The sequence below is a fragment of the Bradyrhizobium sp. USDA3516 genome (genome assembly GCF_057651995.1).
Genome location: NZ_JBYGYN010000005.1, coordinates 111,871 through 227,213, shown reverse-complemented (window position 1 = coordinate 227,213; position 115,343 = coordinate 111,871). Strand labels below are relative to the sequence as shown.

Annotated in this window: 101 protein-coding genes and 2 pseudogenes (2 of these 103 only partly in view); 53 read left to right on the top strand and 50 right to left on the bottom strand. The window is 62.0% G+C overall.

The genetic code is table 11. The annotated features are described in order from the left end of the window. A protein-coding gene (locus tag AC24YW_RS18080) for an aldose 1-epimerase family protein (protein ID WP_487483983.1) crosses the window boundary here: on the bottom strand, window positions 1-286 show its 5' portion. Its footprint begins 602 nt before the window's first position; only the first 286 of its 888 coding nucleotides appear in the window; it begins with the start codon at window positions 284-286; its stop codon lies off the left edge, out of view. A 181-nt stretch (window positions 287-467) separates the two neighbouring features. On the opposite strand from AC24YW_RS18080, the gene AC24YW_RS18075 reads away from it, so the two are divergent. From AC24YW_RS18075 to AC24YW_RS18045, 7 genes are all read left to right on the top strand, one after another. Continuing rightward, window positions 468-1,571: a glycosyltransferase family 4 protein gene (locus AC24YW_RS18075; protein WP_487484224.1), complete on the top strand. Its 1,104-nt coding sequence runs from the start codon at window positions 468-470 to the stop codon at window positions 1,569-1,571. A 254-nt stretch (window positions 1,572-1,825) separates the two neighbouring features. Next, window positions 1,826-2,965, top strand: coding sequence for a glycosyltransferase (locus AC24YW_RS18070; RefSeq protein ID WP_487483982.1), 1,140 nt, complete (start codon window positions 1,826-1,828; stop codon window positions 2,963-2,965). 91 nt (window positions 2,966-3,056) lie between these two features. Continuing rightward, on the top strand, window positions 3,057-4,391 hold the full coding sequence (locus AC24YW_RS18065; RefSeq protein ID WP_487483981.1) for a glycoside hydrolase family protein: 1,335 nt from the start codon (window positions 3,057-3,059) through the stop codon (window positions 4,389-4,391). Between the two features lie 30 nt (window positions 4,392-4,421). Continuing rightward, window positions 4,422-5,690, top strand: a complete 1,269-nt coding sequence (locus tag AC24YW_RS18060; RefSeq protein ID WP_487483980.1) for a glycosyltransferase family 4 protein — start codon at window positions 4,422-4,424, stop codon at window positions 5,688-5,690. Next, window positions 5,687-7,078, top strand: coding sequence for a hypothetical protein (locus AC24YW_RS18055; protein WP_487483979.1), 1,392 nt, complete (start codon window positions 5,687-5,689; stop codon window positions 7,076-7,078). Before AC24YW_RS18060 ends, AC24YW_RS18055 begins: the two co-directional genes overlap by 4 nt. A gap of 452 nt (window positions 7,079-7,530) precedes the next feature. Next, a complete protein-coding gene (locus AC24YW_RS18050) occupies window positions 7,531-11,439 on the top strand; it encodes an RHS repeat protein (RefSeq protein WP_487483978.1) in 3,909 nt (1,302 codons plus the stop codon). Between the two features lie 250 nt (window positions 11,440-11,689). After that, window positions 11,690-12,814 carry an acyltransferase family protein gene (locus AC24YW_RS18045; protein ID WP_487483977.1) on the top strand — a complete coding sequence of 375 codons (1,125 nt, stop codon included), beginning with the start codon at window positions 11,690-11,692 and terminating at the stop codon, window positions 12,812-12,814. A gap of 25 nt (window positions 12,815-12,839) precedes the next feature. Here AC24YW_RS18045 and AC24YW_RS18040 read toward each other — a convergent pair whose 3' ends face one another. Further along, window positions 12,840-14,306, bottom strand: a complete 1,467-nt coding sequence (locus tag AC24YW_RS18040; RefSeq protein WP_487483976.1) for a lipopolysaccharide biosynthesis protein — start codon at window positions 14,304-14,306, stop codon at window positions 12,840-12,842. Between the two features lie 124 nt (window positions 14,307-14,430). On the opposite strand from AC24YW_RS18040, the gene AC24YW_RS18035 reads away from it, so the two are divergent. After that, on the top strand, window positions 14,431-15,264 hold the full coding sequence (locus AC24YW_RS18035; RefSeq protein WP_487483975.1) for a polysaccharide pyruvyl transferase family protein: 834 nt from the start codon (window positions 14,431-14,433) through the stop codon (window positions 15,262-15,264). Then, window positions 15,227-16,381 carry a glycosyltransferase family 4 protein gene (locus AC24YW_RS18030; RefSeq protein ID WP_487483974.1) on the top strand — a complete coding sequence of 385 codons (1,155 nt, stop codon included), beginning with the start codon at window positions 15,227-15,229 and terminating at the stop codon, window positions 16,379-16,381. The genes AC24YW_RS18035 and AC24YW_RS18030 overlap by 38 nt, the downstream gene beginning before the upstream one ends. Window positions 16,382-16,398: 17 nt before the next feature. Here AC24YW_RS18030 and AC24YW_RS18025 read toward each other — a convergent pair whose 3' ends face one another. From AC24YW_RS18025 to AC24YW_RS18010, 4 genes are read right to left on the bottom strand one after another with little or no spacing between them, the layout of a single operon-like run. Next, entirely contained in the window at window positions 16,399-17,490 is a 1,092-nt protein-coding gene (locus AC24YW_RS18025) for an acyltransferase family protein (RefSeq protein ID WP_487483973.1), read from the bottom strand. Continuing rightward, window positions 17,487-18,593 (bottom strand): acyltransferase family protein, encoded by a 1,107-nt coding sequence (locus tag AC24YW_RS18020; RefSeq protein WP_487483972.1) that lies wholly within the window; start codon window positions 18,591-18,593, stop codon window positions 17,487-17,489. The genes AC24YW_RS18025 and AC24YW_RS18020 overlap by 4 nt, the downstream gene beginning before the upstream one ends. Before the next feature lie 8 nt (window positions 18,594-18,601). Beyond that, window positions 18,602-19,939, bottom strand: coding sequence for a hypothetical protein (locus tag AC24YW_RS18015; protein WP_487483971.1), 1,338 nt, complete (start codon window positions 19,937-19,939; stop codon window positions 18,602-18,604). A gap of 6 nt (window positions 19,940-19,945) precedes the next feature. Beyond that, window positions 19,946-21,160 carry an acyltransferase family protein gene (locus tag AC24YW_RS18010; protein ID WP_487483970.1) on the bottom strand — a complete coding sequence of 405 codons (1,215 nt, stop codon included), beginning with the start codon at window positions 21,158-21,160 and terminating at the stop codon, window positions 19,946-19,948. A gap of 646 nt (window positions 21,161-21,806) precedes the next feature. On the opposite strand from AC24YW_RS18010, the gene AC24YW_RS18005 reads away from it, so the two are divergent. The 3 genes from AC24YW_RS18005 to AC24YW_RS17995 all read left to right on the top strand — a co-directional run bounded on the left by AC24YW_RS18005 (window position 21,807) and on the right by AC24YW_RS17995 (window position 25,358). Then, window positions 21,807-22,319: a hypothetical protein gene (locus AC24YW_RS18005; RefSeq protein ID WP_487483969.1), complete on the top strand. Its 513-nt coding sequence runs from the start codon at window positions 21,807-21,809 to the stop codon at window positions 22,317-22,319. Window positions 22,320-22,349: 30 nt separating this feature from the next. After that, on the top strand, window positions 22,350-24,581 hold the full coding sequence (locus tag AC24YW_RS18000) for a Wzz/FepE/Etk N-terminal domain-containing protein (protein WP_487483968.1): 2,232 nt from the start codon (window positions 22,350-22,352) through the stop codon (window positions 24,579-24,581). Window positions 24,582-25,070: 489 nt separating this feature from the next. Next, window positions 25,071-25,358, top strand: coding sequence for a hypothetical protein (locus AC24YW_RS17995; RefSeq protein WP_487483967.1), 288 nt, complete (start codon window positions 25,071-25,073; stop codon window positions 25,356-25,358). A gap of 42 nt (window positions 25,359-25,400) precedes the next feature. Here AC24YW_RS17995 and AC24YW_RS17990 read toward each other — a convergent pair whose 3' ends face one another. Further along, complete coding sequence (locus tag AC24YW_RS17990) at window positions 25,401-26,831, bottom strand: undecaprenyl-phosphate glucose phosphotransferase (protein WP_487483966.1); 1,431 nt, start codon at window positions 26,829-26,831, stop codon at window positions 25,401-25,403. Between the two features lie 615 nt (window positions 26,832-27,446). On the opposite strand from AC24YW_RS17990, the gene AC24YW_RS17985 reads away from it, so the two are divergent. Continuing rightward, window positions 27,447-28,184: a metallophosphoesterase family protein gene (locus AC24YW_RS17985; RefSeq protein ID WP_487483965.1), complete on the top strand. Its 738-nt coding sequence runs from the start codon at window positions 27,447-27,449 to the stop codon at window positions 28,182-28,184. A 68-nt stretch (window positions 28,185-28,252) separates the two neighbouring features. On the opposite strand, the gene AC24YW_RS17980 is transcribed toward AC24YW_RS17985, so the two are convergent. Then, entirely contained in the window at window positions 28,253-28,531 is a 279-nt protein-coding gene (locus AC24YW_RS17980) for a hypothetical protein (protein ID WP_487483964.1), read from the bottom strand. A 624-nt stretch (window positions 28,532-29,155) separates the two neighbouring features. On the opposite strand from AC24YW_RS17980, the gene AC24YW_RS17975 reads away from it, so the two are divergent. The 8 genes from AC24YW_RS17975 to AC24YW_RS17940 all read left to right on the top strand — a co-directional run bounded on the left by AC24YW_RS17975 (window position 29,156) and on the right by AC24YW_RS17940 (window position 35,767). Next, on the top strand, window positions 29,156-29,419 hold the full coding sequence (locus AC24YW_RS17975) for a hypothetical protein (protein WP_271538512.1): 264 nt from the start codon (window positions 29,156-29,158) through the stop codon (window positions 29,417-29,419). A 590-nt stretch (window positions 29,420-30,009) separates the two neighbouring features. Next, window positions 30,010-31,290 (top strand): site-specific DNA-methyltransferase, encoded by a 1,281-nt coding sequence (locus AC24YW_RS17970; protein ID WP_487483963.1) that lies wholly within the window; start codon window positions 30,010-30,012, stop codon window positions 31,288-31,290. Beyond that, the gene (locus tag AC24YW_RS17965) at window positions 31,287-31,925 is read left to right on the top strand and encodes a DUF5681 domain-containing protein (protein WP_487483962.1); all 639 of its coding nucleotides are present in this window, start codon (window positions 31,287-31,289) and stop codon (window positions 31,923-31,925) included. Before AC24YW_RS17970 ends, AC24YW_RS17965 begins: the two co-directional genes overlap by 4 nt. Continuing rightward, entirely contained in the window at window positions 31,912-32,463 is a 552-nt protein-coding gene (locus AC24YW_RS17960) for a DUF5681 domain-containing protein (protein WP_487483961.1), read from the top strand. The genes AC24YW_RS17965 and AC24YW_RS17960 overlap by 14 nt, the downstream gene beginning before the upstream one ends. A gap of 183 nt (window positions 32,464-32,646) precedes the next feature. Then, a complete protein-coding gene (locus AC24YW_RS17955; RefSeq protein ID WP_487483960.1) occupies window positions 32,647-32,964 on the top strand; it encodes a hypothetical protein in 318 nt (105 codons plus the stop codon). A gap of 163 nt (window positions 32,965-33,127) precedes the next feature. Further along, a complete protein-coding gene (locus AC24YW_RS17950) occupies window positions 33,128-33,967 on the top strand; it encodes a YqaJ viral recombinase family protein (protein WP_487484223.1) in 840 nt (279 codons plus the stop codon). Continuing rightward, a complete protein-coding gene (locus tag AC24YW_RS17945; RefSeq protein WP_487483959.1) occupies window positions 33,951-35,141 on the top strand; it encodes an ERF family protein in 1,191 nt (396 codons plus the stop codon). The genes AC24YW_RS17950 and AC24YW_RS17945 overlap by 17 nt, the downstream gene beginning before the upstream one ends. After that, window positions 35,138-35,767: a hypothetical protein gene (locus AC24YW_RS17940; RefSeq protein WP_487483958.1), complete on the top strand. Its 630-nt coding sequence runs from the start codon at window positions 35,138-35,140 to the stop codon at window positions 35,765-35,767. Before AC24YW_RS17945 ends, AC24YW_RS17940 begins: the two co-directional genes overlap by 4 nt. Window positions 35,768-36,677: 910 nt before the next feature. Here AC24YW_RS17940 and AC24YW_RS17935 read toward each other — a convergent pair. Then, window positions 36,678-36,989 carry a hypothetical protein gene (locus AC24YW_RS17935; RefSeq protein WP_487483957.1) on the bottom strand — a complete coding sequence of 104 codons (312 nt, stop codon included), beginning with the start codon at window positions 36,987-36,989 and terminating at the stop codon, window positions 36,678-36,680. Window positions 36,990-37,110: 121 nt separating this feature from the next. Between AC24YW_RS17935 and AC24YW_RS17930 the strand changes: the two genes are divergently transcribed. Further along, entirely contained in the window at window positions 37,111-37,695 is a 585-nt protein-coding gene (locus tag AC24YW_RS17930) for a transglutaminase-like cysteine peptidase (RefSeq protein WP_487483956.1), read from the top strand. Window positions 37,696-37,769: 74 nt separating this feature from the next. Here the strand turns inward: AC24YW_RS17930 and AC24YW_RS17925 are convergent. Continuing rightward, a pseudogene (locus AC24YW_RS17925) lies at window positions 37,770-38,831 on the bottom strand (sugar phosphate nucleotidyltransferase); the annotation flags it as partial. A gap of 217 nt (window positions 38,832-39,048) precedes the next feature. Between AC24YW_RS17925 and gmd the strand changes: the two are divergent. Next, a complete protein-coding gene (gene gmd, locus AC24YW_RS17920) occupies window positions 39,049-40,140 on the top strand; it encodes a GDP-mannose 4,6-dehydratase (RefSeq protein ID WP_487483955.1) in 1,092 nt (363 codons plus the stop codon). A 320-nt stretch (window positions 40,141-40,460) separates the two neighbouring features. On the opposite strand, the gene AC24YW_RS17915 is transcribed toward gmd, so the two are convergent. The 3 genes from AC24YW_RS17915 to AC24YW_RS17905 form a co-directional block, all read right to left on the bottom strand. Continuing rightward, window positions 40,461-41,435, bottom strand: coding sequence for a GDP-L-fucose synthase family protein (locus AC24YW_RS17915; RefSeq protein WP_487484222.1), 975 nt, complete (start codon window positions 41,433-41,435; stop codon window positions 40,461-40,463). Window positions 41,436-41,726: 291 nt separating this feature from the next. Beyond that, window positions 41,727-41,999 (bottom strand): hypothetical protein, encoded by a 273-nt coding sequence (locus AC24YW_RS17910; protein ID WP_487483954.1) that lies wholly within the window; start codon window positions 41,997-41,999, stop codon window positions 41,727-41,729. 220 nt (window positions 42,000-42,219) lie between these two features. Continuing rightward, window positions 42,220-43,212 (bottom strand): ABC transporter substrate-binding protein, encoded by a 993-nt coding sequence (locus tag AC24YW_RS17905; protein WP_487483953.1) that lies wholly within the window; start codon window positions 43,210-43,212, stop codon window positions 42,220-42,222. Window positions 43,213-43,605: 393 nt separating this feature from the next. Between AC24YW_RS17905 and AC24YW_RS17900 the strand changes: the two genes are divergently transcribed. The 10 genes from AC24YW_RS17900 (at window position 43,606) to AC24YW_RS17855 (ending at window position 56,034) form a co-directional block, all read left to right on the top strand. Beyond that, the gene (locus AC24YW_RS17900) at window positions 43,606-44,973 is read left to right on the top strand and encodes an undecaprenyl-phosphate glucose phosphotransferase (protein ID WP_487483952.1); all 1,368 of its coding nucleotides are present in this window, start codon (window positions 43,606-43,608) and stop codon (window positions 44,971-44,973) included. 76 nt (window positions 44,974-45,049) lie between these two features. Next, window positions 45,050-46,237: a glycosyltransferase family 4 protein gene (locus AC24YW_RS17895; RefSeq protein WP_487483951.1), complete on the top strand. Its 1,188-nt coding sequence runs from the start codon at window positions 45,050-45,052 to the stop codon at window positions 46,235-46,237. An 8-nt stretch (window positions 46,238-46,245) separates the two neighbouring features. Then, the gene (locus AC24YW_RS17890; RefSeq protein ID WP_487483950.1) at window positions 46,246-47,091 is read left to right on the top strand and encodes a WecB/TagA/CpsF family glycosyltransferase; all 846 of its coding nucleotides are present in this window, start codon (window positions 46,246-46,248) and stop codon (window positions 47,089-47,091) included. After that, window positions 47,088-47,693, top strand: coding sequence for an acyltransferase (locus AC24YW_RS17885; protein WP_487483949.1), 606 nt, complete (start codon window positions 47,088-47,090; stop codon window positions 47,691-47,693). The genes AC24YW_RS17890 and AC24YW_RS17885 overlap by 4 nt, the downstream gene beginning before the upstream one ends. A 12-nt stretch (window positions 47,694-47,705) precedes the next feature. Then, window positions 47,706-48,593, top strand: coding sequence for a glycosyltransferase family 2 protein (locus AC24YW_RS17880; protein ID WP_487483948.1), 888 nt, complete (start codon window positions 47,706-47,708; stop codon window positions 48,591-48,593). Beyond that, window positions 48,590-50,065 carry an oligosaccharide flippase family protein gene (locus tag AC24YW_RS17875; protein WP_487483947.1) on the top strand — a complete coding sequence of 492 codons (1,476 nt, stop codon included), beginning with the start codon at window positions 48,590-48,592 and terminating at the stop codon, window positions 50,063-50,065. The genes AC24YW_RS17880 and AC24YW_RS17875 overlap by 4 nt, the downstream gene beginning before the upstream one ends. Window positions 50,066-50,091: 26 nt before the next feature. Further along, entirely contained in the window at window positions 50,092-51,300 is a 1,209-nt protein-coding gene (locus tag AC24YW_RS17870) for a glycosyltransferase (RefSeq protein WP_487483946.1), read from the top strand. Between the two features lie 36 nt (window positions 51,301-51,336). Further along, entirely contained in the window at window positions 51,337-52,491 is a 1,155-nt protein-coding gene (locus tag AC24YW_RS17865; RefSeq protein WP_487483945.1) for a glycosyltransferase family 4 protein, read from the top strand. Between the two features lie 175 nt (window positions 52,492-52,666). Then, window positions 52,667-54,028 (top strand): hypothetical protein, encoded by a 1,362-nt coding sequence (locus AC24YW_RS17860; protein ID WP_487483944.1) that lies wholly within the window; start codon window positions 52,667-52,669, stop codon window positions 54,026-54,028. Window positions 54,029-54,033: 5 nt separating this feature from the next. Further along, the gene (locus AC24YW_RS17855; protein WP_487484221.1) at window positions 54,034-56,034 is read left to right on the top strand and encodes a right-handed parallel beta-helix repeat-containing protein; all 2,001 of its coding nucleotides are present in this window, start codon (window positions 54,034-54,036) and stop codon (window positions 56,032-56,034) included. Window positions 56,035-56,185: 151 nt separating this feature from the next. Here AC24YW_RS17855 and AC24YW_RS17850 read toward each other — a convergent pair whose 3' ends face one another. The 8 genes from AC24YW_RS17850 to AC24YW_RS17815 all read right to left on the bottom strand — a co-directional run bounded on the left by AC24YW_RS17850 (window position 56,186) and on the right by AC24YW_RS17815 (window position 66,051). Then, window positions 56,186-56,893 (bottom strand): class I SAM-dependent methyltransferase, encoded by a 708-nt coding sequence (locus AC24YW_RS17850; RefSeq protein ID WP_487483943.1) that lies wholly within the window; start codon window positions 56,891-56,893, stop codon window positions 56,186-56,188. 1,207 nt (window positions 56,894-58,100) lie between these two features. Next, complete coding sequence (locus tag AC24YW_RS17845; RefSeq protein ID WP_487483942.1) at window positions 58,101-58,517, bottom strand: hypothetical protein; 417 nt, start codon at window positions 58,515-58,517, stop codon at window positions 58,101-58,103. Next, window positions 58,508-59,056 (bottom strand): hypothetical protein, encoded by a 549-nt coding sequence (locus tag AC24YW_RS17840; protein WP_487483941.1) that lies wholly within the window; start codon window positions 59,054-59,056, stop codon window positions 58,508-58,510. The genes AC24YW_RS17845 and AC24YW_RS17840 overlap by 10 nt, the downstream gene beginning before the upstream one ends. Before the next feature lie 211 nt (window positions 59,057-59,267). Beyond that, the gene (locus AC24YW_RS17835; RefSeq protein ID WP_487483940.1) at window positions 59,268-61,523 is read right to left on the bottom strand and encodes a polysaccharide biosynthesis tyrosine autokinase; all 2,256 of its coding nucleotides are present in this window, start codon (window positions 61,521-61,523) and stop codon (window positions 59,268-59,270) included. 268 nt (window positions 61,524-61,791) lie between these two features. Further along, the gene (locus AC24YW_RS17830) at window positions 61,792-62,409 is read right to left on the bottom strand and encodes a hypothetical protein (protein WP_487483939.1); all 618 of its coding nucleotides are present in this window, start codon (window positions 62,407-62,409) and stop codon (window positions 61,792-61,794) included. A 135-nt stretch (window positions 62,410-62,544) separates the two neighbouring features. Continuing rightward, window positions 62,545-64,047 carry an O-antigen ligase family protein gene (locus AC24YW_RS17825; protein ID WP_487483938.1) on the bottom strand — a complete coding sequence of 501 codons (1,503 nt, stop codon included), beginning with the start codon at window positions 64,045-64,047 and terminating at the stop codon, window positions 62,545-62,547. A gap of 45 nt (window positions 64,048-64,092) precedes the next feature. Next, window positions 64,093-64,581: a hypothetical protein gene (locus AC24YW_RS17820; protein ID WP_487484220.1), complete on the bottom strand. Its 489-nt coding sequence runs from the start codon at window positions 64,579-64,581 to the stop codon at window positions 64,093-64,095. A 267-nt stretch (window positions 64,582-64,848) separates the two neighbouring features. Further along, window positions 64,849-66,051 carry a polysaccharide biosynthesis/export family protein gene (locus AC24YW_RS17815; protein ID WP_487483937.1) on the bottom strand — a complete coding sequence of 401 codons (1,203 nt, stop codon included), beginning with the start codon at window positions 66,049-66,051 and terminating at the stop codon, window positions 64,849-64,851. Between the two features lie 489 nt (window positions 66,052-66,540). Here AC24YW_RS17815 and AC24YW_RS17810 point away from each other — a divergent pair, with 489 nt between their 5' ends. From AC24YW_RS17810 to AC24YW_RS17800, 3 genes are all read left to right on the top strand, one after another. Then, window positions 66,541-66,903, top strand: coding sequence for a hypothetical protein (locus tag AC24YW_RS17810; RefSeq protein ID WP_487483936.1), 363 nt, complete (start codon window positions 66,541-66,543; stop codon window positions 66,901-66,903). 76 nt (window positions 66,904-66,979) lie between these two features. Beyond that, window positions 66,980-67,255 carry a hypothetical protein gene (locus AC24YW_RS17805; RefSeq protein WP_487483935.1) on the top strand — a complete coding sequence of 92 codons (276 nt, stop codon included), beginning with the start codon at window positions 66,980-66,982 and terminating at the stop codon, window positions 67,253-67,255. A gap of 86 nt (window positions 67,256-67,341) precedes the next feature. Further along, on the top strand, window positions 67,342-68,613 hold the full coding sequence (locus AC24YW_RS17800; RefSeq protein WP_487483934.1) for a hypothetical protein: 1,272 nt from the start codon (window positions 67,342-67,344) through the stop codon (window positions 68,611-68,613). 10 nt (window positions 68,614-68,623) lie between these two features. Here AC24YW_RS17800 and AC24YW_RS17795 read toward each other — a convergent pair whose 3' ends face one another. Next, window positions 68,624-69,250, bottom strand: a complete 627-nt coding sequence (locus AC24YW_RS17795; RefSeq protein ID WP_487483933.1) for a transglutaminase-like cysteine peptidase — start codon at window positions 69,248-69,250, stop codon at window positions 68,624-68,626. Window positions 69,251-69,442: 192 nt separating this feature from the next. Here AC24YW_RS17795 and AC24YW_RS17790 point away from each other — a divergent pair, with 192 nt between their 5' ends. Both AC24YW_RS17790 and AC24YW_RS17785 read left to right on the top strand, forming a co-directional pair. Then, window positions 69,443-70,180, top strand: a complete 738-nt coding sequence (locus tag AC24YW_RS17790) for a metallophosphoesterase family protein (RefSeq protein ID WP_487483932.1) — start codon at window positions 69,443-69,445, stop codon at window positions 70,178-70,180. Window positions 70,181-70,200: 20 nt separating this feature from the next. Next, window positions 70,201-70,854: a hypothetical protein gene (locus tag AC24YW_RS17785; RefSeq protein ID WP_487483931.1), complete on the top strand. Its 654-nt coding sequence runs from the start codon at window positions 70,201-70,203 to the stop codon at window positions 70,852-70,854. Window positions 70,855-70,918: 64 nt separating this feature from the next. On the opposite strand, the gene AC24YW_RS17780 is transcribed toward AC24YW_RS17785, so the two are convergent. After that, window positions 70,919-71,365: a hypothetical protein gene (locus AC24YW_RS17780; protein ID WP_487483930.1), complete on the bottom strand. Its 447-nt coding sequence runs from the start codon at window positions 71,363-71,365 to the stop codon at window positions 70,919-70,921. 332 nt (window positions 71,366-71,697) lie between these two features. On the opposite strand from AC24YW_RS17780, the gene AC24YW_RS17775 reads away from it, so the two are divergent. After that, window positions 71,698-72,081 carry a hypothetical protein gene (locus AC24YW_RS17775; RefSeq protein WP_487483929.1) on the top strand — a complete coding sequence of 128 codons (384 nt, stop codon included), beginning with the start codon at window positions 71,698-71,700 and terminating at the stop codon, window positions 72,079-72,081. A gap of 18 nt (window positions 72,082-72,099) precedes the next feature. Here the strand turns inward: AC24YW_RS17775 and AC24YW_RS17770 are convergent, their stop codons facing one another. Both AC24YW_RS17770 and AC24YW_RS17765 read right to left on the bottom strand, forming a co-directional pair. Continuing rightward, on the bottom strand, window positions 72,100-72,342 hold the full coding sequence (locus AC24YW_RS17770) for a hypothetical protein (protein WP_487483928.1): 243 nt from the start codon (window positions 72,340-72,342) through the stop codon (window positions 72,100-72,102). Between the two features lie 97 nt (window positions 72,343-72,439). Beyond that, the gene (locus AC24YW_RS17765; protein WP_487483927.1) at window positions 72,440-72,682 is read right to left on the bottom strand and encodes a hypothetical protein; all 243 of its coding nucleotides are present in this window, start codon (window positions 72,680-72,682) and stop codon (window positions 72,440-72,442) included. A 183-nt stretch (window positions 72,683-72,865) separates the two neighbouring features. Between AC24YW_RS17765 and AC24YW_RS17760 the strand changes: the two genes are divergently transcribed. Continuing rightward, window positions 72,866-74,077 (top strand): flagellar basal body-associated FliL family protein, encoded by a 1,212-nt coding sequence (locus AC24YW_RS17760; RefSeq protein ID WP_487483926.1) that lies wholly within the window; start codon window positions 72,866-72,868, stop codon window positions 74,075-74,077. 15 nt (window positions 74,078-74,092) lie between these two features. Here the strand turns inward: AC24YW_RS17760 and AC24YW_RS17755 are convergent, their stop codons facing one another. The 3 genes from AC24YW_RS17755 to AC24YW_RS17745 form a co-directional block, all read right to left on the bottom strand. After that, window positions 74,093-74,314 carry a hypothetical protein gene (locus AC24YW_RS17755; RefSeq protein ID WP_487484219.1) on the bottom strand — a complete coding sequence of 74 codons (222 nt, stop codon included), beginning with the start codon at window positions 74,312-74,314 and terminating at the stop codon, window positions 74,093-74,095. Between the two features lie 355 nt (window positions 74,315-74,669). After that, window positions 74,670-75,086 carry a hypothetical protein gene (locus AC24YW_RS17750; protein WP_275513254.1) on the bottom strand — a complete coding sequence of 139 codons (417 nt, stop codon included), beginning with the start codon at window positions 75,084-75,086 and terminating at the stop codon, window positions 74,670-74,672. 41 nt (window positions 75,087-75,127) lie between these two features. Next, complete coding sequence (locus AC24YW_RS17745; RefSeq protein ID WP_487483925.1) at window positions 75,128-75,418, bottom strand: hypothetical protein; 291 nt, start codon at window positions 75,416-75,418, stop codon at window positions 75,128-75,130. 1,080 nt (window positions 75,419-76,498) lie between these two features. Here AC24YW_RS17745 and AC24YW_RS17740 point away from each other — a divergent pair. The 3 genes from AC24YW_RS17740 to AC24YW_RS17730 all read left to right on the top strand — a co-directional run bounded on the left by AC24YW_RS17740 (window position 76,499) and on the right by AC24YW_RS17730 (window position 79,288). Further along, on the top strand, window positions 76,499-76,630 hold the full coding sequence (locus AC24YW_RS17740; protein WP_260383833.1) for a hypothetical protein: 132 nt from the start codon (window positions 76,499-76,501) through the stop codon (window positions 76,628-76,630). A gap of 609 nt (window positions 76,631-77,239) precedes the next feature. Next, entirely contained in the window at window positions 77,240-78,832 is a 1,593-nt protein-coding gene (locus AC24YW_RS17735) for an EAL domain-containing protein (RefSeq protein WP_487483924.1), read from the top strand. Between the two features lie 90 nt (window positions 78,833-78,922). Beyond that, a complete protein-coding gene (locus AC24YW_RS17730; protein WP_487483923.1) occupies window positions 78,923-79,288 on the top strand; it encodes a VanZ family protein in 366 nt (121 codons plus the stop codon). Window positions 79,289-79,331: 43 nt separating this feature from the next. On the opposite strand, the gene AC24YW_RS17725 is transcribed toward AC24YW_RS17730, so the two are convergent. The 13 genes from AC24YW_RS17725 to AC24YW_RS17665 all read right to left on the bottom strand — a co-directional run bounded on the left by AC24YW_RS17725 (window position 79,332) and on the right by AC24YW_RS17665 (window position 92,566). Further along, entirely contained in the window at window positions 79,332-79,778 is a 447-nt protein-coding gene (locus AC24YW_RS17725) for a CHRD domain-containing protein (RefSeq protein WP_487483922.1), read from the bottom strand. Between the two features lie 136 nt (window positions 79,779-79,914). After that, window positions 79,915-80,199 (bottom strand): hypothetical protein, encoded by a 285-nt coding sequence (locus AC24YW_RS17720; RefSeq protein WP_487483921.1) that lies wholly within the window; start codon window positions 80,197-80,199, stop codon window positions 79,915-79,917. Window positions 80,200-80,357: 158 nt separating this feature from the next. After that, window positions 80,358-80,798 carry a hypothetical protein gene (locus AC24YW_RS17715; protein WP_487483920.1) on the bottom strand — a complete coding sequence of 147 codons (441 nt, stop codon included), beginning with the start codon at window positions 80,796-80,798 and terminating at the stop codon, window positions 80,358-80,360. 145 nt (window positions 80,799-80,943) lie between these two features. Continuing rightward, window positions 80,944-82,671 (bottom strand): chemotaxis protein, encoded by a 1,728-nt coding sequence (locus tag AC24YW_RS17710; protein WP_487483919.1) that lies wholly within the window; start codon window positions 82,669-82,671, stop codon window positions 80,944-80,946. Between the two features lie 5 nt (window positions 82,672-82,676). Next, window positions 82,677-83,768, bottom strand: a complete 1,092-nt coding sequence (locus tag AC24YW_RS17705; RefSeq protein ID WP_487483918.1) for a protein-glutamate methylesterase/protein-glutamine glutaminase — start codon at window positions 83,766-83,768, stop codon at window positions 82,677-82,679. Between the two features lie 16 nt (window positions 83,769-83,784). After that, window positions 83,785-84,639 carry a CheR family methyltransferase gene (locus AC24YW_RS17700; RefSeq protein WP_487483917.1) on the bottom strand — a complete coding sequence of 285 codons (855 nt, stop codon included), beginning with the start codon at window positions 84,637-84,639 and terminating at the stop codon, window positions 83,785-83,787. Window positions 84,640-84,779: 140 nt separating this feature from the next. Continuing rightward, complete coding sequence (locus tag AC24YW_RS17695; protein WP_487483916.1) at window positions 84,780-86,585, bottom strand: methyl-accepting chemotaxis protein; 1,806 nt, start codon at window positions 86,583-86,585, stop codon at window positions 84,780-84,782. Between the two features lie 61 nt (window positions 86,586-86,646). Then, window positions 86,647-87,129 carry a chemotaxis protein CheW gene (locus AC24YW_RS17690; RefSeq protein ID WP_487483915.1) on the bottom strand — a complete coding sequence of 161 codons (483 nt, stop codon included), beginning with the start codon at window positions 87,127-87,129 and terminating at the stop codon, window positions 86,647-86,649. A gap of 66 nt (window positions 87,130-87,195) precedes the next feature. Continuing rightward, a complete protein-coding gene (locus AC24YW_RS17685) occupies window positions 87,196-89,283 on the bottom strand; it encodes a HAMP domain-containing methyl-accepting chemotaxis protein (protein WP_487483914.1) in 2,088 nt (695 codons plus the stop codon). A gap of 37 nt (window positions 89,284-89,320) precedes the next feature. Then, window positions 89,321-89,782, bottom strand: a complete 462-nt coding sequence (locus AC24YW_RS17680; RefSeq protein WP_487483913.1) for a chemotaxis protein CheW — start codon at window positions 89,780-89,782, stop codon at window positions 89,321-89,323. Next, window positions 89,782-91,881 (bottom strand): chemotaxis protein CheA, encoded by a 2,100-nt coding sequence (locus tag AC24YW_RS17675; protein ID WP_487483912.1) that lies wholly within the window; start codon window positions 91,879-91,881, stop codon window positions 89,782-89,784. Before AC24YW_RS17675 ends, AC24YW_RS17680 begins: the two co-directional genes overlap by 1 nt. Beyond that, the gene (locus AC24YW_RS17670) at window positions 91,878-92,243 is read right to left on the bottom strand and encodes a response regulator (protein WP_487483911.1); all 366 of its coding nucleotides are present in this window, start codon (window positions 92,241-92,243) and stop codon (window positions 91,878-91,880) included. The genes AC24YW_RS17675 and AC24YW_RS17670 overlap by 4 nt, the downstream gene beginning before the upstream one ends. Beyond that, window positions 92,243-92,566: an STAS domain-containing protein gene (locus AC24YW_RS17665; protein WP_487483910.1), complete on the bottom strand. Its 324-nt coding sequence runs from the start codon at window positions 92,564-92,566 to the stop codon at window positions 92,243-92,245. Before AC24YW_RS17665 ends, AC24YW_RS17670 begins: the two co-directional genes overlap by 1 nt. A gap of 282 nt (window positions 92,567-92,848) precedes the next feature. On the opposite strand from AC24YW_RS17665, the pseudogene AC24YW_RS17660 reads away from it, so the two are divergent. From AC24YW_RS17660 to AC24YW_RS17650, 3 genes and pseudogenes are all read left to right on the top strand, one after another. Then, window positions 92,849-93,948 (top strand): annotated as a pseudogene (locus AC24YW_RS17660) (HD-GYP domain-containing protein). 220 nt (window positions 93,949-94,168) lie between these two features. Continuing rightward, the gene (locus tag AC24YW_RS17655) at window positions 94,169-94,837 is read left to right on the top strand and encodes a hypothetical protein (protein ID WP_487483909.1); all 669 of its coding nucleotides are present in this window, start codon (window positions 94,169-94,171) and stop codon (window positions 94,835-94,837) included. A gap of 34 nt (window positions 94,838-94,871) precedes the next feature. After that, complete coding sequence (locus AC24YW_RS17650; RefSeq protein ID WP_487483908.1) at window positions 94,872-97,022, top strand: CHASE2 domain-containing protein; 2,151 nt, start codon at window positions 94,872-94,874, stop codon at window positions 97,020-97,022. Window positions 97,023-97,206: 184 nt separating this feature from the next. Here the strand turns inward: AC24YW_RS17650 and pobA are convergent, their stop codons facing one another. After that, on the bottom strand, window positions 97,207-98,379 hold the full coding sequence (gene pobA, locus AC24YW_RS17645; RefSeq protein ID WP_487483907.1) for a 4-hydroxybenzoate 3-monooxygenase: 1,173 nt from the start codon (window positions 98,377-98,379) through the stop codon (window positions 97,207-97,209). A gap of 50 nt (window positions 98,380-98,429) precedes the next feature. Here pobA and AC24YW_RS17640 point away from each other — a divergent pair, with 50 nt between their 5' ends. Together AC24YW_RS17640 and AC24YW_RS17635 are read left to right on the top strand one after the other, a co-directional pair. Beyond that, complete coding sequence (locus AC24YW_RS17640) at window positions 98,430-99,335, top strand: helix-turn-helix domain-containing protein (RefSeq protein WP_487483906.1); 906 nt, start codon at window positions 98,430-98,432, stop codon at window positions 99,333-99,335. A 309-nt stretch (window positions 99,336-99,644) separates the two neighbouring features. Next, window positions 99,645-100,250, top strand: coding sequence for a LabA-like NYN domain-containing protein (locus tag AC24YW_RS17635; RefSeq protein WP_487484218.1), 606 nt, complete (start codon window positions 99,645-99,647; stop codon window positions 100,248-100,250). A gap of 23 nt (window positions 100,251-100,273) precedes the next feature. Here AC24YW_RS17635 and pcaG read toward each other — a convergent pair whose 3' ends face one another. Then, window positions 100,274-100,900 (bottom strand): protocatechuate 3,4-dioxygenase subunit alpha, encoded by a 627-nt coding sequence (gene pcaG, locus AC24YW_RS17630; RefSeq protein ID WP_487483905.1) that lies wholly within the window; start codon window positions 100,898-100,900, stop codon window positions 100,274-100,276. Window positions 100,901-100,904: 4 nt separating this feature from the next. Further along, complete coding sequence (gene pcaH, locus AC24YW_RS17625) at window positions 100,905-101,693, bottom strand: protocatechuate 3,4-dioxygenase subunit beta (protein WP_036026596.1); 789 nt, start codon at window positions 101,691-101,693, stop codon at window positions 100,905-100,907. Between the two features lie 100 nt (window positions 101,694-101,793). Between pcaH and AC24YW_RS17620 the strand changes: the two genes are divergently transcribed. The 3 genes from AC24YW_RS17620 (at window position 101,794) to AC24YW_RS17610 (ending at window position 105,756) form a co-directional block, all read left to right on the top strand. Beyond that, on the top strand, window positions 101,794-102,714 hold the full coding sequence (locus tag AC24YW_RS17620; protein ID WP_487483904.1) for a LysR family transcriptional regulator: 921 nt from the start codon (window positions 101,794-101,796) through the stop codon (window positions 102,712-102,714). Window positions 102,715-102,813: 99 nt separating this feature from the next. Beyond that, the gene (gene pncB, locus AC24YW_RS17615) at window positions 102,814-104,118 is read left to right on the top strand and encodes a nicotinate phosphoribosyltransferase (protein ID WP_487483903.1); all 1,305 of its coding nucleotides are present in this window, start codon (window positions 102,814-102,816) and stop codon (window positions 104,116-104,118) included. A 327-nt stretch (window positions 104,119-104,445) separates the two neighbouring features. After that, window positions 104,446-105,756 carry a GGDEF domain-containing protein gene (locus AC24YW_RS17610; protein WP_487483902.1) on the top strand — a complete coding sequence of 437 codons (1,311 nt, stop codon included), beginning with the start codon at window positions 104,446-104,448 and terminating at the stop codon, window positions 105,754-105,756. Window positions 105,757-105,779: 23 nt separating this feature from the next. On the opposite strand, the gene AC24YW_RS17605 is transcribed toward AC24YW_RS17610, so the two are convergent. The 3 genes from AC24YW_RS17605 to AC24YW_RS17595 all read right to left on the bottom strand — a co-directional run bounded on the left by AC24YW_RS17605 (window position 105,780) and on the right by AC24YW_RS17595 (window position 107,952). Beyond that, window positions 105,780-106,772: a helix-turn-helix transcriptional regulator gene (locus AC24YW_RS17605; protein WP_487483901.1), complete on the bottom strand. Its 993-nt coding sequence runs from the start codon at window positions 106,770-106,772 to the stop codon at window positions 105,780-105,782. A 105-nt stretch (window positions 106,773-106,877) separates the two neighbouring features. Beyond that, the gene (locus tag AC24YW_RS17600) at window positions 106,878-107,516 is read right to left on the bottom strand and encodes a TetR/AcrR family transcriptional regulator (protein WP_487484217.1); all 639 of its coding nucleotides are present in this window, start codon (window positions 107,514-107,516) and stop codon (window positions 106,878-106,880) included. A 310-nt stretch (window positions 107,517-107,826) separates the two neighbouring features. Beyond that, on the bottom strand, window positions 107,827-107,952 hold the full coding sequence (locus tag AC24YW_RS17595) for a hypothetical protein (RefSeq protein ID WP_487483900.1): 126 nt from the start codon (window positions 107,950-107,952) through the stop codon (window positions 107,827-107,829). Between the two features lie 225 nt (window positions 107,953-108,177). Here AC24YW_RS17595 and AC24YW_RS17590 point away from each other — a divergent pair, with 225 nt between their 5' ends. Continuing rightward, complete coding sequence (locus AC24YW_RS17590; RefSeq protein ID WP_487483899.1) at window positions 108,178-111,582, top strand: acyl-[ACP]--phospholipid O-acyltransferase; 3,405 nt, start codon at window positions 108,178-108,180, stop codon at window positions 111,580-111,582. Window positions 111,583-111,607: 25 nt separating this feature from the next. On the opposite strand, the gene tcuB is transcribed toward AC24YW_RS17590, so the two are convergent. Next, entirely contained in the window at window positions 111,608-112,708 is a 1,101-nt protein-coding gene (gene tcuB, locus AC24YW_RS17585; protein WP_487483898.1) for a tricarballylate utilization 4Fe-4S protein TcuB, read from the bottom strand. Beyond that, the gene (tcuA, locus tag AC24YW_RS17580; RefSeq protein WP_487483897.1) at window positions 112,695-114,086 is read right to left on the bottom strand and encodes an FAD-dependent tricarballylate dehydrogenase TcuA; all 1,392 of its coding nucleotides are present in this window, start codon (window positions 114,084-114,086) and stop codon (window positions 112,695-112,697) included. The genes tcuB and tcuA overlap by 14 nt, the downstream gene beginning before the upstream one ends. 150 nt (window positions 114,087-114,236) lie before the next feature. Between tcuA and AC24YW_RS17575 the strand changes: the two genes are divergently transcribed. Further along, window positions 114,237-114,914, top strand: coding sequence for a GntR family transcriptional regulator (locus tag AC24YW_RS17575; RefSeq protein ID WP_487483896.1), 678 nt, complete (start codon window positions 114,237-114,239; stop codon window positions 114,912-114,914). A 17-nt stretch (window positions 114,915-114,931) separates the two neighbouring features. On the opposite strand, the gene AC24YW_RS17570 is transcribed toward AC24YW_RS17575, so the two are convergent. Next, window positions 114,932-115,343: the 3' portion of a HupE/UreJ family protein gene (locus AC24YW_RS17570; RefSeq protein ID WP_487483895.1), read on the bottom strand. 674 nt of this gene lie beyond the right edge of the window; the window shows 412 of its 1,086 coding nt (coding positions 675-1,086); its start codon lies off the right edge, out of view; its stop codon occupies window positions 114,932-114,934.

The window sequence follows — 115,343 nt, the reverse complement described above, 5'->3', positions numbered from 1 at the left end:
CGAGCACCAGGGTGCAACGGCTCTCGCCGCGCTCTGCCCACGCGAAGCGGCTGTCGCGGGCAAAGCCGTGCTGCGTCATCCGATACGTCTTGCCCTGGTGCCGCAATTCGTCGTTGGCAAGACGCCCGACGATCGGAAACAGCAGCGGCGCGTGACGCGGCCATTCCGGCCCCGCCTGCCAGAGGAATTCGGTGCCGCCGCCCTTCAGCGAGCAGAGCTCGGCGCCGTGCGCTTTGACGGTCGCGGTGAGCGAGCCGCTGCGGATAGAGTGGGTGTCGTCGGTCATGGCCGACCTCTACACCCCCGGCCTGGTACGCAGCAAGGGACGCCGGGCCATGCAGGCGGCGCCTCCGAGCCATGCCGAGCTACGTCATATTTCTGTACCTAACCATTGCTCACGTGCGGCTCCTCCACCGCGAGCTCCCCGCGAACCCGGCCGGAACTCCATGAACCATCGTGGTCCTCAATTGAAATTCTTCATCAACGGCCGCTTTCTGTCGCAAAAGCTCACGGGCGTGCAGCGCTATGCCGCCGAAATGGTCAAGGCGATCGACGGACTGCTCGCCTCGGAGCAGGTTCCGGCATCGCTGCGCAACGCAGACTGGCAATTGTTGAAGCCGGCGGATGCAAGCGAGGAACTTGATCTCGACCGGATCAAGATTCGCGCTGTCGGCCGGTTGCATGGGCACGCGTGGGATCAAGTCGATCTTGCCCGCGCTGCCGCCGGAGGCCGCTTGATCAGCCTGGCCAATTCCGGACCCGTCTTCCATCGCGACCACATTGTCGTGATTCACGACGCCCAGGTCTTTCGCAGGCCCGACTTCTTCAACTGGCGCTATCTAACCGTCCATCGCACGATGGGGCGGATGCTCGCCCGGCACGCAAGCATCGCAACGGTGTCGGGATTTTCCCGCAAGGAGCTTGCGGACGTGCTGAATCTCTCGGCATCGCGCATTCCGATCTTCCCCAACAGCGCCGAGCACTTTGCAGCCACGAAGCCCGATCCCGGCATTCTTGCCCGACTTGGCGTTCAGCCACAGAAGTTCTTCCTCTTCGTGGGCTCGAAAACCAAGAACAAGAATCTCTCCGTCGCGATCTGCGCCACCCAGTTGCTCGATCTGCCCGACGTTCCCCTGGTCATCGTCGGCGGCGATAACAGCAAGGTCTTTCAGGATAATTCGGGCGAAGGGGCTTCCGGCCTGCTGCTGGCTGGCCGTCTGACCGACAGCGAGATTGCCGCGCTCTATGCGCATGCATCGGCCTTCGTGTTTCCCTCCCTCTACGAGGGGTTCGGCGTGCCGCCGCTCGAAGCCATGATCTTCGGCTGCCCGGTCATCGCCTCGAGAGCCGACGCCGTCGTGGAGACGTGCGGCGACGCGGCTGCGTATTTTAACGCCACGGATGCCCAGGCGCTGAAGCAGCTCATGCTCGAAAGACTGGCAATCGGCGCGATCTCGGACCAGGAACGCAGGCGGCAACAGGATCGCCTTGCCTTCTATTCATGGAAGAAATCGGCGAAGGCGCTGCTCGATCACCTCGCAACGCCGGCGAACGTCGCTAGCGCTGCGTGAAACGCAGCGCGATTCGCCTGTCGCGCGCAACGGTTCTTGCACAAACGGTTTGCAACTCGCAGCTCTTTGCCTGGTTCCATGATTCTTCTTCATCGTTCTTGCCGTGATCGCAAGCACCAACGCCTTGGCGCAACATCACCACATCGCTGCCCCAATATCGCTACGTATTCGAGGAACTGTGTTTCGCACTAGCGAACACAGAACAGGGATACACGATGTCCGGCTCTCCAACGCGGCCCTACGCAAGGCAAACGATGAAAGTGCTGCACATCGCTGAAACGATCCGTGGCGGGATCGCGAGTTATCTGAACGAGTTGCATCCTCAGCAGCAGGCCAGCTTCGGTGCCGAGAACGTGCACTATGTCGTGCCGTCGGATCATCGGGGCGACCTCGGCGCGATCGACGACAACCAGATTACGACATTCGAGCGATCCGGCCGCAGCGTCGCCGGCCTATTCCAGATGCTGCGTGCGAGCATGCAAGCGCTGGACGCCTTCAGGCCGGACGTGGTGCACCTGCATTCTTCCTTTGCAGGGCTCGTGCTCCGGCCCGCGCTTGCCGCCCGCTCGGGCGGACCGCGCGTCGTCTATTGCCCGCACGGCTGGGCGTTTTCGCGCGAGACCGGCCGCTTCAGTCATTTGCTGACGAAGAGCGCGGAGAACCTGCTTGCGCGCACCTCGGACCGAATCATCTGCATCTCGGGCGACGAGTATAACGAGGCGGTGCGCGCGGGAATTCCCGCCGACCGCCTCACCCTGGTCCACAACGGCATCTCGAAGAGCCGGACGCCGCAACCGGTCTCGGCGGACTGGACCTCCAAGAAGGTCAAGGTGCTGTTCATCGGACGCCTGGATCGGCAGAAGGGCTTCGATCTCCTGATCGAAGCGGCGAGCGCGCTCGAGGATGTCCTCGAGATTCGCATGATCGGCGCGTCCGTCGTGAACAAGTATGAAGGCCCGACGGTGCCTTCCAACGTGTCCCTGCTGGGCTGGCTGGACCGCCCGACCATCGAGACCCAGCTCGAGGCCGCCGACCTCGTCGTGATTCCGTCACGATGGGAAGCCTTCGGCCTCGTTGCCCTGGAAGCGATGCGCGCGGCCAAGCCCATCCTGGCATTCCGCAGCGGCGCCTTGCCCGAGATCGTCGTCGACGGCGTCACCGGCGTGCTTTGTGAGCCCGTCGCCGTTCAGCCGCTCATCGACGGCTTCCGGCGAGCGCTCGATCTCGACCTCAAGGTGCTCGGGCAGCGCGGCTACGACCGCTTCAAGCAGCTGTATGACGTCGAGAAGACGCATGCTCAATTGCAACAGGTCTATGTCGAGCTGCTTCAGGACCACCGGGCACCCGTCGAAGCGAAGGCGGGGCTGCAGTCGGATCTCTCCAAGAATTTCTGATGATCAACATGCACGTTTGTCCTCGCAGATGCGGGAGATCGCAATAGCGATGCTCTCCGATGTCGCATCGCGCCTGAGCATGATCTGGACCATGACACGTCCACGCACGTTGCTTCGCGACAATGTCCTTCGCTTGGCGGGCCTCATCTCGGCCATCGTTCTGTCGGTCCCCGCCTTCGCTCAGCACGCGCAGCCGCTCGACGCCCGCTTCCTGCTCGGTGTCGGCACCCATCAGGGGCTGGGCGGGCCCGTGAGCGCGCGGGGATACGTGCCTGCGGAGAACATCGCCCAGATCAAGCAACTCGGCCTCAACGCCTTCCGCGACGATTTCCCCTGGTCCGATTTCGAATCGGCAGGGCGCCGGATGGGCTTCACGCCCAGGCTCGGCCGGCTCGAGGCGCAGGTCAGGTCCGGCATTGCACGTCCGCTGTTGATCCTCGCGTTCGGCCATCATCTCGTTCCGAATTCCTCGCCGCCGACGACCGATGAGGCGCGGCAGCGGTTCGCCGACTATGCGACCACGGCGGCGCAATCCGTCGTGGCGCAGCATCCCCTGTTCGAGCTCTGGAACGAGTGGAACCTGGCGGCAAAGAAAGATGCTGCGTTCTCGCCGGAGAATTATCTGGCGCTGGCGCAAGTCGCACGACCGGCAGTCAAGCGCGCTGCGCCGAATGCGCCGTTCCTGGTCGGCGCCCTCGGCGACGATCTGGGCTGGACATGGACGGAGAAGATGCTGCGGACCGGCATTCTGCAGTACGCCGACGGCGCTTCGATCCATCTCTACAATTTTTGCATGGGCCCGAGCAAACGGACCTCGGCCGAAATCGTCGAGCGGCTCACGGCGTTCCACCGGCTCGTCGGCCAGGCCAGCGGAAACCCCGACTTCCCGATTTATGTCACGGAGACCGGCTGGACCACGGCCAGCAACAAATGCGGCGTCAGCGAGCAGGCCCAGGCCGACAACAGTGCGCAGCTCATCCTGTGGGCGTCGACCGCGTCGCGCTGGCTCAAAGGCATGTGGCTCTACGAGCTCAAGGACAGCGGACAGAATCCATCGGACCTGGAGCACAATTTCGGGCTCTACCGTTTCGACAATTCGCCGAAGCCCGTCGCCTGCGCGGTCCAGGGCGCCTGGGCTTTCATCCGCTCCAGCCTGAGCGCCGAGAAACGCGAGCTCGCCAGCGGCGTCGTGTCGATCAACGCAACGACGACGTCCGGCGGCAGAGTTGCGGTCTGGTCGGAGGCTCCCGACCGGCGTTACGAGGTCCGGATCAAGGGCGAGCAGGACGGCGCAACGTTTGCGATGCCGTGCGACTCGGCCGCAAGACCGGCGTCCGGTGCCTGGATTCCTGTTTCGAGCACGCCGGTTCTCATTGCAGGGAGCAACGGTGCCATGCCCGCCCTGGAGATAAGGCCGGCGCGGTAAGCGCGATTTTGCAGAACATGAGGTTCAGTGATGAAAGTTCTTTTGACGTCCACGCTTTATCCGACGCCTCAGGCCTCCAAGATCGTCGGCGGCGCCGAGATTTTCGCGCGGCGCTTCGCCGAAGGCCTGGTGCAGCGCGGAGACGAGGTCGAGGTGATCCGGGCCGCATCGTCCCCTGGGCAGGAGCGCGAAAGCTGCAACGGCATCAACGTCTATTCCGCGCCGGTGCAGAACGTTTATCGGCCCTTCACGGAGCAGAAGAACACCGTCCTGCGCAGCATCTGGCATGCGGTCGACGACTGGCAGATGCAGGCGCCGGTGATCGCGGAACGCATCCGGGCCTTCAAGCCGGACGTGCTGCACTCCAACAATCTGTCAGGTCTCACCACCGCGATCTGGCGCGTTGCCGCCCAGCTCGGCGTGCCGGTGCTGCATACACTTCACGATTATTATCTGACCTGTCCGCGCTGTTCGCGCTTCGACAAGGGACGCTCCTGCGAGCACACCTGCACGAGCTGCGGGATCCTGACCTTCCATCGCAAGCGGGCGACGCACTGGCTGAGCGCTGTGGTCGGCGTGAGCGAGCGCGTGCTGTCCATTCACACCGACATGGGCATGTTCGCGGAGACGCCGATCCGAACCGTGATCCGCAACGCCTCGACCGAGCCGCCGCGTGAACCCTATCCCCGTCCGGTCTGCACCACGGAAGTGACGTTCGGGTTCATCGGCCGGCTCACCGAGGAGAAGGGCATCGACAATTTGATGCATGCTCTTGCCATGCTGCCCCCCGACCGCATCCGGATGATGATCGCCGGCCGGGTCAGCGAGGAGGAGCAACGTCGCCTCAGGGCGCTCGCGCCGCATGCGCGTGTCGAGTTCATGGGCTTCGTGGCGCCGGACGATTTCTACAAGCAGGTCGACGTGGTGGTCGCGCCATCGATCTGGCACGACCCCGGTCCGCTCGTCGTCGCAGATGCCAAGGCGGCCGGCAGGCCGCTGCTCGGAACGCGTTTCGGCGGCATGCCCGAGGTGATCGAGCACGGCGTGACCGGCTGGCTGACCGAGGCCGATCCGAGATCCCTGGCCGACAGCATGCTCGCAGTCGCCTCCGATCCGCACAAGATCGACGAGATCAGCCGGCGCCTGATCGCCGATACCAACAAATGGGTATTTGCCGACGTGCTGTCATCCTACAAGAATCTGTATGAGCAATTGCGCGAGCAGCGAATGTCGCGGGTGCGCGCGGCCACGACTGAAGCGCCGCGGGCCGTCGGCAAGGAGCGCCTCATTCCGAGATGACACGCCTCTTTGCGATGGCGGGCTACCTCTATCAGAGCGCCGCGGCGATCATCCTGATCTTCGCGATCAGTCATCTGTTGCCCCCCGCCGACTACACCAATTTCTCGTTGGCACTGGCCTCGAGCCAGCTGCTCTGCGTCCTGATGTTCGAATGGCTGCAGCTCGCCGGATTGCGTTTTCTGGCAGCAGCCGGGGAGAGCGAGGCGGCGCGGCTGAGGTGGTCGCTCTTTGCCGCAGGCCTGTCGAGTGCGGGCGCGCTCGTCGTGGTCGGCAGCTGCGCATCGCTGGCCAGCATGCTCCCGGCCGGGATCATCACGCTGGGCCTCGGCATCTCCGTGCTTCAGGGCCTGACCGACCTTTATCTGCTGTCGGTCCGCCTGTCCGACCGGCTGGGTGTCGCCTCCTCTCTTCTGGCGTTTCGCGCCACCGCTCTTCTGACCGCAGCCGCGGCGGGGGCGGCGATTTGGGGAACGGCGGAAGCCGCGCTGCTCGGCGTCAGTGCGGGCCACGCCCTCGGCCTGCTCGCGGGGCTCGTGGCCTATCGCACCCCACTGGAGCGCGTTCCGCTGCGGATGATGCTGGCCGACTGGAAGGAGTTCTCCCGCTACGGCATGCCGGCGGCGGGCGCGTCCGTCATCCATCTGTCGGTGCCGGTGCTGCTCCGCTTCATCATCATCGGCCGGCTGGGCGCGACGGGCGCCGGCGCCGGCTTTTCGATCGCGCTCGACCTGCTGCAACGCCCGTTCTGGGTCCTCAATGCAGCGATCCACACCGTGAGCTATCCCGATGTCGTGAAGGACTTCGAACGCGGAACCGTCATGAAGTCGGTGCAATCGGCGCGGCGGATGTTCGAGTTCATGGTCTGCACCACCCTCGTGCTGCTCGGGGGTCTCATTGGCTTCATTCCGGATGCAGCCCGCATCCTGGTGCCGCGGGAGAGCCTGGACGGCTTCCTGACGACGGCACCTGTCGTGGCCGTCTTCTATTTCCTGCACACGCATCTCCAGGCGACCGTCGCGGTCGTTCCGCACCTCGAGAAGCTCGCGACGAGGCTCGTGGTCGTTGCGGCCGGCCAGCTCGCGATCGTCGCGGCGGTCGCGCTGGCCGCGACATGGGCCGGCCTGTCGCCGCGACAGGCGGTCGGCTGCGCCTGCCTCGCCACGCTCGTGACGATCCTGGTCGCGCTCGGCCCGACGCTCCGCTTCGAGGCTTTCCCGCGCCGGGCCCTGGTCGCGCAGGCGGTGGCGGCCGCAGTGCTGATCGGATCGCTCGGCGCAATGCCGACCGAGCCCACGGCATGGCTCGCCGGGAAGATCGTGATCGCCGCGATGGCGACGGCGATCGTCGGATGGCGCGGCGACTTTCTGATGCTGGCCCGCCGCGGCTGATTCGCCGCACTCATAGCTTCTTGCCGGACCGGTTGGACGATCAGTGATCGACCGATCCTGTTCCCGCCGGAACCGTCAGCCTTGTTCGGAAGCGAGCGACCATATCCACGAAGACATCAACACAACCATAGCGATAAAATCAATCAACTTACCCGCCCACGAAAGCGGCATGGCTGCCGGCTCGCTGTGCAATCTCGTGATCTCGCATCTCATGCGCATATATTCAGCAACGCAGCTCGCGAAAATCTTGAAAGCGCCTTCCTGACGCCACGCTGGGCGGGCATCGCATCGAGCATTCCGGCTGCAAGACGAGTCGATCTGTTCCTGCACGAGGAACCGCGTTTCGCTCGCGATTTGTAGCTTCGATTTTTATCTGAAATTCACACTCGACAGAGAAGGTTGAACGCAAATCCCTGCGAGCAATTTCGTTCGCGCTGAAATTCGAGTGTGCAATGTCCGATCAAACCATCCTGTCCGCCAGCGGCTTCATCAACTCCATCGGCGTCAACACGCATGCCGGCTTCGGGTGGACCGGCTACAACAATCTCGCGCTGATGGTCGACGACCTCAAATATCTCGGCGTCACACATCTCCGCGACGCGATGGGAACCAGCCCCGCTGCGCAACCGCTGGTCGAGGGCCTCGCCGCCGCCGGTTACAAGTTCGACTTCCTGGTCTCCTCCGCCCTGCCGCAGACGGGGACGGCCGGACTTCAGAAATACATCGCCTCGCTCGAGAAGTTCGCGACGACCCATGCGGGCAGCATCAGCGCCATCGAGGGCCTCAACGAGGCCAATCACCAGCCCTTCAGCTACAATGGCAGCTCCAGCCTCTCGGCCGCGGCCCAGTTCCAGAGCGCGCTCTATCAGGCCGTCAATTCCAACGCGGCGCTCGCCAGCATCCCCGTCTACAATCTGTCATTGGCCTACAACGATCCGCAAGGTTACACCGAGCTCGGCAACATGTCGGGCTCGGTCGACTATGCCAACGCCCACGCTTATGTCAGCACCGGCCTCAATCCGAGCAACTCCATTGCGGCGACGCTGAGCGCCGTCATGGCCGCGGCTCCGGGAAAACCTGTCGTCATCACGGAAACCGGCTACACCACGCAGACCAACACCCAATATCTCGGCGTCAACGAGACGGTGCAGGCCAAATCGATCCTGAACACGCTGGTCGACGCCTACAAGGCCGGCGTCAGCGCGACTTATCTCTACGAGCTGTTCGACCGCGACTCCTCGGCCGCCAACACCAATCCGGAGGCGAACTTCGGATTGTTCAATTCCGACGGAACGCCCAAGCTCGCCGCCACGGCGATTCACAACCTGACCACCATTCTGGCCGACGACGGCAAGGGCGGCCAGCAGCCGACTGATCCGCTGAACTACACGTTGAGCAACATGCCGGCGACAGGCAACAGCATGGTGCTCGGCAAGAGCAACGGCGCCTACGAACTCGTCGTCTGGGCCGAGCCGAAGCTCTGGAACGACGCCACCGATACCGAGCTGTCCAATGCGGCCCAGACGGTGACGGTGAACCTCGGCGCCGTCCATCATACCGTGAAGGTGTACGACACGCTGACCGGCACCACCGCGATCGCCAGCTACACCGACGTCAGCACCATCACCATTCCGGTCAGCGATCACCCCGTGATCATCGAGATCGACGCGCCGGCGACCACGCCGCCGGCGCCGGACACAAGGACCAGCATCACCGGGACGGCTGCCGAAATCGTGCCGCAACTGTCGGATCTGAGCGAATCGACGGCGCTGCAGACCATCACGCTGACCGACTCCCACGTCCTGGAGGTCGCCTCGAAGGCGACCATGGACTACATGATCGCCCACTACGGCAACGCACTGTCCAAGATCCAGGGCGGATACTCGTTCTCTGTGACGAATACGGCTGCGACCTGGAGCAACACGAAAACCTATGACGCCACCGGAAAGCTGCTGTCGAAAGCGGACACCGGCCTGAATTCGAGCGGGCAGCCGACCTCGACCACCGTCGCCTACACCGACGGCTCGAAGGATCTGATCAGCTACACCAATGGTGTGATGACGAAATTCGTGCATATCGGCACCGATGCGACCCGGACCACCGATACCTACAACACGGCCGGCGCGCTTCTGAGCGAAGTCGTGCAGAAGTCCGACGGCTGTTATTCCACCACGCTCTACACGAACGGCGTCAAGACCGCCGCTTACGTCAAGAACGCGGACCGCTCGCAGGACAACTACACCTACAACATCACGGGCAAGAGCTTCACCACGCAGGTGCAGCATCTCGACGCCTCCGGGAAGGTCACCTCGGTGATCCGCAGCCACGCCGACGGCACGCTGGACTCGACCCAGGTCTACAACAGCGACGGCAGCAGCGTGATCACGCTGTACAGCGCTACGGGAGTGAAACTGATCGAGACCGCCTACCATGCCGATCGCAGCAAGGATGTCTGGACGTACAACATCAAGGGCCAGAGCTATACGGCCCAGCACGACGTCTACGATTCGACCGGATTCCTCACGACCCTGACGCGCCTGCATGCCGACGGCAACCTGGCCTTCGAGCTGATGCAGACCGCCAACGGCACCAAGACGACCAACTGGTACAATGCCGCCGGCAGCCTCACCAGCGAGGTGGTCCAAAAGGCCGACGGCTTCACCTCGACAACCCTCTACAGCAACGGCGTCAAGACGAAAGCTTATATCAAGAACGCCGACGGTAGTCTGGACAACTATGCCTACGGCATCACCGGCCAGAGCTACACCACCCTGATCCAACACATCGATCCGTCCGGCAAGGTCACGGCCGTCACCCGCAAGCACGCGGACGGCACGCTCGACTATACACAGGTCGTCAACAACGACGGGAGCAGCGTCGTCACCATCTATGACTCGAAGGGTGTCCGGACAAAACAATCCGAGTACCACGCTGATGGCAGCAAGGACGTCTTCCTCTACAACATCACCGGCCAGAACTACACGACCGAACACGATGTCTACGATGCGACCGGCTTCCTCACGACGTTGATCCGCAAGCACGCGGACGGCAGCATGGCGTTCAAGCTGGTGCAGAGCAAGGACGGCACCAAGACAACGGACTGGTACGATGCCAAGGGGGTCCTCACCAGCGAGGTGATCACGAAGGCCGACGGTTACAGCTCGACAACCGTTTATACCAACGGCCTGAAAACTGCGGTCTACATCACCAATGCCGACCTGAGCCAAGACAATTACACCTACAAGATCACCGGCCAGAGCTATGCCACGCAGCACCAGCATCTCGATCCCACCGGCAAGACGACGGAGGTGACGCGCTGGCACGCCGACGGCACGCTCGACTATACCCAGGTCGTCGGCAGCGACGGCGGCAGCGTAGTGACCAACTACGACGCCTCGGGCATCAAGAAGTCGGAGACGGATTACCATGCCGATGGCTCGAGGGATGTCCATCTCTTCAACGTCGTCGGTCAGAACTACACGACGGAGCACGACACCTACGATTCCACCGGTTTCCTTACCAGCATCGTGCGGACCCACGCCGACGACAGCCTGGCATTCACTCTTGTGCAGAGCGCCCACGGCACCAAAACCTCGGGCTGGTATGACGCCAAGGGAATTATCACCAGCGAGGTGACGACCAAGAGCGACGGCTACAGTTCCACCACGCTCTACACCGGCGGTATCAAGACCGCTGCCTATATCAAGAACGCCGACGGCACGTCGGACAACTGGAACTACAACGTCACCGGCCAATCCTACACCACGCAGCACCAGCACCTCGATGCCTCGGGCAAGATCGTCGAGATCACGAGGACCCACGCCGACGGCACTCTGGACTATACCCAGGTCATCAACGATGACGGCAGCAAGCTGACCGACATCTATAACAGCGCCGGCGTCAAGACCCAGGAGATCGCCAGCCACGCCGACGGCTCGAGGGACGTCTTCCTGTTCAACTTCAACGGACAGGCCGGCGTCACGCAGCACGAGAACTACGACACCGCCAAGGCGCTGCAGTTCATCGATCAGACCAAGACCGATGGCACCCACAACGTCACGGCCGTCGCCAGCGGCGTGACGATCCAGGGCGGGGCCGGCAATGACGTGTTCTCGGCGGCCCCGAACTCGACGACCATCGCGTACGATCACGGCCAGGACCAGATCCTCAACTTCCAGGCCGGCAGCGGGACGACGCACGACACGATCGCGATCTCGAAACTGCTGGCGGAGGACTATAGCCACCTCCAGATCACGCAATCCGGCACGAACGCGCTCATCACGTTCTCGGCCACCGACTCGATTCTGCTGAAGAACGTTTACGTCTCCAGCCTGACCAGCCACGACTTCGTGTTCGTCTGAGCACGGCGAAATCTGCCCAAACGGGCGCCAACAGCGGTAAGGGAGCCGGGACCGTGCAGGGTCCCGGCTCTGTTCGTTGTCGCGCGCCTGCCTCATCGATGAGCAGAGCTGACTGCCATTCGCAATTGGATAGGCGCCATGAATTCGGGCGGGCCGCCGCGATTGCGCCGCATCGGCCTGCGCGCTTGCGAACTTGCGTCACAATTCGACTCTAGAAGGGAAACGAACCGCGCAAGGACTCCGAGGCCCGATGGAAGCCAGTGAAGCAAGACGTTTTGTCGTTCTCGACTTCTACCGCTTCGTCGCCGCGCTCGGGGTCTTCATCTTCCACCTGAAGCTGATCGACAAGGGCATCTCACCGGCCTGGAACGGGTCCTATGGCCTGTTCGTGGACATGTTCTTCATCCTGTCCGGATTCGTGATCTCCTATTCCTATCCTTCGACCTCGACAGGCCTGCGCTCCTATGCGCGCTTCCTCATCAGGCGGATCGCGCGAATCTACCCCTTGCATCTGCTCACCTTGTTGATATTCGCGGTCCTTGCTCTCATGGGCATATCCGGTCCGACCTCCCACGCGAGCTGGACGGATTTCCTTCAAAACCTCTTCCTCGTGCAGGCGTGGGGCATCACAGATCATCTCAGCTTCAACTCGCCGGCCTGGTCCATCAGCGCCGAGCTGTTCTGCTACATACTATTCCCATTGTTCATGCTGCTGGCCGGCAGGGTCTCGCCGCTGATGCTCGCGATCATCGTCGCGCTCTTTTATGGAATCCTTGCCCATGCTCACCTGCCGATCTGGCAGGAACGCTCGCAGATGTACGGGGCAACTTTCGATTTCGGCATGTTACGGGCGCTTCCGAGCTTCCTGAACGGGATTCTCCTAACCGTCCTGTTCAGGCTCTCGAGCGACTATCGCAAGAAGCCGGTCGCATTCGCCGGAATAGCGCTGTTTGCCGTCTCGGTCCTGGTCCTCAATTTCTTTGCGAAGCCCGACCTTGCAATCATACTGTTCTCTCTCGCGATCCTCGTCACAGCCATTGGAGAAAGCGCCTTCGCCCGGTTTCCCGGCTCCGATTGGCTCGGCCGCCTCGGCAACACGTCATACGCGATCTACATGGTGCACGAAGTGCTGTTGATCCTGCTTTTCAAGCCGGCCTGGCACTATTTCGGATTTCAACCGAGTGTGTTTCCAGTGTTTGCGTTGGTCTGCTGCATCGTTCTGACAGTCGTTGCCGACGTGACATATCGCTACGTCGAAGATCCCGCTAGAAGATTGATCAACCGGCTTGCGCCTGGCGGGGCAAGATCAGCCCGCGTGCGGAAGCCCGAGCCGCTCGATCTTGCCGAGGCCAGACAGGCGGCCAACGCGAGCTAGCTGGTGCGTGCAGGCCGAATTCTGGCTAGGTCTTAGACGATCGCCGCACACGACCCAAGACTTCCTGCCAAATCCGCACCACCGCCGGCCGGGCGACCGCCATGACGACGGCAAGATAGACCGAAGAACCAAGCAGCACGAGCGCGGCGAGACGCAGCCATGGCGACGTGGCCGGCATGGTAACGGAGGCAGCAACCACCGCGCATGCCATCACCGCGGAGCCCGCAAGCGCGGGCATCAGCGCCGCGGCATAGGGCCTGATGCCGAGCGCCAAGATCCGCATCGAGGCGCCGGCGGATAGTGGATACAGCAACACGGCGCGAACGACGTAGCCGACAGCGATCGCGATAAGGCCAAATGGCGCAGCGAGGATGAAGATCGCTATATTCGAAACCGCGTATATCAGCGTCAGCCAAGTCTGCCAGTGCGGTTTGCCGAATGCCAGGATCACAGAGTGATTGTAGAGGCCGATCGTCGTCAAGAACCCGGTGATCGACATGATCGCGAGTAGAGGGGCGGCCTCGCCCCACTTGGATCCGAAGAAACCGACGATGAGATCCGGCGCCAAAGCCGCTATCCCCGCGAAAAGCGGCGCTGTCAGCAGTGACGTGTATTTGACGAAGTCGACCAGCGTCGAACGCGATGCTTCCCGGTCATGCTGGAGGCCAGCGATGGTCGAAAAGAACACGCGGTTCAACGCATTCCCGATCACGGTACTCACGGCGTTGACCAGGCGCTTGGCGAGGCTGTAGAAGCCCGCGCCGGCGGCGCCGGTATACCAAGTGACGAAAATCAGATCGGAATTGGCATTGGCAAAGTTCGTGATTCCCGTCAGTGCCACGTAGCGCGCATAGCTCAGGAGATCGACGACCGCCTGCCGGCTGACCCGGAGCCGAGGGCGCCAGGGCGTCAAGACCCAAAGGCTGACCAGCGAGATCAACGAAGTCGAGACGAGCTGTCCGACCAGCGCAAGGACCCCGTACCCCTGTATCGCCAGCGCGATCCCTACGGCTCCGCCAACCGAGATTGAAGAAATCGAACGGATGGCGAGGGATCGAAAGAGTTGATTGCGCGTCAGCCAGGCTTCGTGCGTCCGTGACAGGCCTTGCACGGCCACCACGATGCAAAATCCTTTGAGAACGATGGCAAGATCCGAAAGACCGGAGAATCGTTCGATGGCGCCGCTCGAGGCGAACAGTGCGAGTGCTGCAAACAAGGAGAGGCCCGCGATGAGCCAAAACGAGGCAGTGTAATCCTCATCCTTCGGATCGGGACGCGCCTGGACGGCAATCGCGATGCTCTCGATCAGGACTGCCCGGCAGAACTCGAGCGCCAGCGCTCCCGTTGCCACGATGCCGAGAATCTGCGGCGACAGCAGCCGCGCCATGATCATGTAGATTGCGAGCGTGAGCGCCTGCCCGACCGCGGAATCGAGCGCCGACCAAATGACGCCCGAAACGATCGAGCGCGGCTTGATAATCTCGTGGCGCAATTGGAAGCCTGTCACAATTCGGGGTTAGGTCGACATTCGTCGATGAGCCATTGGCTGCTATGGTCCAATAGTCGCCTTGTTTACGAGGACACTACGGCAAGAAAGCAGCTACATCCGAGGCAGCATGAATTTTCGAGGCAATCTACGACGGCTGATCAACGAGGTCGGCTGCGACTTTATTCATCAACTGCCCTATCCGCACGTGGACTTGTTCTACTGGCGTCCCGACGACGGAACGATCAATTTCGGCGATCATCTTTCGATCGTTGTCGTTGACCATCTCTTGCGGCAATTCGGCTATACGCTCGCCGATGAGGTGCCGCGGCAAACGCGCTTGTTCGCGATCGGCTCCGTGCTCCACTACGCGCGAAATGGCGATGTGATCTGGGGAAGCGGCGTAAACGGGCGCGCCGGCCAAGGCGACCTCAACCATCGCGTGCAGAATTTGGACGTGCGAGCCGTGCGCGGCCCCCGTACCCGGGAGGTCCTGCAGCGCCGAAGCATCGCGGTCCCCGAAGTGTTCGGAGATCCGGCGTTGCTGCTTCCTCAGCTGTTTCCAAATCGCTTTCACCCTACAGCCAAGAAGCCGTGGGTGTTTGTTCCGAATTTGCACGATTTGAACCTCGTCGACCCTACCGCGGATACGGTGGTCTCACCGTTGGGATCCTGGAACCGGCGAATTGACGCCATTCTCGAAGCTGAACTGGTTCTGGCCAGCTCGCTCCACGGGATCATCGTCGCCGAGGCATTCGGGATACCGGCTCGATACGTACGGCTGAGCAGCGGGGAGGCCGAGTTCAAGTATCATGACTATTATGAGGGCACCGGCCGGTTCGCCGTCGAATTTGCGACAAGTATCGACGAAGGTCGCGAGATGGGAGGAGCTGCGCGCCTCAACTTTGATCATCGTGCCTTGATGAATGCATTCCCGATCGACCTCTGGAGCGGAAAGAACTAGCATGGCCAAGCGCCTCCGCGTGGCCATCTACGCGCCGCATTTTGCGGAATATTCCTATCGGCTCGCATCGGGACTGGCGCATCATTGCGACGTTCGGCTTGTGCTCAACCGCAAAGACGCGAACCAGCAATGGGAGCTTGCCGATATCGCTGTGACGGCGCCGTTCGAGACACGAATTCGCGACCTCAGTCTGCGGCGCGGCGGCGCAATCGGCATCCCCGCTTCGTTCGTCGACATAATTTCCTTTCGCCCGGACGTGATCCATTGTCATGAAGTTCCCGAGATCTACACGTCCAAGCTGATTCAGCTTCTGCGTCCGCTCGGCATTCCCCTGGTGCTGACCGTTCACGATGCTATCCCGCACTCGGAGGGCGGCTCCGGCACCTCGCCCCGTGAAGATGCCTGGCGCGGGCGCATGCGTGCGGCCGCCTCGATTGTCACGACGCACGGCGAGAGCTGCATTGCCGATTTCCACCGCGCCACGCCCGACTTCAAGGGCGAGACGGTTTCCAGCATGCACGGCGTGCTGATGGTTCCGCCGGACAAAAGATCGTTCAGCGAGCCCGAACCCGGGCGCATCCTGTTTTTTGGACGGATGTGGGCTTACAAGGGCCTCGACGTGTTCATCGACGCGATCGACATGTTGGCCCAGCGCGGCGTCGCGCATGAAGCGATCGTCGCCGGGCGCGGCCCCGAGATGACACGGCTCGGCGCCCGGATGGAGGCAATGCCGACGGTCAAGACCATCAATGCCTACATTTCGCCTGCGGATACCGGACGTCTATTTCAATCTGCTGCGGTGGTTGCCTTGCCCTACAAGGATGCATCACAAAGCGGGGTGCTCGCATCCGCCTATGGGAATGCGCGTCCCGTCGTCGCCAGCGCCACCGGTGGCATTCCCGACGTCGTGACGGACGGCGTCAATGGTCTCCTGGTTCCTCCCGGCGATGCCACTGCGCTCGCCGATGCACTCGAGCGCGTGCTGACGTCGAACTCACTCGCTGCAACGTTGGCCGATGGCGCGCGGCAGACCGCGGCCGGCCCCCTGAACTGGGACCACATTGCCGAACGGTTGCATGGATCCTATCACAGGCTCGCCGGTCGTACCGTGAAGTGAGCGCGACACGCGCTCTCTCAAGCCGATTGCCCGACTTTCAGCGGTCGAAAGAACGTGCTTCGGAACGCGCCGTCCAGCAATCGCCTCAGCCGCACCTCGATCAGCTCATAGCTGATCGCACTTGCAACCAGTGACATCACCAGCCCGAGTCCGATGAAAGCCGCCCACAGCAGCCAGCGGTCGACGCCGGCGGCAACCAGCTTCAGGCCAACCACCTGCAAGGGGAAGAGCACGAAGGGGTGCACGAGATAGAGACTATAGCTGATCTTGCCGATATATTGGAGCGCCGGCGTGCTCAGGGCCTTCCCGAGGCCTGATTCCGGGGCGAGCACCATGGCGAACAGCAGAAATCCGGGAATGAGGCCCACGAACGGATGAAACAGCACCAGGCTCGCATACAGCGCGGCCCCGCAGACGAGCCCTGCGACCAGACCGAGCCGTCCGGGAATGGAAATGCGAAATCCCGTCGCGCTGAACAGCATCCCGATGCAGAAGAACGCGGTGATCGGCCAGCGCATCAGGCACGCCACGCCCAGCAGGATCAGAGGCGCCGCCAGCAGCCTGCCCCCGCCGCGCCACATCGAGAATGTCAGCGCGAACCAGATGTAGAACGCCCACTCATAGGTCAGCGTCCAGGCATTCTGCTGGGCAATGGGCAACCCGAGCGCGTCCTGCACGAAGAATAGATTGGCTGCAAAGATTGCGAGATAGCTGCTCAGATCGATCCCGCGGAAGAACTTGTAGGCCACGATCGGACCGATCGCGAACAGCGCAAGATGCAGCACGACGAACACCGGCATGATGCGCAGCACGCGATCGAAGAAGAACCGCGACAGCGAACCGTGCCGCACGAGACTCGCCGGGATCAGGAAGCCGCTGATCATGAAGAACAGCTCGACCCCGTGCCCGCCGACATTGATCACGGATTGCAGCCAGGACCAGAGTGGCGGCAGGAAGCCGGGATCCGGGATGTCGTACATCCCTGCCTTCGGCATGTCGTAGAAATGATCCATCAGCACGCTCAGCGCCGCGATGGCACGAAGGCCTTGGACCGAAGGAAGAAACGATCCATCATAGGCGGCGCCAGGCTGGTGAGGTGCCTTGATCACTCTGCGGCACCCTGGGTGCTGAGCACTGGCTCGAGGACGACAGGCTTTCTTCGCGCGGAGCGGAATCTTTGCCCGAAGGAAATACTGGGCTTCTCGATCAACGTGTATGTCATCCAGCTGACGAGGATCGACAATGCCAGGATGACGGTCAGGAAGATCGACCATCCGAGCGGTCCGTCGCCGAACCATGCCAGGCGATGGACGTAGACGATCACGAACGGCGACATCAGGTAGACCGAATAGCTGATCACGCCGACGAATGCCATCGGGCGCCAGGCCATACGTTCGCCGAACACGGCAAAGCCGATGAAGACAAGCGCGGCGCAGATATACGCCGATCCGATCGAATAACTGTAGAAGAAATTCTCGTGATACACGCCGCCGAACCGGCGGTCGGACAGGGTGGCGGCGAAGACCGCATACAGAAGCGTGCAGACGGTCACATGGGTCCACCGCAGCTTGCCGCCGATGACGGTGTCGCGGATGATCTTGCCCAGGAACATCGCCGAGAGGTTCAAGCCGACCTCCATCACCGAGGAGACTGCCCTGCTCTCAACGAAAAGTGCAGCTGTTGTTCCCACCAGCGCGGCGGCAACCACGATGGTCACCGCCGTGAAGCGCCGGTTGAGCAGCCCCATCGCGAAGAGAATGGTGCATCCGACGTAGAACAGGAGCTCGATCGCCAGCGTCCAATAGAACACCCAGAGATTCGGGACGTTCACGAAAGTCTGCAACATCGTCACGTTGGCGGCGATCTGCCCCAGCGGAAAGCTCTTCGAATCCAGCAGCTGCACCGACACGAGCCCGACAACGATCGAAGTCCAATAAGCCGGATAGAGCCGGAAGAAGCGGCTGATCGTAAAATCGCGCACAGGCGTGGCGCTGTCCGGGAAGCTGAACGGAATGACGAAGCCGCTCACGAAGAAGAACAACACGACGCCGAACCGGCCAAAGTTCATGTAGTAGCCGAATATGTCGTGGAGGGGTCCGTAATAGACACCCGTCGGATGCTTTTCGAGAATGACCTCGAAGACGTGCTGGACCAGGACCGCCAGCACGGCGATACCGCGAAGCGTATCGATGAATGCGAGCCGTTTATGCATCGTTTTTCTCACCTGCTTCCGCTCGCCGCCGGTATATCCGGGCGGAAGCCTTCCAATGGCGGCATCGGCGGCCGCATGATGATTGGCACGGCGTCACCTGCCCGCGCGAAGGTCGCACGCCGCGAGAACACTTCGCTGAAGCTCAACGCGATGATGAGCAGGCCGGACGCTGGACCGTAGTTCAGAACTGTGATCGTGAACAGGTTGACGACGAAGATCAGCGTCAGCTTGTAGACGTCGGTCGCTGCGAACGTCGCCCGGAACACCATCACCATGAATGCGACGAACGGGAGACCGAACATCAGGTACGTGCCTATGTAGAAGTTGTCGACGGGAACCCAGAAATGCGCGAGCGGCGAGAACAGCTTCTGCGGGTAGTTGAAGCAGCCGACGCCGCAACCGGTTACGAGACCAATGGGCATGAGCTGGCTCAGGTAGACGAACGGCAGTTGCCAGCTGTTGTTGATGCGATCGACGATGCTGAACAGGGTCGTGTGCGGCACCGCGGCGGTACCGGAAGCAAGCACGATCATGAAGAACGGCACAAGGATGGCGGCAAACGACCACAGCGCAATGGTCCGAATCGCGGGAAAGCGCGACTTCTCCGGCAGCATCCGCACGAACACCAGCATAATCAAGTAGAGCACGAGGACGATCATGGTCGTCTTGCTGGTCGTCAGACGGATAATGTAGATCGCAAGAGAGCCGTACAGAAGGCACCAAATCGTGCTCTTACGGATCGACGTAATTGCGAAGGACACGAGTATGAAGAAGGCCGCCATGGTGCTTTCGGCAGCAAAGCCCGTGAGACGCTGATCGTCACCGCCATAGGCCCACCATAAGCGACCCGCCTCACGAACGGCACCGAAGGACTCATATTTGTAGCCGACCCAGGGCATGAGATAGAATTTCGTCAGCAACACGCCGATCAGCGAAAGGTAGAACGTCGCGGCGATGATCGACAGCAACTTCTTGTAGGAGCCTAGACTGGTGTCGCAGAAACAAAATCCGACGAACACCGGGAGCATCATCTTGAACGACGACATCGCCGCGTTGACCGTTCCCAGCATGAAGTAGCCGAGCACCAGCGACAGTATGATCTGCACGAGGACAACTGCAGCCAAGATGCTGCGATTCCGCAGGATGCAATGCACGATGAACTGGACCAGGCACAGCAGCGCAATGCCATCCGGCACGAACCACAGCGCGTCCAAATGCATGATGCTGGTGTAGTACCGCATCAAACCACCGAAGGCATCCCGGACCAGGTAGGCCGCGAGCGCGATCGCCTCGATGTTGAGGCTGATCAGCGTGATCCGGCGGGGTTGCAGCGCGAAGGTGCTCATGCCGGCTCAGTTGCTCAGCCGCGCCGACCGAGCGGCGGGGGATGGCGCGAAATCCGGGGGGCTTCCGAATACATTTCGCAGGAGCCTGCCGCCGGGAATTTCGACATAGAGATAGGTGAGGTGCGAAACTGCCAGCACGGCGGCCAGTGAAACGACGAGATTCAGCGTAGCCGGCAGGCCTGCCCAGATCGAATCCAAAGCGGCGATTCGCCCCGCCCCCACGCCCCGCACGAAATATTCAGCCAGCAGCACCACGAGCGCGTGCACCATATAGATGGAGTACGAGCGGCGCCCCAGCCAGATCAGCGGCTTGGCCACCAGGATCCGCGGCACCAGCAGCGCATCCCGAAAGGCCAGCAAGCTGCCGAGGAAGATCGCGAAGATCACTGGTGCGAGGAAAGTCACCGCAGGATTGGCCTCCGCCAGGGACACCAGGACGATGCTCGCGATCATGGCGACGAATTGCAATGCGCCCTGCGCGGCAGGCCCCGGCTTGGCCGGTAGACGATCGACGATCCTCACCATCAAGACGCCCAGGAAAAAGCCGACGAAGCAGCGTAGCAGGCCGAAATCCGTCTGAAGCTCGATGCTCTTCTTTTCGAGCACGAAGATGATGAAGACGAGACTTCCGATCGCGAGCAGCCCGGAGAGGACATAGAACCACGGCAGCGAGCGCATGCGCAGGGCAATGAGAACGATCAGACCAAACACGAAATAGGTGTAGAACTCGACGCTGATGCTCCAGCTCGGCGCATTCCAGCTGAGATAGTCGATGAAGCCCATCGAATGCAGCAGCAGAACATTGAGGCCGAACGAATAGGCGTTGTTCACCTCGAATACCGTCGGGGCGGCGACCACGACGCCCGCCATGACCAGGCCGATGCGCAGCAGGCGAAAGATGAGGTTTGCGAGCAGCATGACGATATGCAGCGGGTAGACTCGCGCCAGGCGCCGTATCATGAATTCGCGCAGCGAGAAGCGCTTGAAGTCGTTCTCGACATAGCTGAGCGCCATGACCATCCCGCTGAGAACGAAGAACAGATCGACCAGCAGCCATGCACTCCTGAAGAAGGAGCAGTTGATCCAGGCATTGTGCGGGAATGCCGCGAGAAAGGTCGGCATCAGCAGCAGATGGTGGATCACCACGGAGGTCGCGGCGATCCCCCGGATGCTGTCGAGCGGCAGGACGTGCGCCTTCTCACGATGAACCAACTCCGTCACATCAACATTCCGTAGCTGTTGCACCGCAGCAGTGTGTATCAGGTCTCAACGCGTGATCAATCTCTGCAATCGCGGAGCCGCATTCGATGCATGACGATCGACAATAATTTCAAAGCTTGCAGATCATTCGGACATGCGATCGCCAAGTTCATGCCACTTTTCATCCGACGTGCGCCTGCTTCGGCGCGCAAGCCAATCGACACGGGATGATTGCGAATATTTGCGCGCAAAGTGTGCGCGAAATTCGGCACTGTTGCGATCGAGGCCCTTGCAGCACGTTGATTGCTGCGTGCCCATGTCGCGCAAAAATTCTTTCGCCAACGGGAACAATAAACGCGCGTCGTGACTTGTGTCGGTTTTGCGACGAGCGGCTGCGCCGAGTGCCCGATATGTTTTCAGGTTGCAACATTCATGGGCGTGATTTGCCGATCTCGCAGGCATTGTAGAACCTGTTTTTGCAACCGGCGAACAAGCGGGCTCGCGTTTGTTTTGTCGCCAGCTTTGCACCAGCTTTTGCGTCGCACAAAAAGATGACACAGTTACCTGTCAAGTTTCACCTGTTCTCCTATTGCAACAGAAGCAAGGAACACGGATGGGCCGCGGACTACCACGTCGTCATGCACAGTCGCGATGGCTGGCGATTGTCTTGATCGGTTCTGCGCTGATCGTCTCGAGTGTCGAAGCTTGCCGCGCGCAGTGCGTCGAATTCTCGGACCGCGCCTCGCAACTCGAACTCGACACCTTCGTGAAGTCGCCCTCCTCGCTCCTGGAGCGGCTGCGCAATGACAAGGAGAAGTTGCGGTATTGGCTCGCGCGCTATGTCGCCACAAATCCGTCGGTGCTGCCTTCCGTGCAGACGCTCATCTCGGCCTCGGCCTCAACCGATCGCTCGTCCATCGGTGCTGCGCTGCGCATTGCCGAAGCACGTTGCACGTCGACCAAGCCGGAGGCGTCGCGCAAGATCAGGGATTTCGTGCAACGGATCGGCGATCTCAACGTGCAGGCCGGTTATTCCGCCGCAGGAGACGACAGCTCCGGCGTCCAGGCCCAATCGCAAATCAAGACCTCGCCGCAGCCGGGCCGCGGCGGAGCACTGCTCGAAGGCGAGTGGAGAACCAAGCTGGCCAATCCATTCAAGCCCGTCCCCCTTCCGAATTGATCCATGATCGTCAAGGCAGCGAATTAGCACATGTACCAGCCTAGGGAACATTTCCAGTCGGGGCACCGATTCGGCATCGAATTCGGCGGGGCGGTCCTCAGCTTCGAGCGCGTGGCCGACGTCCTTCGCCGCCAATGGCCGATCATCGCGGTCTGTACGGGAGCTTCGCTGGCCCTGGTGATCGTCTACCTGGCCACGGCGCAACCCATGTATACGGCAAATGCCCGCATCATGATGGATACGCGGCAGACGCAGGTTCTGGACAAGGAAAGCAACGCCAGCAGCGCCCTGATCGACACGGGCTACGTCGACAGCCAGGTCGAGATCATCAACTCGGACGACCTCATCCTGTCCGTCGTCCGCCGCCTGAAGCTGACAGAAGACCCGGAGTTCAACGGCTCCAAGCCCGGCCTGCTCTCTATCATCATCGGCAAGCTGACATCGCTATTCGGCTCCGGCGAACCAGCAAGCCAGGAGCGAATCGAACGTGCGGTCGTCCAGCAGATTCAGAAGAATCTGCGTACGGAGCGCGTGCTGACGACATATGTGCTGTCGCTGAGCTATAAAGCGCGGAGCCCCGACAAAGCCGCCAAGATCGCCAACGCGATCGCCAATGCCTATCTCGTCGGCGCCCTGGAGGCCAAATATCAGTCCACCAAACGGGCCACCGAGTGGCTTCAGCAACGCAGCCTCGAGCTGAGTGAGCAGGCGTCGGCCAGCGACCGCGCCGTGCAGACCTTCAAGGCCGAGAACAACATCGTCGGAACCAGCCGCGGCCTGATGTCCGAGCAGCAATTGTCCGACCTGAATACCCAGCTGGTTCAAGCGCGGGCGGCGACCGCCGAAGCGAAGGCCCGGCTTGACCGGATCGATACGATTTCCGATCAGGATGTTGCGCAATCAACCGTGACGGACGCCCTCAACAATTCGGTGATCACCCGTCTGCGCGCTCAATATCTCGACCTGCAGGCGCAATATGCCGACTGGTCCAGGCGCTACGGCAAGAGCCATCTTGCGGCGGTCAACCTTGCCAACAAGATGGAGGAGCTACGCAAGAACATCGCCGACGAGCTGCGTCGGATCGGCGACGCCTATCGCAGCGACTATGAGATCGCAAAGAGCCGCGAGGCCTCGCTCGAGAAGAACGTGAAGGAGCTCGTCGCCCAAGCCGGCGATACCGGCCAGGCCGCAGTCAAGCTGCGCGACCTCGAAAGCGCTGCCGACACCTATCGCAATCTCTACAACAACTTCCTCGAGAAGCTGCAGAGCGCCACGCAGAACCAGAGCTTTCCGCTCAGCGAGTCACGACTGATCAGCACCGCCACCAAGCCGGATCGCAAGAGTTCGCCGCGCACGGTCCTCGCCCTCGTGGGCGGCCTGGTCGGCGGCCTCTGCCTCGGCTTCGGCGCGGCATTTGCGCGTGAACTGCTGAGCGACGTGCTGCGGACGCCCGGCGAGGTCGAAGATGAGCTCGGCGTGAAATGCCTCGGCGTGCTGCCGGACATACGTCCGCCGACGAAGGCCGGCGCGTTGCTCACGAGCTCTGCGAAGACCGGCCCTCCCGATCTGTCCCGCTACGTCGTCGATCATCCGTTCTCGCGGTTTGCCGAGACCTTGCGCAACATCAAGGTTTCGATCGACGTCGCGCGCCTGACCCGCGAGATCAAGGTGATCGGCATCGTCTCCTCGCTTCCAAAGGAAGGCAAGACGACGGTGGCCGCCAACTTCGCGCAGCTGATCGCTCTCACAGGGCATCGCACCGTTCTGATCGACGGCGATCTGCACACGCGCTCGCTGACGCGGGAGCTCGCGCCCAACGCCAAGAGCGGGCTTGTCGAAGCGCTCAACGACCCCGCGAGCCTCGGCTACCACGTGCAGCGGAGCAAGGAGACGGGACTGGATTTCCTTCCCTCCGTCGTGGCGTCCCGCATGGTGAATTCGGCCGACGTCATCGGGTCCAAGGCAATGGCCGAGTTGCTCAAGGTGCTCAAGGAACACTACGAGTACATCGTCATCGACCTTGCCCCGGTGATGCCGGTGGCGGACTCCAAGGCCGTCAGCTTCCTGATCGACGCCATGGTCTACGTGATCGAATGGGGGCAGACCACGCGAACCGCTCTCCAGGAGTCGGTCTCAGGATCGGAAGTCCTCCAGAAGAAGCTGATCGGCGCCGTGCTCAACCGCGCCAACCCGAAGATGCTCAAGCGCATCGAGGCCTACAAGGGCAAGCACCACAACAGCTATTACGTCGAGCACGCCTAGAGCATGATCCGGAAAAGTGCGAAGCGGTTTTCCGAAAAGATCATGCTCAAACAATAACCTAAAGCGCGATGACGATTCATCCTAATCGCATCGCGCTTTAGAGCGAAGTCCAGCCGAGCTGGAGCGCCCTCAAGGCCCGCGGCCATTTCTGGCAGCGGGCCTTGTTCGTGCGTGGCGGAATTGTCGCTGGAATGGCGTCACGCGCGCCTTCGCGCACGCGACCGGGAGATGCGCCAAGCGCGCCGGAACTGCTCGCCAGTCCGTATTCGTCCGGAATCCACAACTTGCAGTTATTGCTCTAGCCAAAAGCAAGGATTGACGGATACGGTGGTCGCCGGGAAAAGTGGTGCCGGTGCCACCAGCTGTCGATAAGACGAGACAATCCGCTTCTTGATGCCTGAAAATGCCGAAACTTTAGGCATCTTTCCTTCTCGGTCCCCCGGGGCTAATCTCGGCTCATACTCGCAGTTATTTTTCCGGTAGGCTCGGATGCTGATCGTCCTGACGATTTTGACTATTTGGGTCCTGCTCAACATTCTGTTCGTGTTGATCGTGGTCCCTCCCCGCAAGCCGCTCCGCCATCCCATGGCGACGACGCTCTCACCCGCGCCCATTGACCCGAGCCGGCGCCAGGTCGAGCAGGACGAGCCTTTCTCGATCCGCCACGTCATCGTCTCAGTCGCAATGGGAGCCTTCTTCGTGCTCGTGCCGCCGCTGCTCGCGCTGCGCGATGCGATCATGCGGCTCTTCCGCAGGCCGCCGCAAAATGGAACCTGAGGCCCCGGGCCGGAGGTTTCCGGCGATCGAGAGATCGCGCGCCTAATAGGCCTCCTGGAACATCACTGCGGAGGCGGTGCGGGCCATGATCTTCAGGTCGAGCCAGATGCTCCAATTGCTGACGTACCAGACGTCGTACTCGACCCGCTTTTCCATCAGATCGATCGTGGGGGTCTCGCCGCGGAATCCGTTCACCTGAGCCCAGCCGGTCAGGCCCGGCTTCATGTGATGGCGGTAGACATACTTGCTGATGAGCTCGTCGTAGTAATTGTCATGAGCGAGCGCGTGCGGGCGCGGTCCCACCAGCGACATGTCCCCCCGCAGCACGTTCCAGAGCTGCGGCAGCTCGTCGATGCTGGTCATGCGCAGGAAGCGCCCGATCTTGGTGACCCGAGCATCCCTCTTGGTCGCCTGGGTCACCGTCTCGCCATTCTCGGAGACCGTCATGGTGCGAAACTTCCAGATCTCGAACGGCTTGCCGTTGAAGCCGCGGCGCGACTGCCGGAATATGACGGTTCCCGGTGAATCCAGCTTGATCAGCACGGCTACGGTCAGCAGCAGCGGCGTCAGCAGCACGAGCGCAAACAGAGCGACACCGACGTCGAGACAGCGCTTCTGCAACCGCTCGAGAATGGTCAGCGGCGGCCGCTGGATCTCGACCGCGACGGTCCCGCTGACCGGCAGGAAGGGACGGGTCACCAGGTCGGCAACGGAATCGTCCGGCAGCAGGCGAATGGGCTGCGGGACGGCCCGCAAATATGGCCCGAGCTTGCGCAGCATCGGCAATTCATTCCAGTCGATCGCGAGCAGATATTCGTCGACATCGGCCGCGCGCGACTGACGGATGACGTCGCGAATCTGCCGCTCCCATTGGCCGCCATCCCGGTCCTCTCCGAGCACGAAATGGCGCGTGACATCGAAGCCGTTCCTGCGCAAATCCTTGAAGCGGCTCGAGGTGAAGTCGAGCGGCTTCAGGCTGAGCAGGATCACCTTGCGGTCGACCAAGCGGCTTCTCGCAAAGCTCGTGCCGAACACGGCCTGCCAGGCGAAGCGCAGGCTGATCAGGCCGAGCCCGCCAATCACGGCGAAGACGATGACGGTGCCGCGCGACAGATTGTCCGTCGATTTCAGCAGGAAGGCCGCAACGGCGAGGATCGTGAGCGACGTCAGCCAGATAAAGGCTGCCATTCGAAGCTGCCAAACCAGATTGAGCAGGCGGTGCGTGGAGTAGACGTCCCGGAAATAGGCGATCCCGACGAACACCACACCGACGAACAACCCGGCTCCCACCGATGCACCGTCGGGCGGCGAGGCGACCGCCACGCCATACAGCGAAGCCCCCGCCGCGTAGCTCAGCAGGATCAACAGAAAGTCAGCAGCGATGACGACGACCTGAAAGGGCCTCTGAAGCGCACTGCCGCGCGCAAATGACAGCGCATGAGCGCTTTCAGAACCGTAAGTTGCAACAGCCATTCGAACCTCTGCGTATCGAGAGAGTGCCTGACGCTCATCGTGATGCTGAAGACTCGTCAAATTCCCCGCACGGAAAGTGTTGGTTGATCGCAGCGACATTGTGGCGCTGCACGCGAAACTTTTGCGGCGCACGGACGATGCGTCGCGTTGAGATGCGCGACGAAATTCGGCGCGCTGAAAATGTCGTCACAGTGCTGACATACGAGCGAACGAAGTGCCCTATTTTGAATCAAGTTCCGCATTCGATGCTGCGCTGTCGTTGCACGAGACGCTGTTCGCTCAAGTTTGAGGCGCTGCTTGCTGCCGACGAACGCAACATCGGATCACTCGCGAGAGCTTCCTCGAACTTCTATCTACGGGTGTATGCGAGAATCTACGATGGGTCATGCAGACTTGCCGCGCGCTTCGGGTCAGCGCTGCAATTCCCGCGGCTCCATCTCGTTCCTGCCGCCACTAAAAACAATTCGGCAAAAAAATGCCGTGCCCTTCTTTTGGCGTGATCGGGACCGACAACGAGCTGCGGCCCCACGGAACTCGCGTTGTTCGCGTTGGATGGACGCTCTCCGGTGCCGGTGACTTGGGGATATTTTTCCGACCACCCGATCGATGAGCGCCATGAAATCTTTCGCGCGATCCCAGCCGTCGCTTCCCAAACCGCAATTGCCGGACGGCGTCCGCATTTACGCGATCTCGGATATTCACGGCTGCGCGCATCTGCTTGAGCCCATGCTGCGGGTGATCGACGCCGACGTTGCGCGCAGCCGGCCGCGCTATGCCGTCGAAGTCTTCATGGGTGACTACATCGATCGCGGCCCGGATACGCGTTCCACCCTCGACCTCCTGATCGAGCGCAGCCGCCGGGGGAATGCGGTCTTCCTCAAGGGCAACCACGAGGCCTTTCTGGTGAGGGTGTTCGAAGATCCTTCCCTGTTCGAGGACTGGATCGCCTTCGGCGGGACCCAGACATTGATGTCCTACGGGCTTGCTCCGCCCGATCTCAGGCGCGACGAGCCGGCATCGATCCTGCGCGACTTGATTCGCGCGATGCCGGCCGAACATCTGGAATTCCTGGACAATCTGCGGCTGAGCTTCAGTTGCGGGGACTTCTTCTTCGTCCACGCCGGCGTTCGCCCGGGCGTACCGCTGGCCGAGCAGACCGAGCGCGATCTGCTCTGGATTCGCGAAGAATTCCTGCGAAGCGAGGAGCAGTTCGGCAAATATATCGTCCATGGACACACGCCGGTCCGCAGCGCCGAATTGCTGGCCAACCGCGCCAATATCGACACCGGCGCCTATGCGACCGGCAACCTCACCCTGATGAGCATCCAGGGCAGTCGCATGCTCGCGGTGTGATGAGCTTCAGCCTCCTGCCACCGACGCGCGAGCCGGTCCCGATGAGCGAATGGACGTTCGCGCGATGTCTAGTTGAGCAACGGCGACTGCGCCGGCCCCGCACGAGTCTGGGCCATCCAGTCATTCCAGGCTCGCTCGTGCTTGACGTAGAGCTCCACCCAACGTTCGCCATGCCTGGCCTCTCGGACGCGCGCCGCCTCCCCGAGCAGTTCGGCGCCGGCACGGGTGTCCGGCTTGTCCAGCGTTTCGAACTCGATCGTTTCCGAGATCGTCAGACCGACCAGCACGCGCTGTCCGGCGCCGTCCACGATGTAGCGTCGCGGCGCATCCTTCTTGGGCTCGCTCATGTCGTCATGTCCCACCGGGTTCAGTGTGAAGCTGGATGCCGCCATCGATGAGACGATGCCTAGAAGGCTCGCCGGGCACGGCCGAACGTCGAGGTCGGAACGGGCCGCGACGCCCGGCGCGAGGCGCTGCTGGATGAATTCACGGCTCTTCGTTGGACGCGCCAGGCGCGCAGCGCGTATCCGAGAATGAGGCCAGCACCGAAAATGGAAGCGGAGACAAACGCAGAAGTCATGAGAGTCGTCCTGGATCGTGCGCGTCCTATCAAGAGTGAGCAGTGTGTCGACATCATGGTTCTCGAGGATTCACGAGCGTCGAAAAAATGTTCAAGGTTCGGTCTGCTTTGTCCATGCATGCCGCATGCGTGCCAAAGCTGCCGGCCTCTGCCTGATCTCGTTTCGGCCGAAGGCGATCGTCGAACACTCTCTATATATGGCGGTCACATATGTAAGAGGCGTTCTCGAAGCCCGATGCATCCACGCCCTCGCGGTCGATCCAACGCGCCTCGGCGAGACCATGCGCCCCTGCAACCGGAAATTTGGCGTCAACCGGTGAGCCCGTGCCCTTGCAACCATGCGGAACCCGTCGCATTATCACCCATCGCATTTCATGAGGGATTCAATCCAATGAACTTCCGCGCCCTTATTCCAACCATTGCCCTGGCCGCTCTCGGCCTCACTTTGGCAGCATCCGCGACATCAGCCGCCGAGCTCGCGCTTGCCCCGTCACAGCGGGCAGCCGCCGTCCAGGGCGGGCTTGTGTTCTGGGACGACGTCTACCCGCCGGCGGTCTATGGCCCGCAGCTTCGCCCGGCCGAAGAAGTCGCAGCGATGAAGGCGCAGGCACGGCCGGTGTCCCAGCGCTGGTGGGGATATTGGTACGTGCGCTGACGCGCTAGAAGCGGTCGGCCGAGAGCCGAGCTTCGCTCAATCGTGAACCGCCGCCATGCGGGCAACCGCTGGCGGCGGTTTTCATTTGAGCCGCCGGGAGCTGCGTCCGCAGTCGAGCGATAGATAACAGGGAAACTTACGGACGAATCGGCTCAGAACAGGCTGGCGCTCAAGGCTAGGAGCTCGGCTCCGCGGGATCGGCGCATATTTTCCAAAGCGTTGTAGCCTCTTCCCGGCAGTTTCCTGTTGCGGCTGAAAGCAGGCTGCGAACAGGGAATTGGTGGCCACAGAAGAGAGCCCTGAGGGGAGCTGCCGGCGAGACGTGGCGTTGCTGGACGTTGTCCCCATTCCCGCGCCCGGGGATGAAGGCAAATCGGGTCAGAGCCGAACATTCTCGCAAGGAAGGCGCGCCATTGTCGGCGCGCATGAACACACCGGTTTCAATTTCTTCCCCTCGAGCCTTTGCGCTGATCGAAGCGTCCCCGGGGATATCCTGCAGCAACAAAAAGCCCTGTCGAGCGGATCAGGATCTGTGGGCAAATGGGTTGAGGTTGTCTTTTTGGTAAGCAGGTAGCCGCAGGGTTGATGCCATGAACAACTCAGCTTCGCCCGCTGCGCCTGCGCAGCTCTCCATTGCCTATCGCCAAACCAACGATTTTACGCCCGATCCGCGCAACGCACGGACCCATCCGAAGCGGCAGATCGAACAGCTCAAGGCCTCCATCAAAGAATTTGGGTTCACCAACCCAATCCTGATCGATCCCGCCGGCAACATCATTGCAGGCCATGGCCGTCTTCGGGCGGCCAAGGACATGGGCCTTTCACGGGTACCGACCATCGTCCTGGCGGACCTTTCGGAGACGCAAAAGCGCGCCCTTCGCTTGGCCGACAACAAGATCGCACTCAACGCCGGATGGGACCTGGACATCCTCCAGCAGGAGCTCGGCGAACTCGCCTCGATCGACCTTGACATCGACGCGACGCTTACGGGATTTTCGACCGGCGAGATCGATGTCATCCTTGCAAAGTCGGCCGATCCCGACGACGAGGTCGTCCCTGCCACGGTGGCAACGCCAAAAGCAAAACATGGCGACGTCTGGGTTCTGGGTGAGCATCGGATCGGGTGCGGCGATAGCCGCGATGCGGGCTTTCTTCAGCAGATCGTCGGTGACGGGGTCCGGGTCGATGCGGCGTTCCTCGACCCTCCCTACAACGTCCGGATCGAAGGCAATGCGAACCCTACCGGCCGCCATGGCGAATTTGCCATGGCCTCGGGCGAAATGAGCCAAGCGGAATTCCGTGCCTTCCTCAAGGATACGCTCGGCGCGGCCGCTGCCTGCTCGCGCGCGGGAGCGGTCCATTTCGTCTGCATGGACTGGCGGCATATGGACGATGTCTGCGCGATCGGGTCGGTCGTCTATGGCGATCTCCTCAATCTCTGCGTCTGGAACAAGTCCAACGCCGGCATGGGATCGCTGTACCGGTCCAAGCATGAGCTGATCTTCGTCTACCGGGTCGGTGCGGCCCCTCATCTCAACACGGTCGAGCTCGGCAAACATGGCCGCAACCGCACCAATGTCTGGGACTATGCTTCCGCCAACTCGATGCGCGGCAGCCGACGCGAGGACCTTGCGCTGCATCCGACGGTCAAGCCGGTGGGACTTGTCGCCGACGCGATCAAGGATGTGACTAGACACGGCGACGTCGTGCTGGATCTCTTTCTCGGCTCCGGCACGACCTTGCTCGCGGCCGAACGGACCGGGCGGCGTTTCCGCGGGGTCGAGATCGATCCGAAATATGTCGATATCGCGCTCGAGCGCTGGTCGGCGCAAACCGGCCTTGAGCCGGCCCTCGAAGGAGCCGCTTCGTGAGCGAGAAGGAAAGCACGCAGCCCTCCGGAGCCCTCTCCCAAACTCTCAAGCGCTCGCGACAACCAAATGCCGGCTCGTTTGCGAAGGGCCGCAGCGGCAATCCAAAGGGGCGACCGCGCGGCACCGGCAAGCACGCAGGCAAAGGCGCCTCGCCATATCAAGTGCTGCTGAACAAGACCGTGACCACGACCATACGCGGCAAGCTCCGCGAAATGTCCATAGAGGAGGCCGTCCAGCACCGGACGTTAAAGGACGCACTTGCAGGCAAGCCCAAGGCCATTCGCGAGGTGCTGGCGTGGATCAAGGAACGGGAGGATTGGCTGAAGCAGCACGCACCTGCTCCGCCCTCGCACCCGAGAATCACGCGGCAATTCTCGCCCGATCCTGACAACGCCGATGCGGCCCTGGTGCTGCTTGGTCTCGCAAGGATCGATCGATACAGGGCGAGATGGGGGCTTGCGCGAACCCCGCTGATCATCGAGCCGTGGGCGGTCGAACTTGCGCTAAGCCGCAGCCGGGGTGGTGCGGGATTTAGCCAGAGCGACTGGAGCGCGATCAAGCGTTGCACGCGGGATTTCGAGATATTGATGTCTGCAAAAGCACTCTCTCAAGGGGACGCCGATGGCCCATCTTGAGCGCGAGGGTGCCGTCGGCTATGGCCGGCCGCCGGTCAGCACGCGCTTTGTCAAAGGCCAAAGCGGAAATCCGGCCGGCCGACCACGCGGTCGGCACAGGCTGCCGCCTTACGAGTCAGTGCTGGGCCAGGTCTTTACGATTCGCGAGGAAGGCATCGAGCGCCAGGTCACCGCAACCGAACTTTTGCTCTTACAGCTCGCAAAGCGAGGCCTCGAGGGCGATACCGGCGCTTCGCGCACCTTGCTGGCGCTGATCAAGCAAGTCAGGGAACAACACCAGAGCAACCAGCCACACACCATGGTGATTGTCTCCGTCGAACCCGGCAGCGTGACGGACGGCCTGGAAGCCCTGCGCATGGCAACCAAGCTCGATCCCTTCCGCGAGACGGCGCGTATGGCGCTGGAGCCTTGGATCGTGGAAGCTGCACTCGCGCGCTTGCCGCGTCCCCTGACGGCAGACCAGCAGCGCATCGTCCTCGATGCGACGCGCCAACCGAAGAAAGTACGTTGGCCCGATTGGTGGATCGAGCATCCGTGAGCACATTCGCGCAGGAAGCCCCGCAAAAGAGCAAGAATCTTGCTCGGAAAAAGACTGGCATAAGCGGCCGATCGGAGCGTTACTGATTCTGCCGGGACAAACGGCATCGGTATCTCGCCTCGCGAATGCGGGGCTTAAGGCAGTGCGGCACAAGGGCCGCGGAGCTTCAAGCAGGAGATACCGTTGACCCCAAATGGCGCCGATCGATCATCGCGGATACCTCCTGAGCAACGACCCGAAATCGTGCGCTTGCGCGAAAGGCCGCAGCGCGACGGCAAACAATTGCGCGAGCCGTTCTTTGGCCCCGGTGCGGGCGCGTTCTTCGCCGAGCTGATGATCGGCGCCGGCGCGCTGGCGCTGCTGCTGATCGTCCTGTTGTTGGCCGCCGTGGTCAAGGACCGAACCTCCAGCCTGCTCTTTGGCGAGCCGGAACGTTCGCAGGCTACGAAGCCAGACCGACCGATTGTGGTCGATGGCTACAGGGTCAAGGGTATCAATTAGACAGGCCCATTGGCGACAACGGCTGCCGAAAAGAACGAGAATTCTCTTTTAGCGGCGATCTCTTCTCGCCCCGCAAACGCGGGGCTTGAGGCAGTGCGGCACCAAGCCGCGCAGCTTCAAGCAGGAGATCATCGTGAGCACCATTCAGACCGACGCGGCTTCAGTGCCAGCGCCACATTCTCAAATCATCCCCTTCAATCCCAACGATCGCCGTCACTTCATCGGGGGATCGGACGCCCGCATCATCATGGGCGACGACGAAGATCGCCTCATCCGCCTTTGGGGAGAGAAGCGCGGCGAGGCCGAGCCGGAGGATCTTTCAGACAGCCTGATCGTCCAGCTCGGCACCGTGACGGAAGTCCTGAACCGCGCCTGGTATCAGCGTTCGACCAACACGACGATCAAGGACATCCAGAAGCGCGTCCGCCATCCCGTCCACAAATGGATGGCGGCAACGCTCGACGGCATCGTCGAACAGACCGGCGCCGTGTTCGAGGCCAAGTTCATGCTTCCCTGGTCCTTCACCGAAGAGGCGGCGGCGGAGAAGCACATGGCGCAGCTGCAGCACAACATGTGGGTCACCGCATCGCGCAGCGCCGTTCTCTCGATTATCACCGGCGGCGGCAAATGGGTCGAGATCAAGATCTACGCCGATCCGCTCTACCAGCACCTGCTGCTCACCGCCGAGAAGAAGTTCTGGCGCTGTGTTCAACGCGGCGATCGTCCCGCCCTGTTCAACATCGAAGCACCGCGCCCGAGGCTGGAGGCGGCCAAGGTCGTCGACATGTCCTCGTCCAATCAATGGGCGGAGCTTGCGGCCACCTACTTACGAACCCGAGATGCGCACGGGCAACACGAGGCAGCCAAGACCGACCTGAAGAAGCTCATGCCGGAGGACGCCAAAGAAGCGATGGGACATGGCATCAAGACCAAGCGGTCCAAGTCCGGCGCGATCAGCTTCGAAGCCCAGGCGACGGAGGGGCACCATGCATCAGTCCAGTGAGCGCATCGGGACTATCGCGGCCGCCCTCGCCCGAGCTCAGGCCGAGCTGACCAACCCCGAGAAGTCCCTGACGGCGGTAATCCGGTCACCATTCCCTCGGGAGGATGATCGAACCTTCCGCTACGCGTCCCTAGCCTCCGGCCTGGACATCGTCCGCAAGTCGTTAAGCCAGCAGGAGATCGCCACCATCCAGACTACTCGGATAGAACAAGTCACCGGCCAGATCCACCTCACGACCCTACTGGCCCATGCTTCCGGCGAATGGATTTCTTCGGAACTTCCAGTCGGCGCCAGCAAGGACGTCGAGGCGCCGCACCGGATGGGCGCGGCGCTGACCTATGCCCGCCGGTATGCCCTCTTTGCTTTGGTTGGGATAGCGGGAGAGGACGATTTGGACGCGCCTGACGTCGTGACAGGCCCTCTAGCTGCGGCCGAGCCGCAGGTGGCACCAGGACCGAAGGGAAAGCTTCCGAAAACCCTCCTGAACCGCCCTCCTCTCTTAGCCCCTGAACGCTCCGCCGAACTCCTGGACCGTCTCCTAAGCGAGCTTGCCCATCAGGAGGACAGCGACGCGCTGCTTGCCTGGGCCAAGATCAGCCTGCCTCTCAAGAACACCCTCCTGGAGGCGGACGCCCGCGTGCTCGAGGCCGCCTACCAGAAGAGGTTCGAGGAAGCTGCCCTTCCAGACATCCAGACCACGGTGTTACCGGCCGGACGATCTCTGCCTGAGGAATCTGCTTCGGAGGCATCCGGCGACATTTTTGTGCCTGCCAGACCCTCTCCCGAACCGCAGGCCGGCCTCGCCTTCCCGAAGGAGCGGCCCCGGCGAAGGAGCAAGGATCACCTCGCCTTCATTCGCAGCCAGGGTTGTCTCGTATGTCAGAAGACACCTGCTGATGCGCATCACTTGAAGTTTGCTCAACCACGCGCCTTGGGTCGCAAAGTGAGCGACGAGTTCACGGTGCCGCTCTGCCGATCGCATCATCAATCCCTGCACCGACACGGAGACGAAAGAGCCTGGTGGGCTGATCTGCAGATCTCGCCTCTGCCGATCGCGAAGGAACTTTGGGATGCGAGTCCCGTGCACCTGACGAACGAAGCGAATGTCCTGACCAACGGAGCAACCATCGCTGCGCCGACATCACATCCGGGGTCGGAGGCGCGAGATCGATGAATGGTCCTGTCAGTCTACCGCCACCGCAGTCGGCGATCGCCTTGCCGTCTGAGTTCGAGGCGCTGTGTTCTCCGCCTCAACTTCTGCCCGGAGAGAACATCGACCACTATCATGCGGTCCAGGCCGCAATCTTCCGCGACATCAACCCTCAATCAGCTATCGAATGGCTACTAGCCATCGACATCGCGGAACTCTCCTGGGAGATGCAACGCTATCGGGTTCTGCGACATAGGCTGCTGAGCACCTATCGCCAAAAGGCTGTCGAGATGACGCTTCGTCGGATCGATGTGGCCGGCATTGCGCCCGACATCCAGGAGGTTGCCGAAATCTACACCATCCATAACGCCCTGGACTGGCAACTGGATGCTTCCGCCGCACTCGATATCGAAGCCCGTCTTCGATCGTACGGTTTCGATCAACACGCCATCAGTATGGAGGTCTATGTTCAGGCGCGCGAGATCCTCGCGCTATTTGAACCACTCCTGAATGGAGCGCAACTCCGACGCTTAATGTTGCTGAAGGAGAGTCATAACCTTCGACGCTCGAATATGATGGATCTTGGCCATCTTGCTAGCCGCAAGGACCGGCCAGGGCGTCGAAGTTCTCCGAACAATTCTTGCACATGAGCCGTAGCATGGAGGCTCAAGTCGTAAGCTCGTACTTCTGAGAAGCACAGCCTCATTGCCCCCTCAAGAGCGGAGAGCAGGAAGGAAGCTCCCGGGAGAGGAACAAAACTGATGTCCTTGAACAGCGTGACCTCGTTCGTCGCCCCCTCGGACCCTCATCATCTCAAATTTTCGCAACGGAGGACCTGAGGTGCAAGATAAGGCTCCGACTATCGCGGACGAACGCTACACAACGATACAGGACCCGATCCAAGCGCAAAGCGCAGCGCGTGCTTCCGGCCATTTGCGCGAGCCGATATCGCGACCCCAATCGCAGGACGGAACCACATCTCACCAGCAGTGCAATGCCATCATAAAAGCCCGGCTGAGTCTTTCTTCGCTCGTCGAAAGCTCGCCGTATTCCGGCAATAGGCGGGCGCAGTCAGCAAGCCGCTGCATCAAGTCTTGGTCCGGTCCCTTCGCCGCAAGCACATGCTTTGTTCGGTCACCGGGATCACAGGCCGAAGTATGACATCTTTATTTATTAATGCCATTTAAATTGACCATTTGAATATTCTAGGATTAAATATGGAAGCAGGTGCTACTTCGGGAGGAAGCATGACAACTCTTTTAGTCCTCGGAGGCGTAGTACTCGGATCCATCGTTCTGTTCGTGGTCTTAAGCAACGTATATCTCGAACTAGCATCAAGGCGTGCCCGAGAGCGACGGCAGCAAGCTAGATTGAAACGAGGAGAAGTTAGTAAGGCACCGAAGTTTGACGCAAGGAAAGATGAAGCTCACAAACAGTGGGAGGACTTTGCAGTCTAAGCAGCGACAAAGTGGGCAACGGCCGGGACTTTCGACCTTAGCCTTCCGGCAAAGTGACTCAGCATCCGCGCTCTTGTAGACAAAATCAGCCGCAGTCCTTTGGTTAGATGTTGCGGAGATCGACGACGGGCTGCGCCATGATCGCCTTCAGCCAGTCGAGCACGCGGACTTGCACCCACTTCGGTGAAGCGTTGCGCGCACGTACAGGTATTCTCGCAGTAGTGATATCAGGCAGCTCTCTTCTGGCCTGCTCCAGGTTCTGACCGTTTCGGCCGGCTTCGTCACCACGGCGGTGAAACCAGACAAGGACTGCGCGATCTCCGGCGCAAAGCAGGCTCCGGACACCTTTCCGGTCGATTGATAGAACATCCGCGCCGCCGAACCACGACTGACCGCTGCTTCCGACGCGCAGCATTAGCAAAGTGTGGGTTTCTGTCGGTCAGGCCGACAAGTGCTTCGGGATTGGGCATCGATTGCCTCACAATTGCCATAGCGCTTCCACCGCATTGCAATATACTGCGTCTAGCAAATCAGAAATGTCAGGCGAACTTTCGGTGATCAGGCATGCGGTCCGCATGCTGGCCATAACGTATTGCGTTTGCAGCCAGCCCGCCAACTCGAATTATGAATCTCAAGCGGTGACGCCACCGCTGTCTTTCTCACAATTCTGCATTCAATATCCCGAGGACTGCCAGCGCCACGGCGATCGCAGGATCCGAGACTTCCGCTCTTCAATTCAGCGTTGGCGAGAACTGGCTCAGATCAATTCAACGGTGAATTTCGGCATAGCGCCAAAGGACCCGCTGGCAAGCCGACGCGACGCGGAGTGGCAGATATTCCCTTACGAAGGCAATTGCGGCGACTACGCCGTCACCAAGCGCCATCTCTTGCTGAGATCCGGCTGGCCCAGCTCGGCACTCCTCCTTGCAGAGGTCGTCATCCGAGCAACCGGAGAGCACCATCTCGTGCTGCTCGTGCGTGAGGGAAGAGCGGTGCTGGTGCTCGATAATCTGAGCCCGGTAGTCAGCCCGCTAGTTGATGCTTTGGATCGGTTCACTATCCTGCGTGCGGAGTCGGGAACGGATCCACAATCGTGGACACGAGAAGTCGCGGCCTTTTAAAAGTGCGTCCCGGCCGCGACTCGTGGGAACAGAAAACCACCCTTTGATCTTGGGAGCCTCTCACGACCTTTGAGAATCGGGATGTAGATCGACTCGTTCTCGTGCACCGTTTTCACGGTCTCGTTGACGGTGACCTGCGCCGTGCCGCGGACCACGATCCAGTGCTCGGCACGATGATGGTGCTTCTGCAGCGACAGCCGCCCGCCCGGCTTCACCACGATGCGCTTGACCTGGTGGCGCTCGCCATTGTCGACGGATTGATGGCTGCCCCAGGGCCGGTGCACCTTGAGATGCTCCTCCGTGACCTTCGGCGCGACCGATTTCAATTTCGTCACCAGGCGCTTCAGCCCGTTGGCATCCTTCTGCCGCGAGACCAGCACCGCTCCGCGGTCGCGACCACGACGAGATCGTCGACGCCTTCGAGCGCGACCAGCGCGGAATCCGTGGTGACGTTGCAATTGCGGGAATCCTCGAACACGGCGGTGCCGTGCGCGGCATTGCCCTGCGCGTCCTTCAGCTCCCATACCGCATGCCAGGAGCGGACGTCGGACCAGCCGCACGACACCGGCACCACGGCGGCGCGCGCGGTCTTCTCCATCACCGCATAGTCGATCGAGATCGCCTTGGCCGCGCCGAACGCCTCGGGCTCCAGCGTGACGAAGCCGAGATCGCGGCCGGCATTGTTGACCGCATTGGTGACGGCCTCGACGCTTGCCGCATCCACCCTGCGATACTCGTCGAGCAGCACGCTCGCCGGAAACATGAAGTTGCCGCTGTTCCAGAGATAGCCCGAATTGACGTAGTCGGAGGCCTTCACCGCATCCGGCTTCTCGACGAAGCGTGCCACCGCTTGCACCTCGCCCGAGATGATCTCGCCCGGATTCATTCGCGGCGGTGAAGCCCTCGCGGGCGGCGACGAAGGCGGCATTATTCTGCACGACGTGATCGGCGGCGAGCGCGAGCACGATCGCCTCGCTGGCGCGATTCTGCGCGAACACCGCGCCGGCGGCGATCGCAGGGCCGGAACCGCGCCGCATCGGCTCGAGAATCACGTCGGCCTCGATGCCGATCTCCGCGAGCTGCTCCAGCACCATGAAGCGATAGGAGGCGTTGGTGATGACGATCGGCCGGTCGAAATGTAGAGCTCCGGAAGATTCCAGTTCAATAAGTAGGAGACCGCCTCATAGAGCCATACCATCACGCCTGCGAATTAGAAGTAGCCTTATCAAGACAGTCTGTTGCCTAATCCCCGAACCTCGATAGCCGTTAATCTAAGCTTGCTTTTTTGGTTCAGCCCACCTCCCTATTGTCTCCGTTTTCGAGTACGAACGGATACCGAACTTCGAGATTATTATGACAAAGAAACGTGCACTTATTACCGGCGTAACTGGCCAGGACGGCGCCTATCTCGCTGAATTGCTCCTGGGAAAAGGATATGAGGTCCACGGCATCAAACGCCGAACTTCTCTTTTCAACACCGATCGGATCGATCACCTCTACCTGGATCCGCACGAGCCAAATCCACCGTTCCGCCTCCACTACGGTGACCTAACCGACTCCTCGAGTCTGATACGCATCGTTGGCCAGGTACAGCCCCATGAGATCTACAATCTCGCAGCACAGAGCCATGTCGCGGTTTCCTTCGAGGAACCGGAATACACCGCGAACTCCGACGGCCTTGGTACCCTTCGAATTCTTGAGGCGATGCGGATCGTCGGTTTGGAAAAAGCGACTCGTTTCTACCAGGCGTCGACTTCCGAGTTGTATGGCTTAGTCCAAGAAATCCCGCAAAAGGAGACTACGCCTTTTTATCCCCGCTCGCCGTACGCCGTAGCCAAGCTCTATGCCTATTGGATCACGGTCAATTACCGCGAAGCCTACGGGATGTATGCCTGCAACGGCATCCTCTTTAACCATGAATCTCCCGTCCGCGGCGAGACCTTCGTGACTCGAAAGATCACGCGCGCTCTAGCACGGATTCATTTGGGCCTGCAGGAACGGCTCTACCTTGGCAACCTCGACGCATTGCGCGATTGGGGACACGCCCGCGATTACGTCGAGATGCAATGGCTGATGCTGCAACAGGAAAAGCCAGAGGATTTCGTCATCGCAACGGGCGTTCAGCATTCTGTGCGCGACTTCGTTAACGTGGCAGCCAGCGAAGTTGGTATGAAGATTCGGTGGGAAGGCTCCGGCGTCGACGAGAAAGGCTACAACGTCGCAAATGGCGAATGCGTAGTCTCGGTTGACCCGCGCTATTTCCGTCCAACAGAAGTGGCCACCTTGCTTGGCGATCCTTCGAAGGCGAAGGAAAAGCTCGGCTGGCAACCCCAAACCTCTTTCGAGAGCCTTGTCCGCGAGATGATGAAGGAAGACCTCGAGTCTGCGAAGCGAGATGAGCTAATCAAGCAGCACGGCTTTAGATATTTCCCGCGTCACGAGTGATGGCGGAGAATGGGTTCTGATGCGGCAGCAATGTCCCCAAATCAAGCTATGAAGGCGCAAATGCTTTCGACCGCTTCACAGTTTGTACTCAGATATATTGCCCAGTAGCTTGTGCATTTCTTGCTCCTGGGATCGTTTTCATCAATGCGCCTAACATTTGACGGTCCGACCAAATACGTGCACTCACCCCTGCCAAGCCTAGAGATCACAACTTTGAATGACATACGTATTCTCAACTCAAGTCTGCAGATCTTGCGCGAGAAAGCGCGCCAAATGCATTCGAAAAGCACCGCAGTCCTCGGTCACCGAGGCTCGGAAACCTAGGTAGCTGCACGGACCTCCAGATGACGGCCGTATCCCTTCAAGAAATCCTCATACGCTGCCGTAAGCCCCGACCCTAGCGGCGTACTTGCGCGCCAGCCCATCGCCCTAAGCCGCGAACTATCCAGCAGCTTGCGCGGCGTCCCGTCCGGCTTGGACATATCGAAAATCAGCTTGCCTTCGTAGCCGACGACATCAGCAACCGTTGCTGCGAAATCTGCGATCGAAACCTCATCGCCGCTGCCGACGTTCATCGGGACGTCGCTGGAATAATTCTTCAGAAGGAAAACACAAGCATCCGCAAGATCCTCGACATTGAGAAATTCGCGGAGCGGCGTCCCGGTGCCCCATACGGAGACGCTCGACGCTTTGGCGAGCTTGGCCTCGTGGAAGCGCCGGATCAGCGCTGCGGGGACGTGACTATGGTCCGGATGATAATTGTCACCGCGGCCATAGAGATTGGTCGGCATTGCCGAGATGAAATCGTCGCCATATTGCCGACGATAGGCCTGGCACATCTTGAGGCCGGCAATCTTGGCGATTGCGTACCACTCGTTGGTCGGCTCCAGCGGCCCCGTTAGCAATTCGCTTTCGGCGATCGGTTGCTTGGCGTGCTTGGGATAGATGCAGGACGAGCCGAGGAACAACAGGCGCCGCACACCAACCGCGTGACTTGCCCGGATCACGCTCAATTCCAGCGCAAGGTTGTCGCAGAGAAAGTCGACCGGAAAATTGTTGTTGGCTGCGATCCCGCCGACCTTTGCAGCGGCATGAACCACGACGTCCGGGCGATTGGCCTCGAGCCATCTGAGCGTGGGTTCTTCCTTTGTGAGGTCCAGCTGGCGCCGATCGGCCGTCAGTACGGTGCAATTCTCTGACGCAAGCCGGCGGACGACAGCTGATCCCACCATGCCGCGGTGACCCGCGACGAAGACACGTTTGCCGGTGAGATCGTAGGTTGAAGCCCCTGTCATCGTACCCTCTATCAGCATCCGTTTGGCTGGATCACGCCACCTGCGAGATCCGGCGACCGGTCGCTTTACGCAATCACGCTGCAGATGCAGCCCCGCCGAACTGCTAACACAATCTTCACCATGCGACAGCCTGCCCCGGCCCGACAAAGATATTCATGGTGAACCTGCGCTGCGCGCACAAATGATCAGCACACAATGAAACAAAAACGAGCAAGGCAGCCGCATCAATTGTGCGACTGCCCTGAAAACGATCGGTGACAGGCGGCAGCCGCCGCTCGGTTTATTTCGATCTCAGTAGGCCCGACGCAGGACCGGACCGACCGGCGCGCAAACGCGATCCATGTACCAGCCATAGGGCGTCTCGACCCGCACCAACGGACAGGTGCGCCGCGGCACATACCGGTAGGGATACGGCTGCGCCCAGAACGTAACGGGCGTCACCTGGCTCTCGCCTGTGAGCAAGGCGGCCGGCGCGGGCATCTGCATTGCGGCGCTCGCTCCGCTCGCTGCGCAGAAGGTAACAGTTGCAGCCAAAAGACCTGCTCGCATCAACGTCCTGAACATCCAAAAATCTCCTCGCCCCTGCGGATTTGAACCCCGACCCGCGCTTGCCAGCCCCCAGCCGACCAACGTCACGGTCCGTAAAGCCACTCCGCGACTAGCCCAAATAGTGAACCGAACTTTACCAAGGCCACCGGCGGAAATGCAACCGATGCCGGGGCGGCCGAGGGCCTTTTGGGACGATATAGCGCGCAAGTGTGGCTTCTTGGTCCTATTTTTGGTCCTATTTCTCCTGGCTCCACGCGCCTGGAGTCGCGAGGTCGGGTGAACGGCGGTACACATCCCGCAGGAACTGGTAGTTGACCGCCTGAGCCAAAGGCACGTCTTCCTCGCCCAGCTTGGCGAAGAGAAGGATATCCCGGAGCGTCCGCCAGCGGCTTTCGTCGTAGTCGCCGATGCGGCCGCCCGTCGGCAGCACCAGCGGGCGCTGCTGCTGCAGCTCGAATTTCAGCCGCTCAGGCTTCAGGCCAGCCGGTCCGGTACCCGTAAGAACGGGCACGCTCCGTGCATAGTCCGCGTAGGTGAATTGCCATCCTCGAATGAGGCCCTGAAGGACATCGGCAATCATAGATGGCTGTTCATGGACGAGAGTATTGCTCGCGAAGTAGACTAGGCCAGGAACATGGATACCGTAATCTTGCGGTTTGATGACGTTCAGCTTCACGAAGGTCGAGCTGGTGGGATCCGGTTGCTCGTCGATGGCGGCGATGATCGCATCCACCTCCCCGGCCCGCAGGGCTTCGAAGCTGTCGCGGTCCGTCACCTTGGTGATCTGGCTGCGGGGCAGCCCGAGTTGCGCCATCATGGCATCAAAGACGACGTCTCCCTCACTTCCCCTGCGGTATCCGACCCGCCTTCCGACCAGATCGGCCGGCCGCCGCAAGCCGGAGCTTTCGAGCATGAAGATCGCGACAGAGGTGTCGAGGAAGCTTGCGGCAAACGCAGTCACGGGGACGCCGCGCCAGCTCGCCAGCAGGAAGTTCTGGCCGCTCGTCACGCCGATGGCATGTTGGCGTGCAATGGTTTGGACGAAGCCGGGGCCTTCAGGCTGAGCCAACACCTCGATGCGGGAGGAGAAATATCCCAGCCTGGATGCGGCGAGCTCGCCGGCAAACCGCGCGCCATACGGCCCATCAAGGAGGAGCTTGATGGCGACGGGCCTGGACGCTGTTGGAGCTCGGATCGGCGCCGCATCGGGGCGCAGAAGGAGAAGCACAAGCCCCACCAAAGCGACCGCCGCAAGGCCAATGGCGAGGTAGCGCTTCCCGCTCGACCGGGATCGCCGCCGGGACTGGGTGCGAGGCAACGAGGACTTCCTAACAGGTTGTGAAATTTAACATATCAGTCGAGGCGGGATCAGCTACAATGCACGCTTGTGGGGTAAGGTTAATTTTTCCTTCGCCTTGTTCTAACAGCGATTTTGCCCGATAGCACGGCTTGTTCGGTCAATGAATTTTGCGTCAATGGATTTGGCAGGATGACAATTCTTTCCACTCGGCCGGTGCCCGTCGCTGATTCTGCGACGGAAATTCGCGTGGTCGAGCCAGTCGGGGCTGCATCTGCAGGGTTTGCACGGAGCTGGTTGCGCCCTGTGGTTGTCGAGCGCCTCATGGCCGTGGTCGATGCGGGGCTGATCCTGGTCAGCGGAATCGGCTGCGCGGTCGGCTATCACCTCGTCACCGCGGGCACGCTCGGCAAGGCGAACGTCTATGTCGCCGCCAGCGTGCTGGTCGCGGTCAATTTCATGCTGCTGACGGCCGTGCAGCAGGGCTATCGCCTGAAGGCCGTCACCGACCTGCCCCGCACGTTCCGGATGACGCTGACGACCTGGACCGGGCTGTTCGGCGCGCTGCTGGCGATCGCCTTCACGATGAAGGTCAGCGACGAGTTCTCGCGCGGCACCACGATCTCGTTCTACTTGGTCGGCCTTGCCGTCCTGCTCGGCTGGAAGATCGCGGCCGCGCGCTGGACCGCGCATGCCTTGCGCACCGGTGCCTTCGCCAACGGCCGGGCGATCATGATCGCCGAGTTCGGCCTTGCGACCTCCTCCAACGCGGTCGACGAGCTCGGCCAGCACGGCTACCGGCTGATGCGGGTGCTGGAGATCCCGGCCAAAGAGCTCGCGTCGCCGCTGCTGCTGTCCTCGCAGGCGCAGCGCTTCGAGGAGCTGATCGCCTATGCGCGCGAGCACCGCATCGAGCACGTCTTCCTGCTGATGAACTGGAGCCGACAGCACGCGATCGACAGCATCCTGGACGTGCTGAAGATCCTGCCCGTCCCGGTGCATCTGGTGCCGGACCCGCACACGGCGCGCTTCCTGCGCTATCCGCTTGTCGGCACCGGCAGCACCTTCACCGCCGAGCTGCGCCGCGCCCCGCTGAGCTTGCGCGAGCGCGCGCTCAAGCGCGCGCTGGACCTCGCCGGCGCGAGCCTGGCGCTCCTCGTGTTCGCGCCGGTGATGCTGGTGACGGCGATGCTGATCAAGCTGAGCTCGAAGGGCCCGGTGTTCTTCCGCCAGACCCGCCACGGCTTCGGCGGGCGCGCGTTCAAAATCCTCAAGTTCCGCACCATGCGCGTGCTCGAGGACGGCCCGACCATCGTGCAGGCTCAGAAGAACGACCCCCGCGTCACGCCAATCGGCAAATGGCTGCGCAAGACCTCGATCGACGAGCTGCCGCAGCTCCTCAACGTGCTCAAGGGCGACATGTCGCTGGTCGGCCCGCGCCCACACGCGGCCGCCCACAACAGCGAATATGAGCAGATCATCGGCAACTACGCCTTCCGCCACCACGTCAAGCCCGGCATCACCGGTTGGGCGCAAGTTAACGGTTATCGCGGAGAGACCCGCGCCATTGAATTGATGGAGAAGCGTGTAGAGCTCGATCTCTGGTATATCAACAACTGGAGCTTGGGGTTTGATCTTTCGATTTTAGCGCGGACAGCGCTTCTCGCCTTCGTTAGACCAACTGCGTACTAGTTAGCCGCTGATCGCTTTAGTTGAATCTGTTAGCCTACAATTACTGGCGGATTTCGAGGCGAGCTGGAGATTTTCGATGAATGTATTAGTCGTATTCGACCAGAAAGTAACAGTCACCTCTCCAGCCGGCAGCTGCGTTCGAGCAGAAATCCTTGGCCTTCTTGCGACCTACAAGGTAGTCTTATTTACGTCCGAATGTGATATTCCCGCGAACGAAAACCTCGATATTCGCATCGTTCCCTTGCCCCAGAAACCGATTGTGCTTCGATACGTATTGGCTCAAGTTTTGAACCGTGTCTTGTATCAGTTCTGGCGCTTGCGAAACGCCCCACCGGTAGCCATTCAATGTACCCAAGGCCAGTTCGTCGGCGCCGATATTTCCTATCCCCACTATTGCCACACCAATTACCTGAACGATGGCTGGCACAAGCAAACGGAGAGTGGCGTTCGCCGACTTTTCAGATATGGCATGCATCTTTTTAATGCGTTCTTCGAAAGGCGCGCCTTTGACGCAGCATCGCTAATCGTCTGCCCGTCCCGCGGCCTTGCAAAGGAACTGGAACGGACGTTTCCCGATAGCCGCAGCAAAATTCGCGTCATTGAGAATCCGGTCGATCTCGATCAGTTCGCGCAACCTTCGCAAGACGAGATCAACCGGACGGCTGTCAAACTCGGCATCGACCAGGCGCGTCTGAACATCTGCTTCATCGCGCTCGGAGATTTCGAGCGAAAAGGATTAGGGATACTCATTGAGGCGACGGCAGCACTACCGATCGAACAGCGACCACATATCCACGTTGTCGGCGGCAGCGTTGGCGAGATCGCGAACTTCTCTAGCCGAGCAGACCGAGCGGGCGTAGCAGCTTGCTTTTCTTTCGCTGGCCTCCAGAAGGATGTCAGACCCTTTCTGTGGTGTTGCGATATCCTGTGCTTGCTGTCTACCTACGAGATCTTTCCGCTTGTTGTTCTTCAGGGAGCTGCCGCCGGCAAGCCGATACTCTCGACCCGCGTCAATGGAGTAGTTGATTTCCTGGAACATGGCCGCAATGGTTGGGAAGTTGATCGCACTAAGGAGGACCTAGTCGCGGTCCTCAGAACAATACCCCGTGAAAAGACGCGACTTGAAAGTATGGGACGTCAGGCTCGAGAATCCGTCGAGCGCTTCGGAAAGCGCGTTTTCATCGAAAAATGGTTACAAGTATACGCCAGTCGCGATTGCTCGGCATTAACTCCAGCAACTAGTTCGCTAGCTTCAACGTCGTAATCGCGCCGATGACCACGCCTACTCCCCACGCCGCGAACAGCAAGCCGATACAGGTGCGCATTTTGGGTATTCCTGTCTGCGCAATCGATCTTCCCAGCACTGCAGATATCATCATGAATTGGGCCAATGGCCCGCATCATCGAGCGGTATTTGTTCGAGAATCCGCTAGTTTAATGGCGGCCGTCCGCGAACCGCGACTTGCGCAACTGCACGAGCTGGCGGATCTCGTGGTGGCCGACGGAACGCCCCTTGTGTGGCTCGCTCGCGCCAAAGGCTTCGGCGCAAAAATTGGACGTGTGACAGGCGCCGATTTGGTAGACGCCATGTGCCGGAAGTCGATTGAAAAGCAACAGGGACACTTCTTCTACGGTGGCGGGCCAGGTGTTGCCCAAGAGATGGCGCGGCAACTCTGTGATCGTCACCCAGGCCTTAAGGTAGTTGGCGTATTATGCCCGCCGATGCGGGAAATCGGCCCTGATTTCGATCTCGATGATGTAACGAAAGCCGAGGCAGACACCATCCGGTTGAGCGGTGCGTCCTTCGTGTGGGTCGGCCTCTCCAGCCCCAAGCAGGAATACTGGATTATGAAGGCTAGCCCCTCAATCGGTCGCGGCGTCTTCATTGGCGTCGGTGCTGCCTTCGACTTCCACGCAGGAACGGTGAAACGCGCGCCTCGGTGGATGCGCAACAACGGCCTTGAGTGGGCATATCGTCTCTACAGCGAACCTCGCCGACTTTGGCGAAGATATTTGATCCTCGTGCCGCGTTTCGTCGTGGCAGCTTTACGCGAGGAGATTGTGCGGCGAATTTCCCTTCTGAAGGATATACGGCACTTCGGAGATGCTCGACGATGAGCCGCCTGCTCGGAGCGAAATGGCGATTTACAACACTTGTCGGCAAGTTGTTAGCGAAGTGGGCACATGTTCGGCTTGGCGAGGACGTGGCCTTCCGCGGGCTACCCATTATCACTGGCGGTCGTTTGGGTACCATAGCGATCGGCAATAACGTTGCTCTTGTCAGCGATCCTCGTGGGACGGCGCTCGGTGTGCGCTCTCCTGTTGTTCTGCGGTTGCTCGCGACGGGCGCTGAGTTGCACATCGGCGCTCATAGCGGATTGAGCGGGACAGTGATCTGCGCCGCCATGTCCGTGCGTATCGGCCAACGCTGTCTGCTCGGCGCCGACGTGCTGATTTTTGATACCGACTTTCATAATCATGCGCACAAAGATCGAAGGTATTCGGTGCCCGCTTGGGACAAGATCAGCCGCGCTATCGTAATCGAAGATGATGTCTTTGTAGGGGCCCGCTGCTTGATTGCCAAAGGAGCGTTCATAGGGCGCGGCTCCATTATTGCTGCTGGCAGTATCGTCACTCATACCATTCCGAGCTATTCGATTGCCGCTGGCGTGCCGGCGCGCGTGATTGGAAGAGTCCCCGACTCACCAACTAGTGCTTGAAATCGTTCAGATATGATCACAATCGCCGTCTGTCTTACAAGTTTCAATCGGCGAGCGCAAACGCTCGCCTGTCTCACGAGACTCTATTCAAGCCCGCTACCATCCGACATCGAGCTCGTCGTCCATCTACTCGATGATGCGAGTTCGGACGGGACGGGCTTGGCGGTAGCTGAGCAATTTCCCACAGTTAGGCTGCATCACGGCGACGGCAATTACTACTGGGCCGGAGGCATGCGGGTAGCTTACGGCGCAGCCCTCAAAGAGGGACACGACTTCTACCTTTGGATCAATGACGACGTGAGTCTGTTTCCAGAGACCTTGTCACGGGCTATCCACACAAGCCGAAAACTTGCGGAAACCGATAACAGCATGCATTTGCTCATCGGTGCGATGCGGTCACCCTCTTCAGATGAAACCACGTACAGCGGCTACGTCCGGTCAAGATCAATACTGCCATGGAAGTTCAAGATGGTACCACCGGACATGGTAGAGCTACGCGAATGTACGACCGTCAACGGTAACTTTCTTCTGATACCTCGCCCCGTCGCTGAGCGGGTAGGCAATATCAACCCGGCCTATGTTCAGATGCATGCCGATTACGAATACGGCTTTAAGGCGCGCCGCGCTGGTGCGCGCAATTGGATCATGCCCGGGCACGCAGGCATTTGCGATGTCAATTTGACTGGGCGCAATGACTTCAACGACCCACGAATTCCGCTACGAACGCGGTTCAGGCGGTTACATCATCCACTCGGCTATCCGCTGCGTCCGAGCATCGCCTATTCGCGCAATTTCGGCGTGTGGGCGCCGGTAATGATAGCCGCTCCCTATTTTAAGTTGTTGGCGTGTTCTTTTCAAGGCTTGCGCCGGTCTCACGCGGCCGAAAGGAATTGCATGTGAACCGATTGTTGCTTCAAGCGCTGCGACATAGTTTTTTGTTCTCGCTCGCTACCGCCATTCTGCAGTTCGCCCTGACTGCCGTAGTGGGACGTCTATTGTCCCCATTGGACTATGGTCAGTTTGCCGTGGCTGGGGCCATTATCGCCATCTCCGGAACCATCGGCGGCAGGGGCCTGTCAACCAGCCTGATCAGATCCCCTGCGGTTACGCCGGGCGACATCACAAACGCCTATGCCGCCGCCCTCGCAATCTCGATGTTCATAGCGTTGACGTTGTTGGCGGTCGGGATGGCAAGACCCTGGAATGACACTTCGCTAAATCCGCAACAATCGACAGTTATTCTGTGTTCAGGCCTGATCATTATCCTAAACTTTGTCGCTACGCCAAGCGTCGCGCTTCTGCAACGCAACCTGAAGTCGGCCACCATCGGCCGCATCACGTTCATCGCGATTTTACTAGGTAACGGCTTCACTACAATCACACTTGCTCTGCTCGGAGCGGGCGTGTGGAGCCTATTTTTTGGAGCGCTGATAACCACCATAATTGTCGCCGCAGGCTCGTCCTTGGCGGCTCCTATAATGATCGAGTGGCGCCTAGATCTAAGAGGTCTATTGACGACGTTGCACAACGCGATCGTGATCTCAGGCCTGCGATGCCTCGACACGCTCTGGCTTCAGCTTCCGGTCCTTATCTACACCCTACACGCAACAACAAGCGAGCTCGGCCTATACCAGCGCATGCATTTCTTATCACTTCTGATTTTCCAAGTTGCAATTGGCAGCACGATCGCCGTTATCATGCCGGCCATCGCCAAACTGCACGATGACATCGACGCACTCCGCTTGCAGTTCCTTGAGTTCTTGAAGCTCGTCGCCTTCGCGTCCGCGGCTTTGGCTGTGCCGGGATGGTTCGCCGCCCGTGAGGTCGTAAGCTTCGTCTTCGGTAACCAGTGGATGGACGGTGCAGTGATCTTACGTCCAGCACTTTGCGCCAGCGCCTTCTTCGCCATCTCGACCCTCGCCGTTGTGTTCAAGGAGTCCTGCGGACTAAACCGCGAGCGCTATGTCGTCGCTGTCATGTCGCTCGTCACGCTTGGCGGCCTAGCGCTTGTTGACGGACGCAACGACGGCGTCAGCATAGCTCAATGCTTCGCCGTCTCCGCAGCTGTTATGTTCGTCGTCGGTCTGCTGTTTGTGTCCCGTTGGTTAAGTATACCTCTTACAGCAATCGCTGCAACGTTCATTCCTACGGTCCTGAGCGGCGTGCTCTTGGTAACCACGCTGTTGCTGCTCGATTTTAGCCTAAACAGTTTCAACTTCAGCCCGCTTCTGATGCTCGCTTGCTATGGTCTGATTTCCGGCGTCGTACTCGTACCCTTCGTTCCAAGCGTCATTCCGAGCTTCTGGAAAGCAAGTCACGAGGCAGGGCGAGAGAAGGCTGTTGCCGTTTGTACCTCGATCGTCGATCGATGATGAGATTGGGCAAGGACACCTAGATCGTGCGGATTCTACTCGCTCATAATCAGTATCAGCAGCGCGGCGGCGAGGACACTGTCTTTGAAAGCGAGCGTGCGCTGTTGGCAAGCGCCGGGCACGAGGTGACGACACTCGAAGTCAGCAATGACGCCATCGTCGGCCCGTGCGCCTCAATTCGAACGGCGGTCGGAACCATCTACAATCTAAACGGTCGCAAACGCATGGCAGAAGCGATACGCGTTACGCAACCTGACATCGTTCACATCCATAATTTTTTTCCGCTGTTGAGCCCGTCTCTCTTCGATGCCCTCGCTGTGGCAGAGATTCCAAGCGTGTTAACCTTACATAACTATCGTCTGCTTTGCGCCAACGGCCTGTTGATGCGCGATGGCCGCCCATGCGAGGACTGCGTTGGCCATCTGCCGTGGCGAGCGGTGCGCCATCGCTGTTATCGCAATTCCGTCCCTGCTTCGGTGACCGTGGCATCCATGATCGGCTATCACGCTCTTGTTGGAACATGGAAACACAAGGTCTCCTGCTTTATCGCCCTGACGGAGTTTGCGCGAGGTATGTTCATCAACTCGGGCCTCCCGGCGGATCGCATAGCCGTCAAACCGAATTTTTGCGCAGAGGCGAATAGTCCCCCTCTCCCTGCAGCCGCACGACGAGGGTTTGTTTTCGCCGGACGACTCAGCCCTGAGAAAGGAATCGAATGCTTACTCGAAGCGTGGCTCGATTGCTCGGAACCGCTCGTAGTAATTGGAAGCGGGCCGCTAGCGGGCCGAGTCGTCGCTGCAGCTGCGATGAACCCCGCTATTACATTTCTCGAATACCAGAGCAGAGACCGTGTGCTCGCCGAAATGGCCACCGCCAAGGCACTCATCGTGCCTTCAACTTGGTACGAGAATTTTCCGATGACCATTGTCGAAGCCTTCGCTCGAGGTACACCGGTGATCGCGAGCCGTCTCGGAGCGCTGCCGCACATTATCGCTGAAGGACGTAGCGGACTGTTTTTCGCGCCGGGCAACGCCAGTGCCCTGAAAGCCGCCGTGGAACAGACGTCGAAGTTGAATGCTGTCGGATTGAACAGCCTCATCGCAGGCGCTCACGAGCAATATCGTCGGCAGATGACGCCAACAGTCAGCCTCGGCAAACTAAGCAAGATTTACAGCACCGTAATCGAGGGGAGCCCGATCGACGGGCATCATGCCGTCAACTCACGCTTTGATTGATGGTGCGAAACAGATCCGGCTATCGACCTAAACTTTGTGGAACAAACTCGTTTGACAGCTAAAGTTTGCTTTCTCACCGCCATCTTGACGCACTACCGCATACCCTTTCACGAACGGGTTCGTCTGCTCTTGGAAAGAGAGGGTATCGACTACCTCGTGGTCAGCGGACAACCGAACGCACAGGCGTTGGCTAAGAACGATACGGCCCGATTGTCCTGGGGAAAAGAAATTGAGAATGTCTATCTCAATGCCCGTGCCGGGTCGCTACTCTGGCAACCAGCACTTCGCGATGTATTCGCCGCCGACCTCGCGATCATCGGCCAAGAGAATAAGCACCTTCTGAATTACATCCTGCAGACCCTACCGCGCGCCGTTCGGCCCCGGATCGCAATGTTTGGACACGGACGCAACTTCCAAGCTCGCGACCCCAATTCGGTCGCTGAGCATTGGAAGCGCTTCTGGGCCACCAAAACCGATTGGTGGTTCGCCTACACCGAAGAAACCAAGCGCCATCTCGTAGACCTTGGCTTTCCGGGCAAACGAGTGACTGTCTTCAATAACGCGATAGATACATCAGAGCTGCGGCGATTTGCGAGCGACGTGACACCCGGCCGCCTAGCGGCACGACGCGGAGAGCTCGACCTAGTTGGTAATAATGTGGCCATCTTTGTCGGAGGCCTCCATAAAGACAAGCGGCTCGACTTCCTCATCGCTGCGGCGGACCAGATACGTTCGACTGTGGAAGATTTCGAACTAATCATCATAGGTGCTGGCGTCGGGCTCGCCGAAGTCGAGCATGCAGCGAGGTCAAGGCTCTGGTTAAAGGTAACTGGCCCGCGGTTCGGAGCCGACAAAGTCGAGCTGATGTCGCTGGCTAAGCTGTTCCTCATGCCAGGATTGGTGGGTCTCGCCGTGCTGGACGCGGCAACTCTGGGTCTGCCCCTGGTGACCACCGACTATCCCTGGCACAGCCCTGAAATTGCCTATATCGAGAATGGCCGAACGGGCATTATCGTTAAACCCTATACTGACGTAGTGGCCTATGCCCGAACCGTTGAAAAACTGCTGACGGGAAGCCCTACCGAACTTAATGCGATGTCGATGGAGGCTAAACGGGCTTCTGAGTCGTTTTCCATAGAAGAAATGGCACGTCGTTTCGCCGAGGGCGTCCTTCGCGCTTTGAATGATTAACCAGGCAGCCTACCGCGCGCTGTCCGGCGGTCGTCGAGCCGGAAGGCAGAATTTCCAAGCGCTACTCATTTCACACGATTTTTGACCTACGTGTACAATGCCGACCATGAACTAGTTGGGGAACAGCTTGTCTAGAGATTCTCAACAACCGTCGCTCGGTCCTCTCAAGGCCGGGATGACCAAGCGGACGGGCTTGCCGGCGGATATTTCGATCCTTGGCTTGGCACTCGGCGTGCCGAGCATCTACTTCGTGCTGCGTGCATTCGCAGGCGATGACATCTTCTGGCCATCAACGCTCTCCGTCGCGGCTCTCTCTGTGGGCGTATTCGTGATTGCGACGATACCTTCGACATTTTGCAAGTGGACCATGTACGCATGGACCCTGTGGTACGCCATGGGATCAATTTCGTATCCATCAGCAGCCCAATTCGGTCTAAGCTGGACGGCACACCACCTCCCGAGCATTGAGCCTTATGCGACGGTTTATGCGGTCTTTATTCTGGCAGCAGCACTGGGCGCAAAGACAGTAAGCTACCTGTTCTCACCGCGAGAAGGCGAAATGTTATGCCATGACAAGTACGCGACGACTCCAGGCGCGCTGCTCATCATAGCGTTTCCCGCTGCCTACATCCTCTCAATCTTCGCATTTTACGGAACTCCGCCTGTTCTCAGCGGGAGGAGCTACTATGATGATTTGTATAACCTGCAGCTGGGCCCGCTCTATCCGTTCGCTATCGTTACGGCCACCGCTTCCATTGTCGTCTTCCTAAATCTGCGCAATTCGAGGACTCTGTTGAAAGCCGCAGCATTCGGCTGCTATCTGATGTTTTGTCTCTTTGCCAGTGCCGCGGAAGGGAAACGTCTGAATATGATGATCGCTGTCATTGCGATCGTTTACTTAATCCTACCGAGCATGGCTCCTGTTCGTAGGACCGTGTTCGTGATAGGTGCGGCCGCTCTAGCTGCGTTCTTTGGTGTTTTCATGCATCTGATTAGAACTGGGTTCGTCGACAGGGGAAAAGGCAGCTCTCTCGATCAAGTCATGACGCTTGGAACGGAATTTCGCGATTCGATATTCGTAACTTACTATTATGATCCGAGAGCGGCGTGGGCGCACGGCTACGACTGGATCAAATCAACTATTGGATCAATGCTCAATAGTTCAATGCTCGCCATCATGGGAATGGATAAGAGAGACATGATCTCTCACGACTCGGCGCGAACGTTCATGAAAATACTCAACCAAACCTTCGGAATTCGTCTCGGCCTGATCACAGAACTTTGGTTTGCATACGAGTGGTACGGAGCTATCATAATCTTTTTCGTTGGGGCCGGCGTATTTGTCATGTGCAGGCTGGCTTGGTCTGAACCTCACCCAGTCAAGAAGGCGCTATGGCTTACTCTCGTCGGAAACTGGGTGTTGGCAATGATGGGCCAGTCTACGGTGCTATTTGGAACAATCACGACCTTGGTTTACGTTTGCGTCGCCGCCTGCGGTGCAGATTGGATCCTGGATCGCCGAAAACAGATGGCTTGACCGGCGTGGCGCGGCTCCGCTTCTTTACTCTCCTAACAGCATCGCTGTTCTGGCTGCCGATGTCGGCCTTAGCGATCGACGGTCGATCGGACCTGATCGGACTAGCTCTGCCGTCCGAGGACGCGACAAGGGCGATCCTGCGCGGTTTGGAAGCGGTAAATGACGATGAGAGAAACACCTTTCACTTGCCTGCAGGAAAGATCCGGATAACGAAGCCGATTCGAATCTCAGGGCGAGGTCGACTTGTGCTTCGCGGCGCTGAAGGTGGAAATACTGAGATCAACGGCAGCGCTCTTTATCCGACGCGTCATCTACATCCCGGCGAGAGCCTTCCGCCGGGACTTGCGAGCGACAATGTACTCGTAGTCGATGTAGGCGATGACGTGCGGCGCATGTGGGCTCGGTCTGGAGAGAAGGCGGTCGGCTGCGCTGCCGCATCCAGCATCACAGTTTACCAGGGCGATCAACGCCTCTCTTGTGCACGATGGCCGAAGAACGGCTATGCGATCGCCGCATTCCCAAGGAGTTCCGATCCGAAGGGGCTCGTGTTTGCCGCACCACCCGAAAAGGCGGGTGATTGGGAGACGGCTACCGGCTTGTCAGTTGGCGGCTACTTCGGGCACGACTGGTACTACGAGCTCGCGAATGCCTCGTTCGACCCTCAGCTGAGAACCTTCCACCTATCTCTTACTCAGCATTATGTACCGCAGCCGGGCTTTCGCTACTTCGTGCAGGGAGCAGCAGCGGACCTGAAGGATGCGGGGCAGTATTTGCCTGACCCAGTCGGAGGCCGCATCTTCCTGCGGCCTTACCCGGGAGACACTGCTCTGCCGAATGTCGAGATTCCGATCGCAACTAGCCTTTTGGACATTGCCGACTCCTCAGATGTGTCAATTGAGGGCATCCGCTTCACGCTGGCGCGTGACAGCGGCGTTAAAGTCACCCATAGCAACTACATCAACTTGAACAATATTCGTGTCGATCGCATTGGCGGCGTCGGAATTTTAGTGAGCGGCGGCGAACGTGTGACCGTCGATGCGGCAACAATAAAGGACATCGGAGGGACCGGCGTATCGCTATCCGGCGGAAACCGGTCGCTGTTGTTGCCCGCGGGACATATCATCCGGAATTCGACAATCAATGAAACTTCGCAGATCAAGCGAACCTATAACCCCGCGGTTCAAGTCAATGGTGTCGGAAACAGTGTTGTCGACAATTACATTTCAGACGTTCCACACATTGCTATCGGCTTCTCTGGCAACGACCACTTGATCTCTGGAAATGAGCTCACCCGCGCTGTGACCGAGACCAGCGATGCTGGAGCGATCTATGCGGGCCGGGATTGGACTTGGCGCGGCACGAAGATCACAGGCAACTACTTTCATGATATCCTGCCGGCGAATGAACTGTCGATTGAAAAAGCGGATGACGGCCTGCCTCGACCAAAGGAGATAAAGGGGATCTACCTTGATGATATGTTGAGTGGCATCGAGGTTCGCGACAACGTCTTTCTCCGGGTTGGACGACCGATCTTCGTCGGCGGTGGTCGAGACAATCAGATTGTCGGAAATCTATTTGTTGCCCCTCAAGGAAGTGCGATGTTTCTCGATGATCGGGGGTTAGACTCCCACGATGTTTCCAATCCGAATAGCACTATCAGAAGACGTCTTGCTTCGGTTCCTTATGAACTCGGCATCTACGCCGAGCGCTATCCGACCCTACCTAAACTCCTTTACGAAACGCCGGGAGCGCCGATCGGAAATCGGTTCCTAAACAATCTTGTCTTTGAGGGGCGCTCGTTTGATTTCCGACGCACCGCCAATGAACGAGTGTTCATAGAGAACAATTTTTCAGCTTCAAAATGGATTGGCGCCCGTGAAAGTCTAAATGACCTGCTCGCGACGCTATCAGAAAACTTGCCGAACAACGCAGGATTAGTGGGCCACACTGGAATAAGACGGACGCTCGAAAACGTTCTGGCGAACCAGGCAAAATGGCGTAGGTAGCTCCTCGGATTGTGATTGTTTGGATTGGTTTCGAGGACGCGAGAGTCACTCGATCTTCCCAAAAAGAGTAGACGAGTTTAGACAACTCTTAGAGCATCACGCGACGCACTGCGGGGATTGGCCGCGCTACGCGCGCCAAATGACCTAAGCACTACGCCTTGATCGCAATCACACAGATGTGCGTCTCTGCGAAAACGAGGTTCGATAGTCCGGCCTTTGGGGGCTTTGTCGGGATAACATACAATCTAGCCGCTTCCGTTGCGATCTGGTGATAGTTGTCCAGGAGAGAGTACGGATACCACCAGCCGTCGCCCTCGGAATACCCCTGACTTTTGAACCCCTGTTTCACGAAGGTGAAGGCGTCCAGCAAACCTACCATTTGAAGGCCCATGCGCAGCCTCCGAGCTATCGTTCCGCCAAACGCATATTTGTTGTGATCGCTGATGAGGATGCCCTTCTTGGCGACGCGAAACATTTCGGAAATGACTTTAGCGGGATCGTCTACATGATGCATGATGCCTGTCGCGACCGCCACATCAACCGAACCGAGCTCGTACGGAAGTGCCTCGCCGTTTCCCTGCCTGAGGTCAGCGTTCGGCAGATTTCCTCTCGCAATGTCCAGCATGCGGTTGGATGGCTCAATGCCGACTAGCTTGAGAGAGGGATTCCTCTGCTGCAACCAGGTCAAGGTCCGTCCGGTACCACAACCAACATCCAAAACCGAAGCTACGTTGAGATCTCGGAATATTGGCCACCCAAGGTCTAGCGCCCTCGTATGCTCCGGATTCGTTGTCTCACTGTGAAGCGAGTCATACCGAGCCGCGGTTTGGTCGTAGTAGTGAACGGAATGGTCTGTCACGCAATGCCCTCAAATACCGTGATTAGGCTATCCTATGTCTCCAAGCGTCGCAACCAGCAGCTTTAGTGGGGCAATGCTGCGCTTCCGCCTAACCTGCACGACACACGATCAGGCAGCAAACGTCTAGTTGACGAGGGCCGTGCAGCCTCGATAACCGTCTCAATAGCGGCATGCCCCGCTTTGTTTGGTGAACGCGCGAACCGGCAGCATCAGTGGTGACATAAATGGGTGGTATCTGCAGCGCAATCGAACGCGCCACCGAGATTAATGAAAGCGAGCTTGAAGGCCCGCGCCGCAGAGCAGCATTGGCCTCACTGGTGTTATTCTCTAGTGGCGTAACTCCGAAGACGAGCATCCTTGCCGAAGGGGCGTCGTTCGACACCCAAGTCCAGACCAACGCAAGGTTGCTGCCGTAAGTCGCAGAGCCTGCGCCGGCTTCATTAAATTGGATGCGACGCATGTTCAGTTCAGCACAGAATCCTGTCGATGCATGTCGAACATGGCGTTGTTCCAGCGCAATGCGAGTTGAGCTCCCATCCTCTTCCATATGTCAGGGGCTTTGAGATCATGGGTCACGCAACAGCGATTTAGCTACTTGGCAACAGGAGGCGGGATTGTCCCACCTGATTGGCCGCCATCATCGCAAATGTCCGGGTCGATCCGCCCCCGCTGACAACACGTCCCTCGCTTCGCAGGACAGCGTGGAACCGGGGGCTGCCATAGGCACTGGCTGCTCTCGCATGAACCTGTCGGACCTCGACCAGCAGCGAAGAATTGGAAGTGGCACGAGGCTCCCGGCTTAGGCCGGGCCATGTACAAATCAACCTCACCGGACGAGCCTCGCGGTGATCGGCAATGAAACGGAAGGTCATGCCTGAATCCTGGCGACGATCTCGATTGGCTTCCCAAATGCCGCGCTCCATATGCAGGCGCTTGTTCTCCTCGCGCCGCTGGGCGATCTCCGAAGCCTGCTCAGGCAACATCCCGGCGCCGGCGTGGTGGGTGCCACGTTGCTGCTGTGGGCTCCTGCCGGAACTTATCCACTCAGCACGATGGCATTAAAGCGCGCAGGCCGAGCTCTCGACGGGACCGACCGAGCGCCCGCTCAAATACGGCCACTTCAACGGCCTGGCGCTTAGCCGTCAGCGAACGACCGACGTTGACGTCGTCCTTGCATTCGACATCTCTGGGCCTCGCCTTAGTTCGCCTACTTCCGCGTAATACTGTAACGAAATGTTTTAACCCCGCGCATCGTACCCAAGATAGTATCTTCCCTCTTGTAGGGCTGCAGGACGATATTCCTACAGTGGTCCGAATTGTAGTAACATACTCGCGCATTGATCAGCTTCAGACAGTTGTTCTTCACGCTCACAACGTGATCCACCATTTCTGGATTTACTTTGTGCGTAACCGCAGCAGCTTCTACGTCCAGGCACGGGCGACCTAGGGCATCGCGAAGAGCCGGCGCGCCAGTCTGTTCCGCCGGGCCTTGCATAGTTACTTTAGGAACAATCGTTGAATTGGTCTGAGAATAGGAAGGCGTCACTGGCTGAGACAAGCCAAAACAAACGATCAGCGCCGTCCGGTACTTGTGCAAATCGATACACAGCTTCATCACTTCCACGGCCTCTCATCTACTTGCAACCCGGGAATGATCAGCTTGAGCCCTTCAGCCGATAGTCGTCTGTAGAGCGTTCGCTTGGAGACAAGGTCCACCTGATCGAGCGACGCTAGCAGGCGTTCGCGATATTGCCAGCCCACCCCCATCAGATTGAGAGCCGCGTCTTCTATGAAACCAGAGTCGACCATTTCGGCGAACTCTGAAATAACGGCGGCCTGCATGGCCTCGCTAAGCATCGGCCATATCGCAAGTCCTAGGCGGTTCCGCCGAAGGGCCACCCAGCCTTCGTGCGGGCCTAAAGCATAAGATTGCGCAAGGTATCTGATCTTCTGGCTGTCGAAACCGCTACGAAGCGTATCCACCGAGTACATCATTAGCCAGAGAAACGGATCGGAGGGACTTTGTGCGAGAGCCGAATTCAGAGTCGCTTGTGCGGTATCGATTTCATGATCCGCCTCTTTCGGGCTCCTCCACACCATCGCTTCTTCCGCAACCCCGAGTCGGACTAACGCGCGCGCGCGTGCCAGTTTGGACTGCGACAACGCGGGTGTAGGCTCGTCTCCAACTACTCCTAGGATGTCAACTAGAGCGCCCGGCTTGAAACGATCCTGTGCGATTATCCGAGCTGACGTCTCACCGGCCCAAACCGTACGCCAGAACGACGGCAGCACCGCGGCTACCCAGAAAAGGCTAGCAAGGCCTCCCAACAGCAGCACCCCGCGCCCTACATAAAGCGCGTACACTTGTCGCCCGCTATTCAACGTACCCATAGCGGGCGTAATATTTTTGGTAGTAGTAGCGGCCGTGATACGATTCGTAACGGGCAAGCTCTTTGGTATCAGCCTTATTTAAGATTACGCCAAGCAGCTTGTTCTGGATCTCGGGCGAACCGCGGAGATTGTGCCTGACCACGTCGATCCTGGTTTTTCCCCACTCTACTACGAACACATAGGAGTCGACGAAAGATGAAGTAACGCGCACGTCCACGACGGGTGCCATCGGCGGCATATCGAGCACCACATAGTCAAACTTAGATCGAAGCTCTGTGATCAACTCGCGCATCGCCTTTGACGCTAGAATCTCGTTGGTGTGCAACAGCTTGGAAGTGGTGCCGCCAGGCAGGATGGAAAGACTAGTCTCACGGTCGACTACTAATGCGTGCTCCAGCTGCACCCTCCCGGCGACGACGTCGACCAAGCCAATTTGCGCGTTGGGAACCAATGCTCGCGAGAGTGAAGGGTTTCGCAGATCGGAGTCCACCAAGACTACTCGCGCCCCCCCATGAGCAATCAGCTGAGCAAGGTTGGTCGAAAGCGTACTCTTACCTTCATTGGGGAGGGTAGAAGTAACCGCCAAAACGCGGTTCTCGCGCACGATGGAATTAAGGTCGACGGCGACCTTCAGCGAACGTACAGCTTCCGAGAAGCGGGACAAGGGATGATTAACGACATAGCGGAGGTAGTCCGGCTCGGGGCTGCTCCCCCCTCGCGCAAGTTTTCCCGCTAGCCGCGGCATGGCCGTCGAGACGCCGAGCGCCGGCAGGATCGCGATACAGTTTGCACCCAAAACTTCTTCCACCTGTGCAGTAGTGCGAAATACCTTGTCGGTAAGTTCGCGCGCCATTGCCGCTCCGAAGCTAAGCATGAAGCCACCGAGTAGTGCCGCCGCCAAGATCGTCAGGCTCTTCGGAGAGCTTTTCTTGAGCGGCGCGGTCGCAGCGCTGATTACGCGTGCCTCGGTGATCGGAAATGATTGTTGCTGCACGCTTTCCATATATCTTTGCAGAAAATTATCATACATCGCCTGATAGGACTGTGCGTTGCTCTCGAGTTCGCGGAGCTGCACCTGCGCCTGATTGGTGAGCTGCGATTCCGAGACGACATTGGCTAGGCTCGACTTAATCGCTTCCTCGCGCGTCACTGCGATGTCGTAATCGCTCTTATAAGACTCCTGGATGCGTTTCAGTTCGTCCTGGATATTCTTTCTGATCTCCGCCATCTGATTGCGCAGGTTCAGCGCGGCGAGATGGTCCCGCCCGTATTTGGCAGACCAAATCGACTCCTTGGAAGCCATATCGACATATTGCGCGCGCAGCTTAACGATGGTGTCGTTCTTCAACGCGTCGGCGACATTGGCATCCGGGACTTCCTGCTTCTGAATATCGTTCATGCGGTCGAGCCGCGCCTTGGCTTCGGCGGTCGCCGCATGCGCCATGATTAGCTGGCTGTTGACCTCCGCGAGCTGCTGCTCGTTCATTAACCGTCCGCCGGTGTCGACGATGTTGTTCGCTGTCTTGAAGTCCACCACTGCCTTCTGTGCGGCGGAGGCCTGGGTGCGCAACTCCTTGATGCGGTCTTGCAGCCAGACACTGGCGCGGCGAGTCGCCTGATACTTGGCCTCGAGCGTGTCGACGATGTAGGCGTCCGCAATCGCATTAGCGATCTTTGCCGCCTTCGCCGGGTCTTTCGAGGTAAAGCTGATCTCCATCACGTAGGTGAGACCGAGACGCTTGACGGTGCGGCTCTTCTCGAAGCGTTCCAGCGCCTTGCGAGTCTGCTCGAACTCGGATGGCGCGCGCGCATCGGAAATCAAGCTGGAGACCGCACCGACAACCGTGCCGAGCAGGCCGCCGCCGGCTCCAGTGAACTCGGGGTCGTCGACCAGACGCAGGTCGCGAATGACCGCGAGGCTGATGTTCTCGGATTTCAGGATCTCGACCTGAGTTTCCACGGTCGCAGAATCGATCGAGATGTCGCCGAGCACGGATTGCTGCTGGAACAGCTGCACCTTGCGGGTGTCGATCACCATCGATGCGGAGGAGGTGAATTGCGGTGCAGCGGTGAAGAGGTAGAGCAGGGCCAGGATCACGCAGGCCGAGACGATCGCGACGATGGTCGGGAACTGACGGCGGACGATGTCGAGGTAGGAGGTCAGCGTCTGCGACGGGGAGCCGTCGGCCTCGGGGAAATCACGGTTGATCTCCGAGGTCGGCTTGTTCACCTGCAACATCTAGCAATTCCTGAAAATGGATCGATGTGTGTTCTTGGGATCAATGCTGGCCGAAAGCCTGATGGCATCCGGGGCAAACCCGATGCCAAAACCCGCGCTGCGCGCAACACTAGCACAAGCCTGCCTGCAATTGAACGCGCTCGATGCGGTGCAGCGCGCGCTTCACGCGACTTTTTGCAGGAAGCTTAACGGCGCAAAAGCAAAGCGGCGCCCGCTGGCGCCGCTGCTCGAAGAGGTGTCATGGGCCGGCCGCACAGGCCGGCTCCGGTCAGCGCGGGCTGACGCTGTTGGTGGTACCGCCGACGCCGCCGCCGCCGCCGCCCGGCGGATTGTTGGGCGTGGTGTTGTTGCCGAACACGACGATGCCGCCACCGCCACCGCCGGTGGGGAAGCCGTTGCCGGTCGGGCCGCCGGCGCCCGAGCCACCACCGCCGCCGCCGCCGCCGCCGGTCGCGGCGATCGCGACGTCGCCGGTCGCGGCCTGGTAGGCGGCGATCACGTCGGCGTTGCCGGTATTGGCGATCGCGGCCTGGATCTCATTGGCATAGGCCTGGTCGCTCTGCGCCGCCATGCGGGCGACCTGGGCGAGGCCGGCGACGATCGCGCGCATCTGGTCCTTGGTGGTCGCGGGATCCTTCAGCAGTGCGATCAGGCCCGGCAGCGTGGTGGGATCGGAGGCGCCGAGGTCGCGCACGCGCGAGATCAGCTGCGGGCCGCCGGTCGGATATTGCTGCAAGAGGCTGTTGGGAGCGGCCTTGAAGTCGGAAATGACGGTGGCCGGCAGCTGGCGCTGCGGCGGGTAAACGGCGGCGCTGGCGGCCGTCGTGATCGTCGCGGCGAAGGCCGCGGCGGCAGCCATGCGAAGCGCGATTTTGATAACGCTCATAAAACAACCTCCAAAAAATCAGCTGCCCCGATTCCTCGGCCCGGGCAAATGGCTGTGCAGTGCGGAACCTAGCGGAAGAGAGAAGAGCTGTCCACTTATTCTAAAGACTTCGTAAACGGCGCAACTGCTTCAAATCTAGACAGTTTTGTGAAGCTCGCCCTTCGCCCGCGCCGCTGTGGCGGCGGTTGCGGAGCGGCCCTCGGCTCGCGGTGCGGTGGCGCCGGCATCCGTCGCGGGGCGAGCTTCCCGGCTGGAGAAGGACTGCGCCAGGCCCGCGCCGAAAAGCGCAAAGAACGGAATGCTGTAGCCGGGCACCTGGAGCGTGAAGTCGAGGCACGAATGCAGCAGCGACAGCGTTGCGGTCGCCGCCGCGGAAAGCGGGATGATGACGTCGCGCCGGCGGGTGAATACGCCCCGCGCCAGCACCAGCAGCATGATCGCCCAGCCGAGCGCCACCAGGAGCGCCATGGGGATGCCTACCTCGGAGGCAAGCTCCAGCGGGGTCGAATGCGCCGCATCCCAAACGCCGCGAATCGAGATGTTGGGGCTGCGGTACGGCGGGAAGGCCCATTGGAAGGTGCCCATGCCGGTGCCGAACCAGGGATTGTCGGCGATGATCCGAAGCGTCGATTTCCAGGCCTCGATGCGGCCCTCGTCGACCAGGCCCTGGCTGTCGAAGCGGCTCGAGACGCGGCCGCCGAGCAGCTGCAGCAGGCCGAGCGCGACGGCAAGCCCAGAGCCGAGCGAGATCCAGATGCCGGTGCGCGGCGGCAGGTCCTTGCGCAGGAACAGCGTGAAGGCGACGATCATCGCCAGCAGCGACAGGCCGACGCCGGCGCGCGAGGTCGTCATGAACATCGCCATCAGGCAGATCAAGAGGCATGCGAGCTGCGGCAGGATCTCTTTCGGCGGAATCGCGCGCAAGTCCAACGACAGACGCCGCCATTCGATGTGCCGCTCCGGCAGGCGGCGGCGGACGTCCTCCAGGATCAGCAGCATCCAGATCACGGCGGCCGAGCCGAAATAGGCCGCTGCCGTGTTGCGGTTGATGAAGGTGCCGGTGACGCTGCCGAGATACGCCGTCTTGTCCCGCCACAGGATCATGGTGGGCTCGATCAGGAACGAGAGCACGCCGTAAAGAGCATAAGCCGCGCCGGAGATCGCGATGACCCAGAGCAGGCGGCGCGCGCGCGTCCGGTCGGCGCCCACGGTGATGCCGAGCACGATGGCAAGGATGTTGGCGAGCGGCGCGCCGAGCGCGAAGAACGCCTCGTTCTTGACGATCGACGCCGACGGGGCGATCGGCACGCCGAGCAGATCCGAAGCCTGCTTCCAGATCGGCTGGAACGGCGCGAGGAAGGGATGATCGGAAAGCTGCTCGTGCAGCACGAAGGCATAAGCCGCGACGATCACGCCGATGCCGGCGAGCAGCCAGAGATGCGGCGATCGCAGATCGCGCGTCGGCGCGAAGATCACCGCGATGCCGAGACACAGGCACCAGAACGCGATCGACAGATCGTTGGTCGAGCCGAATGGAAACGGCGCGCCCGCGGCCACGAAGAACAGGATGAAGGCAGCCGGAAGGCTCCACGACCAGCGAAAGTTGGACCAGCTTATGGTGGGAGGCCAAAGGCGCATCGTCGTTCTGGAGCGAGCTTTCTTCGCGCGAGCTTTGCTTGAAGCCTAGAGGAAGCAATTGATCGGATAGATCTTCAGATCCACGTTGAGGCGGCTGTTCCGGCTCTGCGCCCGGAACGCATAGAATAATCCAAAGCTATCACTCCCCTGATCGAGTTTTATTCCGGGAGTTAATTCGTCGGGCGGGACCAGAACGCCGATGTGCCGGTTGATGGCGGAAATCTCGATCCGTCCCTCCCCTTGCGCAAAATACCCGCCGAGCTGGGTCACGGTGACCTTCGGCAGGCCGCGGCGCTGATGGCAGACGTCCTCCTCCCAGAGCTTGGTCTGCTGCACCAGCGGCTTGCCTGGGCCATCGGGTACGACGATGTCGGGGAAGGACGGGCGCAGCATCCCGAAGAACTTGCTCTCCTTGGAGTTCGCCGAGAGGCGGACAGTGAAGGACAGCTCGCCCTTGGCGCCCTTGAGGCGCGCCAGGACGGGAGCATCAGGCTCGGCGGAAACCATCACATCGATGCGGTGACGCACGCCCATCTCCGCGGCAGCACCGACCACCGGCCCGACCGGTGCAAGCGCGAAGGTAAGCGGGACGAGAGCCAAAAGACGGAAACACGTTCGAAAGCGCATGAAGCCCCTTGCAAAGCCGCGGGGTGACCGACGACCGGCACGCCGTGCCGAGTGACGCCTTGATCCAGATCTCGGGCTCGTCGGCGCAGCGACAATACCGATTGGACCGCTAAACGAAAATGGCACCGGGACAAAGCCCCGGTGCCATCGTCGTTGGTCGGTCAAGTCGGCGTCTTACGGCGCCAGCTTGATGTTGTTGCGGAAGATCAGCGCATCGTTGGAGAGGTTCACCGCATCTCCGCCGGTCGCCATGATCACCCGCATGTAGTTCAGGAACTTGGCAACTTCGACGTTGCGCGAGTTCGAGACGTAGATGATGTCGCCGTTCTTCATCATCACCTTGGTGGCCAGGAAGAAGCCGCCCGGATCGCGGAAGTTCACGTTGAAGATGACCGGGATCGTCTCCGAGGTGTACTTGCTCACGTCGATGCCGAGCTGGGCAGCGACCTCGCGCGGCTCGCGGCGATAGAGATACACGGCAGACGGATCGGCCTGGCCGTCCAAGAGGCCGCCGGCCTTGCCGACGGCTTCGGCAAGGTTGATGCGCCAGGCGTCGAAGTTGAACTCGCCGCTCTGGCCGCTGGCGCCGAACGCCATGAATTTCTGCTGCTCGCGATAGACGTAGATGCTGTCGTCGGGGCGCACATAGACGTTGTTCTCGGGCGCCATCACGAGATTCTCGAAGGGTACAGTGGCCCGCCGTCCGCCACGCTCCAGCATGACCCAGGTCTCGAAGCCCTGGCCCTTGATGCCGCCGGCGCGGGTGATCGCATCGAGCACGCGATCCTTCGCGCCCGCCGCGCTCGCGGGATACCGCGCCGGCGCATTGACCTCGCCGAGCACGCTGATCAGCTGGGTACGCTGCGAGGACATCGCCACGACCGCCTGGGGCTCGATGGCGCGGTTGCCGATCCTCTCGACGATCGCGCGCTGGATCTGGACCGCCGTCAGGCCCGCGGCCTTGATCTGACCGGCATAGGGCACGGTGATGAAGCCATCATTGTCGACCGACTGATCCGGGATGGTCACATAGTTACCCGGGCGGACACCGGCTTCCGCCGGGATGAACAGACCGCCTGCTGCGGCTTCGAAGATGGTGACGCTTACGACGTCGCCGATGCCGAACACGATGCTGGCAGGCGGGCGGCGGTCGGTGAAGACGCCGGCGAGTCCCTTGGGCTCGTGGGTGTGCAGGATCTTCACAGTCGCCGGATTGAGCGGCACCAGCTCGTAGGCCGGCGCGTTTTCCGTCTGGATCTTGTTGTTGACGTCGTCGGTAAGCGGTCCCGAGCCGGGATTGGTCGAGCAGGCGCCGAGCGCTAAAGCGGTCGCCAGAAATGCTGGCTTGAAAAGATATGACTTGGCAAAGGAATACATGAATCGCGCCCCAAGAGACCCCAATTAGCCTCGATTGGTACGGCGGCGCGGGCGGTGCGACAAGGGTTCCCGAGTGGTTAACGGTGCGATCGGCCGGCCACTGTTGCGTGTGGGCCACTGTTTGGGGCTTAGTTTAAGTCTTTGTGACTATTTGTTGTATTTCGTGTGCCCGATCGGTGAGCAAACCGCCCGACTCAAGGGCTCGATGTGTCGGGCGCAAGGCTTTCTTGACCTCGCCGCCGTCTGCTAAGTCTGCGCTGTTAAGGATAGGAACTCCCGGTGTCTGGCCTCCTTCTGATCCCTCTGTTGGCGGGCTCCCTTCTTGGCGCCGCCGATCGCGCATGGGGCCCCGCCGTCGCCTGCCCTGGCAGCGCGGCCGCCGTCTGTAGCGGTCCATCCGTTGTTGCGGTGGCTGCTCCTGTGTCTTCGTCGGTCTGGAAATTCACCCGGAGCCAAGGGGCGAAGGACGGCGAGAGCTTCGCGGCCATCATGAAGACTGCCGACACCACCCAATCGGACCCGGACTTTGCCGGCCTGATCGTGCGCTGCGCCCCGAAGGGCAAGGTCGATGTGCTGGTGGCGCTGATCCGGCCCTTCCCGCCCCGCGCCCGTCCCAAGGTGACCATCGCGGCGAGCGGCGGCGGCACCTTGACCTTTGATGCCAGCATGGCGGCCGCGGGCGCGGCCGTGCTGATGCCCGACGAGGTCTCGGCCTTTGCCGCCGGGAAGTGGCAGACGACGGCCTCCCTGTCCGTGGTGGTCAGGGAAGGCGACAGCGAGATCAAGGGTATGGTGGCGCTCAACGGGCTGCGGGAGGCCTATCATGCGCTGCTGGCAAATTGCGGCCAATAGGCCAAATTTAGCCATACAACTTAAGGGTCTTTTTAGGGAGGGGAACCTAGGGTCCGGAGCACGGAGAGTGTTTCGGATGACCGCCTTTTTGATTTTCAGCTTTCTCACGGGTGCCGTGCTGGGCCAACGCTTTCGCGTGTTCGTGCTCCTCCCGGTCACATTTGCACTGGTGCTCGCCATGCTGCCGGTCAGCATGATGACCAGCCTTGGCTTCCTTGATGGCATGAAGGTTGCGGCGTTCGCCGCCATCGCGCTGCAGGGCGGTTACCTCTTCGGTTCGGGGGCGCGCTTTGCCCTTGCCGCCGCACGCGCCACCCGCGTCTTCGGTCGGCCGGTCAAGGCCACCCGCTGATCGCGGCGCAGGCCTCTGTTTGAAAACGCACCGCTCGCTTGTATGGTGACCTGACCCGTTTCAGGATTCCGTGTCGAGCGCGCCGTTTGTCCCTCGTTTATTTTGCCCTCATCGTCTCCATCGTTTCCGCTTCCGCTCTCGAAATCGCCGGCGCCACGCTCGGGGCACAGCTCGGAACGATGGCCGCAGCGCTAGGCGTGCTGGCCGCCGCCTCCAGCTCGCGAAAGGGCGACTACGAGCACTATCTCCGTGCCACCTCCTGGGGCCGCTGGATTCTGCTCGCCATTCCGCTGTGCATCGCGGCTCAGCTCGCTCCGCTTCCGCTGCGCTTTGCGCATCCGATCTGGGCCAGCGCCCACGAGGTGATCGGTGGCCTGTCGCTCGGGCCGATCACGGCCGATATCGGCTTGACGGTGAATGCGCTGCTGCTGGCGCTGGCCGCGATCTCATTGCTCGGCGTCGCGATCCCAGTGGTCCGAAACCGCGGCCGTGCCGAGCTGGTTCTGTTCGTGCTGAGCGGCGTCACCGCGATCTCCGCCTTGATGTTGGACCTGCATCGGCTCTCGCCGGCGTTTGTCGGATCCGTCCCCCACGACCTCACAACCAGCCTGGCCGGGCTCGGCCTCATGCTCAATCTGGCGGTCATGCAGCTCGCGGCTGAACGGGCGGAGACGCATCACTCGGTCCTTCGCTCAGTCGCGATCGGCCTTTGCGGTCTGGTCGGAGCCTTGGTCAGTGCCGCCGCGATCTTTGGCCTGTCCGGGACCAACAGCGCGATCGCAGCGGCCTTTGGTGTCGTGCTGATCCTGCTGATCCTCGTCATCCGCAGACTCGATCTGTCGCCATTGGCCGCGAGCGCGTTGTCGGTGGCAGCGCTGGCCGGCGCGGCGATCGTGCTGACCTTCCTGTTCGAGAAGAGCTCCGGACCGATCCTTCTGCGGCTCATTCCGGAGATGGGGGCCGAGACCAAGGCCGCGCTCGAGCGGATGTTGGCCGACACCCGCTGGTTCGGCGCCGGCGCCGGGACCTTTGCTGCGGTGGGCAGGATCTATCAGAGCGATGCCGGCGCCGTCCTGACCGCGCCCTCGGCGGCCATATCGGTGTTCGCGGGGATGGGTTGGGTCGGCTTGGTCACCATGATTGCAGTGAGCCTATTGGCTTTGGTTCGCCTGTTCTTCGGCGCCCTGCAGCGCGGACGCGACTCGTTCTTTCCCGCTTCGGCCGCAGCCTGTGTTCTGTTTGCGCTCGTTCAGAGCTTTGCCGGTCCCGGGTTGCTGCACCCGGCAGCAATCCTGTGTCTTTCGGTCATCGTGGGCCTCGGACTGTCGCAGAGCGTCAGTCAATCCGGATCACGATAGCGCGCGGCAATTAGACCGCGCGATCGCCGAGCGAGGCCCAGTAGTTCGGGTTCTTGGGCGACTGGATGCGAACCCAGCGATAGGGCTTCTTCGACCACGGCATGATGTGGCCGGAGAGATTGTCCAGCACGAGATCGCCGGAGAAGGTGCGCACCACCACCACGAGATGATGCTCGCCCCAGCTGGTCACGACCTCGCTCAGCAGCACCGAGCGGGGCGGAAAGCCCTTGGCGATCAGATCGTGGCGTTTTGTCACGGCATAGTCGTTGCAATCGCCGCTGGCCGGATGCAGCAGCCACTTTTCGCCGCGCAGCCCTTCCAGATTGGCCTCGGGACGGATCGCGGTGTTGACCCGCTGGTTGACCTCCTGCATCTGCGCCAAGCGCTCGGCCGTCAGCTTCAGGCGGCCCCCCCGGAAGACGATCTGCTGCGGCCGCGGCTTGCACTCGTCCTTGTACTTCAGGCAGAACAGCGTGAACGCCATCGGCGGCAGCGTCGGCTGGTCGAACTTGATGTACTGGATGGCGCCGCGCAGCCCCAAGGGCGCGCCGACGAAGGCGGCTTCCGCTTTCTGCTGCACCCCCGCAGCAACGACGATGGCGGCGACGGCCGCCAGGAACTTTACCACTTTGCGCATGTCGCGCTCCCCGTTCTTGTTGGGGAGACGCTACGCGAGACCTCTTGAAATACGGCTCAAAGGCCACGCGAGGCTTTAATCAAAATGCGGGCTCATCGGTCGGAAACAATTAAGAATACCGATGTGTGACTTGTTCTGCTAAGAGCGTCACGACGTTCCGCTCGTGACGCTGGAAGCGATTCGACCGACCTGATGGGCCTTTCCTCCCGCTTTCGAAAGAAGACCAAGCCTCGGCTTCCCGATGGCGTCCGCGTCTATGCGATCGGCGACGTGCATGGCCGTGCCGATTTGCTTCAATCGCTGTTAACCGTGATCGACGTCGATCTCGCCCGCTCGGCTCCCCAACGCGCCATTCAGGTCTTTCTCGGCGACTATGTCGATCGCGGCCCGGACTCGCGCGCCGTTCTTGATCTCCTGATCGCGCGCTCGAAATCGCACGAGACGGTCTGCCTGAAGGGCAACCACGAGGTCTTCCTGCTCGAGGTCCTCAAGGACCCGGCCCGCCTGCAGGAGTGGCGCCACTATGGTGGCCTGCTGACACTGGTCTCCTACGGCATCACGCCGACCATGAATCCGTCCGCGGAGCAACAAGTCGAGCTGATCGAGGGATTGAAGCGCGCGATGCCGCCGGAGCACCTCGCCTTCCTCCAGCAATTGCCCTCCTCCTTTACCTGCGGCGACTTCTTCTTCGTCCATGCCGGCGTCAAGCCGGGCGTCCCGCTCGATCGCCAGAAGGATGAGGACCTGCTCTGGATCCGCGAGGAATTCCTCGCCTCCGAGGAGCGCTTCGGCAAATACATCGTGCACGGCCATACGCCGGTCAGCGCGCCCGATATCCGGTCGAACCGCATCAACATCGATACCGGCGCCTACGCGACCGGCAACTTGACGCTCTTGACGATCCAGGGCGATAGTCTTCTCGCAATTTGAAAGCTTGGGCCGTAACTTCGGTGATCACGCTTCGCGCCATTGGCATCTTGACCGCGATCGCGCTGGCGCTCCACGCCGGCATGACGTTCTATGGCGATCTGGTGCGGCCGAACTTTCGCGCCAGCGACTTGTTCTCGGGCGAGATTCCGCCGGACAAGGCCAAGCTCGCGGCCGCGGGCAGCCTGGCATCCGTTTCGTGGGATGGCGACCTCCTGGCGAATTACGCGGCGGCGATGGCCGCCGACGTTCTGCACCGTCCGTCGGCCGAGGCAGGCGGAAGGGCCAGCGAGAACAAGACGGCCCAAGCCGCCGTCGTGGCAGCCTTGAAAGTCTCGCCGATCAGGCCGGCGCTCTGGCTCACGCTCGGCACGCTACAGGCCCAGGCCGGCGAGACGGTCACGCCTGCGGTGAAGATGTCGTACCTGACCGGGTCGGTGCCGATCGACGTTGCCTTCTCACGCGTCCGCACCGTGACCTCGAGCGCCGCTGCAACCGACGAGGAGATCAAACTGCTGGCGCAATCCGACATCCGTTCGGCGCTGGCGAGCCGCTCGCGTTACGAGCCGCTGCTGATCGCGGCTTACGTTCAGGCAACGCCGCAAGGCAAGTCGCTGCTGCTGGAGACGACGAAGCTGACCGATCCCAGATTCAACGAGATCTTGCGGCGGTATTAAAGCGCGATGCGATTGGATGAATCGTCATCGCGCCGCTACACACTTTTCCGGATCATGCTCAAGCTCAACGGACCGATTTCGGATTGACCGGCACGAAGTCCTGATCGCGGCGCGGCTGATCGGATCGGCCCTGGTAGACGAACATGCCCTTCTTGGTCTTGACGATGTCGCCTGGCTGCAGGCTGTCGTCGTTGAGCAGGCGTTCGGTCGCGACGAGGTCCGGATCTTGCGGAATTGGCTTGTAGAGCTCCGGATGCTCGCGCCGCTCGCGCGAGACTTCTTTGGCACGGCGCCGCGCATCCTCGATGCGCTGCCGCCATTCGTCGCGCGAGACTTCCGGCTCGCTTGACGGCAGATAGTCGTTGACGGACGGCCCCGGCTCGGTCTGAGCATGGCATGACAGCGGGCTGGCGTAGAGAGCCAATCCGAAAGCGGCCGCCACGGCCGCCTGAACCGGCGCGCGCGCCGGTCTGCGGCGGTCTGACTGGGACTTGCGGCGAAGGGAGAGCACTCCGATGACTCCGATGGCGGGCCGAGCGGCAGCCGCGACTTCAGCTGATGCGGCTGCCAATTGCAACATTTTCGGAACGCGGCGGCCGTCCCTTCAAAAAGCGAAAAACAACCCCATGCACAGTAGCCGGCACCAACCGAATCAATGACTTACGTATTTTCCGAAAGCTGGCTTGATCCGTCGGGCAAAACAGGGCTAGTCTGGCATGATCCGGAGAGAGGCCGACCGGTGATCGACCGATCAGCGATCGGCATCGGATGATGCGCCGCAAGGACAATAGCGCCGTTCTAAGGCCTCGTTAGGCCATTGCTGCTAGACTTCGGCATCCATCGATGAGAATGCGCGCAAGCCTGGTATCGTCGTTGCGTGTCGCCGTTGCGGCCTATGCCATGTCCGCGCTCACGGCTCACGCCAGCCCGCTCTGCATCAAGGAGCGCACGCCCTTCGCCTTGTCGCAGGATACGGTGAAATGGACGATGTCGATCATCCCTGGCGCCGACTGCATTCAGGGACTGCGTTGGTCATACATGCAGATCTTCAACGTCTCCGTCGTCAGCGGACCATCACGGGGACAATTGGCCGTGGTCGGATCCGGGTTCCGCTATTCGGCAGAAGGCCAATCGCCGGGCGCGGACAAGTTCACGCTGCTGATCTCGGGCAAGAACAGACACGATGTGGGAACGTCGACCCTGGAGGTCGAAGTCAACCCGCAATAGCTACCCGCGGAACAGACCCTAATAACGACGGCTCGACCCGCTGCCCCGGGTCGTGGGGCCGCGATAGGGCCGGGCCCGTCCGTAGGTCGTCACCGGCGGTTCGATCCGGCTCGGAATATTCCGAGTCGCGTTGGGGGGCGCCGGCTGCGACGGGTTGACGATGATCACGTTGCGGTTGGGCGACGAAGGATCATTGACGCCCTGGGCCCAGGCGCCGGCAGGCGCGACAAGGGCGAGTATGATCAAGACCAATCGTTTCATGCGATATCTCCCGAGCAAGAACGTCAGGGAGGCGAACACCGTTCCGTCACGGCGACATCACGGTTCGTTGCGTGACCTCACCGAGGCACGGGTGACCTCAGCGAGGCACCGCGATCAGCTTGCCATCCCGCCAGACACCCTGGGCCGCCTGTCCGGTAGAACCGCTACCCACGTTCCGGATAGCCGTAGGCCGCGAGGCGGCCTGGGTGGTCTGCTTCTTCTTGTCGGTCGTCGTCACGATGCTGGAGCTGGTCGTGTTGGCCTGGTCCCTGGTCCCTTGTGCAGACGCAGACTGAACCAGAAAGGTCAAAAACATGATTGCCGTCAATATGCCGCGCATGGTCACACACCGGAAGAAGGAGCCGGTCGAAATGTCACAGGTTTCCGCCCAAAAGCAAGCGCTACGAAACGACCGCGCAGAACCTTTGTGGGCCGGAGCATCAGCGCGCTTCATCGCGACCGACGCGATCCGAGGTGAAAAGCCTAGCGAAACAGCACTATCCGGGCTAGTTGATCGGTCTTGATGACCGAGACCGGCGACACCGCAGCCAACGCCTCGCAGGCGCAAGAGATCAAGGCCGGACTCGTCCGCCTGTTATCGGAGCGGATTCGCGAAGTCTCGGGCGACCCCAGGCAGATGCGGGATGTCGTCTACGAGCTGGCTCGCGTCAAGCTTCTGGAACAATTCACCCACGCCGATGCGCGGGAAGCGCGAGAGCTTCAGCAAGTCCTCGAACGCGCCATTCGGGAGGTCGAACGCGCCTTTGAGCGAAGCGAGAAGTCTGTACCCCCCAGGGATGCCTCGGTCCCCGTAGCGAATTCTCCACCGGTGAACGTCCCCGTCCCCCCGCCCATTCCGACGCTCGCTGCCTCGGCGTCATCACCCATTCCGATGGCTGCCGAGACGCCGCGGCGTCCTGCCGCACCGCCGGGATCGCCGGACCAACCCAAACGGAGCGGCGCTTTCAAGTCTCTCATTCGATTGACCGCGATCCTCCTGCTCGTTGCGGGCGCCGGCACCGCGGTCGTGTATTGGCCGCGGCTGAAGGCACAACTGACGGCATCGTCGCAGGTGGCGCAGCCTGAACGTACAGCCAAGAGCCCGGAGCCTCAGCCGACCGCAATTCCGACTCCCTCGGCCAGCGAGACCGCTGAACGAATCCCGGAGAGCACAAAGGAGCAGGGGCCGGCGGCGCACCCCTCGATGCCTTTGCCGACGACGTTCGGCGTCTACGCCTTGAGCGAGGGCCAGCTCCATGAGCTGAAGCCGGTGCCCGGAAAAATTCCGGACCGGCGGGTCGCGATCTCGGCCGCCATCAACACGCCGAGTGCGACCACATTGATGAACGGCGACGTCAAATTCATCGTGTTCAGGCCCGACGGGGGTGTCGACGCCAGCGGGACCGAAGTTCGGGTGATCGCGAAAGTCTCCCGGTCGATGGGCGTCGATGCCACCGGCAAAGCGGCCATGGTCAGCGTCGGCGATTCCTGGGTCATCCGCAGCATGTCCTACCCCTACAAGGTAGGTCCGATCGACGACCAGTCGAGAATGCTATTGCTGCAACCGGAGCAAGACGGCTTCACGCTCGCTCCCGGTCGCTACGTCGTGCTGGTCAAGGGCTTGGGCTACGACTTCACCGTCGCTGGGACGATCACCGATCCCAATCAATGCGTCGAACGCATCAATGCGGCGAACGGCGCGTTCTACTCGCCCTGCCCGCCGCCCCGGCGCTAACACAGCCTTTGTCTTCTATTTGGCCGGCTTTGTGTCCTTGGGCGCGGCGGCCGGCATGTCGTCGACCTTGCCGTTGTTGGCCACGCATTTTTGGAAGTATTCGCGCTGATCCTTGCCCGTTCCCTTGGCGCTCCCGGCCGCTGGGTTGCCGATCTGCCTGGGCGGGAAGGCCTTGGCCACTGCGGCATCGCATGCCCGCGCCACTTCGGCAGTGATGGCCGAGGCCGTCGCCGGCACGGCCAATGTCAAAGCACCTGCCAATCCAACCAACGTCCGCAAATTTTTGACTGGCACCTCTTACGCTCCTTCAATCCATCAATGATTTTCGTAATCATATCAAAAAGGATCGAAGCACCAAACGGCAAACCGGTGAAGTGTCGTGCGATCTGCCGGACGTGCCGGTAGGACTACCGCGGCGCCTCCTGACGGCGACTATGTTCACGCCTCGTCCTTCGAGACGGCGCTTGCGCGCCTCCTCAGGATGAGGCCATTTGGCGTCGGTGCTCGTTGACATTGCTGCTGCCGCGCATTCCCTCCTCATCCTGAGGAGCACGCTGAAAGCGGGCGTCGAAGGATGGCCGCAGACGCGTGACTAGCTGTTCAGCTGCGGCGGCTTGAAATCGGGAAAGCGCGTGAGCATTGCCGTCTTGACGAACTTCAAGTGGGCAATGCTGCTCGCCAATTCCTTGAGCCGGCGCTGGCCGTTCGAGATGTCGGCCGCGAAGAGATCCTGATGATAATTATCGAGCGCCTCCCGCTCGAGATACTCATCGGTGCCGTTTCCGAAGGTGACGGAGGCACGCGCAAGCGCATCGTCGACCCGCCGGTTGAGTCCGGCCTGCTCCCTCTCCGCCTCCTGCAAGGCCGTTTCGAGCGCGGCCAGAACGGCACCGATCCGCACGCGGTCGGTCTCCGCATCACGCTCGGCCGAGCGGGCCTTGAAGGTTTTGTCCTCGCGGCGGGAGCCGAGAAGATTGTGTGCGCGCGCTCTCAGGAACAGCTGAAACATCCGGGCCATCCCACATACGAGATCCAGACGGGTACCATCGGTCAGACGTAGTTAACAAATCCTGAATCCGGCGCCCGTCCGGTCTGGCTTTGTGCAATCCATGCCCGCCAAGCTCCCTCGTGCTTGGAATAGAGCTCGTGCCAGCGGATCTCGCCGTCGACAGCGGCGCCCTTTCGCGCGCGGACCTCGGATGTGAATTGCCCTGTCTCGTTCGATGCGAGATCCAGCGCCTCGAACTCCGCCGTCTCCTTCGGAGACAGGCCGATCAGCACACGATGCCCTTGGGTGTCGACGAAATACCTGCGCGGCGCGTTGTGCCTTTGATCAGTCATTCGCAGGTCCCTCGTTCATGATCCAAGGCCCCGACCGATCCTTGAGCCGCCGCTCAAAGCTACGAACAAACGCGATCAAAATGAGGACGCAAGTCGCGCCCAGCAACGCAATCAAATACGCCATTCACGCCCACCTATGCGAGCCGCGAAAAATATGGAGGCGGCTAAACTATTGCCATGGATTGTTACGTTCTAGATTGCCTTTCCGAAGCTCTCAAGCGCCGCACCGCGTTAACCTAACTGCGCATGGTTATCCGACCCGGCCACACGGCAGGACCAGCGTGCGCCCCCATCGCGGCCATGGCTGTGCCACTACGATGGATGCTCGCTCTGCTTGGCCCCCATCGCTGCCGGCGTGTAGGGCGCATAGAGACGATACCGCGCCGATCGCCTGCGCGAGCGCCACGCCCGTACGCCATAGCCGCAGCAAAAACCAGCTGCAAAGATCGAAATCAAAACCAGAATTGCAAGCATTTGGAATGTTCCCAATGATCGGAACGCTCCTCCCGGCCCATTTCAACGTGATGTTCTGACGACTTCAAGATCATCGGCGCTGATAGTTTTGTCAGAGGAAGATGAAGTTTGTGCAACGTGATGCTTGAAGTTTGGTCATTGCAAACCACGAGCCCGGAGGATGATGAAATCTCTCATCGTTCGAGGGCGATATCCAGCGGGCGATGTTAACCCGTGTTCACGGCGGCAGCAGCCTCGAACGAAGCGGCTGGATGCGCTGTCGTCGGGCACAGCTGCGATCTGCACGATAGGTCTTGCGAAACGTTTTCGAACGTATCGAGCGGCCTCTCGGACGAGACCGCTGAAGAAGCATCCGTGCTTCTACGGAGCGCCATTGACCAACTTCATCGCGGTAAGGTTGAGAGGTTAGCTTAACCCGCGTTGTTTGTTGCGAACTTTCGGCGATTGCTTATCCATCTCTCACCGGGCTCCCCCAAGCTCGGCCCCACCCAAGCAAAGCCGTCGAGCGAACATGGGTCCGCTTGGCGGCTTTGTCGTTGTGTCGACGAGAGGATCATTTCGGTTATGGCGCGCAGGCCCTGGTCGTTCAAGGAAGATCGCCGGCTCATGGAGCTGGCCAAGTCTTCAGCCTCGCTGGAGCAGGCAGCTAAAGCTCTCGGGCGCTCGCCTGATGCGATCAAGCGCATGGCGTTGCGGCTTGGTCTTTCGTTGAAGTCGAAGACCGCGAAGAAGAGCTGATTGCGGCAGCGCTCGCCTCGCGCTCACAGTTCGTCGCTGCCGTGAAGATGCGGCGATATCGCCGATCAGAACCACAAGCCGTCATAGGCCCAAGGCGGCAGAACCGGCTCCGCAGATTCCAGCCCCGGGCTCCCACAACCAGTCTTCGCGCGAGCGCTCTTCTGCGAAGGGCGCGACCAGTCACCGATGGTGGCGGCCGGTCCCGCCGAGACCTAATTGTTGTGCGTCCTCTTCTGGGACCCCATGCCGGGGCTGGTTCCGTAGCTCGGCGTCCCCGTTCCCTTGAAGGCTCCGCCCATCGTGTCAGATCCGGAATTCGTGCCCGTGCCGCTACGCGTCGCGGACGTGGGCTGCGTGCCCGATGGCTGGTCCTTGGTCCCCTGCGCCGAGGCCACAGAGCTCCCGATTGTCAACGCCACGACGAAACTTAACGTCCTGATCATATTGCTCAACTTTCCATGCTTGGTTCTCGCCCTGAGTCGCCAGACGATTGGCGGGGGCAGGCCTTCGGCTGGTCTTTACCTTAAACCCTATCTTAGCCCCCGCCGGCTAGGATCAATCTCAACGCCTTGCTCGAATTTCCGCCCCGCCTGTTTTCGCCTGAACCGGATGCGATTGCTGCGACCAGACCTCCCGTTTGTGGCACTCGTGCTTGCGAGCACGATGGCATTCGCCTTGGCGGGCCATTTGGCCGCCGAGGCCGTCATTCGCCAGCACCAGGCGCACCAGCTCGAGGAGCTCACCGAGGTGGTTCTGCGCCGCTCGGAGCTTGCGGTCGATTTCGCTGCGGGCAGCCTGGACGAGCTTGCGCGGCGCAACTTCGCCAGCTGCGACCCGGCTGCACTGCAAGCCATCCGCCTGCACGTCTACCAACGCTCGGCGATCAAGGACGTCCGCCTGGTCAAGCCGGACGGCTCGGTGATCTGCTCGGCCTATTCCGAGACGCTCGAATTCGACAAGGGATGGGCGGATCGGCGCGACATGCTGCCTTCGCGCGACAAGACGCTTTCCCTGTTCCGCGTCGAGCAGTTCGGCGGCGATGCCCTGGGCGTGCTCAGGGACGTCAATGGCAACTCCGCCCTGGTCGCCATTGTCGGTGTCAATGCCAGCCTGTTCGACATCATGCCCGCCGAGCTGCGCGCGCACAGCCAGGTGATCCTCGCCTTGAGCAATGGCGAGAAGCTCGGTGAATTCCAGACCGAGGCCGGCAAGTCTCTGCCGGCGCCGATCAGCTTCGAGCGGACGTCCGCTCGGCTCCCGCTTCATGCCAGGATCCAGCTCGATCGCGCGGTGCTGTCGAGCTGGAACAACGAGGCCTATTGGCCAACGCTCGCAGTGGCGCTCGGACTTGGCGCGATCTTCGGCGTCCTGCTGGCACGCAACCGCCGCATGGAAGGGCCTGTCGCCGATCTCGACCGGGCGCTGACGGCCGGCGAGTTCAAGCCATATTACCAACCGATCTTCGACCTCCGGACGGGCCGGATCAATGGCTGCGAGATTCTGGCGCGCTGGCTGCGCCGCGACGGCTCGGTGGTCCCGCCGATGAACTTCATTCCGCTCGCCGAATCCAGTGGGCGCATCCAGGCGATGACCTGGCAGATCCTGGGATCGGCGCTCACCGAGCTCAGGCCATTGCTCAGGGCGGACAAGAATTTCAAGCTGTCGCTGAACGTCGTCCCCAAGCACCTTCTGAGCGCCGGCTTCGTCGAAGCATTGCGGCGCACGGTTCTGACGGCGCGCGTCTCCGCGCGCCAGATCGTGGTCGAGATCACCGAGCGCGATGAATTGGATGATCTCGCGCGCGCCGCTTCGGTCGTCGCCGAGCTGCGGGCCCGCGGCTTCCGCGTCGCCATCGACGATGTCGGCGTCGGCCATAGCGGTCTGTCGCGGCTGAAGGGCCTCGGCGCCGACACGATCAAGATCGACAAGTTCTTCGTGGACACGATCACGGTGGACGCATCGACGACCACGATCGTGGAGATGCTGGTGGCGCTCGCCAAGGACCTCAATATGAGCGTGGTCGCCGAAGGCATCGAGACCGAGGAGCAGCTCCGCGCATTGCTCGCCTCCGGCGTCGAGGAGGGCCAGGGCTATCTGGTTGCGCCGCCGCTGCCCGCCGCAAAATTCAATGCGCTCATCGAGTCGCGCCGGGTTGTGCCGTCGGACGCGGCGACATCCAGCGCGACGGCCTTGGTGGCCTGACTGGCCGGCTCCCAGAGGCTTTAACGATATTCTCTAACGATGTTTTCGGCTTTCCGACCGGAGTGTCGAGCAAGCTTGTATGTTGGCACCATGCGCAGGAGCCACCTCATAGCAGCCGCGAGCATCTGTCTGGCGCTGATCGTCTACGCCACGCTGGCGAAGCTGTCGGGCCGGCCCGCGCTCATGGGTCACCACGAGGCCTATTGGGTCGTCGTGATCGAGCGCTTCAGCGCCTATGGCCTGCTCGGCTTCCTTTTGTCCTTCCTGCTGCCGGGACGGTTCGGCCTTGCTTGCTCGCTCGTCATCGCGGTCGCCATGGGGCTGGAGCTGATGCAAGCGTTGATACCCGATCGCGATCCAGGCTTTCTCGACGTGCTGCAGAAGGCGGCGGGCGGCACCGTGGGCGTCATGCTCGCCCAGATGATCCTGGCGTTCCTGCCCAGACCACCTGCCTGAACGGCGAGCATGGCCTCGGCGGAACGACCGGCCGACCCGGTCCTTACTTCATCATCTGACCGCGCAACTCACCGCCTGGGTTCGCGGCCGTGTGAATGTTCGCGTACCATTTTCCGCCCAACAGATCCGCCGCCTGCGCCTCGGTGAGGGTGGCACTGCCTTCGATCGGGCTTTGCGCCGTCTTGAACGGCAGGGCGATGCCGGCATTCTTCCCGGCCTCGCCGGGGCCGTGAAAATGCGCGCCTATCGCCGGTCCCGTCAGCCCGGTGAAGGTGACGACGTAGGTCAGGACCTTCGTTTCGGTGTCGTAGCTCGCCTCCGCCTTGCCCGACCCGGTCGAGCTGTTCGGCGGCACTTCATTGCTTCCCTTGAGCTCCGCTTGCAGCTTCACGACCTCCGCACCTGCCGTTCCGCTCGTCGCGCCGACGCCTCCGACCAGCGCTAGCGCCCCCAGCAGTGCCACGGACCGTCGACACAGCGCTTTGCTCATGCACTTCCTCCTGCGGATTTCGTTGGTTCCGGCGATGAAAACACCGAGGACTGCCCGGCATTCCACTGCAGAGCTTATGCTGATTCGGGACGACGATCGCGGGAATTAGCCCTTCGCAAACGCATCACGCGCCGGCTCAAGCCGCCCCGCGCCTCGTGTGAGGCTCGGAGGGAACCAGGAGCTCGGCCATCTTCCGGTGGGTGTCATGCAGCGCTTCGATGGCGCAGTCGAGATCGAAATCCGCCTCCCGGACGGACGCGAAGAACCTGGCTGTCAGCGCCAGATCGAGCTTGACGCGCGTGGCCCCGTCGCGACTCCTGCGACGATCGAGCGACAAATGGATGGCACGGTCCCTCGCCTCCATAGCATCGCAGCCGCAAAGCGCGCCGAGCTCGTCGTATGTCATCCAGATTTGAGGCATGTTCTTCCACCACGCTTGATCTATCGCAGACTAGATAGCTCTCGCTTCTGAAGGCGGAGTTGCTCCAGCGCGAATTCGAGCCAACAACGTCAACGCAATGCTAAGCGCGGCGCAGATGGGAGCCGGGTGGACCGGCGCAGCTTGTTGCCGATCCACTGTCACTTGGGCGCGCCCGTCGTGAACGGATGCCGCGGCCGTGAACGGCTGTCGGGCCTCTTGGGCAGCTTGTTGGCCTTGAGCTTCACGACCGCGCCTTGGGGGTCGGGAGCCGGCGCCTCTTCCTGGCTGTAGATCAGCGTCGCTTCGAATCTCACGTCGGGCGCTTGGCGGGCTGTTCCCGAACAGGTCGCCATCGCCCCGCTATAAACGCCGGAGAGCTCGACCTCGACCTCGTCGAGCCCGAACACGGTCGGCGGCCCGTCGGCATGTCGCCGCGTGGTCAGGACGGCCGTGAAATGCCGGTCGTTGTCGAACTGATAGCAGCCGCCATAGTTGAAAAAGCTGTCGCTGCCCGAGATCCGTCCCTCGGCCAGATGTACGACACCGGTGCCTTGCGCGTGCGCGGTTCTGAACCACGCCGCGTATTTGCCCTCTTTCATGGAAACATCCACCCGTAATCTGCACGTATTTGCAACGAAGCTTGAGGCGCGACAATGACCGAGACGGGGAGCATTCCGCCACGGTTAACGCCCTGCAAAATCAATCCGTCAAATTCGGCGGCGCACTCGGCGGCGCGCAGCGACGTCAAAACAATTCGATGCCGTCGTCAGCCGCTTCCACGGCTTCGACGCGGCGGGTGGTGGCGACGGAGCTCAGCCCGAGCGTCTGCAGGAACTGGCGGTGGACATCCCGCTCCCGCTCCATCGTGTAGCGCGCAAACAGCTCGTCGAGCATCGCCTCGTCCTGCGCTTGCGGCCGCGGCTTCTGGGCGCCCGCGCTCGCGGTCTCCAGCCGCGCGGCGAACGCGGGCAGCGCCGCGGAGCCGTCGCCGAGCGTGCTCATCAGGCCTTGCGCCGAATTCATCAGCCGCTCGAACTCCGCGCCTTCATCGACGAGCCGGCTCATCAGCTTGCCGAGCCGTTCATTGCCGGCCTCGACCTCGCGCAGCGCCTGGAGAATCTGCGGCTCGAGCTTGGCGAGCTGGGTGGGATCGCCCTGGACGCGGAGCTGCTTCAATTCCGTCGCCGAGCGTTCGATGTCGTCGAGCACGGGCCTCAAGCGTCCCGCCCCCAGCGAGACCTGGTCGGCGGTGGCCTTGAGCTCGTTGGCGATGACGACGAAGGCGCTGCCGCGGCTGCCGAGATGGCTCGCCTTGAGGCCCGCATTCATGCCGATGAGCGTGATGTCGACCGTCGCCTCGGCGAGGCCGGCGATCGCCTGGCGGAACTTCGTCAGAGTATCCTCGACGATCGCGAGCGCCTCGTCCACGGAGCGGCCGGCGCCTTCGCAGGTCGCAATGAGGGCCGAGGCGTGCGCCAGCGTCTGCTTGATGCGCGCCAGGAACGAGGACGAGCCGCCGTCCTCGCCGCCGAACAGCGTGCGGCCGTGACCGACGACACTGCCCGCGTCGTGCAGGATGGCGGTCAGCGCGCGAACGATTTGGCCGATGTCGCCACCGAATTCGCGCTGGGCATCCCTGAGCTGGGCCGCCTGCAATTGACAGATCGTGCGCGCGCCGTCCTCGCTCGCGACAGGTTCGGGAACGAGGCTCGGCGCGGATCCCGAAGCGAGGCGGAGGCCGCAAGAGACATGCTCGAGGCGCTGGCGCGTGCTGTCGCCGGCCTGCAAGGAGATGATCGCGCTGCCGACCGCCTCGGCGATCTTCCTGGTGCTGGCGCTCGCGAGATCGGCGAGATGGCTGCTGTTGCTGCGCTGATCGCGCAAGCCGGAATAGGCGGAGCCGAGCTCGGCGCTCTCCGCCGCCAGTTGATTGCGGTAGCGGTTCTCGAACTCCTTCTGCCGGCCGAATGCGGTGGCGACCGCCTCGGACAGGCGCTGCTGATCGCGCGCACTGCCCTCGATCGCACCCTGCACAGCCTTGCCGAGATCATAGGCCTCCTGCGTGAAGGCGAGGAAGCCCTCGCGATCGCCATCGAGCGAGGCCGCCTCGATCCGCGCGCTGCGGGCGATGATGGTGATCATCTGGATGTGCTTGAACAGCGGCTTGAGCAGAGTGGACGCTTCCGCCGTGCTCCTGCCGATCGTCTCGAGCAGCGCGGTCTCGGCCGGCAGCGCCTGCGCCAGCTCGCTGAGCCGCGCGGCGATCTCCTGCAGCGCCGTTGCAGCGCCCTCGATCTCTGCACCGGAGAGCTCGGCGGAAAGCGCCGCGAGACCCTGGTTCAGCTCCTTGAAGATGAGATGGCCGCATCCGAGCTCGTGGCCGACGCGCGCGAACACGTCCTCGATGCGCGAGGAGACGTCCTCGATCCCTTCGATTGCCTCGGTGAGCGTATTGGCTGGAATGAGCGACATTGCCGTCAGCCTGCCACCGCGGGATGCCCGGCCTGGTACCAGAGCATGATCTCGCGCGGGATCTGATGCAGCGAAACGACCTTCTCGACGCCGCCATGGGCGATGGCTTCCTTCGGCATGCCGAACACCACCGAGCTGTCTTCATCCTGCGCGCGCGTCGCGGCGCCGAGCTTCTTCATCTCCAGCATGCCGCGCGCGCCGTCATCGCCCATGCCGGTCATGATCACGCCGAGCGCGTTGGCGCCGGCATGCTGGGCGGCGGAGCGGAACAGCACGTCGACCGAGGGGCGATGCCGCGACACCGGTGGCCCGTCCTTGATCGCGATCTGGTAGCGCAGGCCGATGCGCTGGAGCAGCATGTGGCGCGCGCCGGGCGCGATATAGGCCCAGCCCGGCAGCACCGGCTCGCCGTCCTCGGCCTCCTTGACCCTGATCTGGCAGATGCCGTCGAGCCGCTTGGCAAAGGCTGTGGTAAAGCCCGCCGGCATATGCTGGACGATGAGAAGCGGCGGACAATGCGGCGGCAGCATCTCCAGGACGTCGTTGAGCGCTTCGGTGCCGCCGGTCGAGGCGCCGATGCACACGATGCGTTCCGTGGTCGGCCGCACCTTGCCCGGCACCGGCGGCGGGATGATCGCATCGGCGGTTAGCTTCTTCTCGATCGCGCGGCGTTCCGCCCGCGGACGCACCCGGGCGCGCGCGGCCGACTTCACGGCCTCGCGCAGCCGCGTCGAGCATTCGAGCAGCGCCTGCCGCGTGTCGATCTTCGGCTTCGGCACGATGTCGACCGCGCCGGCCTCGAACGCCTCGAACATCACGTTCGAACCCTCATCCGTCAGCGAGGAGCAGATGATCACCGGGATCGGACGCTGCGCCATGATCTTGCGCAGAAAGGTCATACCGTCCATCCGCGGCATTTCGAGATCGAGAATGATGACGTCGGGCAGCTCCTTCTCGAGCCGCTTGGCTGCCACGAACGGATCGGACGCCGTCGCCATCACCTCGATATCAGGATCTTCACTCAGGATCGTCAGCAGGATTTGGCGCACCGACGCCGAATCGTCCACGATCAGAACGCGAACTTTCTCCCTCGGCATCGTGGTTGCGCTCCGCCTAGACCTGGAAGATGGTTGGCTGAACCTGCTTCAGCCCGGGCACGGCACTGTGAATCATCGATTCCGAATGCCCGACCAGCAGATAGCCGCCCGGACGCAAATGGCTGCACAATTGCTCAACCACCTTGCGCTGGGTCTCGCGCTCGAAATAGATCAGGACGTTGCGGCAGAAGATGATGTCGACGTCGCGGTCGACCGGATAGGACTTGTCCATGAGGTTCATCCTCATGAAGTGCGTCATGCGCCGCAGCTCGGGCACGATCCGCACTTCGCCGCGCGACTTGTCGCGAGAGGACGAGAAATAGCGCTTCACGAACGGCTCCGGCACCGGCGCGAGCACGTCGCGGGTGTAGATCGCGGTACTGGCGAGGCGCAGCACCGCGGTCGAGATGTCGGTGCCGAGGACGCGGTACTGGAAACGCGCGCCGTTCCGCCTCATGTCGTCCAGCACCATCGCGGTGGTGTAGGCCTCCATGCCGGTGGAGCTCGCCGAGCTCCAGATCTTCAGGTTGGCGTCCTTCCGTCCGTGCGATCTGAGCAAAGCGGGGACCGCGACGTCCCGCATGAAGGTGAAGTGCTGCGGCTCGCGGAAGAAGTCGGTCTTGTTGGTCGTCACCACGTCGATGAGATGGGTGAGCTCGCCGTCGAAATGATCCGGCTCGAACAGGTTCTCGACATATTCATTGAGGTCGGAGAAGTTCAGCGCGCGCACGCGCTTGTGCAGCCGCCCCTCCAACATCAGCCGCTTGCCCTGCGGCAGCTTGATGCCGACCTGGCTCTCGATCAACTCGGCGATGGTCCGGAAGTGGCGGTCCGACAGATGCACGGCCGTATCCTGCACGGCGGGCATCATGGATGACGGCCCTGGTTCGTGACGGCCGCCTGCACTGAATGTCGGGCCATCCGGGCCATCTTGAATCCTACGCGTCTACTGGAAGGCTGGAGCGGACCGGCGCGCTCCTTTTGGCGGCGCGCCGGTCCAATCGGGATACATCAGCGCTGGAAATCGGCGTCCCGGTCGTCCTCGCCGTCGTTCATGTCGAAGGCGAAGCCGCCGCCACCGGCAACCTTCAACGCGCGGGCCGGCTTTGCTTGCGGCTTCCTGGCCGGACGTTCGACCGCCGCCATGGTGGCCGCCTTGGCGCGCAGCTGGCTCACCGCACGGTCGATCGGCGCGGCCGCCTGGCTCTTGGCGCCCTGCTCGATGCGGAAATAGGCGATGGTCGACTGCAGCTGCTCGGCCTGCGAGGCGAGCTCCTCCGAGGTCGAGGACACCTGCTCGGATGCGCTGGCGTTCTGCTGGCCGACCTTGTCGAGCTGCTGGATCGCCTGGTTGATCTGCGACGAACCGACGTCCTGCTCGCGGCAGGCCGCAGTGATCTCCTCGACGAGCTCGGCCGTCTTCTTGATATCGGGCACGAGCTTGGACAGCATCGCGCCCGCTTCCTGCGCCACCTTGACGGTGTCGGCCGACAGCGTGCCGATCTCCGCGGCGGCGGCCTGGCTGCGCTCGGCGAGCTTGCGCACTTCGGAGGCGACTACCGCAAAGCCCTTGCCATGCTCGCCGGCGCGGGCGGCCTCGACCGCCGCATTGAGCGCCAGCAGGTCGGTCTGGCGCGCTATCTCCTGCACGATCGTGATCTTCTCGGCGATGGTCTGCATCGCGTTGACCGCGCGTCCGACGGCGGCACCGCTGGCCTCCGCGTCCCTGGCGGACTGCGCGGCAATCTTCTCGGTCTGGTTGGCGTTATCGGCGTTCTGCTTCACGTTCGAGGCCATCTCCTCCATCGAGGAAGACGCTTCTTCCGCAGACGAGGCCTGCTCGGTCGCGCCCTGCGACAGCTGCTCGGCACTGGCCGAGAGTTCCTGGCTGCCGGCGGAGACGTTCTGGGCGGCGGTGAGCGCGTCCGAGACGATCTGGCGCAGCTTCTCGACCATGCGTTCGAGCGCGAGGCCCAGCGTGTCCTTGTCCGACAGCGGCTTGGCTTCGACTGTCAGATTTCCTTGCGCGATCTCGTTCGCCACCGCCGCAGTCTGGCTGAGGTTCACCGTCATCGTATTCAGCGACTTGATCAGGTCGCCGATCTCGTCGTTGCTGGAGGAGTCGATCTTCCGGCTGAGGTCGCCAATCGCCACGGCGTCGGCGAGTCCGACCGCGCTGGACAAGGCTCGGCTGATTCCGATTGCGATCCACGTAGCGGCTACGACTGCAATCAGCAGTGAGGCGATGACGATCGTGAGCAGAATGGTCTGGGCGCGGGCTCCATCGTCCCTCGCCTGATCCGTCCGATCGGACACCTGCTTCTTGACAATCGCGATGTACTCATCGCCTACCGCGATGGCTTCACCACCGGCCTTCCGAACTTCGGTGGACGAGTGTGTCGCGGCTCGAGCCCGATCCACCTTCGCGAGCCGAATCGATTCGTCCTGTGCGGCCGTCATCCTGAGATAGGCTGCCGAGAGCTTGTCGATCATCTTCTTGCCGGCATCGGACGCGAGCCCGTAGAGTTCGTCGCGCTTCTTGACGAACACGCCGCGCAGGTTGGCAATGTCTCCAGCGATGCGATCGGTTTCCGCCTCTGTCGGGGCCAGGATTGCGTTCTTCTCCGCGCGTATCTGCATCAGGATTTCCTTCTGCAGATCAGCCGCCCTTTCGATCCGGCCGGCCGAGACGGCCAGCGCTTCGCTGGCCCCGATCAAATCGCTCAGCTTGATGTAAGCGACGGCACCAGCGATCATCGAGAGCAGAATGACGACGCCGAAAGCGGTGGCGAGTTTGGCCTTGACAGTAAATCTCATGGTCGATCTCATCGGTTCAAACTGGTTTTTCTTGCTCGGCAACGCTTTTACGCTTGTCAATTCACGCGGCGCGGGAGGTGTCGGCGCCACGACCTTCCGGGATCTCGTCGTTCGCCATCAGTTTGGCGAGGTCGAAGATGACGACGAACTTCTCGCCCTTGCGGCCGATGCCGGCGGCATAGTCGGATTGCCATCGGCCGCCGACCTCGGGGATCGGCTCGATCGCCTGCTCGTCGATGTCGGTGACCTCGAACACGCAATCGGCGACGAAGCCGACGCCGACCAGACGATCCTTCATCGGCACGTCGAGGATGATGATGCGGGTGGCTTCGGTGGCCGCTACGCTCGGCAGGCCGAGCTTGGTGCGGAGGTCCACGATCGGATAGCCGCTGCCGCGCACGTCGATCATGCCGAGCAGGAAGCTCGGGGCGTGCGGAAGCCGCGAGATCGGCCGCATGTCGAGGATCTCACGGACATTGCGGATGCTGATGCCGAACGTCTCGCCGGCGAGCCCGAGCGTCAGATATTGTGATGTTGCCGCCATGATGCAGTCCAGGGATCCCGTGGTTGGCGAATGAATGCGGTCCGGCCCAAGAGCCGGACCGCCTGATCAACGTTGGAACTCGGCGTCGCGCTCGTCCTCGCCGTCTTGCATGTCGAACGCGAAACCGCCGGCAGCGACCTTCGTCGCGCGGGCCGGCTTGCGAATTGGGGCCGGCTTCTTGGTGCCCCGTTCCGCGGCCGCCATGTGCGCGGCCTTGGACCGGAGCTGGCTGACGGCGCGGTCGATCGGCATGGCCGCAGCGCTCTCGTTGCGGTCGGCATGATCGATGCGGAAGAACGAGATGGTCGACTGAAGTTGCTCGGCCTGCGAGGCGAGTTCCTCAGAGGTCGAGGACACCTGTTCGGAGGCGCTGGCATTCTGCTGGCCGACCTTGTCGAGTTGCTGGATGGCTTGGTTGATCTGCGAGGAGCCGACATCCTGCTCGCGGCAAGCTGCGGTGATCTCCTGCACCAGCTCGGCGGTCTTCTTGATATCGGGTACGAGCTTCGAGAGCATCTCGCCAGCTTCTTGGGCAACCTTCACGGTCTCACTCGAGAGCGTGCCGATCTCGGCTGCCGCGGCCTGGCTGCGCTCGGCGAGCTTGCGGACTTCGGAAGCAACCACCGCGAAGCCCTTGCCATGCTCGCCGGCGCGCGCGGCCTCGACGGCAGCGTTGAGCGCGAGGAGGTCGGTCTGTCGCGCGATCTCCTGGACGATGGTGATCTTCTCCGCGATGGTCTGCATGGCCTGAACCGCACGACCAACGGCCGCGCCGCTGGCTTCCGCATCCCTAGCCGATTGACCGGCAATCTTCTCGGTCTGGTTGGCGTTGTCGGCGTTCTGCTTCACGTTCGAGGCCATCTCTTCCATCGACGAGGAAGCTTCCTCGGCAGACGAGGCCTGTTCGGTGGCGCCCTGAGAGAGCTGCTCGGCGCTGGCCGAAAGCTCCTGGCTGCCAGCCGAGACGTTCTGGGCCGCCGTGAGCGCCTCGATCACGATCTGGCGAAGCTTGCCCACCATCGTGTTCAAGGCCTTCACCAGGTCGCCAATCTCGTCGTTGCTGGACACATTGATCGTTTGGTTGAGATCGCCGCTGGCTACGGCACCGGCGAGACTCACAGCACGGCCGACGGCACGGGAAATACTGAGTGCGATCCAGAACGCCGAACCGGCGCCGATGATGAAGGAGGCCACGATCACCGCGATCAGGAGCATCTTGGCCCGGCCGGCGTCCTTCTCGGATTCGGCGGACAGTTCGGCCATCAATTTTTTGACATAGGTGATGTAATCGCTGGACGTTGCAATCGCATTCGCCGCGTTCGCCGCGCCTTCCGAAGCGGCCAGTACGCCAGCACGGATATTGCCGCCGTCCTTGACGATGTCGGCCACCCGCGAAACGATGCTGGACAGCCGCTCGCCCTGCTGCGGAACTGTGCCGAGCGACACACCGACAACACTCGCGGCAGACGCGGCCTGTTTGAGCGCGGCTTTGAACTCTTCCGATTGACGTCCAATCGTCTTCATCTCCGCATTCAGGTCCTCCATGCTGGAGGCCGACAGGGAGAACGCAATATCGCGTTGCAAGCGAGCCGCTTCCAGCCTTGTCGTCTCAATCGCGATGATTGCATTGGCACGCTCGTTGGACGCCGGCTGGAGTTTCAGGTCAGCGAGAAACTTCTCGACCGCGGCGGTCCAATCCTTGATGATCGGTCGGCCCTCCGAGATCCACAAAGCGGCGCCTCTGTTGTTCGAGTTGAGCGTGGCGAGTCTCATGATCTCGTCCTCGCCCGCATTCATCTTGTCGTAGGCTGCGCTGAACTTCTCGATCAGGCGCTTGCCAGTCTCGTTTGCCGCGGCATGAATTTCGTCACGCAACCGCGCCGCGTCCTTGCGGAATTTCTTGATTTCATCTGAGACCTTCTGCATGTCCGCGTCGGTGCTCGCGATGATGATGTCTCGCTCCGCGCGCATCTGATAAAGGATGTTGTTCTGCAGCTCACCGGCCTTGTCGATCCGGCCCGCGCGAGCCACGAGATCTCCTGACGTGTCGACCGCTTCCGACAGTTTTTGATATGCGAACATGCCCGTGATCGCCGACAAGACGATGATCGCGCCGAATGCGGAAGCCAACTTTGCCTTGATCGTAAATCTCATATCTTGCCCCCAGGCCCAAGACTTGAAGCGACAGCTTTCAATTCAAAATGCGTTCCATGTTCGGAACGATGACAAACTCTTCACGCCACTTCGCAATGAAACGGATGAACTCGGGCTTCCAATGCATGCCGACGCGCGGTGTCTGCTGCACAGCGGCCTGCGAGATCTCGGTGACTTCATAGACCTTGTCGGCGGTGACACCGACCAGAACCGGCTCGCCGTCGAGCTCGATTTCGATCACCACGATGCGCGTATCGGCGGAATCGTCGAGCTGCGGCATGCCGAAGCGGATACGCAAGTCGGCGAGCGGAATGACGTTGCCACGCACATTGATCACGCTGGGCACGAAAGCTCGCGCACCCGCCACCTTGGTCACGGGGACGGGGTCGATGATCTCGCGCACAAGGCCGGCGTCGAGCGCGAATTTCTCCTCACCAAGGCCGATCATAACGACCTGCATCGCGTCCGCCTGCTGTTCGGCTGCCTGTCCTTTGGTCATCACGCGGCCTCGCTGATATGCTGCTTTTCGACCTTCGACTGCGCCAGCGTGACGAGCTGCGCCACGTCGAGGATCAGCGCTGCCGTGCCGTCACCCAGGATGGTGGCGCCGGAGAAGATGGTAACGTCCGAATGCAGCTTGGAGAGCGACTTGATCACGGTCTGGTGGTTGCCGATGATCTGGTCGGCGACCAGGCCGACGTGGGTCTCGCCGGTCGAGATAATGATCGTCTTCTGGTGCCGGTCCGGCGCGCCGGATACCGTCATGAGCTCACGCAGCCGGAGGAAGGGAACGAGGTTGCCGCGCACGTTGAGGAAGTTGCGGCCGCGGGAGCGTTCGTCCTCGGCGGTCAGCTCGATGCATTCCTCCACCGCCGAGAGCGGAATGATGTAGCGGCCCTCGCCGACCCGGATCAAAAGACCTTCGATGATCGCGAGCGTGAGCGGCAGGCGCAGCGTCACAATGGTGCCCTGGCCCGGCTGGGTCGACAGGTCGATCGAGCCGCGCATGTTCTCGATGGTGCGCTTGACCACGTCCATGCCGACGCCGCGACCGGACAACGCCGAGATCGTCTGCGCCGTCGAGAAGCCCGGGTGGAACAGGAATTGATGGATCTCGTGATCGGAGAGCACGGCGCCCGCTGCGATCAGCCCCTGCTCTTCGGCCTTGGCGCGGATGCGGGCGGTGTTGAGGCCACCGCCATTGTCCTTCACGGTGACGAGCACCTGCGCGCCGGAGTGAACGGCCGCAAGCTCGATCCGTCCCTGCTCGCTCTTACCGTTGGCGGCGCGGGTCGCGGTGTCCTCGATGCCGTGATCGATGGCGTTGCGGATCAGGTGCACCAGGGGATCAGCCAGGCACTCGATCATGGTCTTGTCGAGCTCGGTATCCTCGCCTGTCGTGACGAACTCGACCGGCTTGGACAGGTCGCGCGAGAGATCGTGGATCAGGCGGCGGAAGCGCCCGAACAGCGAGCCGATCGGCACCATGCGTGCACCCATCGTGGTATCGCGCAGGGAGGAGGCAAGACGCTCGATCTCCTCGGCAATCATCTTGATCGAGAGATCGGAGCCGGAGGCGGCAAGCTGGGTCAGTCGCGCCTGGGCGATGACGAGCTCGCCGACGCGATCCATCAGCTCGTCGAGGCGCTCGGCCTGGACGCGGACCGTGGCAATGCCACGATCGTCGCGCTTGGCTTCGGCCTTCGGATCAGCCTTGGGTTCGAGTTTCGCTTCGGGCTTTGCAACCGGTTTCGGCTCCGCCTTTGCGAAGGGCGGTGCGGCAACGGGCGCGGTAACAGTCTCAACCACCAATGCCGGGATCTCGACGGCCGGGGCCGGCTCCTCGTCGAGCAGCCGGAACAACGGCGCCGGCGCAGGCGCTTCGACATGCTCAAGCGGCGAGAGCGTCAACTTCATCTCGTCCGAGACGAACATGAAGACGTCGTCGATCGCAGCCTTGTCGCAAGCGGCGTGCAGCTTGACGTCCCACTTTAAGTAGCAGTCTTCCGGATCCATCTCGTCGAGGAACGGGATGCCGTCGGTGACGGGCACGACGAAGCAGGGACCGAGCTTGCAGAGATCTTCGAGAAGATCGAGCGGGTTCGAACCGTTTCGCAGAATGTGGGATTCGAATTCCAGATAGAGATGCCAGCCGGCCTGCTTGCTCTCGACAGGCGCGAGCGGCGGCGCTTCAACGATCTCTGCGGCCGCAGCGACAGGTTGATCGGACGAGACGAAGCGCTTGAGGTCGTCGAGAATGGCTTCGCCGATGATGTCGTCGGTCGACTGCGGATCCTCGATCAATGCGCGGATGTAGTCCTTGGCTGCGAGGGCGACCGAGATCAGCTCCTGCGTCGGCTTGATCTCGCCCTTGCGGACGCGGTCGAAGGCGGTCTCGAATTCGTGGGTGAAGGAGGCGACCTTGTCGAAGCCGAACATGGCGCCCGAGCCCTTGATCGTGTGCAGGGCGCGGAAGGCGGAATCGACCAGCTCGCGGTCGTCGGGACGCTGGCCGAGATCGAGCAAGGCGCCTTCGAGAACCTCGAAGAGCTCGCTGGCTTCCTGACGAAAGACCTCGGTCGGATCCATTCCGCTCATGCGCGCACCAGCTTGCTGACGACGGCGAGCAATTGCTCCGGCTTGAAGGGCTTGGTGATCCAACCGGTGGCGCCGGCGCTCTTGGCCTCCTGCTTCACCGTCTCGTTGGATTCGGTGGTCAGGAACACGATCGGCATGCCGACTGCACTCGGCAGCTTGCGCAGCGCCTTGATCAGCTCGAGCCCGTTCATGACGGGCATGTTGAGGTCGGTGATGACGAGATCGAGCTTGCCGGCCTGTGCTTTGGCAAGCCCTTGCGCGCCGTCGCCGGCCTCGATCACGTTGTGACCGGCGGGCTCGAGCACGACCTTGATCATTTGCCGAATGCTGGGAGAGTCATCGACGGTCAGAATCGTGGCCATTAGACGCCATCTTTCTTTTGCGGGAAATGTTGATCGATCATGGCCTCGCTGGCGAAGCCGGCGCGGCGAAGGGTGTTACGCAGAGACTGGGAAAAGGACGTCAGGACCACCGGGCGGCCTTGCGCATCGCCGGTCTTGGCAGCTGACAGCAGCAGCTGGATCGAGGTCACGTCGGCTTTGTCGACGCTGGAGCAGTCGATCTCGAGCCGATCCTGCCGGACGAACGCTTCGCGGATCAAGTCGTAGACGCTGCGGATCGCAGCGATACTACAATCAGCGGGAAGCCGCAGGGACCACTTTGGCCCAGTCGCATCAGACGACATTCATCCCCCAATTTCCCTGGATTCGCTGCACGTATCGCCCGAATCCCCCACGATGACTATTTGCGTCCGAGCGTATGCAAATTCCTAACGAGGCGAACCGTACAACTACGGGTCACATTCCGTGGAACTTCGCGTATGCATGCGAGCGTGCATGTGGGCGCTCAAATCTCGTTGGCTGCATCGCCGAGACAGTGTGCCGCGGCCGTATGTTTGCTCCACGTTAAATCACGGGGGCTATTCGTTGAGGTAACACCTCGCCATCCAAACCAGCCCGGCCAACCGATGCTGACCCAAGCGCTCCTGGTTGACGACAGCCGTTCCGTCCTCAACTTCCTGAAACGTCACATCGAGGCTGACGGCCTGGTCGAGGCCACCACCTTCCTCGATCCCGTGGAAGCGCTGGCTTGCGCTGGGACGCACGCTTTCGATCTGGTGCTGGTCGACTACGAGATGCCGCATATGGACGGCATCAGCTTCATCCGCACCTTCCGCAGGCTTCCCGGCCGCACCGACATCCCGATCGCGATGATCACCTCGCGCCAGACCGATGATGTGAAGATGGAAGCGCTGCAGGCCGGTGCAACCGATTTCCTGCCAAAGCAGCCGCAGAGCGTCGAGATGACGGTGCGCCTGCGGAATCTGGTTCAGCTTGGTGCAGCCGTACGCAAGCTGAACGACCGCGCCGCGCATCTGGCCAGCGAAGTCGCGGTTGCGACACGAAAGCTCGGCGAGCCTAGGAAGAGATCATCCTGCGGCTCGCGCTCGCGGTCGAATACCGCGACAACGACACCGGCGAGCACACACTGCGGGTCGCCCGCTACAGCCGCATTATCGCCGAGCAGCTCGGCCTGCCGGCCCGGCTCTGCCGTGACATCTATCTTGCCGCCCCCCTGCACGACGTCGGCAAGGTCGCCATTCCCGACAACATCCTGCTCAAGCCGGGCAAGCTCACCGACGAGGAGATGGCGGTGATCCGCACGCATGCGACGATCGGCGAGCGCATCCTGGCCGATTCCAGCTGCGAGCTGATCCGGCTCGGCGCGCAAATCGCCGCGGGCCATCACGAGCGCTGGGACGGCGCGGGCTATCCGAGCGGCCTGAAGGCAGACGACATCCCGATGGCCGCGCGCGTGGTCGCGGTCGCCGACGTGTTCGACGCCCTGACGACGCGGCGGCCATACAAGGAGCCTATGCCGCTGGAGCTGGCGCGGGGCTACCTGGTCGAGAACGCGGGTCGGCAATTCGACCCGGGCTGCGTCGAGGCTTTCCTGGCGCGCTGGGACGAGGTGGTCGAGATCGCCGGCGCTCAGCGGACATTGGCTTTGCCGGGCGCCGCGGCCCCTCTCGCTCCCGATATGGAGAGTGCGGCGGCGAGCTCGTGAGAGGGACCATTCGCCCGAGGCCGTCCCGACCGCCTGCCCCGATCGATCCGCCAACATCTTGCCGCGGCTTCATTTTCTCCGGTCGCGGATTTGAACCTATTGTTGCTAAAGTGGCACCAAGAACTGAGAGTGATTCTGGTCACACTTGCCCCGGCGCCCTGCTGCTAGGCATCGAACCAGGACGGGCACCAGAGCATCGTCGAATTGGATGAGAATTCCTATGAAAAGCCTGATCGGCGCCTGTGTCGGCGCATTCTGCCTTGCGGCCCCCGCTGTGGCGGAGACTCCTGCCGCAATCGTCGAGGACGTCCAGGGTAAGGTCGACGGCATCGCGTTCATGGACTACGTGGCGCCGGGCAAGATCATCAAGCTCGGGCCAAAGGCGAGCATCACGCTCAGCTACCTGAAATCCTGTCAGCGCGAGACCATCAGCGAAGGTGTCGTTCTGGTCGGCACCGAGCAGAGCACCGTGCAGCTGGGCGAGGTCAAGCGGGAAAAGGTGCCCTGCGATACCAATGCGGCAAAACTGTCCGAGCGCGAAGCGAACCAGAGCGCCGCAACGACCTTCCGCACCGTGCGCTCGGACGCCAAGGGCGGGCCCGCCAAGCTGCCGACGCTTTACGGCGTCTCGCCACTGGTGCAGGCCAAAGCCGGTAGCACGCTTGTGATCGAGCGCACCGACGGCAAGGAGCCCACGATCAGCGTGCCGCTGAAGGGCGATGCCATGGTCGGCGGCAAGTTCTATGATTTCGCCAAGGCCGGGAAGGCACTGACTCCGGGCGGCAGCTACCTCGCCATTGTCGGCGCCAAGCGATACACCTTCCAGATCGACGCCAGCGCCACCTCCTCGCCGACCCCGATCATCGGCCGCCTGCTGCGGCTCGAATAGTCGGACTCGAATAAGCGGAATTGGCGACGGGGCGATGCGGCGGATCGGGGGACGGGACATCGTTGCGGCAATCCTGATCGCGCTCCTTGCGGGCGCGATCTTCACGTCCCCGCCGCTGCAGACGCTGCAAGGCCTTTCGCTGGACATCCTCACCGCGCTGCGCGGGAAGATCATCGCCGAGCGCCGCGATCCCGCGACGTCGCCGGTCGTCGTCGTGGCCATCGACGGCGCAACCTACGAGACCCCACCCTTCAAGGGATCGCCGACGCAGACCTGGACGCGCGAGATTGGCCGGGTGCTCAGCAGTATCAGCGACGGCGGCGCCAAGGTGATCGGCTTCGACGTCATCTTCAAGAACTCGATCGAGCAATCCGAGATTCCCTTTGGTGACGCGCCGCTCGGCGCCCGCATGCGCGGATTTGACCGGGACTATCTGATCGCGCTGCGGCAGATCTCCGACAACGGCAAGCTGGTGCTCGGCGAGATCCTGAGCAACGACCATCCGGAAGTGCCCTACCGTGCACAGCAGCTGGCGGTGCGAAACAACGTCCGCGCGCTCAATGTCCACACCGACACCGACGATGTCATCCGGCGGATGCCGCTCAGCTTCTCCATCGACGGCAAGCCGGTGCCCACAATGGCGGTCGAGCTCGCCGCCCGCGCGCTTGGCGCGAAGGTCGAGATTGCGCCATCCGGTGCGGCGGAGCTATCCGGCTACGCCATCCCGAGCACTGTACCGAACACGTTGACGCTCAACTTCCGCGGCCTCAGCCGCGACGTTCCGACCTTCTCCTTTGCCGATCTGCGCGCCTGCGTCGAAAAAGGCGACCGCGATTTCTTCCGGCGCGCCTTCGAGGGCAAGGTCGTTCTGCTCGGGACCGTCCTCAACTTCGAGGATCGCAAGCTCACCTCGATGCGCCTGTCCGGCGGCTATGACGGGACGCCGTCGGCGCGATGTGCCCTGCCCGCGCCTGCCGGCACCGCGCAAAAGGCCCGCAGCGACGTCGCCGGTGTGTTCGTGCATGCCGCTGCGGTCCGGAACCTGATCGAGCGCGATGCCGTGACCGAGCTCGGCTTTCCCGCGCGCACCCTTCTCACGATCGCGTTCGCGGCCATCATCGCCTGCGCAGCCTGCATGCTCGCGCCGAGTGGCGCGCTGATCGCCTGGCTCGGGCTCACAATCGTCTACATGGTCGTTGCCGTCGGCGCATTCGTCCATGCCCTGGCGCTGCCGCTGACCGAGCCGGCACTCGCCGGGCTTGCCGCGCTCGCGATCATGATCGGCTATCGCTTCGTGCTGGCCGACCGCGACGAGCGCTTCCTGCGCAAGAGCTTTGCCTATTACCTCGCGCCCGAGGTGATCGACACCATGGTCGCCTCCGGCAAAATGCCGGCGCTCGGCGGCGAGATGCGCAACGTCACCATGTTCTTCTCCGACCTCAGTGGTTTCTCCTCGATCGCCGAGACGATGACGCCGGTCGAGCTGGTGACGCTGATGAACGAATATCTGTCCGCCATGACCGACATCATCGAAAGCCATGGCGGTTACGTCGACAAATATATCGGCGATTCCATCGTTGCCATGTTCGGCGCCCCGGCCGACGATCCCGCCCACGCGCGCAATGCGGTGCGTGCCGCGCTGAAGTGCCACGAGACGCTGGCTGAGCTCAATGCAGGCCATCCCGCCTTCGCCGGTCACGGCCTGTCGCACCGTATCGGGCTCAACAGCGGCGAAGCCGTGGTCGGCAATATCGGCTCGCGCCGCCGCTTCAACTACACCGTGATGAGCGACACCGTGAACGTGGCCTCGCGGCTCGAGGGCGCCAATAAGTATTACGGCACCGCCATCATGGTCTCCGAAACCACGATGGCGCAGACCGGCGATGCCTTCGCCTGGCGCGAGCTCGATGCGATCAGGGTGCAGGGCCGCGGCGAGGCGATCAGGGTGTTCGAGCCGCTGGCGGAAAGGGGCGCGGAAAGCGCCGAGCAGGGGAAGGTCGCCGCAGCCTATGCGGAAGGGCTGGCGTGCTGGCGAGCACGGGAGTTTGCCAAGGCGGCCGATGCGTTCGGGCGGATGGCGGAAGCCGATCCGGCGTCAGCTCGGTTCGCCAAGCGCGCGAAAGTGCTGACCGAGACTCCGACTCCGCCGGACTGGACACCGGTCAATACGCTGGAGGGGAAGTAGCGGGCCACTTACCCTCCCCTGGAGGGGGAGGGTCGGCTCACATTGAGCGCAGCGAAATGTGAGACGGGGTGGGGGGTGACAGTCTCTCCACCGAGGCAGTGCCCGTGTGGAGAGATCACCCCACCCCGCTCGCGCTGCGCGCGATCGACCCTCCCCCTCCAGGGGAGGGTGAAGAGACGCCGCGCTAAAACGGCAGCCCGGTGTAATTCTCCGCGAGCAGACGCTGCGCCGTCTCGGACGAGAGCAGGTAGTCGAGCTCCGTCTGCTGCAGGCGGTCCTCATATTCGATCCGGTCGGGGAAGCGGTGCAGCATCATCGTCATCCACCAGGAGAAGCGTTGCGCCTTCCAGATCCGCGCGAGCGCCTTGGCGGAATAGCCCTTGAGACCGGCATCGTCGCCGCTCTGATAATGCGCGAGCAGCGCGTGATAGAGATAGTAGATGTCGGATGCGGCGCTGTTCAGCCCGCGCGCGCCGGTCGGCGGCACGATGTGCGCGGCATCGCCGGCGAGGAACAGGCGGCCATAGCTCATCGGCTCGGCGACGAAGCTGCGCAAGGGCGCGATGCTCTTTTCGATCGACGGACCGGTGATCAGGCGGCCGGCGACCTCGTCCGGCAGGCGGCGCTTCAGCTCTGCCCAGAACGCGTCGTCGCTCCAGTCCTCCACCTTGTCGGTCAAAGGCACCTGAATGTAGTAGCGGCTCAGCACCTGCGAGCGCAGCGAGCACAGCGCAAAGCCGCGCTCGTGCTTCACGTAGATCAGCTCGGGCGATACCGGTTTGGTGCGCGACAGCACGCCGAGCCAGCCGAACGGATAGACCTTCTCATATTCGCGCAGCACGTCTTTCGGGATCGACTTGCGGCTGACGCCATGGAAGCCGTCGGCACCGACGACGTAGTCGCAATCGACGCGAAGCGTCTGCCCATTCGAGCGATACGTCACATAGGGCCGATCCGACGTCAGATCGTGCGGCGTGACGTCCTCGGCATTGTGCACGACCTTGCCGCCGACCCGATCGCGTGCCTCATAGAGGTCGCGCGTCAGCTCGGTCTGGCCGTAGACCAGGACCGAATTGCCACCGGAATGCTTGTGCAGGTCGATGTGTGAGAGCACGCCGTCATGGGCGATCTCGAACCCGTTGTGGATCTCGCCCTCGCGGTCCATCCGCTCGCCGCATTGCGCCTCGCGCATCAGCTTCGCAAAGCCGTGCTCGAGCACGCCGGCGCGGATCCGGGCCAGCACGTGATCGCGGCTGTATTTCTCCAGCACGATGGTGTCGATGCCCTTGAGGTGCAGGAGCTGGGACAGCAACAGCCCGGACGGCCCGCCGCCGATGATACAGACCTGAACTTTCATTTTTGCGTCCTCCCGTCGGCATTTTTTTGCATACGTTAAGCCGCAAACCGATGGAGGGTTTCGCCTTTGTCTTGTACTATTCGAACATGAGAAGCGCGGCCCCCGCCCCGGCAATCCGGGTCTACAATCTGTTCGGCGAGTCCGGCGATCTGCCCGATGTCGTGCATTGCGAGACGATCGCCTCGCGTTCGGTGCTGCACGACTGGACGCTGGCCGTGCACCGCCATGCCCGGCTGCACCAGGTGCTGCTGATCGAGCGCGGCGGCGGCGAGGCGACGCTCGACGGGCGCGTGGTGCCCTTGAAGCCGATGCAGATCGTCAACGTGCCGGTCGGCCACGTCCACGGCTTCCGCTTCGTGCCCGATACGCAAGGATGGGTGTTGACCATCGCCGCGGAGATTCTCGACGAAGCGCTGCTCGCCGCCGAGGGCCTGCGCGGTGCGCTGTCGCGGTCGGCCGTGGTCCGCGGCACGCCGCAGATCCGCGCCACGATGAAGCAGATCTTCGCCGAGCACGCCGCGCGCGACTTCGGCCGTGCGCATGTGCTCCGCTCCTTGTCGTCGGCCATGATCGGGCTGGTGGCACGCGCGCTCACGGGCGAGAACGGCGGCAACGGTACCGCGGAAAGCGGGTTGTTCCGCCGCTTCGAGGCGCTGCTGGAGCAGCATCATCTGGAGCGCTGGAGCGTCGCCGACTATGCCGAGGCGCTGTCGGTGACGCCGACGCATCTCAACCGGATCACGCGGGCGGCGACTGGCGACACCGCCTCGCATCTGATCCTCAACCGCCTGATCCGGGAGGCGCGGCGCAATCTCGTCTACACCAACCTGCCGGTCTCGACGATCGCCTACGCCCTCGGCTTCGACGACCCCGCCTATTTCAGCCGGGTCTACACCGCCGCCACGGGCGTCTCACCGCGCGCCTTTCGCGCCCGGCTCCATGACGGCGAAGGCTGACGCGCGACGGAACCGCGATGTCTCCCGTTGCCACTTACCTTCGTATATGGCGTCCAATCCTTTGGATAGAAACCCTTTACCTCCGTACAATTGAGCAGGGGATGCGCACGCTCTAGCGTGACTGCATTCGGCGCCCTGGCGCTGGTGGCATGGAACCTCCCTAACCTCGGCGCAAGGCGGCCAACCGTGTCCGGTCGTCTGCGCCGCCTTTTCAGCGAGGCCATCGGCGCGCTCAAGTATTTCCAGCCCATACGTCGGGCCATTTCGGCTGGATGTCGGCTGTCGCATCGAACTGGGGATTTCTGCACAATGTCTTCGTTCGGGAAGATCGCGCTCTTTATCGACGGCTCCAATTTCCATGCCACCGCCAAGGCGCTCGGCTTCGAGATCGACTACAGGCGCCTGCTCAACGAATTCCAGAGCCGAGGTACGCTGCTCCGGGCCTTCTACTATACGACCATCATAGAGGATCAGGAATATTCGTCGATCCGCCCGCTGATCGATTGGCTCGACTACAACGGCTACACCGTCGTCACCAAGCTCGCCAAGGAGTTCATCGACGCCACCACCGGCCGCCGCAAGGTCAAGGGCGCCATGGATGTGGACCTTGCCGTGAGTGCAATGGAGCTGGCCCAGCACGTCGATCAGATCGTGCTGGTCTCGGGCAATGGGGATTTCCGTCCGCTGGTGGAGGCCCTGCAACGCCGCGGCGTCCGCGTGACGGTCGTCTCCACACTCTCCACTCAGCCGCCCATGGTCGCCGACGACCTGCGCCGGCAGGCGGACGTATTCATCGATCTGGTGGAGTTGAAACCAAAGGTAGGACGCGATCCACCCGATCGGCCGGGATCGCGCGAGGTACGGCCGCAATTCCTCGCGCGCGGAACGATCAAGCGCGACGACCGGGTAGAATGATCGGAGGACGGCCGCCCGGCACCTCACACGTCGAAGAACACCGTCTCCTCCGGCCCCTGCAGATTGATCGTGAAGGAATACACTATCTTGCCGGCACGCGCGCTGCGGGTTGCGATCAACGTCTTGCGGCGCACCGGCTGTTCGATCAGGTTGAGCACGGGATCGGCGGCGTTGGCCGCTTCCTCGTCCGAGAAGTAGAGCCGCGTGTTGAGGCCGATGTTGATGCCGCGCGCGACGATCCAGACGTTGACGTGCGGCGCGCATTTGCGCCCCGTCCTGTCGGTGATCGCGCCCGGCTTGATGGTCTCGAAGGTGACGAGGCCGCTGTCGAAGTCGGAGCCGGCGCGGCCCCAGCCGCGAAACTCGTCCTCCAGCGCGCCGGCGGAGCGATCGGCGGGGTGGTTGTAGCGGCCGGCCGCATTGGCCTGCCAGATCTCCAGCAGCACGTCACGCAGCGGCGTGCCGGTGCCGTCGAGCACCTTGCCCTCCAGCGTAATGCGCTCGCCTTCGGTGTTCGGCGTCACCAGCACGTTGGAGAAGTTCTTCTCGAAGATGTCGAAGCCGGCCATGGCCGGGATCAGGCCGATGTGGACGTAAGGCCCGGCGGTCTGCGAAGCGGTTTCCTTGAGGTAGTTGAGCGGCTGCGGCATGGGCTTAGTTCCCCGCGGTGCGATTTTCGAAATAGGTGGAGCGCTGGCCGCGCAGAACGATGTCGAAGCGGTAGGCGAGCGAGTCGAACGGCGTCGAGGCGTTGAGGTCGAGCGGCGCCACGAGGCGGTCGAGCGCATCCTTGTCCGGGATCGTCGTCAGGATCGGGCAGACCGGGATCAAGGGATCGCCCTCGAAATACATCTGCGTGATCAGCCGCTGCGCAAAGCCCGAGCCGAATACCGAGAAATGGATATGGGCGGGGCGCCAGCTGTTGACGTAGTTGCGCCAGGGATAGGGGCCCGGCTTCACGGTGCGGAAGTAATAGTAGCCGGTGTCGTCGGTGAGCGCGCGGCCGCAGCCGCCGAAATTGGGATCGATCGGCGCCAGATAGGTGTCCTTCTTGTGCCGGTAGCGGCCGCCGGCATTGGCCTGCCAGAACTCGACCAGCGTGTTCGGAACGCCCCGGCCGGTCTCGTCCAGCACGCGGCCATGGACGATGATGCGCTCGCCAACGGGATCGCCGTCCTTGGCGTAATTGCGGATCAAATCGTTGTCGAGCGGGCCGAGATCGTTGTGGCCGAACACCGGCCCCGTGATCTCCGAGATCGAGTTCTCCAGGGACAGCAGCGACTGGCGCGGCGAGCGCAGCACCGAGGACTTGTAACCGGGCGCATGCGCCGGCGGATGGATCGCGCGGTCGCGCTGGAAGAAGCCGCCGTCGCCGAGCGGCGGTGTCAAGGGCTCGGGACGGTTGAGGCGGGGATCCCGCAAGGCTGGCGCCTGGGCATTCATCGGCGTTGTCTCTCCCTTCGAGCCCGGTATCGGGCCGGCTTATCGGGAGATCATGGGCCGGACTATTCCACAGATAAATAGATCGATTATAATATATTGCATGAAGGAAATCGATCATTTGGCCCTCGACGGTCACGCCCTCGAGCTGTTCCTCGCCGTGCTGGAGGAGGGTTCGGTCACGGCGGCGGCGACGCGGCTCGGCCTGACACAATCGGCCGTCAGCCACGGGTTGAACAAGCTGCGGCGGATTGCCGGCGATCCGCTGTTCGCCAAGTCCGGCCGCGGCATCGTCGCGACGGCCCACGCGCAGGCCCTGGCCGGCAAGGCACGCGCGCTGATCGACGAGATGCGCAGCTTCGCCGGCGGCGTCAGCTTCGAGCCGCCCCGCGCGCAGCTGTCGTTGACGATCGCGGCCAACGACTTCCAGCGCGACCTGCTGCTGCCGCGATTCTTCGATCATGTCGCCGCACAAGTGAAGAGCCTGAATCTGCGCGTGATCCCCTCGCAATCCCCCTCGCCCGCGATGCTGCGCGAGAACCGCTGCGACCTCCTGATTTCGCCGCTGCCGCCCTCCGGCGTCGACATCGTGCAGAAGCGGCTGCTGCGGGATCACTACGTCTGCTACTACGATGCAAAGGCACGTGCTGCGCCGGCCAGCCGCAGCGCTTACCTCGCGGCGCGTCACGTCACCGTGGTCTATACCGACAATGAGCGGCTCGACTTCGACCGCCGGCTGGCAGCGAACGGGCTGCACCGCGACATCGCGATCTCCGTGCCGAGCTTCTCCGGCGTACCGTCGTTCCTGCGCGGCTCGCAGATGCTGGCGAGCATGCCTAGCCTGCTCGCATCCGGCGTGATGCGCGGCTTTGCCCAAACGCCGATCCCGCTGGCGTCCCGCACGAAGACCCTGGCCGAGCTGCCGATGTTCATGGTCTGGCACCAGCGCTACCAGAAGGACCCGGCCCACCGCTGGGTCAGGGGCCAGCTCGAGGCCGTCGCGGCGACGGCCGCCAAGTTCTGACCGGCCGTTCTCATGTCATGATATCAGGTGCCGCGCTCCGCAAGACGGCCCTTCCCAAATCCACTGGTTGCGCAGGGGGAGCCGCGCTAAAATCCCCCCATGACAGTGACCGACATTGCGAGCCGGACCTACAATCACAGCTGGCGGCTGGATCCCATCATCCGCAGCCTGCTCGATACCGACTTCTACAAACTATTGATGTTGCAGATGATTCGGGAAGATTACCCGAGTCAGAAGGTGACCTTCTCGGTCATCAACCGCTCGCGCCATGTGCGGCTCGCCGAGATCATCGACGAGGGCGAGCTGCGCGCCCAGCTCGACCATGCCCGCACCATCCGCTTCAGCAAGAAAGAGCTGATCTGGCTGGCCGGCAACACCTTCTACGGCAAGACCCATATGTTCTCGGCGGATTTCATCCGCTGGCTGGCGGAATTCCGCCTGCCCGAATACGAGCTGCGCAAGGTCGAGGGCCAGTACGAGCTGCATTTCCACGGCCCCTGGACCCACACCACGATGTGGGAGATTCCGGCGCTTGCGATTCTCAACGAGCTGCGTTCACGTGCGGCCATGAAGGGCCGCGGCCGCTTCGAGCTCGACGTGCTCTACGCCCGCGCCAAGGCCAAGCTGTGGACCAAGGTCGAACGGCTGCGCCAGCTCGAGAACCTGCGGCTCTCCGACTTCGGCACGCGCCGCCGCCACGGCTTCCTCTGGCAGCGCTGGTGCGTCGAGGCGGTGAAGGAAGGCCTGGGCCCCTCCTTCATCGGCACGTCAAACGTGCTGCTCGCGATGGATAACGATCTCGAAGCCATCGGTACCAATGCGCACGAGCTGCCGATGGTGGCGGCCGCGCTCGCCAGGGACGACGAGGAATTGCGCTGGGCGCCCTACCGCATTCTCGACCAGTGGCGCCAGACTTATGGCGGCAATCTGCTGATCGCGCTGCCCGACGCCTTCGGCACCAAGGCGTTCCTGCGCGATGCACCGGAATGGGTCGCCGATTGGACCGGCTTCCGCCCCGACAGCGCGCCGCCGATCCAGGCCGGCGAGGAGATCATCGCCTGGTGGCAGAAGCAGGGCCGCAACCCCAAGGACAAGCTGCTCGTCTTCTCCGACGCGATGGACGTCGGCTCGATCGAGGACACCTATCGCCACTTCACCGGGCGCGTGCGGCTCTCCTTCGGCTGGGGCACCAATCTCACCAACGATTTCGTCGGCTGCACGCCGGATGGCTCGATCAGCCTCGACCCGATCTCTCTGGTCTGCAAGGTCTCGTCGGTCGACGGCCATCCGGCCGTCAAGCTCTCCGACAATCCGGAGAAAGCGACCGGACTGCCCTCGGAGATCGAGCGTTACCTGCGCGTGTTCGGCGACGCCGGTCGCGTGCGCAAGCCGGTGCTGGTGTAGGCCACACGTCCACGGAGAGCGTGTAGCGCCCCTCCGCCGCTACGTCGTCATTGCCAGGAGCTCTTGCGACGAAGCAATCCAGATTGATGCCGCGGAGGCAGGCTGGACTGCTTCGCAACGCTCGCAATGACAAGCCATTGGTTCGCGATATCGCATCAGCTCCGATTTCGCGGCATTTGAAACGATCTGCGCGCATCCGCGTCACATTACCTTCACCGTCCGTCACAATCCCCAGCACTTTTCAGCTCGAGTTAAGCAACCACCGCGTCTACTTTGCGTTGCAGGCGCAACGCCCCATAGGGCGCGTCGATCGATTTGGGGACTAATGTGTTTCGCAGAACAGCGGCGGCGGCGGAGGGCGGCAACCTCCTTCACGTCATCAAGCTCGTCTCGCCTTTCGTGATGGTCGTCGTGCTGCAGGCGGCGATCGCGGGATTCAGTCTCGAGGTGATGTCGTCGGTCCGCGCCTATGTCGCCGGCGAAGCACTCTGGTCGCGCTCGCAGAAGAACGCGGTCTATTTCCTCAATCTCTATCTGCATTCGGGCGACCCGAGCCAGTTCGCGCAGTACCAAGCCTCGCTCGCCGTTCCCATCGGGGACGAGTTCGCACGCTGGGCGCTGGAGCGCGATCCGGTCGACGTCGAGACCGCCCGCATCGGATTCCTGCAGGGCGGCAACCATCCGGACGACGTGCCGGGGCTGATCTGGCTGTACCGCTACTTCAACCGCGTCAGCTTCCTCCAGGAAGCGATCCAGGAGTGGAGAGCCACCGATCCGATGTTGCTCGAGCTCAGCGTCTTCGGCGAGCTGATCCGGTCGGAGCTGGCGAACGGCCCCATTCAAGACGATCGCGCGCAATTCCTGTCGGCTCGGCTCTCCGAACTCAACACCCAGTTCACGGTGCATGCCAAGCGTTTCTCCACCGTCCTCGGCGAAGGGTCCCGGGCCATCAAGCTGGCGCTGACGGGCATCAACATCCTCACCGCCGCGGCGCTGATCCTGCTCCTGATATGGCATACGCGACGGCTGGTGCTGCAACGGCAGGCGTTCGAAAACGCCTTGCATGCCGAGAAGGAGCGCCTGGCCTGGCAGGCTTCGCACGACTGGTTGACCGGGCTCTCCAACCGGCGCGCCTTCGAGGCGCGCCTGCAAACCGAGCTGGACAATGCCGCAGCGGATACGCTCGCCCTCATCCTGCTCGACCTCGACCAGTTCAAGAGCGTCAACGACAGCTGCGGCCACCTCGCCGGCGACCGCCTGCTCTGCCAGGTCGCGCGCCTGCTGCAGCAGGACCGGCACGCGCATGATCTGGTGGCCCGGCTCGGCGGCGACGAATTCGGCCTGATCCTTCCGCGATGCTCGCCTTTCGATGCCGTCGACATCGCCGAGCGTTTGCGCCGGTCGCTGGAGCTGTTTAATTTCGCCTGGGACGACCGTTGCTTTGCCGTGACCGCCAGCATCGGCGTCGCCTGCATCGGCGAGCGCAACACCACGCTCGAGGATGCGATGCGTCGCGCGGACGCCGCCTGCTACCGCGCCAAGGAGAAGGGACGCAACCGCGTTCAGGTCGAGAGCGGGCGGCCGGACGTCGTCGTCGTTGCGCCACGCCCGCGCGAAGCGGTCGCGGTGCGAGGCTGAGGCGGAACGGCCCCAACTACGTTTCAGGATGATGTCGACGCCGCGTCAGCCTGCTGCGATCCATTGCGCATGTCGTTGGGCGTCATGCCGAACCGACGCCGAAATGTGCGATGGAAGTGGGACACATCGTTGAAGCCCGAGAGACCCGCGATATCGCTGACCTTGCGCGATCGGTGGGAGGAATCGCGGAGCAACCTCGCGGCGCGGATCAACCGCTGTTCCAGCAGGAATTCGGAGAACGTCGTGCCTGTCCGCTCGAACAGAATCTGCACGTAGCGCGTGCTGGCGCGATTACGCTGAGCAACCTCTGACAGGTTGAGGTCACCGTTGCCGAGCCGCGCCAGGACGTCGGCCTTGATCGCCTCGAGGCGCGCCGCGGCCAACCCGCGATCACTGGCAAGCGCGGTCTCGTCACGGCCGGTGCCGAGCGAAAGCACCACGAGGTCGATCAGGTGCTGAGCCGAGGCCATCCTTGCCATGGGGTCGAGACTATCGGCATTCTCGATCGCCAAGTCGTAGTACCCCTGCATCAGTGCCTTGATGCCGGCCTTCGGCCTGAGCGGCCGGGCAATCAGATCCTCGGCCCGCGGGCAGAGTTCGAGCAGAGACCTGCGATCGACGAACAACGACCTGAAGCGCCCCTCTGCGAGCTGCGACACATGCGCACCGACATGGGCCGCATCAGCCAGACCGATGTCCGTTGCGGCAAGATCGAGCGTCCTTTCGGCGACCGCAATTCGCATCGGCGCATCTGCAGGCAGCACCAGGGCGAGCGCATGCTCCGGGTCGACCTTGGTGGCGACGAACCGCATCGGCGTCGCCGTTGCACCCGTCATCCTCACATGCGGGAGAGACAACGCGGTGACGTTACAGCGCACAGCCCCCGGCGCGAGCGGAACGGCGTCTCGGGTCATCACGCGGCGGCAAAACTCCTCGCGCCAGCGGCCATAAGCGGCGCCGACCGGCTCACCGACATAGTCGAAACGCCGCACGGCCGCGCTTGAACCGGTCTGCACTACAATCCCCTCTTTGTTCTGCGCGAGTTTCGGCCAGGTGGCTCTTGCATGCAATCGCGATCTCGACGGGAGTTCGCCTCAGGCCATACGCGATTGCGCCCCGGGTCACGCCCCGGCCCTGGGCGGCCTACCCGGCAGGATACCAAGGCCGGCGAGATGAACGTCGAGAAATTGGTCGATCTGCTGGCGCAGCATCTGCGACGGCACGGCCACCATGCGCTCCTCGAGGCCGAGCGAGATGATGCCGTGCACGGCGGAAAACAGCGTGCGCGACAGCAGCGCGATCTTCACGTCGTCCGCATCCGGCAATAGCCGCACCAAAGGCGGATGCATCAGCGCGAACGCATCCATCACCATCTGGAGGATGTCGTCGGGATAGGGGCGATCGTCCTCCATCCGATGCTCGAACAGGGAGCGCAGCAGATTGGCGTGCGCGGCGAAGAAGTCGAGATAGGTCCCGGCGAGCCCATAAAGCTGGCGAACCGGATCCTCGGCGGGAACACCCCGGAGCCGGGCCGTGAGCGCCTGAACCGTCTCCCGGTTCACCGTCAGAATGACCCCGTCGAAGTCGCCGAACTCGTTATAGACGCTGCCGACCGAGCACCCTGCAGCCTCGGCAACATCCCGAACTTTCAACGATCTCAGCCCCTTAGCGGAGATGATGCCCCGGGCGATCTCGACGATCTGGAGCCGGCGCCGAATTTTTTTTTGGTCGCGCAGCGATTCTTCTTGAACATTGTTCATTTTCGAGCTACTCATGTGAACATTGTTCAATTTAGCCTGGAGACCTGGAAAATGCAAACCCTTGCTGTCGATATCGCCGCCACCTTCGTCGATGACGCCGCCGCCCTCGCGACCGGGCTCGGCCGGGCCCTGCTGCGGTTCGCCATGGCGCCGGTCAATCGCATCGCCAATGCCTGCGACGTCGCGGGCGTGCTCGCCGAGCGCCGGGCGACCTTCCGGCTGTGGCGGACCAATCGAGCCCGGGCGCGTCAGGAGCGGCGCCGGTTCAGCCTGCTCGGCCGCTTCTCGCCGTTTCGCCACCTCGCCCATCTCACCTGAGGCGCGCACGCAGGTCGGCTCGAATGCAAGCGCCGCCTGCAAGGATGGACTTAACCATGTCCGGACGGGCGTGGCCGATCCGGCGGATTTCGACGATGCGGGTCAGCTTTTCCTTCATCGCCCGGCGCCATATCCGGGCGAGCGAGGCCGCTCCGCCCGGCCCTCGACCGGATATTTGCGAACCTAACCATGCCGATTGGAGACCAACAGGATCGGAGGAACCGAGGGGACAGAGCAGGCCAGCAACTTGGTTGCCGCGCAATCGTTCGCCCTATGCTTCCGGTCGTGACGTTTCACAGACAACCTAACAACCTCAGTCTGCCTTGCCAAAACAGGACCAGTCATGATCAGGGAATTGATGTCGTCACGCCGCTTCGCGCCGCTGTTCTGGGCGCAATTCTTCTCGGCGCTCAATGACAACGTGCTCAAGAACGCGCTCGTCATCATCCTGCTCTACAGCGCCGCGACGAGCCATGGCGATGCGCTGGTGACGGTGGCAGGCGCCGTCTTCATCTTCCCCTACTTCATCCTGTCCGGGCTCGGCGGCCAGCTCGCCGACAAATACGTCAAATCCCTCGTCGCAAGGCGGCTCAAATTCGTCGAGATCTTCGCAGCCTGCTTCGCCGCTGCCGGCTTCTTCCTGCATTCGGTGCCGCTGCTGTTCGCGGCGCTCGCGCTGTTCGGCACCATCGCCGCGCTGTTCGGCCCGGTGAAATACGCGATGCTACCGGACCAGCTCGAGCTCGGCGAGCTCGCGACCGGCAACGCGCTGGTCGAAGGCGCAACCTTCATGGCGATCCTGCTCGGCACCGTCGCCGGCGGCCAGTTCGTGGCCGGCTCCGCGCATATGGGCTGGGTCGCATCGGCCGTGGTCGCGCTGGCGGTGTTGTCCTGGGCGTTCGCAACCCGCATTCCACAGACGACGCCCTCCGCGCCTGACCTGCCCGTCGATGCCAATCCCTGGACCTCGACGGTGAGCCTGCTCAGGACGCTTCGTGCCGACCATCGCCTCTGGGACGGCACCGTGATCGTCTCCTGGTTCTGGCTGGTCGGCGCCATCGTGCTGTCGCTGCTGCCTGCCCTGGTCAAGGACGTGGTCGGCGGCACCGAGGGCGTGGTGACGCTGTGCCTTGCCATCTTCGCGATCGGCATCGCGATCGGCTCGCTGTTTGCCGCCAGCCTCAGCCACGTTCGCCCGAACCTCGCGCTGGTCCCGATCGGCGCCATCATCATGGGATTTGCGGGCCTCGATCTCGCCTTTGCGATCGGCGTGGCCGCCAAGGGGCAGGACATCACCGCGCTCGGCTTCGCGACCTCGTTCGCCGGCCTGCGCATGCTGGCCGACTTCGTCGCCTTCGCCTTCGGCGGCGGCCTGTTCGTCGTGCCGTCCTTTGCCGCGGTCCAGGCCTGGTCGCAACCTTCCGAGCGCGCCCGCATCATCGCCGCGGGCAACGTGCTGCAGGCCGCCTTCATGGTGGTCGGCTCGCTGTTCGTCGCGCTGTTGCAGGCGGCGGGCCTCCATATCGGCTGGATCTTCTTCGGCCTCGGGCTCGCCAGCTTCGGCGCGGTGTGGTTCGTGCTGACCAAATGGGGCAAGGAAGGCGTGCGCGATGCCGGCGGGCTGCTGTTCCGCGCGCTGTTCCGCACCGAGATCCGCGGGCTCGAGAATCTGCCGCCTCCGGGAACGCGCATGCTGATCGCGCCGAACCATGTCAGCCTGATCGACGGTCCGCTGTTGCACGCCGTGTTGCCGATCGACGCGAGCTTTGCGGTCGACACCGGCATCGCCAAGGCCTGGTGGGCCAAGCCGTTCCTGCGCGCCGTCAAGCACTACACCATGGACCCGACCAAGCCGCTGGCCGCGCGCGACCTGATCAAGCTCGTCGCCGCGGGCGAGCCCGTCGTGATCTTCCCGGAAGGACGGATCACCGTCTCGGGCTCGCTGATGAAGGTGTATGACGGCACCGCGATGATCGCGGACAAGGCCGACGCCGTGGTCGTGCCGGTCCGGATCGAAGGCGCACAGCGCTCCTATCTCAGCTATCTCAACTCCAGCCAGATCAAGCGGTCCTGGTTTCCGCGCGTGACGGTCACGATCCTGCCGCCGGTCAAGCTTCCGGTCGACCAAACGCTCAAGGGCAAGGCACGGCGCAACGCCGCCGGCGCCGCGCTGCAGGACGTCATGATCGACGCCCTCGTCAAGAACGCCATGCTCGATCACACGCTGTTCGAAGCGCTCGGACACGCCTATCGCGACCGCGACACCGGCAAGGTCATCATCGAGGACGCGCTCGGCACCAAGCTGACCTATCGCAAGCTGATCCTCGGCGCGCAGGTGCTGAGCCGGAAGCTGGAGAGCGGCACCGCGATCGGCGAGAATGTCGGCGTGCTGCTGCCGAATTCCGCGGGCGTCGCCGTCGTCTTCATGGCGCTGCAGAACAGCGGCCGGGTGCCGGCGATGCTCAACTTCTCGGCGGGGCCAGTCAACGTGCTCGCCGCCATGAAGGCCGCGCAGGTCAAGACCGTACTGACCTCGAAGGCCTTCATCGAGAAAGGCAAGCTCGACAAGCTGATGACCGCGATCTCGGCCGAGGCGCGCGTGGTCTATCTCGAGGACGTCCGCACATCGATCGGCATCGCCGACAAGATCAAGGGCCTGCTCGCCGGCACCACGCCGCGCGTGCCGCGCCAGGCCAACGATCCTGCCGTCGTGCTGTTCACCTCGGGTTCGGAAGGCACGCCGAAGGGCGTTGTGCTGTCCCATCGCAACATCCTCGCCAACGCGGCGCAGGCGCTGGCGCGGGTCGATGCCAATGCCAACGACAAGGTGTTCAACGTGCTGCCGGTGTTCCACTCGTTTGGTCTCACGGGCGGGATGATGATGCCGATGCTCGCGGGCATTCCGATCTACATGTATCCCTCCCCGCTGCACTACCGGATCGTGCCCGAGCTGATCTACCAGACCGGCGCCACGATCCTGTTCGGCACCGACACGTTCCTGACCGGCTATGCCCGCTCGGCGCACGCTTACGACTTCCGCACCCTGCGCCTCGTCATCGCCGGCGCCGAGGCGGTCAAGGACCGCACGCGGCAGGTGTTCATGGAGCGCTACGGCATCCGCATCCTGGAAGGCTACGGCGTCACCGAGACGGCGCCGGTGCTGGCGATGAACACGCCCATGGCCAACCGTCCCGGCACCGTCGGACGTTTGTCACCGCTGATGGAAAGCCGCCTCGATCCGGTCCCCGGCATCGAGGAAGGCGGACGCCTTTCGGTGCGCGGCCCGAACGTGATGCTCGGCTATCTCAGGGCCGAAAATCCCGGCGTGCTCGAAAAGCTCCCCGACGGTTGGCACGACACCGGCGACATCGTTTCGATCGACCCGGCCGGCTTCATCACCATCAAGGGCCGCGCCAAGCGCTTTGCCAAGATCGCGGGCGAAATGGTCTCGCTGTCGGCGGTCGAAGCCATCGCGGCGACGTTGTGGCCGCAGGCCGGCTCGGTCGCGGTCTCGATCCCCGACCAGCGCAAGGGCGAGCGCATCGTGCTGCTGACGACGGAGAAGAATGCCGAGCGCAGCGCGATGCAGGCCCAGGCCAAGGCGATCGGCGCCTCCGAGCTGACGGTGCCCGCGGCGATCATGGTGGTCGACAAGGTGCCGCTGCTCGGCACCGGCAAGACCGACTATGTCACGGCCACGACGATGGCCCGCGAGCAGGCATCCCCGCCGGAGCGCGAGGTGGCGTGAGAGGTTCCACGACGGACGGCGCGGGTCACGCTGCCGTCCGTCGCTCCTGCGCGTAACGCACCAGCGCGGCGAAGCGATAGATGCCGTGCACGAATTTGCCGTAGGGCATGGTGATGAACAACGCGAACACCGCGCCGAGATGCAGCGCCAGCAGCGGTCCCATCGCGCCGGTCTCGCGCAGCACCAGCAGCAGCATTCCGGTGAGGCCGGTCAGGAACAGCATGGCGATGAAACCGACATCCATGCCGTAGCTGAACTCGTCGAGCAGCGCGGGGTCGCGCCGCATCTTGGCGGCGAACAGGCCGATCGGCCCGACGATCAGGCCGATGCCGCCGAGCGTGCCGAGCACCACGGGCAGGTCCCACCACGGATAGGGCGCCTCGCGGCCGAGCAGATAGTGATAGAGCGTCGCAACCGACGTCGCTGCAAAGCACAGCAGGAAGCCGTAGAAGGTCAGGTGATGATAGAGCTTGCGCCGGTCGGTGGGCTTGTCATCCTCGTTGTAGCAGCCGACGCCGCCGCCACGGAGATAGCGCAGCTCGCCGGCGTCGCGGATCGCCTGAAAGATCGAGCCGCCGTCGGCACGGTTGCCGATCGGTGCGCCGATGTCGCGCCAGAAGGCGCGCACGCTCATGACGAGGGCGAGGATCGCGTAAAGGAATACGGCGCCGAACAGCGCGACCATCGCGTTGTGCGGCATCAGCTTGTAGAAGGCGCCGGGCCCGGTGTGCACGCCGAACAGCACGCTGCGGTCGTTCAGGGCGACAAAGCCGAGAATGAAGGCCGCCATGCTGAGCGCGGCGGTGATGCTGATGACGAGGCCGTTGCGTGCGAAGACGCCGGATAGCCCACGCGGCCAGGCATAGGCCGCATAGGACTCCGCGCGCGCAACCGCCAGCGTCTTGGGGACGTTGACGTTGAACTCGTGCGGCGGCGAGAACTGGCAGTCGACATAGCAGGCGCCGCAGGAATGGCAGAGATTGGCGAGATAGTTGAGATCGCCGTCGGAGAAGGCGCGGCGCATCTCCATGGCGGGAAATACCGCGCACAGACCCTCGCAATAGCGGCAGGAATTGCAGACCGTCATCAGACGGTCGGCTTCGTCCAAAATCCTAGTTCCGTGCATGTTTCGCCGCTTCCCGTCCTGCGATTCGCCCGAACACGCTGCCGATCGTCATGCCCATGCCGGCCGCATAGCCCTTGCCGAGCACATTGCCGGCCATGATCTCGCCGGCCGCGAACATGTTGGCGGACGGCTTGCCGTCCTTCATCAGCATTCGCGCCTCCTTGTTCACGCGCGTGCCGAGATAGGTGAAGGTGATGCCGGGCCGCACCGGATAGGCGAGAAAAGGCGGCGTCTCGATCCGGCGCGCCCAATGCGTCTTGGGCGGCGTGATGCCCTCCGTCACGCAATCATCCAGAATGGTATGGTCGAAGGTCCCGGGCCGCACCGCGGCGTTGAACTCGGTGATGGTTTTTTCCAGCGCCGCGGGATCGAGATCGAGCTTGCCGGCGAGCTCGGCGACCGTCTGGCCAGCGATCGGCGGAAACAGCGTCGGCATGAAGCTGGTCACGACCGTGGAATCGAAGACGATGTAGGCGATCTGGTCGGGCTGCGCCGCAACCAGCCGGCCCCAGATCGCGTAGCGCTTCGGCCAGATGTCCTCGCCCTCGTCGTAGAAGCGCTGGGCATGCTTGTTGACGACGATGCCGAACACCACGGAGTCGTGCCGCGTGATGATGCCGCCGTCGAATTTCGGCGCGCGGGCATCGATCGCGACCGCATGACATTGAGTGGGATCGCCGACCTCCTGCACGCCCTTGTCGAGCAGCATCTTCAGGATCGAGCCGCGATTATAGGGCGTGCCGCGGATCAGGAAGTTGTCGGCGGCCTCGCCCCAATATTGCTTCAGCCATTCGATGTTGGCCTCGAACCCGCCCGCTGCAGCGACCAGTGACGTCGCGCGGATCTCGGTCTCGCCCCTGATCGGCCGCTCGAGGCGCGCGGCCAGGAACATGCCGTCCTCGATCACGAGATCGGTGACCTCGGCGTCGTATTCGACGGCGACGCCGAGCCGTTCCGCGGTCAGATACAGCGCGTTCAGCATCGCCCGGCCGCCACCGAGGAAGAAGGAATTGGTGCGACCGAGGCTGAGCGTGCCGCCGAGCGAAGGCTGCCAGCGCACGCCCTGCTTCACGATCCAGTTCAGGATGTCCTTGGATTCGCGAATCATGTGGCGCGCCAGCACCTCGTCGGTTTGCCCGCCGGTGACGCGCAGCAGGTCCTCCCAGAACTCCTCCTCGGTGTAGGGGCCGGTCAGGATCTCGGTCGCCGCATCATGGGCACAGCGCATGTTGCGGGTGTGGCGGGTGTTGCCGCCGCGATAGAATTTTGGTGCGGCCTCGAGCACCAGCACCGAGGCGCCGCCGCGCCGCGCGCTGATCGCCGCGCACAGGGCCGCATTGCCGCCGCCGATCACCAGCACGTCGTATTTGCTGCTCATCCCGTCCGCCCGATGCGGCCAAATTGGAGACATTCTTCCCGCAGGCGGCCTCGAACGCCCTGACCCGCCATTGCGCACTTTTGTATACAAAGATATACAATAATGATGCAAGCGGCATCTCTGCATAGGCAGGGTACGCATCGAGGGACAATGGCCAGGCGTCCGGCAAGCTCAAGTGGAACGATCGCGCGCGGCGGCGGCGTTGCGCTCGGCGAGGCCGTGTTCCGCTCGCTGTGCGAAGCGCTCCAGGCCGGCAGCTACCGCGCCGGCGACCGGCTGCGCGAGGAAGAGGTCGCCCAGCGGCTGAAGGTCAGTCGCACGCCGGTGCGGGAAGCGCTGGGCCGGCTCGCCGCGCGCGGCTTCGTCGCGCCTGCCGGCGGCCGCGGGCTGATCGTCCGCAATCTCGACATCTCCGAGGTGCTCGAGCTCTACGCCATGCGCGAGATCATGGAAGGCGCCGCCGCGCGTCTCGCCGCCGAACACGCTTCACCGCCGGAGATCGACGCGCTCCGCGATATCGAGCAGGCCTTTGTCGAGGCGACTGATGCCGCCGAAATGGCAAGGCTCAATCGCGCCTTCCACGAGACCATCTGCCGCGCGGCGCGCAACCGCTATCTCGACAACGCCTCGCGGGAATTGCAGGACTGGATCGCCCTGCTCGGCCCAACCACATTCACGGTCTCAGGCCGTCCCAAGACGAGCCATGGCGAGCACCGGGCGATCATTGCAGCCATCGCCGCGCGCGATGGCGACAAGGCCGAGCAGCTGGCGCGCGCGCATATCCGCGAGGCGCTGCGCTGCCGGCTGAAATTGTTGCAGAAGCAATAGGCCGATCGCCGACGCGATCACGCCTCGAACACTCGTATCAGCAGCCAATATCCGCCCAGAAGACCGATCCCGCCGGACATGGCGTACACCAGCCGCGTCGCCCGCGCTGGCTCCTCCCGGCCGACCGCGGTCAGCCTGTCCAACAAGCCGAGCGCCGGCAACATCAGCGCGACGATCGCGATCTGCCCGATCTCGACGCCAACATTGAAGGCAGCCAGCGCCGGCACGATCGCATCGGGCGGCAAGCCGATCTCGCGAAGCACGCCGGCGAAGCCGAAGCCGTGGATCAAGCCAAACAGAAAGGCCACACGCCAGCGCCGGTCGACATCGCGCGAAAAGAAGTTCTCGACGGCGACGAACACGATCGAAGCCGCAATCGCGGGCTCCACGATGCGGCTCGGGATGACCAGGACGTTCAACGCCGCCAGG

What these genes read in the sequence shown, in the direction of transcription:
- AC24YW_RS17670 (WP_487483911.1), bottom strand. Translation starts at nt 92,243, where the DNA reads ATGGCCACGATTCTGACCGTCGATGACTCTCCCAGCATTCGGCAAATG.
- AC24YW_RS17990 (WP_487483966.1), bottom strand. Translation starts at nt 26,831, where the DNA reads ATGGCTGTTGCAACTTACGGTTCTGAAAGCGCTCATGCGCTGTCATTT.
- AC24YW_RS17940 (WP_487483958.1), top strand. Translation starts at nt 35,138, where the DNA reads ATGAATGGTCCTGTCAGTCTACCGCCACCGCAGTCGGCGATCGCCTTG.
- AC24YW_RS17880 (WP_487483948.1), top strand. Translation starts at nt 47,706, where the DNA reads ATGATCACAATCGCCGTCTGTCTTACAAGTTTCAATCGGCGAGCGCAA.
- AC24YW_RS17575 (WP_487483896.1), top strand. Translation starts at nt 114,237, where the DNA reads ATGGCCAGGCGTCCGGCAAGCTCAAGTGGAACGATCGCGCGCGGCGGC.
- AC24YW_RS17700 (WP_487483917.1), bottom strand. Translation starts at nt 84,639, where the DNA reads ATGATGCCCGCCGTGCAGGATACGGCCGTGCATCTGTCGGACCGCCAC.
- AC24YW_RS17760 (WP_487483926.1), top strand. Translation starts at nt 72,866, where the DNA reads ATGACCGAGACCGGCGACACCGCAGCCAACGCCTCGCAGGCGCAAGAG.
- AC24YW_RS18070 (WP_487483982.1), top strand. Translation starts at nt 1,826, where the DNA reads ATGAAAGTGCTGCACATCGCTGAAACGATCCGTGGCGGGATCGCGAGT.
- AC24YW_RS18020 (WP_487483972.1), bottom strand. Translation starts at nt 18,593, where the DNA reads ATGCATAAACGGCTCGCATTCATCGATACGCTTCGCGGTATCGCCGTG.
- AC24YW_RS17945 (WP_487483959.1), top strand. Translation starts at nt 33,951, where the DNA reads ATGCATCAGTCCAGTGAGCGCATCGGGACTATCGCGGCCGCCCTCGCC.
- AC24YW_RS17665 (WP_487483910.1), bottom strand. Translation starts at nt 92,566, where the DNA reads ATGTCGTCTGATGCGACTGGGCCAAAGTGGTCCCTGCGGCTTCCCGCT.
- AC24YW_RS17975 (WP_271538512.1), top strand. Translation starts at nt 29,156, where the DNA reads ATGAACTTCCGCGCCCTTATTCCAACCATTGCCCTGGCCGCTCTCGGC.
- AC24YW_RS17915 (WP_487484222.1), bottom strand. Translation starts at nt 41,435, where the DNA reads ATGACAGGGGCTTCAACCTACGATCTCACCGGCAAACGTGTCTTCGTC.
- AC24YW_RS17995 (WP_487483967.1), top strand. Translation starts at nt 25,071, where the DNA reads ATGCTGATCGTCCTGACGATTTTGACTATTTGGGTCCTGCTCAACATT.
- AC24YW_RS17935 (WP_487483957.1), bottom strand. Translation starts at nt 36,989, where the DNA reads ATGCTGCGCGTCGGAAGCAGCGGTCAGTCGTGGTTCGGCGGCGCGGAT.
- AC24YW_RS17685 (WP_487483914.1), bottom strand. Translation starts at nt 89,283, where the DNA reads ATGAGATTTACGATCAAGGCAAAGTTGGCTTCCGCATTCGGCGCGATC.
- AC24YW_RS17635 (WP_487484218.1), top strand. Translation starts at nt 99,645, where the DNA reads ATGTCTTCGTTCGGGAAGATCGCGCTCTTTATCGACGGCTCCAATTTC.
- AC24YW_RS17750 (WP_275513254.1), bottom strand. Translation starts at nt 75,086, where the DNA reads ATGTTTCAGCTGTTCCTGAGAGCGCGCGCACACAATCTTCTCGGCTCC.
- AC24YW_RS17985 (WP_487483965.1), top strand. Translation starts at nt 27,447, where the DNA reads ATGAAATCTTTCGCGCGATCCCAGCCGTCGCTTCCCAAACCGCAATTG.
- AC24YW_RS17815 (WP_487483937.1), bottom strand. Translation starts at nt 66,051, where the DNA reads ATGTATTCCTTTGCCAAGTCATATCTTTTCAAGCCAGCATTTCTGGCG.
- AC24YW_RS17930 (WP_487483956.1), top strand. Translation starts at nt 37,111, where the DNA reads ATGTCAGGCGAACTTTCGGTGATCAGGCATGCGGTCCGCATGCTGGCC.
- AC24YW_RS17710 (WP_487483919.1), bottom strand. Translation starts at nt 82,671, where the DNA reads ATGTCGCTCATTCCAGCCAATACGCTCACCGAGGCAATCGAAGGGATC.
- AC24YW_RS17735 (WP_487483924.1), top strand. Translation starts at nt 77,240, where the DNA reads ATGCGATTGCTGCGACCAGACCTCCCGTTTGTGGCACTCGTGCTTGCG.
- AC24YW_RS17655 (WP_487483909.1), top strand. Translation starts at nt 94,169, where the DNA reads ATGAAAAGCCTGATCGGCGCCTGTGTCGGCGCATTCTGCCTTGCGGCC.
- tcuA (WP_487483897.1), bottom strand. Translation starts at nt 114,086, where the DNA reads ATGAGCAGCAAATACGACGTGCTGGTGATCGGCGGCGGCAATGCGGCC.
- AC24YW_RS17775 (WP_487483929.1), top strand. Translation starts at nt 71,698, where the DNA reads ATGAGAATGCGCGCAAGCCTGGTATCGTCGTTGCGTGTCGCCGTTGCG.
- AC24YW_RS18015 (WP_487483971.1), bottom strand. Translation starts at nt 19,939, where the DNA reads ATGAGCACCTTCGCGCTGCAACCCCGCCGGATCACGCTGATCAGCCTC.
- AC24YW_RS17590 (WP_487483899.1), top strand. Translation starts at nt 108,178, where the DNA reads ATGATCAGGGAATTGATGTCGTCACGCCGCTTCGCGCCGCTGTTCTGG.
- AC24YW_RS17885 (WP_487483949.1), top strand. Translation starts at nt 47,088, where the DNA reads ATGAGCCGCCTGCTCGGAGCGAAATGGCGATTTACAACACTTGTCGGC.
- AC24YW_RS17640 (WP_487483906.1), top strand. Translation starts at nt 98,430, where the DNA reads ATGGAGGGTTTCGCCTTTGTCTTGTACTATTCGAACATGAGAAGCGCG.
- AC24YW_RS17960 (WP_487483961.1), top strand. Translation starts at nt 31,912, where the DNA reads ATGGCCCATCTTGAGCGCGAGGGTGCCGTCGGCTATGGCCGGCCGCCG.
- AC24YW_RS18030 (WP_487483974.1), top strand. Translation starts at nt 15,227, where the DNA reads ATGCATTCCCGATCGACCTCTGGAGCGGAAAGAACTAGCATGGCCAAG.
- AC24YW_RS17725 (WP_487483922.1), bottom strand. Translation starts at nt 79,778, where the DNA reads ATGAGCAAAGCGCTGTGTCGACGGTCCGTGGCACTGCTGGGGGCGCTA.
- AC24YW_RS17620 (WP_487483904.1), top strand. Translation starts at nt 101,794, where the DNA reads ATGAAGGAAATCGATCATTTGGCCCTCGACGGTCACGCCCTCGAGCTG.
- pcaH (WP_036026596.1), bottom strand. Translation starts at nt 101,693, where the DNA reads ATGAATGCCCAGGCGCCAGCCTTGCGGGATCCCCGCCTCAACCGTCCC.
- AC24YW_RS17805 (WP_487483935.1), top strand. Translation starts at nt 66,980, where the DNA reads ATGACCGCCTTTTTGATTTTCAGCTTTCTCACGGGTGCCGTGCTGGGC.
- AC24YW_RS17675 (WP_487483912.1), bottom strand. Translation starts at nt 91,881, where the DNA reads ATGAGCGGAATGGATCCGACCGAGGTCTTTCGTCAGGAAGCCAGCGAG.
- AC24YW_RS18060 (WP_487483980.1), top strand. Translation starts at nt 4,422, where the DNA reads ATGAAAGTTCTTTTGACGTCCACGCTTTATCCGACGCCTCAGGCCTCC.
- AC24YW_RS17970 (WP_487483963.1), top strand. Translation starts at nt 30,010, where the DNA reads ATGAACAACTCAGCTTCGCCCGCTGCGCCTGCGCAGCTCTCCATTGCC.
- AC24YW_RS17900 (WP_487483952.1), top strand. Translation starts at nt 43,606, where the DNA reads ATGGCCGTGGTCGATGCGGGGCTGATCCTGGTCAGCGGAATCGGCTGC.
- AC24YW_RS17790 (WP_487483932.1), top strand. Translation starts at nt 69,443, where the DNA reads ATGGGCCTTTCCTCCCGCTTTCGAAAGAAGACCAAGCCTCGGCTTCCC.
- AC24YW_RS17980 (WP_487483964.1), bottom strand. Translation starts at nt 28,531, where the DNA reads ATGAGCGAGCCCAAGAAGGATGCGCCGCGACGCTACATCGTGGACGGC.
- AC24YW_RS17745 (WP_487483925.1), bottom strand. Translation starts at nt 75,418, where the DNA reads ATGACTGATCAAAGGCACAACGCGCCGCGCAGGTATTTCGTCGACACC.
- AC24YW_RS17680 (WP_487483913.1), bottom strand. Translation starts at nt 89,782, where the DNA reads ATGACCAAAGGACAGGCAGCCGAACAGCAGGCGGACGCGATGCAGGTC.
- AC24YW_RS17835 (WP_487483940.1), bottom strand. Translation starts at nt 61,523, where the DNA reads ATGTTGCAGGTGAACAAGCCGACCTCGGAGATCAACCGTGATTTCCCC.
- AC24YW_RS17705 (WP_487483918.1), bottom strand. Translation starts at nt 83,768, where the DNA reads ATGCCGAGGGAGAAAGTTCGCGTTCTGATCGTGGACGATTCGGCGTCG.
- AC24YW_RS17695 (WP_487483916.1), bottom strand. Translation starts at nt 86,585, where the DNA reads ATGAGATTTACTGTCAAGGCCAAACTCGCCACCGCTTTCGGCGTCGTC.
- AC24YW_RS17595 (WP_487483900.1), bottom strand. Translation starts at nt 107,952, where the DNA reads ATGAAGGAAAAGCTGACCCGCATCGTCGAAATCCGCCGGATCGGCCAC.
- AC24YW_RS17720 (WP_487483921.1), bottom strand. Translation starts at nt 80,199, where the DNA reads ATGCCTCAAATCTGGATGACATACGACGAGCTCGGCGCGCTTTGCGGC.
- AC24YW_RS17895 (WP_487483951.1), top strand. Translation starts at nt 45,050, where the DNA reads ATGAATGTATTAGTCGTATTCGACCAGAAAGTAACAGTCACCTCTCCA.
- AC24YW_RS17690 (WP_487483915.1), bottom strand. Translation starts at nt 87,129, where the DNA reads ATGGCGGCAACATCACAATATCTGACGCTCGGGCTCGCCGGCGAGACG.
- AC24YW_RS17910 (WP_487483954.1), bottom strand. Translation starts at nt 41,999, where the DNA reads ATGTTCAGGACGTTGATGCGAGCAGGTCTTTTGGCTGCAACTGTTACC.
- AC24YW_RS17730 (WP_487483923.1), top strand. Translation starts at nt 78,923, where the DNA reads ATGCGCAGGAGCCACCTCATAGCAGCCGCGAGCATCTGTCTGGCGCTG.
- pncB (WP_487483903.1), top strand. Translation starts at nt 102,814, where the DNA reads ATGACAGTGACCGACATTGCGAGCCGGACCTACAATCACAGCTGGCGG.
- AC24YW_RS18055 (WP_487483979.1), top strand. Translation starts at nt 5,687, where the DNA reads ATGACACGCCTCTTTGCGATGGCGGGCTACCTCTATCAGAGCGCCGCG.
- AC24YW_RS17860 (WP_487483944.1), top strand. Translation starts at nt 52,667, where the DNA reads ATGACCAAGCGGACGGGCTTGCCGGCGGATATTTCGATCCTTGGCTTG.
- AC24YW_RS17820 (WP_487484220.1), bottom strand. Translation starts at nt 64,581, where the DNA reads ATGGGCGTGCGTCACCGCATCGATGTGATGGTTTCCGCCGAGCCTGAT.
- AC24YW_RS17600 (WP_487484217.1), bottom strand. Translation starts at nt 107,516, where the DNA reads ATGAACAATGTTCAAGAAGAATCGCTGCGCGACCAAAAAAAAATTCGG.
- AC24YW_RS17890 (WP_487483950.1), top strand. Translation starts at nt 46,246, where the DNA reads ATGACCACGCCTACTCCCCACGCCGCGAACAGCAAGCCGATACAGGTG.
- AC24YW_RS17715 (WP_487483920.1), bottom strand. Translation starts at nt 80,798, where the DNA reads ATGAAAGAGGGCAAATACGCGGCGTGGTTCAGAACCGCGCACGCGCAA.
- AC24YW_RS17795 (WP_487483933.1), bottom strand. Translation starts at nt 69,250, where the DNA reads ATGCGCAAAGTGGTAAAGTTCCTGGCGGCCGTCGCCGCCATCGTCGTT.
- AC24YW_RS17740 (WP_260383833.1), top strand. Translation starts at nt 76,499, where the DNA reads ATGGAGCTGGCCAAGTCTTCAGCCTCGCTGGAGCAGGCAGCTAAAGCT.
- AC24YW_RS17825 (WP_487483938.1), bottom strand. Translation starts at nt 64,047, where the DNA reads ATGCGCCTTTGGCCTCCCACCATAAGCTGGTCCAACTTTCGCTGGTCG.
- AC24YW_RS17770 (WP_487483928.1), bottom strand. Translation starts at nt 72,342, where the DNA reads ATGAAACGATTGGTCTTGATCATACTCGCCCTTGTCGCGCCTGCCGGC.
- AC24YW_RS18050 (WP_487483978.1), top strand. Translation starts at nt 7,531, where the DNA reads ATGTCCGATCAAACCATCCTGTCCGCCAGCGGCTTCATCAACTCCATC.
- AC24YW_RS17810 (WP_487483936.1), top strand. Translation starts at nt 66,541, where the DNA reads ATGAAGACTGCCGACACCACCCAATCGGACCCGGACTTTGCCGGCCTG.
- AC24YW_RS17765 (WP_487483927.1), bottom strand. Translation starts at nt 72,682, where the DNA reads ATGCGCGGCATATTGACGGCAATCATGTTTTTGACCTTTCTGGTTCAG.
- AC24YW_RS18065 (WP_487483981.1), top strand. Translation starts at nt 3,057, where the DNA reads ATGACACGTCCACGCACGTTGCTTCGCGACAATGTCCTTCGCTTGGCG.
- AC24YW_RS18000 (WP_487483968.1), top strand. Translation starts at nt 22,350, where the DNA reads ATGTACCAGCCTAGGGAACATTTCCAGTCGGGGCACCGATTCGGCATC.
- pobA (WP_487483907.1), bottom strand. Translation starts at nt 98,379, where the DNA reads ATGAAAGTTCAGGTCTGTATCATCGGCGGCGGGCCGTCCGGGCTGTTG.
- AC24YW_RS18035 (WP_487483975.1), top strand. Translation starts at nt 14,431, where the DNA reads ATGAATTTTCGAGGCAATCTACGACGGCTGATCAACGAGGTCGGCTGC.
- AC24YW_RS17650 (WP_487483908.1), top strand. Translation starts at nt 94,872, where the DNA reads ATGCGGCGGATCGGGGGACGGGACATCGTTGCGGCAATCCTGATCGCG.
- AC24YW_RS17830 (WP_487483939.1), bottom strand. Translation starts at nt 62,409, where the DNA reads ATGAGCGTTATCAAAATCGCGCTTCGCATGGCTGCCGCCGCGGCCTTC.
- pcaG (WP_487483905.1), bottom strand. Translation starts at nt 100,900, where the DNA reads ATGCCGCAGCCGCTCAACTACCTCAAGGAAACCGCTTCGCAGACCGCC.
- gmd (WP_487483955.1), top strand. Translation starts at nt 39,049, where the DNA reads ATGACAAAGAAACGTGCACTTATTACCGGCGTAACTGGCCAGGACGGC.
- tcuB (WP_487483898.1), bottom strand. Translation starts at nt 112,708, where the DNA reads ATGCACGGAACTAGGATTTTGGACGAAGCCGACCGTCTGATGACGGTC.
- AC24YW_RS18045 (WP_487483977.1), top strand. Translation starts at nt 11,690, where the DNA reads ATGGAAGCCAGTGAAGCAAGACGTTTTGTCGTTCTCGACTTCTACCGC.